106 protein-coding genes and 1 pseudogene (2 of these 107 running past the window's edge) are annotated in these 115,343 nt (G+C 48.1%); 27 read left to right on the forward strand and 80 right to left on the reverse strand.

The genetic code is table 11. The annotated features are described in order from the left end of the window. The 6 genes from BN1360_RS23175 to yicI all read right to left on the reverse strand — a co-directional run. On the reverse strand, positions 1 to 565 hold the start of the coding sequence (locus tag BN1360_RS23175; RefSeq protein ID WP_229521084.1) for a glycoside hydrolase family 95 protein. Its footprint begins 1,913 nt before the window's first position; 565 of the gene's 2,478 nt are visible here — the first part of the coding sequence; its start codon is at positions 563 to 565; the stop codon falls past the left edge of the window. 123 nt (positions 566 to 688) lie between these two features. After that, positions 689 to 2,434: an ABC transporter substrate-binding protein gene (locus BN1360_RS23180; RefSeq protein WP_068782199.1), complete on the reverse strand. Its 1,746-nt coding sequence runs from the start codon at positions 2,432 to 2,434 to the stop codon at positions 689 to 691. A gap of 81 nt (positions 2,435 to 2,515) precedes the next feature. Beyond that, positions 2,516 to 3,418 carry a carbohydrate ABC transporter permease gene (locus tag BN1360_RS23185; protein WP_068782200.1) on the reverse strand — a complete coding sequence of 301 codons (903 nt, stop codon included), beginning with the start codon at positions 3,416 to 3,418 and terminating at the stop codon, positions 2,516 to 2,518. Between the two features lie 11 nt (positions 3,419 to 3,429). Continuing rightward, positions 3,430 to 4,413 (reverse strand): ABC transporter permease, encoded by a 984-nt coding sequence (locus BN1360_RS23190; RefSeq protein WP_068782201.1) that lies wholly within the window; start codon positions 4,411 to 4,413, stop codon positions 3,430 to 3,432. Positions 4,414 to 4,546: 133 nt separating this feature from the next. Then, the gene (locus BN1360_RS23195; protein ID WP_068782544.1) at positions 4,547 to 6,313 is read right to left on the reverse strand and encodes a cache domain-containing sensor histidine kinase; all 1,767 of its coding nucleotides are present in this window, start codon (positions 6,311 to 6,313) and stop codon (positions 4,547 to 4,549) included. 169 nt (positions 6,314 to 6,482) lie between these two features. Continuing rightward, positions 6,483 to 8,801, reverse strand: coding sequence for an alpha-xylosidase (gene yicI, locus BN1360_RS23200; RefSeq protein ID WP_068782202.1), 2,319 nt, complete (start codon positions 8,799 to 8,801; stop codon positions 6,483 to 6,485). Positions 8,802 to 8,937: 136 nt separating this feature from the next. On the opposite strand from yicI, the gene BN1360_RS23205 reads away from it, so the two are divergent. Continuing rightward, on the forward strand, positions 8,938 to 9,846 hold the full coding sequence (locus tag BN1360_RS23205; protein WP_068782203.1) for an AraC family transcriptional regulator: 909 nt from the start codon (positions 8,938 to 8,940) through the stop codon (positions 9,844 to 9,846). A 72-nt stretch (positions 9,847 to 9,918) separates the two neighbouring features. Here BN1360_RS23205 and BN1360_RS23210 read toward each other — a convergent pair whose 3' ends face one another. The 9 genes from BN1360_RS23210 to BN1360_RS23250 form a co-directional block, all read right to left on the reverse strand. Beyond that, complete coding sequence (locus tag BN1360_RS23210) at positions 9,919 to 12,822, reverse strand: glycoside hydrolase family 3 protein (protein ID WP_068782204.1); 2,904 nt, start codon at positions 12,820 to 12,822, stop codon at positions 9,919 to 9,921. A gap of 177 nt (positions 12,823 to 12,999) precedes the next feature. Further along, positions 13,000 to 14,553: a response regulator transcription factor gene (locus BN1360_RS23215; protein ID WP_068782205.1), complete on the reverse strand. Its 1,554-nt coding sequence runs from the start codon at positions 14,551 to 14,553 to the stop codon at positions 13,000 to 13,002. Between the two features lie 202 nt (positions 14,554 to 14,755). Further along, complete coding sequence (locus BN1360_RS23220) at positions 14,756 to 15,769, reverse strand: extracellular solute-binding protein (RefSeq protein ID WP_068782206.1); 1,014 nt, start codon at positions 15,767 to 15,769, stop codon at positions 14,756 to 14,758. A gap of 143 nt (positions 15,770 to 15,912) precedes the next feature. Beyond that, positions 15,913 to 16,998 carry an ABC transporter ATP-binding protein gene (locus BN1360_RS23225; protein ID WP_068782207.1) on the reverse strand — a complete coding sequence of 362 codons (1,086 nt, stop codon included), beginning with the start codon at positions 16,996 to 16,998 and terminating at the stop codon, positions 15,913 to 15,915. A 374-nt stretch (positions 16,999 to 17,372) separates the two neighbouring features. Continuing rightward, positions 17,373 to 19,031: an ABC transporter permease gene (locus BN1360_RS23230; protein WP_068782208.1), complete on the reverse strand. Its 1,659-nt coding sequence runs from the start codon at positions 19,029 to 19,031 to the stop codon at positions 17,373 to 17,375. A gap of 95 nt (positions 19,032 to 19,126) precedes the next feature. Further along, complete coding sequence (locus BN1360_RS23235; RefSeq protein ID WP_179013830.1) at positions 19,127 to 20,164, reverse strand: ABC transporter substrate-binding protein; 1,038 nt, start codon at positions 20,162 to 20,164, stop codon at positions 19,127 to 19,129. Positions 20,165 to 20,187: 23 nt separating this feature from the next. After that, on the reverse strand, positions 20,188 to 20,976 hold the full coding sequence (locus BN1360_RS23240; protein ID WP_068782210.1) for a DUF3919 family protein: 789 nt from the start codon (positions 20,974 to 20,976) through the stop codon (positions 20,188 to 20,190). A 32-nt stretch (positions 20,977 to 21,008) separates the two neighbouring features. Further along, complete coding sequence (locus BN1360_RS23245; RefSeq protein ID WP_068782211.1) at positions 21,009 to 22,460, reverse strand: sensor histidine kinase; 1,452 nt, start codon at positions 22,458 to 22,460, stop codon at positions 21,009 to 21,011. Positions 22,461 to 22,463: 3 nt separating this feature from the next. Next, a complete protein-coding gene (locus BN1360_RS23250) occupies positions 22,464 to 23,132 on the reverse strand; it encodes a response regulator transcription factor (RefSeq protein ID WP_068782212.1) in 669 nt (222 codons plus the stop codon). A gap of 1,117 nt (positions 23,133 to 24,249) precedes the next feature. Between BN1360_RS23250 and BN1360_RS23255 the strand changes: the two genes are divergently transcribed. After that, positions 24,250 to 25,278, forward strand: coding sequence for a CdaR family transcriptional regulator (locus BN1360_RS23255; RefSeq protein WP_082790206.1), 1,029 nt, complete (start codon positions 24,250 to 24,252; stop codon positions 25,276 to 25,278). A 117-nt stretch (positions 25,279 to 25,395) separates the two neighbouring features. On the opposite strand, the gene BN1360_RS23260 is transcribed toward BN1360_RS23255, so the two are convergent. After that, positions 25,396 to 26,541, reverse strand: a complete 1,146-nt coding sequence (locus tag BN1360_RS23260) for a glycerate kinase family protein (RefSeq protein ID WP_068782213.1) — start codon at positions 26,539 to 26,541, stop codon at positions 25,396 to 25,398. 68 nt (positions 26,542 to 26,609) lie between these two features. Continuing rightward, positions 26,610 to 27,908 carry a GntP family permease gene (locus BN1360_RS23265; protein ID WP_068782214.1) on the reverse strand — a complete coding sequence of 433 codons (1,299 nt, stop codon included), beginning with the start codon at positions 27,906 to 27,908 and terminating at the stop codon, positions 26,610 to 26,612. A 356-nt stretch (positions 27,909 to 28,264) separates the two neighbouring features. Here BN1360_RS23265 and BN1360_RS23270 point away from each other — a divergent pair, with 356 nt between their 5' ends. From BN1360_RS23270 to BN1360_RS23285, 4 genes are all read left to right on the forward strand, one after another. Further along, complete coding sequence (locus BN1360_RS23270; RefSeq protein ID WP_229521085.1) at positions 28,265 to 29,158, forward strand: carbohydrate ABC transporter permease; 894 nt, start codon at positions 28,265 to 28,267, stop codon at positions 29,156 to 29,158. Continuing rightward, the gene (locus BN1360_RS23275) at positions 29,155 to 30,039 is read left to right on the forward strand and encodes a carbohydrate ABC transporter permease (RefSeq protein ID WP_068782215.1); all 885 of its coding nucleotides are present in this window, start codon (positions 29,155 to 29,157) and stop codon (positions 30,037 to 30,039) included. The genes BN1360_RS23270 and BN1360_RS23275 overlap by 4 nt, the downstream gene beginning before the upstream one ends. A 70-nt stretch (positions 30,040 to 30,109) precedes the next feature. Continuing rightward, a complete protein-coding gene (locus BN1360_RS23280; protein ID WP_229521086.1) occupies positions 30,110 to 31,501 on the forward strand; it encodes an ABC transporter substrate-binding protein in 1,392 nt (463 codons plus the stop codon). Between the two features lie 38 nt (positions 31,502 to 31,539). Then, positions 31,540 to 32,538 carry a LacI family DNA-binding transcriptional regulator gene (locus tag BN1360_RS23285; protein WP_068782216.1) on the forward strand — a complete coding sequence of 333 codons (999 nt, stop codon included), beginning with the start codon at positions 31,540 to 31,542 and terminating at the stop codon, positions 32,536 to 32,538. A gap of 457 nt (positions 32,539 to 32,995) precedes the next feature. On the opposite strand, the gene BN1360_RS23290 is transcribed toward BN1360_RS23285, so the two are convergent. From BN1360_RS23290 to BN1360_RS23315, 6 genes are read right to left on the reverse strand one after another with little or no spacing between them, the layout of a single operon-like run. Then, positions 32,996 to 33,973 (reverse strand): aldo/keto reductase, encoded by a 978-nt coding sequence (locus tag BN1360_RS23290; protein ID WP_068782217.1) that lies wholly within the window; start codon positions 33,971 to 33,973, stop codon positions 32,996 to 32,998. A gap of 55 nt (positions 33,974 to 34,028) precedes the next feature. After that, a complete protein-coding gene (locus BN1360_RS23295) occupies positions 34,029 to 34,766 on the reverse strand; it encodes an SDR family oxidoreductase (RefSeq protein ID WP_068782218.1) in 738 nt (245 codons plus the stop codon). Between the two features lie 53 nt (positions 34,767 to 34,819). After that, a complete protein-coding gene (gene fucU, locus BN1360_RS23300; protein WP_068782219.1) occupies positions 34,820 to 35,257 on the reverse strand; it encodes an L-fucose mutarotase in 438 nt (145 codons plus the stop codon). After that, entirely contained in the window at positions 35,251 to 36,756 is a 1,506-nt protein-coding gene (locus BN1360_RS23305; protein ID WP_068782220.1) for a rhamnulokinase, read from the reverse strand. Before BN1360_RS23305 ends, fucU begins: the two co-directional genes overlap by 7 nt. A gap of 16 nt (positions 36,757 to 36,772) precedes the next feature. Beyond that, positions 36,773 to 37,432, reverse strand: coding sequence for a class II aldolase/adducin family protein (locus BN1360_RS23310; RefSeq protein ID WP_068782221.1), 660 nt, complete (start codon positions 37,430 to 37,432; stop codon positions 36,773 to 36,775). Positions 37,433 to 37,482: 50 nt separating this feature from the next. Next, positions 37,483 to 39,273: an L-fucose isomerase gene (locus BN1360_RS23315; RefSeq protein ID WP_068782222.1), complete on the reverse strand. Its 1,791-nt coding sequence runs from the start codon at positions 39,271 to 39,273 to the stop codon at positions 37,483 to 37,485. Between the two features lie 357 nt (positions 39,274 to 39,630). Here BN1360_RS23315 and BN1360_RS26095 point away from each other — a divergent pair, with 357 nt between their 5' ends. From BN1360_RS26095 to BN1360_RS23330, 4 genes and pseudogenes are all read left to right on the forward strand, one after another. After that, positions 39,631 to 39,726 (forward strand): putative holin-like toxin, encoded by a 96-nt coding sequence (locus tag BN1360_RS26095; RefSeq protein ID WP_372775412.1) that lies wholly within the window; start codon positions 39,631 to 39,633, stop codon positions 39,724 to 39,726. 219 nt (positions 39,727 to 39,945) lie between these two features. After that, positions 39,946 to 40,728, forward strand: a pseudogene (locus tag BN1360_RS23320) (VanW family protein). Positions 40,729 to 40,852: 124 nt separating this feature from the next. Further along, the gene (locus BN1360_RS23325; protein ID WP_068782548.1) at positions 40,853 to 41,704 is read left to right on the forward strand and encodes an AraC family transcriptional regulator; all 852 of its coding nucleotides are present in this window, start codon (positions 40,853 to 40,855) and stop codon (positions 41,702 to 41,704) included. A gap of 26 nt (positions 41,705 to 41,730) precedes the next feature. Then, positions 41,731 to 41,931 (forward strand): hypothetical protein, encoded by a 201-nt coding sequence (locus BN1360_RS23330; protein WP_068782223.1) that lies wholly within the window; start codon positions 41,731 to 41,733, stop codon positions 41,929 to 41,931. Positions 41,932 to 43,401: 1,470 nt separating this feature from the next. On the opposite strand, the gene BN1360_RS23335 is transcribed toward BN1360_RS23330, so the two are convergent. The 42 genes from BN1360_RS23335 to BN1360_RS23540 form a co-directional block, all read right to left on the reverse strand. Then, positions 43,402 to 44,115, reverse strand: coding sequence for a GntR family transcriptional regulator (locus BN1360_RS23335; RefSeq protein ID WP_068782224.1), 714 nt, complete (start codon positions 44,113 to 44,115; stop codon positions 43,402 to 43,404). An 11-nt stretch (positions 44,116 to 44,126) separates the two neighbouring features. Then, positions 44,127 to 45,143 (reverse strand): sugar kinase, encoded by a 1,017-nt coding sequence (locus BN1360_RS23340; protein ID WP_068782225.1) that lies wholly within the window; start codon positions 45,141 to 45,143, stop codon positions 44,127 to 44,129. Next, the gene (gene dagF / locus BN1360_RS23345) at positions 45,136 to 45,891 is read right to left on the reverse strand and encodes a 2-dehydro-3-deoxy-phosphogluconate aldolase (RefSeq protein ID WP_068782226.1); all 756 of its coding nucleotides are present in this window, start codon (positions 45,889 to 45,891) and stop codon (positions 45,136 to 45,138) included. The genes BN1360_RS23340 and dagF overlap by 8 nt, the downstream gene beginning before the upstream one ends. A gap of 1 nt (position 45,892) precedes the next feature. Continuing rightward, positions 45,893 to 46,996, reverse strand: a complete 1,104-nt coding sequence (locus BN1360_RS23350) for a DgaE family pyridoxal phosphate-dependent ammonia lyase (RefSeq protein WP_068782227.1) — start codon at positions 46,994 to 46,996, stop codon at positions 45,893 to 45,895. Beyond that, positions 46,962 to 48,152: an amidohydrolase/deacetylase family metallohydrolase gene (locus tag BN1360_RS23355; RefSeq protein WP_068782228.1), complete on the reverse strand. Its 1,191-nt coding sequence runs from the start codon at positions 48,150 to 48,152 to the stop codon at positions 46,962 to 46,964. The genes BN1360_RS23350 and BN1360_RS23355 overlap by 35 nt, the downstream gene beginning before the upstream one ends. Positions 48,153 to 49,088: 936 nt before the next feature. Beyond that, a complete protein-coding gene (locus tag BN1360_RS23360; RefSeq protein ID WP_068782230.1) occupies positions 49,089 to 49,310 on the reverse strand; it encodes a phage holin in 222 nt (73 codons plus the stop codon). A 1-nt stretch (position 49,311) separates the two neighbouring features. Beyond that, positions 49,312 to 50,220: a glycoside hydrolase family 25 protein gene (locus BN1360_RS23365; RefSeq protein WP_068782231.1), complete on the reverse strand. Its 909-nt coding sequence runs from the start codon at positions 50,218 to 50,220 to the stop codon at positions 49,312 to 49,314. 55 nt (positions 50,221 to 50,275) lie between these two features. After that, entirely contained in the window at positions 50,276 to 50,536 is a 261-nt protein-coding gene (locus BN1360_RS23370; protein ID WP_068782232.1) for a hemolysin XhlA family protein, read from the reverse strand. Between the two features lie 94 nt (positions 50,537 to 50,630). Beyond that, positions 50,631 to 51,089, reverse strand: coding sequence for a hypothetical protein (locus BN1360_RS23375; protein WP_148466637.1), 459 nt, complete (start codon positions 51,087 to 51,089; stop codon positions 50,631 to 50,633). Positions 51,090 to 51,225: 136 nt separating this feature from the next. Continuing rightward, positions 51,226 to 51,366, reverse strand: coding sequence for a hypothetical protein (locus BN1360_RS23380; RefSeq protein ID WP_195714300.1), 141 nt, complete (start codon positions 51,364 to 51,366; stop codon positions 51,226 to 51,228). 6 nt (positions 51,367 to 51,372) lie between these two features. Beyond that, positions 51,373 to 51,774 (reverse strand): hypothetical protein, encoded by a 402-nt coding sequence (locus tag BN1360_RS23385; protein WP_068782234.1) that lies wholly within the window; start codon positions 51,772 to 51,774, stop codon positions 51,373 to 51,375. A gap of 19 nt (positions 51,775 to 51,793) precedes the next feature. After that, the gene (locus BN1360_RS23390; protein WP_068782235.1) at positions 51,794 to 52,402 is read right to left on the reverse strand and encodes a tail fiber protein; all 609 of its coding nucleotides are present in this window, start codon (positions 52,400 to 52,402) and stop codon (positions 51,794 to 51,796) included. 39 nt (positions 52,403 to 52,441) lie between these two features. After that, the gene (locus tag BN1360_RS26100; protein WP_068782236.1) at positions 52,442 to 53,680 is read right to left on the reverse strand and encodes a phage tail protein; all 1,239 of its coding nucleotides are present in this window, start codon (positions 53,678 to 53,680) and stop codon (positions 52,442 to 52,444) included. After that, complete coding sequence (locus tag BN1360_RS23400) at positions 53,670 to 54,257, reverse strand: YmfQ family protein (protein WP_068782549.1); 588 nt, start codon at positions 54,255 to 54,257, stop codon at positions 53,670 to 53,672. The genes BN1360_RS26100 and BN1360_RS23400 overlap by 11 nt, the downstream gene beginning before the upstream one ends. After that, positions 54,250 to 55,368, reverse strand: a complete 1,119-nt coding sequence (locus BN1360_RS23405) for a baseplate J/gp47 family protein (protein ID WP_068782237.1) — start codon at positions 55,366 to 55,368, stop codon at positions 54,250 to 54,252. Before BN1360_RS23405 ends, BN1360_RS23400 begins: the two co-directional genes overlap by 8 nt. Next, on the reverse strand, positions 55,368 to 55,823 hold the full coding sequence (locus BN1360_RS23410) for a DUF2634 domain-containing protein (RefSeq protein ID WP_068782238.1): 456 nt from the start codon (positions 55,821 to 55,823) through the stop codon (positions 55,368 to 55,370). The genes BN1360_RS23405 and BN1360_RS23410 overlap by 1 nt, the downstream gene beginning before the upstream one ends. After that, entirely contained in the window at positions 55,816 to 56,193 is a 378-nt protein-coding gene (locus BN1360_RS23415) for a hypothetical protein (RefSeq protein WP_068782239.1), read from the reverse strand. The genes BN1360_RS23410 and BN1360_RS23415 overlap by 8 nt, the downstream gene beginning before the upstream one ends. Further along, positions 56,183 to 57,160, reverse strand: a complete 978-nt coding sequence (locus BN1360_RS23420; RefSeq protein WP_068782240.1) for an XkdQ/YqbQ family protein — start codon at positions 57,158 to 57,160, stop codon at positions 56,183 to 56,185. The genes BN1360_RS23415 and BN1360_RS23420 overlap by 11 nt, the downstream gene beginning before the upstream one ends. Beyond that, positions 57,160 to 57,792 (reverse strand): LysM peptidoglycan-binding domain-containing protein, encoded by a 633-nt coding sequence (locus BN1360_RS23425; protein WP_068782241.1) that lies wholly within the window; start codon positions 57,790 to 57,792, stop codon positions 57,160 to 57,162. Before BN1360_RS23425 ends, BN1360_RS23420 begins: the two co-directional genes overlap by 1 nt. A 14-nt stretch (positions 57,793 to 57,806) precedes the next feature. Further along, positions 57,807 to 59,420, reverse strand: a complete 1,614-nt coding sequence (locus BN1360_RS23430; protein WP_068782242.1) for a hypothetical protein — start codon at positions 59,418 to 59,420, stop codon at positions 57,807 to 57,809. A gap of 199 nt (positions 59,421 to 59,619) precedes the next feature. Next, positions 59,620 to 60,081: a phage tail assembly chaperone gene (locus BN1360_RS23435; RefSeq protein ID WP_068782243.1), complete on the reverse strand. Its 462-nt coding sequence runs from the start codon at positions 60,079 to 60,081 to the stop codon at positions 59,620 to 59,622. A gap of 55 nt (positions 60,082 to 60,136) precedes the next feature. Beyond that, entirely contained in the window at positions 60,137 to 60,553 is a 417-nt protein-coding gene (locus tag BN1360_RS23440) for a phage tail tube protein (RefSeq protein WP_068782244.1), read from the reverse strand. Between the two features lie 24 nt (positions 60,554 to 60,577). Continuing rightward, positions 60,578 to 62,041: a phage tail sheath subtilisin-like domain-containing protein gene (locus tag BN1360_RS23445; RefSeq protein WP_068782245.1), complete on the reverse strand. Its 1,464-nt coding sequence runs from the start codon at positions 62,039 to 62,041 to the stop codon at positions 60,578 to 60,580. A gap of 1 nt (position 62,042) precedes the next feature. Continuing rightward, on the reverse strand, positions 62,043 to 62,249 hold the full coding sequence (locus BN1360_RS23450) for a YqzN/YkzM domain-containing protein (protein ID WP_068782246.1): 207 nt from the start codon (positions 62,247 to 62,249) through the stop codon (positions 62,043 to 62,045). A gap of 5 nt (positions 62,250 to 62,254) precedes the next feature. After that, entirely contained in the window at positions 62,255 to 63,106 is an 852-nt protein-coding gene (locus BN1360_RS23455; RefSeq protein WP_068782247.1) for a hypothetical protein, read from the reverse strand. Between the two features lie 311 nt (positions 63,107 to 63,417). Then, positions 63,418 to 63,558, reverse strand: coding sequence for an XkdX family protein (locus BN1360_RS23460; protein WP_068782248.1), 141 nt, complete (start codon positions 63,556 to 63,558; stop codon positions 63,418 to 63,420). A gap of 5 nt (positions 63,559 to 63,563) precedes the next feature. Then, positions 63,564 to 64,040: a hypothetical protein gene (locus tag BN1360_RS23465; protein WP_068782249.1), complete on the reverse strand. Its 477-nt coding sequence runs from the start codon at positions 64,038 to 64,040 to the stop codon at positions 63,564 to 63,566. Between the two features lie 12 nt (positions 64,041 to 64,052). Then, the gene (locus BN1360_RS23470; protein WP_068782250.1) at positions 64,053 to 66,734 is read right to left on the reverse strand and encodes a hypothetical protein; all 2,682 of its coding nucleotides are present in this window, start codon (positions 66,732 to 66,734) and stop codon (positions 64,053 to 64,055) included. Then, positions 66,734 to 67,021, reverse strand: a complete 288-nt coding sequence (locus tag BN1360_RS23475; RefSeq protein ID WP_068782251.1) for a ketopantoate hydroxymethyltransferase — start codon at positions 67,019 to 67,021, stop codon at positions 66,734 to 66,736. Before BN1360_RS23475 ends, BN1360_RS23470 begins: the two co-directional genes overlap by 1 nt. Continuing rightward, entirely contained in the window at positions 67,018 to 67,602 is a 585-nt protein-coding gene (locus BN1360_RS23480; RefSeq protein WP_068782252.1) for a putative phage tail protein, read from the reverse strand. The genes BN1360_RS23475 and BN1360_RS23480 overlap by 4 nt, the downstream gene beginning before the upstream one ends. Next, a complete protein-coding gene (locus BN1360_RS23485) occupies positions 67,595 to 68,674 on the reverse strand; it encodes a baseplate J/gp47 family protein (RefSeq protein ID WP_068782253.1) in 1,080 nt (359 codons plus the stop codon). Before BN1360_RS23485 ends, BN1360_RS23480 begins: the two co-directional genes overlap by 8 nt. Next, on the reverse strand, positions 68,667 to 69,065 hold the full coding sequence (locus BN1360_RS23490) for a DUF2634 domain-containing protein (RefSeq protein WP_068782254.1): 399 nt from the start codon (positions 69,063 to 69,065) through the stop codon (positions 68,667 to 68,669). Before BN1360_RS23490 ends, BN1360_RS23485 begins: the two co-directional genes overlap by 8 nt. Continuing rightward, positions 69,062 to 69,403 (reverse strand): DUF2577 domain-containing protein, encoded by a 342-nt coding sequence (locus tag BN1360_RS23495; protein WP_068782255.1) that lies wholly within the window; start codon positions 69,401 to 69,403, stop codon positions 69,062 to 69,064. The genes BN1360_RS23490 and BN1360_RS23495 overlap by 4 nt, the downstream gene beginning before the upstream one ends. Then, on the reverse strand, positions 69,403 to 70,398 hold the full coding sequence (locus BN1360_RS23500) for an XkdQ/YqbQ family protein (protein ID WP_229521087.1): 996 nt from the start codon (positions 70,396 to 70,398) through the stop codon (positions 69,403 to 69,405). The genes BN1360_RS23495 and BN1360_RS23500 overlap by 1 nt, the downstream gene beginning before the upstream one ends. Beyond that, the gene (locus BN1360_RS23505; protein WP_068782257.1) at positions 70,373 to 71,056 is read right to left on the reverse strand and encodes a LysM peptidoglycan-binding domain-containing protein; all 684 of its coding nucleotides are present in this window, start codon (positions 71,054 to 71,056) and stop codon (positions 70,373 to 70,375) included. Before BN1360_RS23505 ends, BN1360_RS23500 begins: the two co-directional genes overlap by 26 nt. A gap of 1 nt (position 71,057) precedes the next feature. After that, positions 71,058 to 73,142, reverse strand: coding sequence for a tape measure protein (locus tag BN1360_RS23510; protein WP_229521148.1), 2,085 nt, complete (start codon positions 73,140 to 73,142; stop codon positions 71,058 to 71,060). A 74-nt stretch (positions 73,143 to 73,216) separates the two neighbouring features. Then, a complete protein-coding gene (locus tag BN1360_RS23515; protein WP_068782259.1) occupies positions 73,217 to 73,732 on the reverse strand; it encodes a hypothetical protein in 516 nt (171 codons plus the stop codon). Positions 73,733 to 73,955: 223 nt separating this feature from the next. Then, positions 73,956 to 74,375 (reverse strand): phage tail assembly chaperone, encoded by a 420-nt coding sequence (locus BN1360_RS23520; RefSeq protein ID WP_068782260.1) that lies wholly within the window; start codon positions 74,373 to 74,375, stop codon positions 73,956 to 73,958. 11 nt (positions 74,376 to 74,386) lie between these two features. After that, positions 74,387 to 74,854: a phage tail tube protein gene (locus BN1360_RS23525; RefSeq protein WP_068782261.1), complete on the reverse strand. Its 468-nt coding sequence runs from the start codon at positions 74,852 to 74,854 to the stop codon at positions 74,387 to 74,389. A 13-nt stretch (positions 74,855 to 74,867) separates the two neighbouring features. Further along, positions 74,868 to 76,196, reverse strand: a complete 1,329-nt coding sequence (locus BN1360_RS23530) for a phage tail sheath family protein (RefSeq protein WP_068782262.1) — start codon at positions 76,194 to 76,196, stop codon at positions 74,868 to 74,870. A 1-nt stretch (position 76,197) separates the two neighbouring features. Continuing rightward, positions 76,198 to 76,428 (reverse strand): hypothetical protein, encoded by a 231-nt coding sequence (locus BN1360_RS23535; protein WP_068782263.1) that lies wholly within the window; start codon positions 76,426 to 76,428, stop codon positions 76,198 to 76,200. Next, positions 76,406 to 76,981: a phage tail terminator family protein gene (locus BN1360_RS23540; RefSeq protein ID WP_229521088.1), complete on the reverse strand. Its 576-nt coding sequence runs from the start codon at positions 76,979 to 76,981 to the stop codon at positions 76,406 to 76,408. Before BN1360_RS23540 ends, BN1360_RS23535 begins: the two co-directional genes overlap by 23 nt. A 419-nt stretch (positions 76,982 to 77,400) precedes the next feature. Between BN1360_RS23540 and BN1360_RS23550 the strand changes: the two genes are divergently transcribed. Then, positions 77,401 to 78,213 carry a copper amine oxidase N-terminal domain-containing protein gene (locus BN1360_RS23550; RefSeq protein WP_068782265.1) on the forward strand — a complete coding sequence of 271 codons (813 nt, stop codon included), beginning with the start codon at positions 77,401 to 77,403 and terminating at the stop codon, positions 78,211 to 78,213. Between the two features lie 110 nt (positions 78,214 to 78,323). Here the strand turns inward: BN1360_RS23550 and BN1360_RS23555 are convergent, their stop codons facing one another. Further along, a complete protein-coding gene (locus BN1360_RS23555) occupies positions 78,324 to 80,033 on the reverse strand; it encodes a DUF4127 family protein (protein WP_068782266.1) in 1,710 nt (569 codons plus the stop codon). Between the two features lie 249 nt (positions 80,034 to 80,282). After that, positions 80,283 to 80,786: an ArpU family phage packaging/lysis transcriptional regulator gene (locus tag BN1360_RS23560; protein ID WP_068782267.1), complete on the reverse strand. Its 504-nt coding sequence runs from the start codon at positions 80,784 to 80,786 to the stop codon at positions 80,283 to 80,285. Positions 80,787 to 81,082: 296 nt separating this feature from the next. Here BN1360_RS23560 and BN1360_RS23565 point away from each other — a divergent pair, with 296 nt between their 5' ends. From BN1360_RS23565 to BN1360_RS23600, 8 genes are all read left to right on the forward strand, one after another. After that, complete coding sequence (locus BN1360_RS23565) at positions 81,083 to 81,460, forward strand: helix-turn-helix domain-containing protein (protein WP_068782268.1); 378 nt, start codon at positions 81,083 to 81,085, stop codon at positions 81,458 to 81,460. 125 nt (positions 81,461 to 81,585) lie between these two features. Beyond that, positions 81,586 to 82,182: an ImmA/IrrE family metallo-endopeptidase gene (locus tag BN1360_RS23570; RefSeq protein ID WP_068782269.1), complete on the forward strand. Its 597-nt coding sequence runs from the start codon at positions 81,586 to 81,588 to the stop codon at positions 82,180 to 82,182. 3 nt (positions 82,183 to 82,185) lie between these two features. Continuing rightward, positions 82,186 to 82,530: a hypothetical protein gene (locus BN1360_RS23575; protein WP_068782270.1), complete on the forward strand. Its 345-nt coding sequence runs from the start codon at positions 82,186 to 82,188 to the stop codon at positions 82,528 to 82,530. Positions 82,531 to 82,837: 307 nt separating this feature from the next. Continuing rightward, a complete protein-coding gene (locus BN1360_RS23580; protein ID WP_068782271.1) occupies positions 82,838 to 83,845 on the forward strand; it encodes a LacI family DNA-binding transcriptional regulator in 1,008 nt (335 codons plus the stop codon). Positions 83,846 to 84,143: 298 nt separating this feature from the next. Beyond that, a complete protein-coding gene (locus BN1360_RS23585) occupies positions 84,144 to 85,562 on the forward strand; it encodes a tagaturonate reductase (protein ID WP_068782272.1) in 1,419 nt (472 codons plus the stop codon). Position 85,563: 1 nt separating this feature from the next. Further along, the gene (locus tag BN1360_RS23590; protein WP_068782273.1) at positions 85,564 to 87,051 is read left to right on the forward strand and encodes a UxaA family hydrolase; all 1,488 of its coding nucleotides are present in this window, start codon (positions 85,564 to 85,566) and stop codon (positions 87,049 to 87,051) included. Between the two features lie 34 nt (positions 87,052 to 87,085). Then, on the forward strand, positions 87,086 to 88,474 hold the full coding sequence (gene uxaC / locus BN1360_RS23595) for a glucuronate isomerase (protein WP_068782274.1): 1,389 nt from the start codon (positions 87,086 to 87,088) through the stop codon (positions 88,472 to 88,474). Positions 88,475 to 89,059: 585 nt separating this feature from the next. Next, on the forward strand, positions 89,060 to 89,599 hold the full coding sequence (locus BN1360_RS23600) for an NADPH-dependent FMN reductase (RefSeq protein ID WP_068782276.1): 540 nt from the start codon (positions 89,060 to 89,062) through the stop codon (positions 89,597 to 89,599). A gap of 71 nt (positions 89,600 to 89,670) precedes the next feature. On the opposite strand, the gene BN1360_RS23605 is transcribed toward BN1360_RS23600, so the two are convergent. After that, entirely contained in the window at positions 89,671 to 90,048 is a 378-nt protein-coding gene (locus BN1360_RS23605; RefSeq protein WP_068782277.1) for a MerR family transcriptional regulator, read from the reverse strand. A 161-nt stretch (positions 90,049 to 90,209) separates the two neighbouring features. Between BN1360_RS23605 and BN1360_RS23610 the strand changes: the two genes are divergently transcribed. Beyond that, positions 90,210 to 91,136 (forward strand): aldo/keto reductase, encoded by a 927-nt coding sequence (locus tag BN1360_RS23610; RefSeq protein ID WP_068782278.1) that lies wholly within the window; start codon positions 90,210 to 90,212, stop codon positions 91,134 to 91,136. Between the two features lie 98 nt (positions 91,137 to 91,234). Here the strand turns inward: BN1360_RS23610 and BN1360_RS23615 are convergent, their stop codons facing one another. After that, entirely contained in the window at positions 91,235 to 92,827 is a 1,593-nt protein-coding gene (locus BN1360_RS23615; RefSeq protein WP_068782279.1) for an extracellular solute-binding protein, read from the reverse strand. A 569-nt stretch (positions 92,828 to 93,396) separates the two neighbouring features. Here BN1360_RS23615 and BN1360_RS23620 point away from each other — a divergent pair. Continuing rightward, entirely contained in the window at positions 93,397 to 95,739 is a 2,343-nt protein-coding gene (locus BN1360_RS23620; protein ID WP_068782280.1) for a helix-turn-helix domain-containing protein, read from the forward strand. Between the two features lie 111 nt (positions 95,740 to 95,850). Here the strand turns inward: BN1360_RS23620 and BN1360_RS23625 are convergent, their stop codons facing one another. From BN1360_RS23625 to BN1360_RS23635, 3 genes are all read right to left on the reverse strand, one after another. Further along, complete coding sequence (locus tag BN1360_RS23625) at positions 95,851 to 96,873, reverse strand: glycoside hydrolase family 130 protein (protein WP_068782281.1); 1,023 nt, start codon at positions 96,871 to 96,873, stop codon at positions 95,851 to 95,853. A gap of 91 nt (positions 96,874 to 96,964) precedes the next feature. Further along, on the reverse strand, positions 96,965 to 97,876 hold the full coding sequence (locus BN1360_RS23630; protein WP_068782282.1) for a carbohydrate ABC transporter permease: 912 nt from the start codon (positions 97,874 to 97,876) through the stop codon (positions 96,965 to 96,967). Positions 97,877 to 97,900: 24 nt separating this feature from the next. After that, entirely contained in the window at positions 97,901 to 98,854 is a 954-nt protein-coding gene (locus tag BN1360_RS23635) for an ABC transporter permease (protein WP_068782283.1), read from the reverse strand. A gap of 692 nt (positions 98,855 to 99,546) precedes the next feature. Here BN1360_RS23635 and BN1360_RS23640 point away from each other — a divergent pair. From BN1360_RS23640 to BN1360_RS23655, 4 genes are all read left to right on the forward strand, one after another. Then, complete coding sequence (locus BN1360_RS23640) at positions 99,547 to 100,827, forward strand: glycoside hydrolase family 125 protein (RefSeq protein WP_068782284.1); 1,281 nt, start codon at positions 99,547 to 99,549, stop codon at positions 100,825 to 100,827. A 204-nt stretch (positions 100,828 to 101,031) separates the two neighbouring features. After that, positions 101,032 to 102,213 carry an oxalate decarboxylase family bicupin gene (locus BN1360_RS23645; protein ID WP_068782285.1) on the forward strand — a complete coding sequence of 394 codons (1,182 nt, stop codon included), beginning with the start codon at positions 101,032 to 101,034 and terminating at the stop codon, positions 102,211 to 102,213. 172 nt (positions 102,214 to 102,385) lie between these two features. Further along, positions 102,386 to 102,982 carry a bifunctional transcriptional activator/DNA repair enzyme AdaA gene (locus tag BN1360_RS23650; RefSeq protein ID WP_068782550.1) on the forward strand — a complete coding sequence of 199 codons (597 nt, stop codon included), beginning with the start codon at positions 102,386 to 102,388 and terminating at the stop codon, positions 102,980 to 102,982. Continuing rightward, positions 102,979 to 103,527, forward strand: a complete 549-nt coding sequence (locus BN1360_RS23655; protein WP_068782286.1) for a methylated-DNA--[protein]-cysteine S-methyltransferase — start codon at positions 102,979 to 102,981, stop codon at positions 103,525 to 103,527. Before BN1360_RS23650 ends, BN1360_RS23655 begins: the two co-directional genes overlap by 4 nt. Before the next feature lie 62 nt (positions 103,528 to 103,589). On the opposite strand, the gene BN1360_RS23660 is transcribed toward BN1360_RS23655, so the two are convergent. Next, complete coding sequence (locus BN1360_RS23660) at positions 103,590 to 103,991, reverse strand: DUF2871 domain-containing protein (protein WP_068782287.1); 402 nt, start codon at positions 103,989 to 103,991, stop codon at positions 103,590 to 103,592. A gap of 170 nt (positions 103,992 to 104,161) precedes the next feature. Between BN1360_RS23660 and BN1360_RS23665 the strand changes: the two genes are divergently transcribed. Continuing rightward, the gene (locus BN1360_RS23665; protein ID WP_068782288.1) at positions 104,162 to 105,085 is read left to right on the forward strand and encodes a YusW family protein; all 924 of its coding nucleotides are present in this window, start codon (positions 104,162 to 104,164) and stop codon (positions 105,083 to 105,085) included. A gap of 58 nt (positions 105,086 to 105,143) precedes the next feature. Here the strand turns inward: BN1360_RS23665 and BN1360_RS23670 are convergent, their stop codons facing one another. Next, entirely contained in the window at positions 105,144 to 105,830 is a 687-nt protein-coding gene (locus BN1360_RS23670; RefSeq protein WP_068782289.1) for a DNA alkylation repair protein, read from the reverse strand. 508 nt (positions 105,831 to 106,338) lie between these two features. Then, the gene (locus BN1360_RS23675) at positions 106,339 to 107,418 is read right to left on the reverse strand and encodes a Gfo/Idh/MocA family protein (RefSeq protein WP_068782290.1); all 1,080 of its coding nucleotides are present in this window, start codon (positions 107,416 to 107,418) and stop codon (positions 106,339 to 106,341) included. A 369-nt stretch (positions 107,419 to 107,787) separates the two neighbouring features. On the opposite strand from BN1360_RS23675, the gene BN1360_RS23680 reads away from it, so the two are divergent. Continuing rightward, positions 107,788 to 108,597 (forward strand): lipase family protein, encoded by an 810-nt coding sequence (locus tag BN1360_RS23680; RefSeq protein ID WP_068782291.1) that lies wholly within the window; start codon positions 107,788 to 107,790, stop codon positions 108,595 to 108,597. A 564-nt stretch (positions 108,598 to 109,161) separates the two neighbouring features. Here BN1360_RS23680 and sigK read toward each other — a convergent pair. From sigK to glpK, 5 genes are all read right to left on the reverse strand, one after another. Then, on the reverse strand, positions 109,162 to 109,860 hold the full coding sequence (gene sigK / locus BN1360_RS23685; protein WP_068782292.1) for an RNA polymerase sporulation sigma factor SigK: 699 nt from the start codon (positions 109,858 to 109,860) through the stop codon (positions 109,162 to 109,164). Between the two features lie 172 nt (positions 109,861 to 110,032). Continuing rightward, positions 110,033 to 110,551: a VanZ family protein gene (locus tag BN1360_RS23690; protein WP_068782293.1), complete on the reverse strand. Its 519-nt coding sequence runs from the start codon at positions 110,549 to 110,551 to the stop codon at positions 110,033 to 110,035. A gap of 149 nt (positions 110,552 to 110,700) precedes the next feature. After that, positions 110,701 to 112,128, reverse strand: a complete 1,428-nt coding sequence (locus BN1360_RS23695) for an amino acid permease (RefSeq protein ID WP_068782294.1) — start codon at positions 112,126 to 112,128, stop codon at positions 110,701 to 110,703. A gap of 651 nt (positions 112,129 to 112,779) precedes the next feature. Beyond that, complete coding sequence (locus BN1360_RS23700) at positions 112,780 to 114,447, reverse strand: glycerol-3-phosphate dehydrogenase/oxidase (RefSeq protein WP_068782296.1); 1,668 nt, start codon at positions 114,445 to 114,447, stop codon at positions 112,780 to 112,782. Positions 114,448 to 114,611: 164 nt separating this feature from the next. Beyond that, positions 114,612 to 115,343 carry the end of a glycerol kinase GlpK gene (glpK, locus tag BN1360_RS23705; protein WP_068782297.1) on the reverse strand. 759 nt of this gene lie beyond the right edge of the window, so only the last 732 of its 1,491 coding nucleotides appear in the window; its start codon lies beyond the right edge, outside the window; its stop codon occupies positions 114,612 to 114,614.

Genomic DNA, 115,343 nt, shown 5'->3' on the forward strand with positions numbered 1-115,343 from the left:
CATGCTTCAGCGGGGAGTCCAGCGCTACGGTAACCGTGAACGGAGAGTGGTCTTCGCAGTCTATATGTACAACCAATACCTGATCCACGGCGCTGACATACACCTCGCGTGTCATCGTTATGCCCCCGCTTCGAAAGCGAACGGAAGCGATTCCCGTATTCAGATTCAATTCACGCTCATAGTCCGTCACTTCTTCAAGCCCAAGCTGATCGATCCGCAGATTTCCGAGTGGTAAATAGGCTTCTGACCGTGGGCCGAGCATGCCTTTCTCTACCAAAGCTTCAGCTTCTTTATATTTCCCGGAAAATATAAGCTCCCTGACCGGCTGCAAATGCCGAAGTGCTTCATAATTTTGCGGATCACGAGGATATCCGGACCATAATGTGTCCTCATTCAAACAGATCAGCTCACTTTGTCCCCCGCCATGAACCATGCCACCGATCCTGCCATTTCCGACCGGCAAGGCCTCCTCCCAGCAGGAAGCCGGCTGCTTATACCATAATTTCCAGGAAGTCTCTCTGTCACTGTTCACCGTCAATACTGTCACCGCCCTCATTGTTTTCATCAACAGCTAATTCATATTTAATTCTTCATGCCATTACAGATCCCTGTAGAAAAGACCTCATCCTCCACAAAAACGTGGAATCTGAGGTCCTTTCTCGCATTGATAGGCCACCCGAACGAACTGCTATTGAATATCTTTACCTGTAAAGAGTGCAACCCGCGCTTTTACAAGCTCTGTATATTCGGCCTCCATCTTCTCTGCTCCCGCCTGATCTAAATCGTCCAGGAACCCATCGTAAATCTTATCGAAGTCCGTTGTCTTGGCCAGAACAGCCTCCGGAATTTTCTTGCGAATAATATCCTGCGTCTTCTGGTAGATAACTTGATAGTCGCCATCTGTAGGCACCGGCATGTTGTACAAGGCGCCCCATTCCTTGGCCGGGAAGTCACTCTCCTGCGGGAAGAGATCCTTCCAGGTTGTTGCTTGATAAGCGGCCAGCGTTTCCTTCTCGGCAGCGGTATAGCCTGCAACGATCTGTTCCGGGAAGCTGGTGGTATAGTAATTGCCGGATGGATCCTTCACACCATCTCCATAACGTGCACCAAAGGTCAAGTATAAGCCAACGCCCGATTCCTTCGTGAAATTCGTCGAATCATTGGTCTTGCGCTCTTGAATTTCCGTCGGAATCACACGCATTCCATTCCCGTCCACCGTATAATGCTTGCCTTCAATGCCCCAGTTCCGAAGCACCTGTCCCTCGTCAGACGACATCCAGTCAAGGAATTGGATCGCCCGAACCGGGTCCTTGCAAGCCGTGGTGATTGCGATTCCGTAGCCGTCAACTCCGGCGGATTGGAAAGAATGATCCTCATACTCTTCTGTCAGCGTGACCGGGAAGTGCCCATAAGTGTATTCATCCTTGCCCGCCGTCTTGAGCGCATTTTCCGCATCCTGATAACCCCATTCCTGGTCGATCAGACCAAGTACGCGGCCGCTGGCGATTTTCGCTTTGTACTGGTCATCCTTCTGGACAAACGTATCCTTATCCAGCAATCCTTCGTTGTACATATGGTTCAACCAGCGGAAATATTCCTTCTCCTCCGGACGTTTATAATGGAGCATTGCTTCATAGGTTTCAGGGTTAACATAGTACTCGCCGTCATCCGGTGCGCCTGTGGCCAGGAATGCCGGGTTCGTCACGCTGATCATAATTCTCCAATCGTCGGCATTCAACGTAAGCGGAATCGTCGGCTGACCGTCTGTCGTTGGGTGCTTCTCCACATACTGCTTCAGTACATTCTCGAAATCCTGCACAGTACGGACCTGCGGATAACCAAGTTCTTTAAGCACACGCTGCTGAATTTCAAATCCGCCGCCGGCATCGAAATACTGCTGATCCACACCAACATTCGTAGGAAGCTCATAAATTGCTTGATCTTCATTGCTGTACTTCAAGCGGTTCATATTTTCACTGAAAATCTTCTTAATATTTGGCGCATACTGATCAATTAAATCCGTTAGATCGATAATGAGGCCCGCATCTACCAATTTGGACAAGCTGCCCTTGGCAAAAATAATATCCGGCACCTCGCCGCTCGCCGCCATCATCGCAACCTTCTGATCTCCGCCGCCACTGCCAACATCATACTCGGCATTGATCGTAACCCCGGTCTTCTCCGTAATCAATTTGCCGACATCGTCCTGCATATTGTTCCAGTTCGGGCTCGCATCGGCACCGAAGAAGGTGAAGGTCATCGGGCTGGTGTCCATGGTATTTTCGGTGTTTTGCCCCGCATTCGTTCCTCCATTATTGCCCGTATTATCAGGCGCTTGGCTATGGTTATTGCTTCCGGAATTACCGCAGCCGCCAATCAGCAGCGTAGTCGCCAGCAGAAGCGCCGCGAACATTTTAGGACTTCTCCATCTCATTTCTGCAATCCCCCTCATAGAAATAGAAGTTATATCGTATAACAGGCTGTAGCCTGCAAATACCGCTGCACTATTTTAGTATCAAGCCTTCACCGCGCCTAATGTCATACCGTCAACAAAATAACGCTGCAGAAACGGATATACGACCAAAATCGGAACGGTAACGACAATCGTAATCGCCATCTTGATCGATTCAGGCGATACCTGGGCCATCTGATTGGCGAGATCATTAGCATTAACCATGCTCGCCCCCTGATTAGTGCTCTGTAAAATCTTCATCAGCTCATATTGCAGCGTCGTCAGATGAGGCTTATTTCCGTTGTACAGATAAGTATCAAACCAGGAGTTCCATTGGCCTACGGCCAAGAACAGCGAGATCGTGGCTAATACCGGCTTACATAACGGGAGGATGACCTTGTAATAAATTTTAAAGTCATTGGCCCCATCCAATTTCGCTGATTCCTGCAATGCATAAGGCAGACCATCGATGAAAGATCGGATAATGAATACATTAAATGCACTAACGATCCCCGGCAGGATATAAATCCAGAACGTCCCGATCAGATGCAGATGACGCATCAGCATATAGGTTGGAACCATGCCGCCGGAGAAATACATCGTCAGGGCCAGGAAGACCGAGACGAATCTGCGTGCTTTGAAGTCAGGACGGCTTAGCGTGTAAGCCAGCATTGAAGAGCTGATCAGCCCAAGCAGCGTGCCTGATAATGTCCTCAATATCGTAATCAGGAAGCCTTGCTTCAAGCTGGAGTAACTAAATATCGTACGGTAATTCTCTAGCGTAAAATCCCGTGGCCATATATAGATCCCGCCCCGAACGGTGTCTGTAGAATCATTTAGCGAAATAGCAAGCACATTCAGAAACGGATACAACGTAATAATCAACACGAGACTTAGAATAACTACGTTAATAATGTCAAAGGTCCTATCTGATCTTGTGGAATTAAATGCTTTTGTCGCAGCCATTCTGCTCCCCCCTACATGATGCTTTCTTTCGTCGTCTTCTTCATGATCCCGTTAGCTGTAAGCAACAGAATGATGCTCACCACTGAAGTAAACATACTGATCGCGGTTCCGTAGGAGAATCGGCTGATCTGAATGCCGTATTTCAGAGCGTATAAATCCAGCACCTCAGAGTAATCCGTGACAAGCGAGTTGCTCAGCTGGAATTGCTTCTCGAAGCCGATGCCAATTAAGTGGCCGATCGACATAATCAGGAGCACTGAAATCGTCGTGCGAATGCCCGGCAGGGTGATATTCCAGATTTGCCGGAACCGGCCTGCTCCATCCACTCGCGCAGCTTCATAAAGCTCCCTGTCGATGCCGGTAATGGCCGCCAAATAAATGATCGCATTCCAGCCGGTTTCCTTCCACACATCGGAAGCGGTTACAATTCCCCAGAAGTATTTGCCCTCAGCCATAAACTGAATCGGGCCATCTATTACATGAAGCTGAATGAGCAGTTCATTCACGATGCCGTCCATCGACAGCATCTTCGTAATGATTCCGGCTACAACGACCCAGGAGACGAAGTGAGGCAAATAAGAAACCGTCTGTACAGTACGCTTGAAATATTTGCCGCGCAACTCATTCAACAGTACTGCGAACAAAATCGGAATAATGAAGCCGGCTACTAAGCCCATCAAGCTCATCGCCAAAGTATTCCTTAACACCAAATAGAATCTGTCGTCATGGAATAGCTCTACGAAATTTTTAAACCCGACCCACTTCTGCTGGGAGAAAGATTTGGACGGCTTATAATTCTGAAAAGCCATCGTCCACCCCCATACGGGCAAATAGCTGAACACAAATACCCAAATGATGAACGGCATGGACATCAGGTATAAATATTTCTGTTGAACGATGCTCCGCCATACCCTTTTCATCCGTTTTCCGGGCGGCTCAGGAGTGGTGATTGCCTTCTCTTTTTCCGTATCCGCTCTAGCTGACAGCGTTTCCATCTATCCATTCCCTCCTCTGTATAAACCAATGATAATATACCACCCAGAGAGGAAATACCCGATAGATTTCAGACAAAACCATATAATAATTAGACATCCAATAGATAACCTGAGCTACTTACATACAAATGGCTTATACCGCACCGTTTAATATCGGTACCGTGAAGGAAATCCGCGTCCCTTGCCCATACTCACTGGCAATCACCAGGCCATGCTCTTCACCGAAAGATAGAACCAGACGCTGATGCACATTGCGCAGGCCGATTCGCTTCTGCTCCGACTCCTCGGGATTCACCGTCGATTGAATCACCTCTGCCAGCCGCTCCGGGGTCATCCCCAGTCCGTCATCCTGCACGGTTACACGCATAGCTGGACCGCACAGCTCAACAGTAAGCTGAACATGCACGCCTTCTATCTTGCCTTCAACACCGTGAACGACCGCATTCTCAACGAGCGGCTGAATCACTAGTGGAGGAATCATCACGTGGCTTGCCGCCGGGTCCACCTTGACCTCGAAGCTGAGTCGGTCCTCGTATCTGAACTTCTGGATTTCCAAATAGGAGCGCACCATTTCAATCTCTTCCTTCAATGGCGTTTGCTCTCTGCCGACCTCCAGATTTTTGCGCATCAGCTTTCCTAACAGGCGGACGACATTGGCAATCTCCTTGTCCCCCTTCATGTGGGCGTTCATACGGATCGATTCAAGCGCGTTGAACAGGAAGTGCGGATTGATCTGGCTGGCCATCATTTTCAGCTTAATCTCCCGCTGTGCCAGCTCCAGCGTATTGTTCTGCTCCGTCTTCTCTACGATCTGGTCCATCAACTGCCGGATGCTGTCGACCATATAGTTGAATTGACGGGATAATTGCCCGATCTCATCATTGCCGTCGATCCGGGACACGACATTCATATTTCCCAGCGCCAGCCGGTTGAACTGACGGCTTAGCTGGAGCAGACGATTGGTCGTCAGGAAAGAGACGATATAGACGAAGAATAGGGCGATGATCAGCACAAGAAAAATGATCAGCAGACCGATAAAGCTGACTTTGTTAGCGTCCTCCATAATGGAAGCCGTGTCGAAAATGGAGACGATTTTAAGAATGCTTGTCCCTGCTTCAGGCATGAGCTGATCTACGATCATATAGGAGGATTCACCATGAATATCTAGCTTGTGGGCCCCTTTTCCCTGTTCATTCAAATTTACTCCATAATCCAGATCATTCAGGGTTGAGCCGACCAGTGCCGGATTTTTGGCAGCGACGATATATCCCCGCTCATCGGCAATCAGCGTCTCGAACGGCTCCTGGCGCAGCATCCGGTTCAATTCCTCCTGATCCAACGAGACAATCAGCACTCCGCTGGTATGGGTCTCCGGAAAGTTTACCTGCCGGACCAGGCTGAGCTTGCGAATCGGAATTTCTTCCTCATCATCGATGTATTGCCAGATGGCTCTTCGGCTCTCCATCGCCTCCCTGTACCAGTTGGTAGATTCAATCTTGGCATCAACTGGAACAAGCTCCAGATTATTAATCAAAGTTGGATTTCGGTAATAGAAGCGAATCTCGGCGATCTCGCGATACATGTTAATGTAACGGTGGAAGCTGTCAAAGGAAAGATAAGCCTTCGTTAATTCAAGCACGCTCGGGTAATGGGTCGAGGCGACCTTCTCCAACGATTTGTCCATGAGCAGCGTATTCGATACATCATTTGGCATGCGCATTATATTGCTGAGCTGGGTCTTGATCTTCTGAACATTGTTGGTCGTCTGGGCAATCGCCCGTTCCATTGCCTGGGCCCTGAAATAACTAACGACCCCACCGCCCACCAGCAATACAGGAATCATGACAACGACAAGGTATGAAATAATCAGCTTATGCTTCAGCTTCAAATTATTGGTCATACGAATCGCCTTGCTTAACACAAATCATCGCCTCCTTAAAAACCGAATATCCCCTGTCTTCTTCGAAGAGGGGATATTTCGGGCCTGAACTAATCAGGGCTTACACTAGCATAATATTCGATATTGTATATATACTTCAAGATTACTGCACTGCCAGGAGCGATGTCCATTATTTAAGTTGTATAGAGACTTCCACCTCTCCGGAGTAAACAGGAACTTCGATGATGCCTTGCCCGTTCCATTGCCCCCCTTGGACCTGCGTTACTTCACCTATTCCATGTAGAGATATTTTGAAGGCTTTGCCTGCTCCTTCAGCCTGCAAGGACACAGCAGCACCTGTACGTGCAACACGCACTGACAGCTCTGTCTCGCCACTTTTATTCCGTACAGTCCTCGTAACCGTGACATGATCCTCCAGCTGATAAATCCCAAGCTCTACACCATCCGCAAAATCGTAGTCTGGGCGAGCATCGTTAGCGCCAACAGGCAGGATCGAGTTGGGACGCACATACAGCGGCAGGCTGAAGAAATCATAAGTTTCCTTGCGCCATTTACCGCCTTCCACCGCCTGGCCTGTCAGGAAATGGGTCCATTTGCCTTCCGGCAAATAATAAGATACCTCGCCCTTCTCGCTAAACACAGGAGCTACCAGCAGAGAATCGCCCAGCATATATTGGCGGTCCAGCACTTCAGCTGCCGGATCATCCGGGAACTCCAACAGCATGGCGCGCATCGAGGGAAGTCCCTGTTCTGTCGCTTGCATCGCTGTATCGTACAGGTACGGCATCAGACGGCATTTCAACCGGGTGAAATATCTTGTTACGTTCACCGCTTCCTCATCGTACGCCCAAGGCACCCGGTAAGAGCTGCTGCCGTGCAGTCGGCTGTGGCTGGACAGCAGCCCGAAGGCGAGCCAGCGCTTAAACACATGGGCTGGAGCCGTGTTCTCGAAGCCGCCAATGTCATGGCTCCAGAAGCCGAAGCCCGATAAGCCCAAGGATAGGCCGCCGCGCAGCGTCTCCGCCATCGACTCGTAGTCGGCATAGCAGTCGCCGCCCCAATGAACTGGAAACTGCTGTCCTCCAGCCGTCGCTGAACGGGCGAATAATGCCGCCTCATTTTTGCCCAGCTTCTCTTCCAGCACTTCAAACACCACTTTATTGTATAGATAAGTATAATAATTGTGCATTTTTACAGGGTCAGAGCCGTCGTAATAGACCACATCCGTCGGAATCCGCTCGCCGAAGTCGGTCTTGAAGCTGTCCACACCCATATCGATTAACTCGCGCAAGCAGTCCTTATACCATTCACAAGCATCCGGATTTGTAAAATCAACCAGCGCCATGCCCGGCTGCCACAAGTTCCACTGCCATACATCGCCGTTTGCCTTCCTGACCAGATAACCTCGCTCTCTGCCTTCCTCAAACAAGCGGGAGCGCTGGGCGATATAGGAATTGATCCAGACGCAAATTTTCAGCCCCTTTTCTTTCAAGCGCCCGAGCATTCCGGCCGGATCGGGAAATACTTCCTCATCCCATTTGAAATCCGTCCAGTGAAAGCCGCGCATCCAGAAGCAGTCGAAATGGAACACATGCAGCGGCAAATCCCGCTCCGCCATACCATCCACGAAAGAATTGACCGTCGCCTCATCATAATTCGTTGTAAAGGAGGTTGTTAGCCAAAGCCCGAATGTCCAGGCTGGAGGCAGCGCCGGGCGTCCAGTCAATGACGTATATTTGCTAAGCACGCCCTTGGGGCCAGGCCCATCGATAACGAAGTATTCCAACGATTCGCCGGGAACGCTGAACTGCACCTTTTTTACTTTCTCCGAGGCAACTTCGAATGAGACTGCACCCGGGTCATTAACAAATACGCCATATCCTTGATTCGTAATGTAGAAGGGAATGTTCTTATAGGCCTGCTCTGAGCTAGTACCGCCGTCCTTATTCCAAATATCAATGGCCTGACCATTTTTCACAAAAGCTGTGAACCGTTCGCCCAGCCCATACACGAGTTCACCTACCGATAAATCAAGCTCCTCACGCACATAGGTCTGTCCACCGTTCTCCGTAATATGCGCCATCGATTTAGAGCGGCTGCCTGTAATCCGCTGCGTACCCCGGTAGAAATCAACGGACCATTCGGCCCCTTTGCTAATCCGAACGCTCAAATTTCCGCTTTTCAATTCGGCGTATTCGTTCGTCTCCGTAATCATGCTATGCTGGCCGCCTTGCATCAGCTCAAAACGAGGACCATGGTCTACTGTGCCGGCAAAATGAACCAGCTTAACACCAATCACTCCCGGCTGCGGAGAGTGAAACTGCACAGTTAGCAGCGTCGAGTTAATCATATCTCCGCGACCGCGAATCGGTGTTGTCGAAGCGTAAGCCGTCAATTTATCATCTTCCGCCCTAAAATCATGAGCCTGTACAGCTGAATCCAGCGTATACTCCTTGCGGATCAACCAATTGCCATCTGTAAATTTCATAAGTTTGCCCGCCTTTCTGTCCACAGCATCGTTAGATGCTTCAAATAAGGTTCTAGTTGCATTATACTGATATCAATAGAAATAAACTTATATAATCCGCTTCATATATAACACTATATTGATGAGGTGAAGAATCATGGATCAAGCACAACGCCGTTCTCTCAAAGAGGTCAGAACACATGGCAGTGAACTGCTTCCCTTCGGCACTTATTGGTACAGCTATGGGCCCGGCGAGCATGTGATAGACTGTCACTGGCATGATGAAGCCGAGATTTTCTATTGTGCTCAGGGCTGTACCTTATTCCAGGTTGACACTGACTATTTTCTGGTTCAAGCTGGGGAAGCGGTCTATATCGACGCTGGAGACATCCATGCCGCTCATGCTTACGGGGATGAAGGCTGCAGCTTCTTCTCTTTCGTCTTTAATACGAATCTACTGGCTAGTGCCCAATATGACGCGGTTCAGGAGAATATCATTATCCCCCTGCAGGAGCGAAGAGCGACGCTGCCGAGATGGATTAAGCCGCAAGAGGATTACGAGCTTGAGCTGCTTGAGCATATTACAGCGATTAAGAAATGCTGTGAAGATCGACTTTCCGGGTATGAAGGGGCTGTCAAAGGCCATCTCTATCTAATGCTGTCCGGATTGCACAGCAGAAACCTGGCTTGCAGCCGGACGAGCAGCAATCGCAGCGAATCTTCCAAAATCGAAAGATTGAAAACGGTCATCCAATATATTCAGGACCATCACGGGCAGCCGATCCGACTAGCTGAGCTGGCCGCGCTGATTCCGATGAGCGAAGGGCAGTTTTGCCGTTTCTTCAAATCGATGACGAGACAGACGCCAGTTGATTACATCAACTCCTACCGGATTCGTCAGGCGGTCGAGCTGCTTAGACGTACCGATCGGAAAATATCCGATATCGCGTTGGAGGTCGGCTATGACAATATCAGCTATTTCATTCGGGTATTCCGAAAGACTATGAACAGCTCCCCTTCCGAATTCCGCAATAAGCTGCAGGACTCCATGGAGGGACCAGAGTAACGATCCCCCCATTACTCCAAGGCTTCTATAATAAGGCCCGGCGCTGTAGCATTATTCAATGAGAGGCCTATGTTAAACTAGCCGGAGCCAGCTTAACTGGACCTCCCCCCTCAGTGTCAGATAAACAGGATGTCTGCCGCTGCATGATTCTATCGGAACTCTCACTGTTGACCATGCCTGACGGCCGCCTGTCGCCATCACCTTCCCGCTGGCTGCGACAGATCCGTCAGGACGATCCAGCGTCAGAATGATCTCTCCGCCTTTGATATTTCCTGACACTCTCGCTTCCAACCAGGAAGCCCCTGTCCCTAAGTCCACATCATGAAATGCGATCCAGCCTGCTCCCTGCCGAAGAGCCAGGCTTTCTCCTCCCTCGCGGCACTCATCGATATAGACGCCGTTATAATCATCATAATTAACTGCTCTGACCGGTTCACGAAGCGAACGGGGCGGAACGGTTTCTCCTTCCACGCTCAGCCGGGCAAACAGCTTCATATCTTGCGAAGAAGGGCCGATTCCGAGCATATATTCGCCGCTCTCAACGCAGTAGTGTTCCCGGGTGACATCCCAGAAGGCCAGGTCTTCCGCCTTCAATTCGAAGCGGACGATTTGCGAGGCTCCGGCTTCCAGATGAATCCGCTGAAAGCCCTTGAGTGTCTTAAGCGGACGAACCACACGGGAATCACTGGCTCGAACATAGAGCTGAACCACTTCATCCCCGGCCCTTTCTCCTGTATTTATAATTTTCACAGATACTGACACAGCATCGCCCGCCTGGATCGCCATCTGATCCAGGGAAAGCTCCTCATAGGCAAAACGGGTGTAACTCAACCCGTGTCCAAATGGATACAGCACCTCCCCATCAAAATATTGATAGGTACGTTTTCCTTTTATAATGTCGTAGTCCATTAGCTCCGGCAGCTGCGAGACTGATTTATACCAGGTCATATTCAAGCGACCCGCTGGATTGTAATCCCCATACAGCACATCGGCCAGCGCCTGCCCAAGCTCCTGAGCGGCATGGGATGTGTATATCATCGCTGGTATATGCTCCTTCTCCCAGTTCACGGCGAACGGATAGCTGCCGACGATGATGACCACGGTATTCGGATTCGCGGCGTGAACAGCCTGAATCAGAGATTGCTGAGCAGGGGGCAGGACAAGATCCGGACGGTCGATCGTTTCTTTTCCATTAATAAATGGACTATTGCCGACAACAACGATCGCAGTCTCTACCTGGCTGGCTGCATATGCCGCTTGCTCAATGCCATCTGCAACGACCTCGATGATAAATTCATCCATGGCGAAATCTGAGGAGACAAGATTTTTCGCCTTCTGTCCGTCCCGATCCTCCTGCTTATCTTGATCCCTGTATTTCGCTTGGCCATCCTGATCTCTCCAGTCCGTGATCACACATCCCTGTTCATCCACCATAATCGGTCGACCTTCCCACGACTTCATTCGTACAACACCACCGCTGTCTCCCACCGACGGTTCAACATCGAAGGCTTCCTTCACAAACCAGCCGCGGGCTTCATTCGCCGATGCCAAAAGTTCGCTATCGGTCTCAGTCACAAACTTGCCGCAGCTAAGCGCCTTGAAGGTTACATTGCCCCAACCCCAATCATTCCGCTCGAACACCTCGGCCTGCTCGGCATCTGGGCAGACCGCTTCAAGCCGAGCTTGCTCGCCGCAAACAACTACATATTGGCCTGTCGCCGCCGAGCGAAGCCGGACATGATCAAGTCCGGAATGGAACCGTGCGGAGCCCCCGTTCAGCTTCCTATTGATGCCTTGCAGCGGGGTGACCCGATACGGCGGCGTACCGCTGTACCAGTCGGTAAATGCTTCGTCCGCCAGAGGTCCGACCACGGCGATGGAGCGCATATCGCGATCTAACGGCAGCAGGCCATTATTTTTTAATAGAACGATCGATTCTTGTGCTGCCCTGAGAGATAAAGCCGAATGCTCCGGCGCGCATAGCTTCGACTCCGGAATCATGCTATAGGGATTCCGTTCAGCCGGATCAAATTCACCAAGCCGAAACCGGACGCGGAACGTATTGCGAAGCGCCCGGTCAAGATCCTCCTCAAGCAGCAATCCCCCGCTTAAAGCATCATGCAGCGCTTGGTAGGAAATATCCTGCTCATCCGTGATACTATCGACACCCGCTCTGACCGATCCGGCCACGGCTGCGGCATAGGAATCCACATAGTGGTGATCGATTACTGTTCCAAGTACATCTCCGGCATCGCCGACGATAAAGCCATTCATCCCCCATTCGCCCTTCACGATCTTGTAGACTTCATCATTGAAGTTGCACGGTCTCCCGTTAACTCCGTTATAGGCGGTCATCATTGAACCTGCCTTGCCCTCCCGGAACGCCATCTCAAAAGGCTTGAGATAATATTCCCGCTTATTTCGCGGATCGATGCTGACTGAGGCGCTGCCGCGCTCCAGTTCATTGTTGTTGCCATAGAAATGCTTGAGCGTAGCAACTGTCTTGTAATAGAAGGGATGCTCTCCCTGCATCCCTCGCACGAGCTGGGTAGAGAGAACACCGGTTAAATACGGATCCTCTCCATAAGCTTCCTCGGTCCGCCCCCAACGCGGATCACGCTCCATATCCACGGTAGGCGCCCAGATGGTGAGGCCGTTAATAGCCGGATCTCGCTGATAATAGACGCGGGCCTCGTCCCCGATGATCGAGCCGATCTGACGCAGCAGTTCAGGGTTCCATGTACAGGCCAGCCCGATATTTTGCGGAAATACCGTCGCTTCGCCAAGCCAGGCCACACCATGCGCTCCCTCTGTACCATGCTTATATTTCTTTACGCCGAGGCGCGGAATCTCTACCTGATATTGACACATGAGTTGCACCTTCTCCTCCAGCGTAAATCTGGATAGAAGATCGTCCAACCGCTCTTCCAGCGGCAAATCCGGGTTCTGATAAGAATAACGCCCGTCCATATTCATAGCTCTAACCTCGTCTCTATATTTTTATGAAAGCGTTTCACTGTAGTGCCATCTTACCTTGCTTTCATGGAGCTTCATACAGGGATAATTAGAGGCTTTTTCATATAGAAATCTATAAATTTCTGTAAAAAAGAGCCCGACGGTCCGTTCAGACTGCCCTGCTCCTAAGACAACAAATTATTCATTTCCGGCCTTTTTGCGATAAGCTGAAGGAGATGTGCCTACATATTTTCGGAATTTGGCATGAAAATAATCGACATTGGTATACCCGACCTTCTCGGCTACCTGATAAACCTTCAGTCCTTCCTCCAAATACCCCTTTGCATTTTCGATTCTCACTTTATCCAGATAGGTATTGAAATACTCGCCGGTCTCATTCTTGAACAATTTCCCCAAATAAGCGCTATTATAGTTAAAAATTCCCGATAAGGTCTCCAGCTTCAAATTGTCGCGGAAATTTCGGTGGATGAGATCCAGCATAATTCGCACCTCGCGGTGCCTGCCCGTATCCTCGTTCATTGGTGGGGCTATCGATTGCAGCAGAGATCCAACCTGCTCGAACATATCTCCGATTGTACGCACGCGGTAAATATCCGCGACCCGATCACAATATCCCTTACTCTGGCTTTGCAGCTCTGGTCTTTGCTTTAATTCCCTCCCATGGATGAGTGTCAATAACTCCACAAAACGCTGCTTGATCTCTCCTTCATTGAAATGACGACGGATCAACGTATGACCAAATTCAACAATAAACTGCTTAATCGCATCCAGATTGCCAACTTCTACAGCATAATACAGCTGCTCTTCCGCGTTACTGGTATTTTTCTCTTCAGCCTCTATATCAGTTGCATGACTCCGAAGCTTGTCTAACAGCTCCCCTGATAGAATTCTGCCCCGTTCAAAGAAAAACTGCTGCTTGATCAACTCCAGTGCAGAAGTATAGGACAGGGGAATATCGCCTAGTTCCCTCACCCGTTCTCCCAACACGACAGTGAACTCGGCTGCGCCGCTTTCTTGCAGTTCTTGATATACATCATCATGCTCCACTTCGAGCAATGGTTCCTGTAACAATACGCCAACATAACCTTGATGGCTAAATACATAACCGCGGCCGCATTCTTCAAAGCGGGCGCCAAGCTTCCTCCTCAGCCTATTAGCCTCATTCACATCGCTTCTCTCATCCTTCGGGGAGACCACTAGCAGGATCTGATACTTCCTCCAGAGCAATCCGAGTCGATCCGCCTGCTCGTGAAGTGTAAATTCATCATGTTCCATCGACCCGGACAAGATGGATTGAATGAACGCTTCACGTGTCCACTCCTTTGAGACATTCTGCCATAAGGAAGCCTTCTTCGCTTCATCAATCACCTGCTCAATGCGATACAAATATTGAATCAACTCATCCTCATCCACCGGCTTCAGCAAATAACCGTCTGCCCGGTTCGTCATTGCCTTCTTGGCGTATTCAAAATCCGCATAACCGCTCAAGATCAAAATATGCAGCTGCGGATCTTGCTCACGCAACCTCTCGATTAATTGCAGGCCGTCCATCCCCGGCATACGAATATCCGCGATCACCAGCTCCGGCGAATAAGTCTGATACTTCTCCAAGGCTTCTTCACCATTGGACGCTGTATCCACCACGCGGAATCCGTAATTCTCCCACTCGATAAACATCCTGAGCCCTTCTCTTTGTTTCGGCTCATCATCAACAATCAGCACCTTATACATTCCAAAACCCCCCAGCGGAATATGCAATTCAGTGTGATTCCAGCCACCACTTGCCGGATAACCGGTAAACTCATCTGCACCATACACCCTATTAAAGCGTTTACAATTTAATTATATTACTTTTCGTATAGGCTGCTCCTGCATAATTATGCCTACTTGTTGCACTATTTTGATATTCGTCAGCCATTTACTGAACACGATCTTATCCGTTCTCCTTCCGCCACTTGGCAAGCAATTGCTCGCGATGCTCAGCAGCCATGTCGAACCGGTACGTTGGTAAGAGAAGCTCCAGATTAACGGAAGTCAGCAGGGGATGAACCTGAATATTGGGAAGCACGGGAAAAGAAAATGCCGAATTCATATAATCCGTCTGTGCGCTTCGCGATAGAACAAAATCAGCCAGTTTTCTCGCTGCTGCTTTATTATTTCCATTCTTTAGGATCGATACCGCCCCAATCTCCCAGCCAGCCTGAGGAGGGACCTCGGAATGAATGGCATAACCTGAATTCCTGAACCGCAGCTGATCGCCCATAAAGCTGACGACGGCGGCGACCTCACCTTGGGCCAGCCGCTGTGCCGAGCTGATTCCTGAAAAAGTAGTCGTTGCACTTTGCTCTTTCAGCGCATGTACCAAGGCAATCGCCTGATCCTCCCCTCGCTCCTGGGCGAGCGAAGCAAGCAGCGTATACCCTGTTCCAGACGTCTCCGGGTCAGGTATCTCGATCTTGCCCTTCAGCTCGGGACGCAGCAGATCCTCATAACGCTCCGGCAACGGCAAGTCAGCCAGCAACGGGTCCTGCTTCCATACCTGCTCATTAACTCCAATCGCCAGCGGTCCCATATACATGCCTGTCCAGTACCCCTGCCTGTCCTTATATTTATCAGGAACCTGATCACTGAGGCGCGGAGAATAACGGATCAGTTTGCCGCTGTTCTTCAATTGCTCATGCAAATCCGCCGGTCCGCCCAGGACGACGTCGATCCCCGTTTTGTTCATCGTTAGAAGGTGATAGCTTGCTTCGCCGCCAGACATTCGGATGACCTCATAGGATACGCCCGTCTCTTTCTTGAACTTCTCCAGCAGGATACGCGACTCATCCTCCTGAAAAATAACATAGACTTTCAGCGGCTGACTGCTTTGCTGCCCTGGATAGAGCATAACAATAACTGCCACAGTAAGTGCGATCAATACGACAATCAGGCCTTTCTTCTTCAAACGGACCACTCCCCTCTTGAGCAGTCTGGACAAGCTTCTCCAAACAGCTTCCTTGAATGTCTGAATAGACGCCAAAAAAGGAAAACCGTCGTTTTCCTTTTTTGAGCCTATTTGCTGAACCTATTTGCGCTTCTAGCCATGCACTATGAGCCGTGCTTCTTAATGATATGAATCTTGTCAGCGGCTGCACCTATCTGCACAATGCCGTCATAGACCTTCTTGCCGATATCATAAGCATCTACGATCCACTCCTGGCCGACCTCATCGATGAGGAAATAACGCTGCTTCTCACCGAGGAACATGGATGATTTGATGATGCCTGTTATATGAAAATCATTATTCTCCGACGGTTCAATCCGCAGTGATTCCGGCCGAACGCACAGGAGAACTTCTTCACCGACAGCAAGCTGTTCCTTGGCTTCGATAGTCACTGTATCTCCAGCCTGCCCGTATTGTACCGTTGCCAATCCGCCCTCTATTTTTACAACCTTGGCTTCCTCAAAGTTTGTCGTACCGATAAAATCCGCCACATACTGGGTACGAGGCTCATAGTAAATTTCATGCGGCGTACCATATTGATCGATCTTGCCACGGTTGAATACTACGATCTGATCCGACATTGACAGCGCTTCGAGCTGATCATGCGTAACATAAATGACCGTTAATCCGAGCTCCTGCTGGATCGTTCTCAACTCGACCCGCACTTCTTCACGCAGCTTGGCGTCAAGGTTACTCAGCGGCTCATCCAGAAGGATAATCGGCGAGTTCATGACCAATGCCCGAGCCATGGCGACACGCTGCTGCTGCCCCCCGGACATTTCATGCGGATACCGCTCTTCCAGCCCGGTAAGCTTGACCTGAGCCATAGCAGCCTCCACCCGCTGCTGGATTTCCCCTTCCGGCCGCTTCAGAATATCCAGACCATAAGCGATGTTATCGAAGACGGTCATATGCGGGAATAGAGCGTACTCCTGGAACACCATCGGAGTGCCCCGCTTATAAGGCGGCAAGTCATTGACCAGCTTGCCATCGATCCAAACCTCGCCTTGATCTATGGTATAGAAGCCTGCGATGGACCGCAGCAAAGTCGTCTTACCGCAGCCACTCGGACCGAGAAAGGTAATGAATTTGCCACGTTCGATTTGCAGGTTTATATTTTTCAGGACATGGTTCGTACCGAACACCTTGTTTACGTCTTTCAAATCTAGCAGAATATTGGATTCCATCATGCCCACTCCCTTCTATTTAACTACCTTATATAAATGAACTTAGATATTTTCATAAATTCCAGTTTTCAGCACCGAGAAGGTTGAACAAAGCTAGGGTCCGAGGAGCACAGCGTACGGTCTGGGTACGTGAGCACCTGAGATGTTTCCGGAGGAAACATGACTTCGTAAGCATTCGCTTAGGGCCCGGCTGAATTCAAGATTCAATGTTGAGTTTACTTCTTTGATTAGCTTCGTGTTAGATATAGAATTTATAAGTTATCAACGAAGTTGATGAATTCTATATCGCAAGAAAACCTACCTTTGCACCGCGGTCGCTCATCCCTGAATTGCTTCGATCTGATTTTCTTATAAAAAGCGGGCTTTTTGAACTACCTCTAAAAATCAAAGATTTTTACTTTGGAGCGGAAGATCAGCTTAATCACCCCAAGTGTGCCAAGCGTTGCGCCCATCAGTCCGACCGCTACGGCTGCTGCCCAATAGTAGGTGCCCGTCTCCGCATAGTTAAAGATCGATACAGATGCGACCACCCATTTCGGGGTAATTAAGAAAATAATCGTACTTAGCGTATTCATATTTTTCATAAACGCATAGACGAAGTTGGCTACGACAGTCTTCTGCAGCATCGGGAAGACAATTGATGTCAGTGTCTTACGGCTGTTGGCGCCGAGATTTGTCGCCGCTTCCTCGATCGATTTATCAACCTGCTTAAAGGAGGCGGACAAGCCGCGATACCCGACCGGCATCTGCTTCAGCAGCATGGCGATGATGATTAGTGCCGCTGACCCCTGCAATACAATCGGCCCCTTGCTGAACGCGACAATCAGAGCAAGACCCACGAATGTACCCGGCAAAGCGATTGGCAACACCGCGCTGAAATCGAGCAGCTTCTTACCCGGAAAGGGTTTGCGAACAACGATATAAGCCAGAACAAGGGCGAAGGCTACGGCCAGAATTGCGCTGATGAGCGACAGAACCAAGCTGTTCATCACGGCAGGACTGGAGGAGCTGAATACGACCTTGCGGATATGATCAAGCGTAAAGCTGTTGCTGCGACCGAAATTTTCCGTAAAGGCAAACAGGATCGTCACAGCGAACATGGAAATAATGAACAAAGACATCAGGCTGTTGAACAAAAAGAGTACGACATCCATCTTCTTGGAGGTAGTGATCCGATTCAGACCGGATACCGGCTTGCCGGTAATCGTCGAATAAGAGCCCTTGGATAACAGTTTGTTCTGTACCCAGAAGACAAGTAGTGCCGGAATAACGAGGATGATCCCCATCACGGATGCAAGCCCAGGCTCGTTATTAATAATCTCCCCGTAGATTTCAACCGCAAGCAGCGAATAGTTGCCACCGATCAGCTTCGGGTTCCCGAAATCGGCAAAGCAATTGATTGCCACGAGCAGAAAAGCATTAAGAACGCCTGGAAAAGCCAGCTTGAGTGTAATCGTACGGAACAGCTTGAAGCCGCGCGCTCCGAGATTTTGGGCAGCAATCTCCAGATTCGGCGAGATGGAACGAAGTACACCGGTAATCGTCATATAGGCCAGCGGGAAATAGGAAATGGTCTGTACGATCCACAATCCCGGCAAGCCGTACAAATCAAGCTCGAAATGGAAATTTGTATTCAGCCATTGCGAGATCATGCCGCCGCGGCCGAACAAGAGCAGAAAAGCAAGACCGCTCATCACCGATGGCGCTAATAATGGAAGAAAAGCGATGAAACGGAAGAACTTCTTCCCCCTAATATTGCTGTAATGAATCGCATAAGCGTAAATAAATCCGACCGCCGTTGCTGTAAAGGCAGAAAGCGAGGAACTGATTACCGTATTTAACAAAGCTCTGCCATAACGCGGCTTGCTAAAGAACGTTCCCCAGTTGTCAAAGCCGGAGGAGAACACGACAACAATCAACGGGTAAATCACAAATAAGGCAAGGAATATGAAGCTGGTTAACACGAGTACGAGCGTTGAAGGATCCCTGAAGAGCCTCTTGATCGACTCCCCAATGCCTTTTTTTTCTTTCATCATAGGGGGCGACTCCCACCTTTCTACTGTCTATTAGGGGCATGGACATATCGGTTATTCCGGGAGGTCCGATGCCCCCTGTATGCTAAGTGGCTCTCTTATTTCAAATCTTTCAACGCGCTCTGCAATTCCTTGCGCTGCGCAGCAGCCTTCAACAGGTCATAGGAGGAGTTGTAATTCGTTGATTTGATGTCGATACCGCCCTCCGGGATCGGTACGGAATCCTTCACAGACACCGCATAAGCGGACTGTGTGTAAATCTCTCCCGGTTCCTTCGTAAGCATATAATCCATCAGCTTCTTCGCGGCTTCCGTATTCGGGCCGTTCTTCACGATCGACAACGCGCCTACCTCATAACCAGCCGCTTCAGGTACAATGCTCGTAATCGGATTACCTTGGTATTTGATCTTCAATTGGTCGCCAAGGAATGTAATTCCGATCGTGTACTCACCTTTGGCTGCTTTTTGAATCGGCTCAATCCCGGATTTTGGTCTCTCCTTCAAGTTAGGCAGAAGCTCCTTCATGTAATTTAGCATTTCATCATCGCCCCACACTTGTGCCAGGGAAGCTACAGCCGTATATGCCGTACCGGAAGTCGCCGGGTCGGACATGCCGATTTCACCTTTGAATTTCGGATCAGTCAGCTCCTTGAAGGATTGAGGGTACGGGGCATCGCCGTACTTCTCCTTCCAGCGGTTCTCATTAATGCCAATAGCCACAGGATTCAAGTAGAATCCGGTCCAATGTCCCTCCTTGTCCTTCATATTGTCAGCAATATCGGACGCATTTGGCGATACATAAGCTTCGAGTGAACCGGCTTCCTTCAAAACCTGATGGGAATCGGCCGGCCCCCCCATCAGGAAGTCGGCTTGCGGATTTGACATTTCATTCTGGATCCGCGATACTGCCTCGCCGCTAGGCAGACGCAAAATATCATAATCAATTCCGGTCTCCGCCTTGAATTTGTCCAGTATTTTACGCGCTTCTTCCTCTTGGAAAATGGAGTAGACAGTAATCTTCTGTTTTTCTTTCCCGCCAAACACTCCGGATTTGTACATAAAGAACCCCGCTACCAATACGATAACTATGACCGATAAAATAATGACTGAGCCGCTGTTTCTTTTATTTCTCGCCATTTCGGTAAACCATCCCTTCATGTTCAATATGAGGTCTCGTTTAACTTGAAATAGGCTCTTTGATTGGTCTCATCCAACAGGTCGTACACCACGAAGTAAGCGCTATTGTACCGATCCAGGTGAATCCAGTGCCTCTTCGTCTGCTCAACGCTGCTAAGCTGGATCACAAAATGCGCATCCGGTGGCTGCTGCAGATCTGTGAAGTGACTGAAATCGATAATACGCGTGGACGCGGTAATCTGCGCGGCAAGATCGTTCCTCTCCGCTTGCGAGAGAGGCATAAGCTTGCCGGCATCCAGCGTGAACACATCGTTCTTCCCGTTCTGCACCGCAGAACCGATCATCGCGGTGGTCAGGATTTTATCGATTAGCGTGCTCTGTAGCTTGCGTATCCCGGCGCTTACATCGAGGGAGTTGACCAATTCATTACCGAATTGGAACGCACCTGTCTCTACCTGAAATGGAATATCCTCCTGGTCCAAATAAGTCATTTTTCCCGTCAGCAGCAGTCTGGGTGTTTGGGTTTGTGCACGCTGCTTACCGGCGGATAGAAGCCCGGAGAATGAGGATTTCAATTTCAGCAGTTCCTTCGGATCCTCAATAGAAACTGTACCAAGCCCCGGATAGGTGATATCGACACGCATCGGAACGCCTGAGACTCGTTCAAACTGATCTTGCTGAGGCGGCACGATTTGGACCACATCGACAGGAATCCGGAAGGAGTAGGCACAGATTCCAATAAGCAAGCATCCGATAATGACCTGAAGCAGGATGAGGCGAAACCATGAAAGCCCTTTCTTGTCCTCTGGCATTAACTTTACCCTCCACTTATATCAAAAAAATTTTAGTTTTGTATCAGTTTTGTAACAGCGCTTACATTGGGCGGATAAATTGAAAATTCCAGCTTCACCTCTGTGCCCTGCCCGACTTCGCTGATCATGGATATGCTCCCGCCCTGAAGTTCCATGAACTGCCTGCAGATAGGCAATCCCAGGCCGTGGGAATGCTCGGAGATCTCGCGCCCTTGCTTTTCCTCCGCAGGCAAGAACAACATCATTTTCTCTTGCTCGGATATGCCTTTGCCATTGTCCACAATACGAACGGTACCACACCGTTCATCATGAAGAAGTTCGATATGAAGCAGAGTGCAGTCGCTATGCTTAATGGCGTTATCGATCAGGTTGAACAGCACCTGCTGCGTACGCTTAGGATCGAGGTAGACGGTACATGGCAATATTTTGACGGAAGTGAGTATATTCGATTTCTTGAGTGTCGGTTGAAGAACGCGAAGGGTGTCCGTGATAATATTGCCCAGCTCGGCCTGTTCCAGTGCAATATGCCAAGCTTCTTCGCCTTTAAGTGAAGTTTGCAGCAGATCCTCGACCATATTCAACAAGCGCGTGCTCTCCTTGCGGATGTAGAAATTGCAATCCTGAACATCCTCCAGCCGGTCTATTCTGGCCATCAGATCAGAGAAGCCAATAATAGAGGTGAGTGGCGTCTTTAATTCATGAGTAATGTTATCGTAAAAGGCCTTCTGTTTGCCCTGTTCATAATGGAGCATATCGATATGATGCCGCAGTGCGTCCGACATATGGTTGAAATCTCGCGCCAATTCGCCGATTTCATCCCGGGTATTCACCTCAATCTTGCGGCTGAAATCACCGATAGACACCAGCTTGAGCGCTTGCTTCAACGCATGCAGAGGCCGCATCAGAAAAGAGGAAAAGGAATAGCTCGCCACGAGTGAAAGGGCAAGACAACCCAGCGCGGCTCCGATAAACCAGATACGCATTTGATTCATCGTCTCGATATTCTCATGAAGGTCCAGCAAATAACGGAACCCGCCCACAATTTTCCCCTCATACCAAAAAGGGACGGAATAAATTAAATACCTGGTTCCTTCCCCCTCGGCAATCACCGTTGCCGTATCGCCAGCTAACGCAAACTTGATATCATCTCGCTTCAGCAAATTCTCTTTATCGCTGCTGCTGCCCACGATGGTCTCGTCCGGCGCGAAAAGCTGAACCTGAAAATTAATGCTGGAGCCCAAATGAGAAGCGATAAAGGGAGCGTACTTGCCTGAAAACAACTGCTCGATATCGATCTTCTGATCGTTGACGATTTTCAAAGCTTCGATCCGGTGCAGTGCAGAATACTGGTTCAATGACTGGGTATCGCTCTCGATCATGCTCTTATTCAGCGTATAAGTGACGATGAAGTACATCGCCGTAAGCAGCATAACGATCGTAACCGCATGCTGTATGAACATTTTGTTGCGCAGCCCCATCTCCATCTGCTATACCTCCAGTTTATAGCCTGTCCCATGTACGGTTGTTACCAGATTCTCATGAGGCTTAAGCTTCTCGCGCAGGCGCTTTACCATCATATCGACGGAGCGTGTTTGGCCATAATATTCATAACCCCAGACCTGGTCCAGCAATTCCTCACGGGTGAACACCTTCTTGGGATTGCTGCATAGCAGCCAAAGGAAATCGAACTCCCTGCTGGTCGTCTTAAGTGGCTGCCCGGCGATCGTACAGGAGCGTTCATTTTTATCAATCTCAATGACCCCGATCTGAATGGTCTCAGATGTTGTAACCGTTTTCTGCATTCGCCGCATAACAGCCTTGATTCGTTCAATGAGTTCCCGGGTCTCAAACGGCTTGGTCAAATAATCATCCGCTCCAAGCTGGAAGCCTAATATTTTATCATTCATTTCATTTTTGGCGGTAAGCACGATTACAGGCACCGTCTTATATTTCTGCTGCAGCACCTGAAGCAGCTCGAAGCCTGAGCAATCCGGCAGCATCAAATCGAGCAGGATCAAATCTGTGGCTCCAGCCTCAAGCTCCTTCAAACCAGCGGCGACCGTCCCCGCAACAACAGGATGAAACCCTTCGACCTTCAGACTTAATTTCAACAGCATCTGAATACTGGGATCATCCTCGATAATTAAGATGTTCATTTGTATCCCCCATTTTTATCTCTATTGTGGTTCTACTGCAGGTCTGTTCCAGTTAACTGCGGCAACCGTCCCCTTGTTCGCTCAATCGCTCAGGCGTGTTTTGCCAACTAAAATCAACCATCCCGTACTGCTAATCCCAAGCTCCTCAAGGAAATACAGTACGCTATCGGTACGAGAATCAATCCCTTTTCCGATGTAACGGAAATACAGTTCGCTATTGGAATGAAATCAAGCTCTTTTTCAATGTAACGGAAATAGCATACCTTATTTGACTTTTTCGGCCAGAAAACAACCGCTTTTCAGGCAATTAAGCGCTTCCAGTTCCGTTAGAAAATATAACTATGTCTTTCCACGCCAATAAGAGCATACAGTTCCGTTAGCACCGACGACATCTCCATTCGATGAACCTCTCTATCCTCTAATACTTAAACATATTCATATTATTTCTTCTAGAGGTTGTTCAAAAAGTCTGCTTTTGATAAAACCCTCAACACAACAAGGCTATTCAAGGATGAGCAACCGCGATTCAACAACAGATTTTTGTTGCGAATAGCATTTCATCAGCCTAGCTGATGGAATATAAATCCTATCTCTGACACGAAGTAACACTGAGAGCCTTATTCGGCATCGAATCCTGAATTCAGCCCCGCCTTAGCGAATGATTACGAAATCATGTTTCAGACGGAGCATCTCAGGTGCTCACCTATCACCTACAAGCCTCCTATGCTACCGAGGTCGAGGTCGTTTTCTGGGAACATACGTGCAGTTCTGCTCCCGGGCCCCCCAAGCTTCAGCCCACGTAAGCGTATTGAAAAAAGCAAATGGAAAGCATCAGCGTCGGTGCTGAGAGCCTCACTTTTGAACATGAACTTCTACCTTTATCATAACGGCAGTTTGCCTGCTATGCATTAATATCCATAAATTAACACTCTCCCCAGCTTAATAATTCTTCCCGTTTATTTATAGCATCTTCGCTAAATACTTGTGATATATATGCATGTCCGATGAAGGCGAATTATGCTATGATCTGACCAAAAGGCTTCGTTCAATTGCACAATATAAATTTCCAATTTCAGGATTCCATTTTGATTATTCCATCCTAGAGGAGGAGTTCAAGTTGTTTCAGCTTTCCAAGGAGCAAGCTCAGGAAATCGTCGATAAAATGATGAAGGACATTCCTTACAATATCAATATCATGAATCATGAAGGGATCATTATCGGAAGCGGGAATCCTTCAAGGGTCGGTACGGTTCACCAGGGGGCGGTTCAGGCGCTGACAAGCGGGAAAATGGTGAAAATCTGGAAGGACGGACACTATGAAAAACAAGGGACCAACGAACCGATCGTCATCGATCATAAACGCGTTGGCGTAATCGGAATCAGCGGAAATCCCGAGGAAGTCAGCCCTTTCTGCCGGATCGTGAAGACGACGGTCTCCCTGCTGATCGAGCAAGGAATTGCCCTGAAAAGTCTGGAGGATGAAGCGAATCGCAAAAAAGCTTTCCTGGAAAGTCTGCTCAGCCATGTCGGAGCCTATTCCCAAAGGCTGCAAAAAGAAGCTGCACAATACAAAATCGATTTACTGCTAAAAACGACAGCATTGCTCGTTCAAAATTGCAAATTGGATGAAGAATACTCCAAGCTATTGCTGCTTGTTCCTTCTTTCATGATCGATGAAGACACCCGTCTGCTGCTGATTCAAGACAAAAGCTCTGTGAACAGCTTTATTGAGCGAATGGCTGCCGGACAGCCGAATATTCTGATGGCTGCGGGTCGTCATGAAGCGAGCATCGCTGCCAGCTATGCTCAAGCTAAGAGCGCTATGAACGTAAGGCAGGCGCTGGATCTCCCGAAGAAAGTCGTTCATTATGATGAAGTAAAATTTCTCGTCAAGCTAAGCAACACCTGCATGCATGAGAATGGAAATATCGTCAGCAAGCTTGAAGATACGGCCGACCTGTTAGAGACGCTGCGCGTCTTCATTAACCAGGATGGCAGCATCTCCAACACTTCCGAGCAGCTGAATATTCACCGCAATACATTGCAGTACCGGCTCAAGCGGATCAAGACGATTACGGGAAAAGATCCGAGAAATATTCTTGAGCTGTTCGAATTAACCCAGAGCCTGCTTGCGCTGTATAATTAAATGCGGCTAGGGCTAGGTGCTGCTTAATACGGAAAGGGCGTTTACTCCTTTCACCGATTACAAAAGAACCTTCAAATCCAACCTATACGGAAATGAAGGTTCTTATTACAGTTTGCCTTATTTAGAGTTCAATGCGATCAATCTGCCGATATTCTCGCAGGTCCGCTCCACATTCTGCGCACCTTCCGCCAGCACCTTCTCCAAATCAGCAGCCCCCGGCACGATGCCAAATATCGCGTCGATCCCTTCATCATAGAGGGTATCGATGCCTTCGCCGATATAACCTGCCACAGCAATGACTTTCTTGCCGAGCTGTTTGGCTGCTTGAGCTACACCGTAAGGCGTCTTGCCAAACTTCGTCTGGAAGTCGATACCGCCTTCGCCAGTAAACACATAATCGGCCTCAGCCAGCTTATTCTTCAAATCGGTATGCTCGATCACGATTTCAATACCCTTCTGCATCGTGGAACGGGTAAAAGTCAGCAAGCCCGCTCCGAGCCCTCCGGCAGCGCCTGCACCGGGGTAGTCACGCACGTCCTGGCCAAGCTGCTGCAGGATCACCTCGGCATAATGAGTCAGGTTGTTATCAAGCTGCAGCACCATCTCCGGCGTGGCTCCTTTCTGCGGGCCGAACACCCGGGATGCGCCATGCTCGCCGCATAGCGGATTTGTGACATCGCTGGCCACGATGAGGCTGACCTCCTGCAGGCGCGGATCCAGCCCGGATACATCGATCGTGGCCAGCTTGTTCAGCCCGCCGCCGCCGCGCGGTATGCTTTTCCCCTCTGAATCGAGGAATTTCACACCCAACGCTTCGGCCATCCCTGCGCCACCATCATTCGTGGCGCTCCCGCCGATCCCGATAATAATTCGCTGTACGCCCCGGTCGAGACATTCCGCAATAAGTTCTCCCGTGCCATAAGTCGTTGTGATAAGAGGGTTCTTGGTCTCCTTGGTCACCAGATGAATCCCACTGGCCGAAGCCATCTCAATTGCGGCAGTTCCCCCATCGCCGAGTATCCCGAAACGGGCTATAACTGGCTGACCCAACGGACCGGTAACTTCCTTCTCATACAACTGCCCGCCGCTGGCATCAACCAGCGATTGCACCGTACCTTCCCCACCGTCCGCCATCGGAACATGAATATATTTCGCCTGCGGATACACCTTCCGCAGCCCCTGCTCCATTGCGATGCAAACTTCCTTGGCCGTCATGCTCTCTTTAAATGAATCCGGCGCTAGTACAAATGTTTTCTCCATCATTCTCTCACCCCACCCAACATATTAAAAAGCTTTATTGCGCTAAAAAGCCATCCTTATTCAATCTGCATTTAAAGCAAGAATCCGTACATTAAAGTTGCTACAATAGTCATCGTCCCGCCGACAATCGCTTCATAAGGAATTAGCCCCATCCGCTGTTTAATGCTCATATTCATACTGCTTGCGGTAACGTGGAAGTAGTTCCCTTGCGGCAAGGAGTCGATTACGGTCGCCCCGGTATGCACCATAACGGCAGCCGCCATCGGGGCTGTTCCCATATCGAGAATCGCTTGACCGAACGAACCTGTAGCAAGTATAACCCCAGTAGAAGTCGAGGCGGTTGCAGCAGCCATAAGAATACCCGAGATTGGAGCCAGGAACGTTCCCGAGATCCCTGAGGCTTCAATCAAGGACACAACCTGAGTAGACAGATCCGAAGCGGAGATAAGCCCGGCGATCCCGCCGGCACCGATCAGGATCAGCACTGTTGCTGTCATCTTGCTCAATCCGGATGCCGTATATTTCAGAATATGCTTGCCTTGTCCCATCGCCAGCATGCCAACTACCCCGGCAATCGGCAAAATGTACATCGCATCTACCTTAAAGCTGGACAGCGCATCGATTCCGGCAATCGAACCGATCGGGTTAATCATCAGCAATATAACAGCTACAAGCGGTGCAACTATGGCCTTCTTCAGCGGCGGATACTTCGAAGTATCAATCTCGGTGTCCTGAACCGCCTCTGCGTCACTGACCATTACTCCTTTGCGTTTCAAAAGTGAAGCCACGATAACGGTGACAACAAGTCCAAACAAAGCCGGAACAAAACCCGCGATCATAACATCACTTAAGTCTAATCCAAACCCGCGTGCAGCGGCAATCGTATTGGGGTTCGGAGAGATAATATTCCCTGCCTTCCCGCCGCCTGAAAGCGCAAGCAACAAGGCAAGCTTGGAGATGCCCATCTTATTGCCGACTGACAGTGCGATAGGCGCTACGATCAATACTGCAACCGGAATAAATACCCCAACCGCCGTAATAATCATAGTAGCAAGCGCGAGTGCCAATATCGCCTTCCCGCCGCCAAATTTCTTAACGATTGCCTGGGCGATCGTCTCTGCCGCCCCGGATTCCATCATGACACCAGCCAACACACCGGCTGCCAACACACGAATGACCGTACCCATCACGCTTTGTGTTCCACTAACAAGCACGTTGATCGTCTGTTCCAGATTGGCTCCACCGATCAAAGCCCCGACGATCGCCCCCAGAAATAAAGCGTATACAGGATTAAGCTTTTTCAAGATCAATACGATTGCGATTGCGAGACCTACCAGTGCTCCAATCCAACTGATCGTAAATCCATCCATCTGCTGTTCCTCCTAAGTTGTATTTTCTATCTCTTATCTTGGATACGCTTTCATTATAGGTCTTTATCCGCAAAAATTATATTGATTAAAGGACGAAATTCATTGTGCAAATGAACAATATTATCGGCCCCATCTATATCTTTAATGAAAAGATTAAATTTTAATCTAATCAGTTCTCATATTACTATTGCCAATTTAGGAACAATCCACTATGATGATGTTATTAAAACTCCTTAAAGTTATAGCGCTTTAATTTATTTTGTAGAATCATCCCGAAATATCTGAACTATTTCAATATTTTTCTCCACAAAAGTTAAAGCGCTTAAACTTTAAACAAGTGAAAGGCTGGTGCTGCTGTGACCTTTAAAGAAAGCCGGCGACAAACCTTCTATATGTATCTATTCATCGCTCCCTGGCTGATCGGCTTCCTCGTGTTTGCGCTTTACCCTATTTTAGCATCGCTTTATTACAGCTTTACGGATTATGACATTATTCATCCACCCCGGTTTATCGGGCTGGCCAACTACATCGAGATGTTCCATAACGAGTTGTTCTGGAAATCCGTAGTCGTTACGCTGAAATATACCTTTATAGGCGTACCAGTTCAATTGCTGCTGGCGCTCGGATTTGCCCTGCTGCTGAATCAGACGATTCCTTTCCGCGGCTTTTTCCGAACCGCTATGTATTTTCCGAGCATGGTCTCAGGGGTAGCGATGTCTCTGTTATGGTATTGGATCTTCAACCCGCAGATCGGATTATTCAACTACATACTCTCCTGGTTCGGAATCCATGGCCCTGCCTGGCTGATGAACCCCGATACTGCGCTGTATGCCTTGATTATTATGACCTTTTGGACTGCAGGTACTGGAATGATACTGTTCCTCGCCGGTTTGCAGGGCGTTCCTGCCAGTCTGATCGAAGCTGCAAAACTTGACGGAGCCGGCCGTTTTAAAACCTTCCTCCATGTCACACTTCCTATGCTCTCACCGGTACTGCTCTTTCAACTCATCATGAGCATCATTGATTCCTTCCAAGTATTCACACAGGCCTATGTTATGACTCAAGGGGGACCGAATTACTCCACCTGGTTCTATGTCTACAACTTATATACAAGCGCTTTCAAGGAATATCGAGCTGGCTACTCCTCGGCTCTGGCCTGGGTACTGCTGATCGTTGTCATGATCTGTACCGCGCTCATTATGAAAGCATCCGACCGCTATGTTCACTATGAGGGAGGAGGACGCAAATGAACACTGTACCGATACCCAAACGCCGTACCGTTTTTTCGGGCTCAGACTCCAAGCGTAAAGCAAGCACAACGCAAATCATCAGTTTTATCACGTTGATCATCACGACCTTTATCATGCTGCTTCCCCTGTTCTTTATGGTCTCCACCTCGCTAAAATCAAAGCGGGAAATGCTCAAGTTCCCTCCGACCTTCCTACCGGAGAGCTGGCAATGGAGCAATTACAGCGAAATCTTCGACACGCTGCAATTCGGCACGCTGTATAAGAACAGTCTGATTATTGGCGTCGTCACTGTGTTCGGAACGCTAATCTCATCAGCTTTGGCAGCGTACGGATTCTCCCGTTACAGAGGGAAAGGCAATCAGCTGTGGTTCATGCTGCTGCTGGCAACGATGATGCTGCCGTATCCGGCGATCATGATTCCGCAATTTATTTTCTTCTCCAAGCTGAACTGGATCGATACTTTTCTGCCGTTAATTGTTCCATCCTTTTTCGGCTCGGCCTATAACATCTTTCTGCTGCGGCAATTTTTCTCGACCCTGCCTGAAGACTTATTCGACGCCGGTAGGATCGATGGCTGTGGCGAACTGCGGATGTGGTACAAAATTGCCCTGCCGCTGTCCGGCCCTGCCCTGGCAACCGTAGCGATCTTCGCCTTCATTTACAGCTGGAACGATCTGCTAGCGCCGGTGTTGTATCTGAGTTCAACGGAACGCTTCACGCTGCCAGTAGGGATGGCTTCATTAACCTCTTCCAGGTTCCGCATCCCGCCGTGGCATCTGCTTATGGTTGCTTCCGTGCTGGCGATGGTGCCGATCGTTACCCTGTTCGCTGTCGCCCAAAAACAATTTGTGGAAGGGATTGTGCTTACGGGCATTAAATAATCCCCCGTACACGTTGTCTGCTTACTAGGCAAGGTTAATCATATTACTTTAATTGGAGGGTTCGTTTATAATGATGAATAAGCTGCGACTTAGCTCCGTTTTCCTGTTAACTCTGATTGTGGCTGCCGTTATGGCACTGTCAGGCTGCTCCGGCGGCAAATCGGCTGCCGAAGTGACGCCGGGAACGGACAACAATTCGTCCAAATCTGGCGGAGGCAAAGATGAGCAGGTAACGATCACTTATTACACTATCGATTCCGAGGACCGCACCTTTGTCGAAAAATTAGTGCCTGACTTTGAGAAGGAACATCCGAATATTAAAGTGAAAGTAGATAAAGCGCCTTATGAGCAGTTTGACAGTAAGCTGCAAACACTGATCGCCGCAGGCAAGTCTCCGGACGTGACAAGCCATTACGGATACGGCGGATTCGCAGAATACTATAACAAAGGAATGCTGCTTGATTTGACGGATCTGATCAAGGAAGAAGGATTCAGCGCCGAAGCAAACAACATTCCCGACAATTTAATAAAGATTTATACAGTCAATGACCATGTGTACGGCATTCCGCTGAACATGTATGTTACACTCATGCTATACAACAAGGATATGTTCGATGAGGCCCAGCTGCCTTATCCAACCAGTGATTATGAAGACAAGGACTGGACCTTTGAGAAAATGGTCGAGTACGCGCGCCCGATGACGGTCATCTCCGATGATATCGCCAAGACGCAATACGGATTAGACTTCTTCTGGTCCGAACGCGACAATCGTCCGCTCTATTTCGGGGCCGATCCTTATTCTGCAGATACATGGACCAATGGCGGAGTCCCTTCAGAAACTTATTTTGATACTTCAAAAGTTATGGCCGCCTATCACAAATTGTTCGACCTCATCTTCAAGGATAAGGTATCCCCGACCTCCGAATGGAGCAAGAGCGTAGCCGGACAAAATGGCGATCCCTTCGTTGCCGGAAAAATCGGCATGTCTGTCGGTGGGTCATGGAACCTGGCTGGGGCCAATGATTTTCCATTCCATATCGGTGTAGCTGCCGTGCCTTGGGGCGGAAATGATAAGGTCCGCAGTACTTTGTACGTTGATCCGCTATTCATATTGAAGGATTCCAAGCATCCGAAGGAAGCGTTTGAATGGATCAAGTATCTGATTCGCGCCGACATTCAAGAGGAATCGATTGATCTGAGCGGCGGCAATCCGCCGGTGAACACAGAAGCAGCTGAGGCCTATTATAAGCATTTTGAAGGAATTGATCCGCAGGATATCAAAAATGTGTACGAGGGCGCTGTAAAATACGGCTTTGAATCGTTCAACCACCTGATTACGAACTACTCGCAAATCAATGATATGTTCATCAACGAAATGCAGCCGATTGAGACCGGGCATAAAACTATAGAAGAGGTTATGCCGGTGATTCAAAAGAAAGTGACGGATATTATTAAAAGATAAGCCATTGTGATGGAATAATGCACGCAAGGAGAATGCAGATGAAGGTAAGCATTTTTGATGTTGCCAAAAAATCCGGCCTGTCCGTAGTAACTGTATCGCGTGTATTAAACGGAGCAGAAACCGTACGGGAGAAAAATCGCCAAAAAGTGCTGGAAGCGATCAAGGAACTCGATTATCAGCCTAGTGCCGCCGCGCGCAGTCTGGCCCGTGGGAAGACGGGAATTATCGGCCTGATCGTGACGACGCTGCAAGATTCCTTCTTTGACGCTGTCGTCAAGGAGCTTAACGAGATTCTGGCCATGCAGGGGTATTTCCTCGCCGTCTCCGTGTCTACCGGCATGGAGTCGGATGACAGCCATTATTTGTTCCAGGAGGATCGGGTCGACGGCCTGATTCTCCTCTCTCCGATGGAAGAGAGCAAATATATCCTGGAATTGAAGCGCCGTGGCATCCCTTATGTGCTAATCGATAACCAACTTCCGGAGAACGACGCTTATTCGGTGACGATCGACAACTATAAAGGAGGCTACGCGGCTACGAACCACTTGCTGGAGCTTGGCCATACTTCCATCGCCCATATTTGCGGGCAGGAAATGTTCCGCAGTACACGGGAACGCCGCAGCGGATTCCTCCGGGCCCTTCAAGACAACGGGCTTGCCCCATTCGAAGTGGTGCACGGCGAATTCGAGATTGCTTCCGGCTATGATACCTGTAAACGCTGGCTCGCTGAGGACCGTTTGCCCTCCGCCATCTTCGCTGGCGACGACCATATCGCTCTCGGCGTTATCAACGCCTTGCAGGAGAGCGGGCTCTCCGTGCCCGGGCGAGTCTCGATCGTCGGATATGACGATCATTATATCGCTTCCAAGCTGCGCCCGCATCTAACGACCGTCCGCCAGCCGGCGGACCGGATCGCACTGGCCGCGGCCGACATGCTGCTGGGCCGCATATCCGGCAAAACGAAGCGCGCCGCCAGCATGCACATCGACCCTGAGCTGATCGTCCGCGAATCGACCGTTGCCGCAAACCACAAGTGAATATGAGGAATAACAAAAAGAAAACCTGCAGAAATGCAGGTTTTCTTGCTTTTTAACAGCATATAAAGTTAAATGACTGCAATATATAGGATTTTAAGCGAAGCCGGAGAATTTTCGTGATGAACTAGAAATAACTCATTTTTGCAGGCATTTGTCATTTGATGTCAGATCGGAACCAAAGAACAGCAGATTTGCAGTTTCTTTTTGGTTGTCAAGATGGATGATGCACATGGAATAATCCGTAACAACTTTTGCTCTTGCGTAACGGAGCATTCATTGCCAGGCAACTGAACCGGAATTCTGTTCGATTCCCTGTTCGCCGTTTTACGTCCAGCAGCATCGCTCTTAGTAGCTTGCGGCAGCCTCCCCCAAGGGGTATTACGACAGTTTGGCTATTTGGCTGTTTGACAGTTTGCTGTCTGCCCGTTTGGCAGCTTTACGTTTTTACGCAGTGTGTTTACCAAGCATAAGCCTGTGGCGCAGCGCCGCCAGGTCCTGGGAAGATCTCATCGAGACGCTTCAGCACAGCTTCATCAAGCTCGATATCGCAGACGCGAAGCGCGCCCTCCAATTGCTCCAGGGTCCGCGGGCCGATAATCGGAGCAGTCATGGCCGGATGGGCCAGCGTCCAGGCCAGCGCCACATTGGCTTCGCTCTCGCCAAGCTCGCGGCAGAGTACCGCAAATTCGTCGAGCTGGTTCGCATGTTGCTCATAGCGCGTGTTCTTCTCCGTTCTTGAACCCGGAACCTTCTTCGAGGCATTCCCGCCAAGCAGTCCACCCTCCAGCGGGCTCCAGGCAACAACGCCAATGCCAAGCTCTTCGGCTGCCGGAAGCACCTCCAGCTCCGGCAAGCGGCAAAGCAGATTGTATTTATGCTGCTCGGACACAAGGCCAAGCATATGATGATTCTTCGCTTCATATTGCGCCTTAACCAAGTCGCGGCCTGCAAAGTTGCTAGAACCGATATAGCCGATCTTGCCCTGCAATTGATGTATATGAAATGCTTCCCACAGCTCGTCCCAGGATACGTTCCGGTCTACGTGATGCATTTGATAAAGCTCAATATGATCGGTCTGCAGACGGCGCAGCGAACCTTCCAGATGACGGCGGATTTTGTATGCGGACAAGCCAACTTCCCCGTTAGGTCCGTCGAGCGGATCGCTCATGTTCCCATATACCTTTGTCGCCAGTACGACCTTCTCGCGGCGGTTGCCACCCTGTGCGAACCATTTTCCGATAATTTCTTCAGTTCGTCCAGAGTTCTCGCCCCAACCATAAATATTAGCGGTATCAAAAAAGTTGATCCCCGCATCCAGCGCTGCATCCATGATACGAAAAGATTCCTTCTCATCCGTCGTTACACCGAAATTCATCGTACCCAGACATAACTTGCTTACCTTTAAGCCGGAACGTCCTAACGCAGTATACTTCATTGAACACAACTCCTTTATAAAATAGTAAAATCTGGCCATCATTTAACACTATCCTCTACCAAGGCCAGCTATTCCCTTCCACATCAACGAACTCCAACCTCTGCTCAGCTACAGCAGATGACGGGTTTAAGAGCCGTTCGCGAATCAGCTGCAGAATTCCGTCCGCCGACTGGGCCGGCGTCAGAGCCGCTTCCGCATCAAGCCCTCCGCGCATATAGGTCTGCACCCATCCGGGATGAATGACGAGCATGCGGACGCCATCTGATTTCAGGCTGTTGAACACTTGCTTGGACTGCATATTCAGAGCGGCCTTGGACATGCCATAGGCGAACCAGCGATCCCGGCTGCACTGCCCGATGCTTCCTGCCTCAGAGGAGATATTAATGATCAGCTTCTGCGCGCTGTTCCTAATCATCTCATGCAGCGCGTTCGTCATCCGCAGCGCCCCAAGCGCATTGACATTGTACACTTGAAGCATGTCCGAAAAATCGAGCTCATCGCTTACACCGGACTGAATATCGCCGAGAATCGCCGCATTGTTGATCAGCAGATCCACCGTCTCACAAGCTTGTTCCTGCACAGCCTGGACCGCAGCCTTCACGCTCTCATCGCTGCCTACATCCAGATCGACGAGAATAAGCCGCTCTCCATAAGCTGTAACCAGCTCGGAAAGCGACTTCCCCCGTTTATCATATCTTCCAGCAATCACGCGATACCCTTTATGCAGCAATCCGCGAACCAGTTCAAACCCGACGCCATGATCGGCACCCGTCACCCAAACGGTAAACATCATGAGATAGAAGCTCCTTTGGAAAGAAAATAGTTGGTTCTCTTTCCATTATAGGGTTAATACGGCCCGGACACTATGCCCTTTTTAAGAATAATATTGGCATAAAGCGCCAGCTCCCCGGTAGATACGACCGCATAAGCCCGCTTGGCCCGCTCATAGAAAGCAAATCGCTCTACCTCGTCAAAAACCTCTGATCTCGTATCATATTGCGCAACGATACTCTTGTAGCGATCCCAGACCGGGGTTTCCACCGGATCGCCAGGAGTTACAGCCATGAGGACTGCAGGGCGATCCACATAGGTATCGAGCGGAAAAAGCGGCAGAATCGCCTCCAGCAGCTCGGGTACGCCATGTCCATCACAGCGTACAAGCCGCTGGGCGTGGCTGGCCGCCGGGAAGTTCGCGTCAGCGAATACGATCTCATCCGAGTGACCCATTTCCATCAACACTTTGATCAGATCAGGCGAAATCAAGCTGGAAATTCCTTTTAACATGGCATAACCTCCATCAGCTGCTGATACCGTGTATAAGCCGTTTGCCATTCGCTTTGCTGCTCCGGGACATACGTGCTTATAGCAAATGAAGCTTTAACCAGCTCCACACCTTCCTGCATGTCAGCCAGATAACCGCCGGCTTGCAGCTGCACGAGCATATTCCCGATTGCGCTGGCCTCAACCGGCCCGGTCCAGACCGGCCGACCTATCGCTCCCGCCGTGAAGCGGCACAGCAGCTCATTCTGGATACCGCCGCCGACCATATGCAACCCGTCAAACACCGTTCCGGTCAGGCGTTCGGCCTGCTCCAGCACCATACGGTACTTGAGCGCCAGGCTCTCCAGAATACAGCGCACTGTCTCGCCGATCGTCCGCGGCTCAGGCTGACCACTCTCGCGGCAATAGGCCGCGATTTCCTCTGGCATAGAATCCGGATTCATAAATCGCAGATCATCGGGATCAATTAAGCAACCGAATGGTTTTGCCGTCTCGGCCAAGGCAACGAGCTGCGGATAATCAAACAGCTCTCCCTGCTGTTCCCAAATGCGCCTGCACTCCTGTAGAATCCATAGGCCCATAATATTTTTCAAAAGATGATAGGTGCCCCCCGCTCCTCCCTCATTGGAAAATTCCAGCTTCAATACATCGGGATGAAGCAGCGGTGCTTGCATCTGCGTTCCCAGCAAGGACCAGGTTCCGCTGACAAGATAAGCAAAGACCGGCGATGCTGCGGGCACCGCGGCGGCCGCCGACTCCGTATCATGCGAGGCTGCGGCAATTACCTTGAGCTTTGGTACGCCCAGCTCAGCACGGATTTCCTCCGTAAGCTGCCCGATTTCCGTCCCCGGTTGTACCGGATCTATGAACAGGGCCTCGGGCAGTCCCAGCTCCCGCATCAGCGGCTTATTCCAAGCCCGCTTCGCCGGATCATAGAGCTGCGTCGTCGTTGCCATCGTAAATTCACAGGCTTTGCACCCCGTTAGAAAATAGTTCAGCAGATCAGGCGTCAACAGCAGCGTCTTCGCCATCTCCAGCTTCGGAGAGTTCGCCTTCTTCATCGCATAGAGCTGATACAGCGTATTAAACGGCATAAATTGCAGCCCGCTCTCATCGAACAGCCGCTCAGCCCCCAGCTTCGCAGACAGCTCTTCGACCAGTCCCTCGGTCTGGCGGTCGCGATAATGATACGGAATGCCAAGCAGTTCCCCGCTCGCATCAAGCAGTCCGAAATCCACCCCCCAGGTATCAATCGCGCAGCTCTCAGGCTTATAGCCAAGCTGGAACGCTTGGCGAATGCCTGTCTTGATCTCTTGCAGCAACCCGGGCGTATTCCAATGCAGATGTTCACCGATACGAACGGGCGTATTGGAGAATCGATGAATCTCGGTAATTTTCAATCGTTTGGCGCTGCCAGAACCGGCTGCCTCTATTTCTCCAATTAAAGCTCGACCGCTGCCAGCTCCAAGATCAAACGCCAGAACGGTTGGTGTGTGAGTCATTCGTCGCACCGCCTGTTCATTTCATTTTTTGCAACAGCTGAATCCGGTAATCCTCGCTCTCCAGCGCCGCGATAGCATCTACCTCTTCCTCCGTAAGCACGGACGGCGTCCCCGCAGCCTTGGCGGCCAAATATATTTTGGCGCTCTCTTCAACGACCTGCGTACGGTAGAAAGCTTCGCGCAGATTCCGGCCTGTAGTCACAAGTCCATGATTGCCCAATAAAATCGAGCTGGCCTCGTTTACCTTGGCAGCCACCGCATCCGCTAGCAAATCCGTCGTTGGAATGACGTAAGGAATGAAGGCGGTACGCCCGACCAATGCCGCTTGATCCGGGAACATAATCGGCAGTTCCTCTGCGATCAATGTAAAAGCAATGCAGTGAGACGGATGCGTATGCACCATTGCTTTAATGTCCGGATTTTGACGATAGCCGTACAGATGCATCAGCACCTCAGAGGATGGACGATAGCCGCTGTCGCTGATTTCCCCACTGGGAATATCGACTTCAACCCACTCTTCCGCCCGGATCTCCTCCAGAGCAAAACCGCTTGGCGACAAATACATTTTGTCTCCGGCGCGGGCACTGATATTGCCACCGGGACCTACGACGAGGCCCTGGTTAACAATTTTTTGCGCGTATTTGCACAGTTCGTTGCGAATATCTATGTTTTGCATGGTAGTTCTTTCCCCTTTCCTAGACAAAACCGCTCAAGCTCTGTTCGAAGTCATTTATACAGCGGTCCGAAATTCTTGCAAGCGCGGAAATCAGCGCCCTCGCTCTGCTCCGTACCAAACAGGCCCCATGCCCGCGGACGGAATATCCTCTCCTTCGCTACATTGTGCATGCTTACCGGGATGCGCAGCATGGAAGCAAGCGTGATCAGATCCGCACCGATATGCCCATAGCTGATTGCACCATGGTTCGCTCCCCAATGATCCATCACGTCATAGACGCTGGCAAAGGCACCGTTTCCTGTTAAGATCGGCGCGAACCAGGTGGTTGGCCAAGTTGGATCGGTCCGTTTGTCGAGCGTATCATGCACTTCCTGCGGCAGATCAACCGAATAGCCTTCAGCAATTTGCAGTACCGGGCCAAGGCCCTTTACAAGATTGAGGCGAGTCATCGTCATCGGCATCCCGCCGCGGGTCAGATAGTCCGTCGAGAAGCCGCCGCCGCGGAAATACTCTACCGAAGCCGGGCGCCACTGAGCAGCCCCTAACGTGGCTTGCACCTCTTCCCCGGTAATCTCCCAAAATGGCTTCAAGGCTGGCTCGCCGTCAAGCTTCTGCTCGCCAGTACCGTCCAAGGCCGCTGATCCTGAGTTGATCAGATGAAGGATACCATTAGCAGCCTGACCTTCCAGCTTGTAACCGGCAACGCGCTCTACGGAAGCAGGGCTCCAGTACGTTCTTACATCAGCGAAAATCTGCGCGGTATTTGTAAGCAGGTTGCCAAACAGCATGCCAACTCCGTTCAGGCTGTCATTTTCCGTAGCGACGGTAAATGGCGCTCTTCGTCCGTTCCAGTCAAAGGAGGAGTTAAGCATCGTCTCCATAAAGTCACCGTTCGGGAAGTGGTCTGTCCATTGCCGCTGGCCCTGGAAGCCGGATGCAATGGCATGATGGCCGTTCGCTTCCTCGCCGAAGCCAAGCTCAGTCAGGCGCGGATTGCCGATCATTAGATCGCGGGCGATCAGCGTCATTTTTACAACCGTCTCCCACTCCTGATCCTTGCGCTCGCGTGAAGTTTGCAAAAGCTCCGGATTATTGTCAGGGCCCTCGGTGCAGTTCTCCTTCACCCAGGCCAGCGCTAATTTATATTCCTCAGGATCATAGATTTCCTCGTCGATCCTTCTCGTAAATTCACTCATATCGATATATTCATTGCGCATGCCAAGATACTCCTGGAAGAAGCTGTCGTTCACAATCGAACCGGCAATCCCCATTGAGACGGAACCCATCGATAAATACGCTTTGTCGCGCATCAGTGCCACAGCAAGACCGCTGCGGGCAAAGCGAAGCAGCTTCTCCTGCACGTCATCAGGAATATGATCATCGCCCTCATCCTGGACATCTTCACCGTAAATGCCGAACGCCGGAATTCCTTTTTGCGCATGGGCGGACAATACGGCCGCCAAGTAAACCGCTCCGGGACGTCCCGTACCGTTGAAGCCCCATACCGCCTTCGGCATGCTGGCATCCGTATCCATCGTCTCCGTACCATAGCACCAGCAAGGTGTAACTGTGATCGTCAGACCAACCTCGGATTGCTTGAATTTCTTCGCCGCCGCAGCCGCTTCGGCTACACCGCCGATACAGGTATCGGCAATCACGCATTCAACCGGATCGCCATTCGGGTATCTAAGCTCAGACGTTAACAGCTTGGCGACCGCCTTCGCCAGGTTCATCGTCTGCTCTTCAAGCGATTCCCGTACCCCTCTTCTTCTTCCGTCTATCGTTGGACGAATCCCGATCTTCGGAAAACCGTCTTTCCATCTGTAATCGCTTGCAGTCATACAACATCCTCCTCTAACTTGGTTATGTCTTCATTCTAGTAGGAGGCTGAGGGGGCGATAACCCACTATGCTGTCTTTTGACTGGAGGAGGTGGTCAATATAGTGTACCTGGGGATGGAAGTGTACAACATGGGTGGAGTGAAAGACCATGATGCCATGCCGTTAATACGCAAACTGTTAGGCATTTTCGATCCGCCTCCGGCATTCTACAAAAACGCAAACATATGTTCTTTTATATCAGAATAAAATTGGTATAATAGAGTGGACAATTGAATCTTGGGTGGGCATGGTATCCCTTCTGAACATTTTCTCCGATTCGAGGTAGAGTATTTGGGGAACTGGACAGGAGGTGATTCCATGAAAATAGAAGCTGCGATAACAATTATGATATTATTCGCAACATTTATCGTTGCTCTTTTATCGTATATTGGAAGCAATTTCAAGAAAAAGTAAAAAACCCACCCCAAGGTTAGCGCCAAAGGTGGGTTTTACCCTATAAGCATCAGAAGGGATATCCCCTCCGAGCCAATGGTTAGCCGGGTGTTCTCAGCACTCGGCTTCTTTAATAGTTATGATAACATAATTGGAAAAAGAAGTGAACGATAAGAGCTATTCAATTTAACCCAGTATAAGGGGGGAGCTGCATTGAAGAAACCGATTCCCAGGTCTAGGATGCGTTTAGTCCTTGGAGCATTTTATTTTCGCTGGAGAAGATATTTGAAATGGTATTTAGAACGAAGCAAATTTGCTGCAAAGCAAGAACCGTCTATACTCCCCATAGAAGTGAACAGGCATCAGACACCGCTAATCCGGCAGCTCAAAAACGTAGATATGTGGATGCAGACGAATAAAGTTATCAACCTGAAGCTGGCCCTGCAAAAAGTAAACGGTATCGTCATCCAGGCTGGCGAGACATTTTCTTATTGGAAATTGATTGGCCGTCCTTCACGCAGAAAGGGTTACGTAGAGGGAATGGTCTTGTTCTACGGCAGCTTCCGGCCGGGGATCGGCGGCGGGTTATGTCAGCTCTCCAACCTGATTTACTGGATTACCTTGCATACTCCGCTGGAGGTTACAGAGAGACATCGCCACAGCTACGACGTATTCCCCGATTCAAATTGAAATCAGCCCTTTGGCAGCGGCGCTACCTGCGCTTACAATTATCTCGACCTGCAAATTTACAATCCGACCGATCAACCCTACCAGTTGAATGTCTATTTGACCGATGACCATCTGGTCGGGAGCTGGAACACCACTATGGAAAGTAAATTCAACTATGAAATTTATGAAAAAGAACATAGCATGACACAGCAATCATGGGGTGGTTATGTCAGACAAAACCTTATTTTCAGGCGGGTGTTTAATGTAGAAGGCGAGCTCGTGGACGATCAGTATGTGACAGAGAATTATGCATTGATGATGTATCCGCCTTTTTTGAAGCAGGAGAATGCTTAATTGATGAGCAGAATGTGTCATAGTGGATGATCCAGGCAGATGGGTGCGGGTTGGGTTAACCCTTTTTCAGATGCTCCGGAATTATGGCATAATGAAGTTAGATTGTTATCGGGAGGGAGCCGTTGTGCCTAAAATCGAAATTCCCCACCAAAAAAGCGATACCTTCCGCTTCAAAAGAGTCCCGGAGCTGCTCTTCGCCGGCAAGGTTGAGGATGAGAGCTTCTTCTACGCGCCACCGCAGATTCATGATTTTTGCGAGATCATCTATATTGTGGAAGGGACCGGAGAGTTCTCGATCGGTGGAAAAAACTATGTGCTACAGCAAGGGGATGTAGCCATCTATAACCCCGGCGTCCCCCATGAGGAGCGTTCTTCGAGCGAGGTGCCATTCAAGGTATTTTATTGCGGTCTGGATAATCTGCATATTGAGGGAGTTCCTTACGGAATGCTGCTCCCCCCTTACGTAGATCCGGTCATTTCCTGTGAGAAGTACGCTTATCGGGTGGAGAGCTATCTGTCGGAAATGCTGCAGGAATGCGACTCGCAGGTTCTAGGCTATGAGACGCTCAGCAATAACCTGTTGATGTCGCTGATTACGTTGATCTATCGCATTGTCGATGTGAAGCATCAGTTCCAGAAGCTGAAGGGCAAGAATGAAATTTCCCTGCGGACCAAGGAATTTATTGATAAAAACTATACTCAAAGCATTACGCTCAAGGATATCGCCGACACGCTTTATGTCAGTCAGCACTACCTGTCCCACCGCTTCAAAAAAGATCTCGGCGACTCCCCCGTCAATTACCTGATTAACCGCAGGATTGAGGAGGCCAGGCGACTGTTGGTGGACAGTGATACGCCGGTTCACGAAATCGCCGCCCGGGTTGGCTACAGTAATGACAAGTATTTCTCGATGCTGTTCAAGAAGGTCACCGGCCAAACGCCATCGGCATTTCGGGAAGAGGAACGAGGAAGGTAAGGTGTGAAGCGAAGAGGTATGGACCGGTGCTTGGACTTGTGGTCGACCGACTGCTGTCAGGCAGATCAGGGCATCGCATGTTAGGAGTTACCCACAGTGCAAAAGATGCGAAATGCGATGGAGGGCACATTATTGGGCAGCAACTGTTGCGGGATGTGATGAATAGCGGACTATGGGCAGTGACTGATGCGGGATGCGATGAGTGGCGGACTATGGGCAGTGACTGATGCGGGATGCGATGAGTAGCGGACTATGGGCAGTGACTGATGCGGGATGCGATGAGTAGCGGACTATGGGCAGTGACTGATGCGGGATGCGATGAATAGCGGACTATGGGCAGTGACTGTTGCGGGCTGCGATGAGTGGCTGACTATGGCCAGTGAGTGATGCGGGATGCGATGAGTGGCGGACTATTGAAGAGTAATTGGTGGGAAAGTTGATGTACGCAGGATAAAGAATAAATTAGCTTCAAAGCTACTGTTGTTGTTAGCATAGATCGACAAAGTAGGTAAGCTGAAAGATTACCGCTAAATTAGCTGCTTAAAACAGTATAAGGCTATAATAATTAATTAGAGAGTGAGAGAACAAGCGATTTACCGACTGCCATGCGGCGGAAACCACACGCTGGGAGCTACGGCAAACGAAACGGGAACTCGGTGGCAGGCCATCTGAGATTTCTAACGGAAATGAGGTTCGTTATTTAGCAGAAAATAATGCTTTTCCAAAAATAACGGAACTCCGATCCCTTATTTTAGCTTTTTGCGACGAAAACGGAGCATTTGCGGCCAAATAGAGGCTCTCATTTCCGTTAGAAATTCAAAAACATGATTTCCCTGCTAATAAGAGCTTATATTTCCGTTAGAGCTAGAGGCGACAAATGATTCCGTACGTTCATCTCTCGCTTCCCTATCGCTCACCTATTCACCTATCGATCACCTATTCATCTCTCGCTTACCTATCGCTCATCTCTCATTCACCTCCCGTTCACCTCTCGCGGATAAAAACAGGCTGCTTCTCTACAGGATCTACCCGCGGGAAACAGCCTGTTCCTGGTAGCCCACTATTTTGTGCAGCCAAGCCCAGTTACATTTCATAATTCACTACATAGTTTTGCAGCGCTGTATTGTAATAGCCTACGCTGTATTCGATGGTTCTCTCTAACAGATCAAACGAGTAACTAATTAGAAAGTGAGAGAGCAATGCGATTATCCGACTGCCATGCGACAGACACCACACGCTGGGAGCTATGGGTAAACGAAACGGGAACTTGGTGGCAGGCCATCTGAGATTTGTAACGGAAATGAGGTTCGTTATTTAGTAGAAAATAATGCTTTTCCAGAAATAACGGAACTCCGATCCCTTATTTTAGCTTTTTGCGACGAAAACGGAGCATTTGCGACCAAATAGAGGCTCTCATTTCCGTTAGAAATTCAAAAACATGATTTCCCTGCTAATAAGAGCTTATATTTCCGTTAGAGCTAGAGGCGACAAATGATTCCGTACGTTCATCTCTCGCTTCCCTATCGCTCACCTATTCACCTATCGATCACCTATTCACCTATCGCTTACCTATCGCTCATCTCTCATTCACCTCCCGTTCACCTCTCGCGCATAAAAACAGGCTGCTTCTCTACAGGATCTACCCGCGGGAAACAGCCTGTTCCTGGTAGCCCACTATTTTGTGCAGCCAAGTCCAGTTACATTTCATAATTCACTACATAGTTTTGCAGCGCTGTATTGTAATAGCCTACGCTGTATTCGATGGTTCTCTCTAACGAATCACACGAGTAACGCAGCCGCTTCAAGGCAGGGGTTCCAGCCGTAAGCTGCAAGGCTTGCAGCACCGGCTCCGGCGGTACAGCAACTCCAAACTCATCGCGAAGCTTGTCCAGAGACAACTCTCGTTCCTCCAGCAGCTCGTACAAAGACTGAGCATTGAGATCCTCCAGACTGATCGGGCCCGCCTCCAAAGTTAAGTAATGCGTATAGTGGATATAAGGGCTGCCGTTCAAATAATAGATTCGCTCAAGACATAGGCACTGCTCACCGAACAGACGAAAGGACTCGCTATCCGCCGTATTTTGGATGATCTCGGCGCGGAGCCATTTTTTCTCGATACGATGTCCCTGCTCTACCAGAATCTCCGTAAAATGCTTCCACTTGGACAGCTTGGACGCAGCCCTGTTGCGGATCACCTTGGTTCCCCGCCCGCTGCCCTTCTCGACATAACCTTCCTGGGCCAGCTCCTGGATCGCATTGCGGACCGTAATTTTGCTGACGGCAAACTCCTGCTCCAGCTGCGGTTCAGAGGGGATATTCTCCCCTAAAGGATACACACCGTGCAGAATCCGTTCCTTGATTATATTTTTAATTTGCAAATAGAGTGGTTTATCTTTACGGGACAAGCTCACTTGTCGTTCAACTACCTTTCTACGTCACCTGCAGATGCCGTCATTGCCCGGAGCACCTCCGGCTCGGAAGCCATCGGCGTATCCCCGGATACCGTATGAGCCAGCATCGCTGCGGCTGCGGCAAACCTAACGGTCTTCTCCGCCGCGAAGCCCTCCAGCTCGCCATGGATGATTCCACTGGCATAGGCATCTCCCGCCCCTATTCTATCATAGACGGAAAAAGTCAGCATATCCGAATAAGTAAATTGACCTTCGCGCAAAAGAAATCCCCGCAAGGAATGCTCATTACTGCTATGAATGGATCGATGAGTTCCGGCAATCACAGAGATTTGATAACGCTCCGACACCTGCGGCAGCAGCTCCTCAAGCTGATCTTCACGTCGTTCCTGAGCTGTACTCATCCCAAGCGTATAGAGGGCATCCTGCTCGTTCATCATCACGATGTCCGACAGCTCGAGCATTTCCTCGTAATGCGGCTTGGCCTGAACGTACCCGTTATCTCCCCACAGGGAAGGCCTGTAATTGCAGTCAAAAATCACTGTCCCGCCGCGCTGCTTGACCGCTCTAGCCAGAGCTTTCATATGCTGCCGCACACCGTCATTCATCGCAAGAGCGATGCCGCAAAAATGCAGCGCATCCAGCTCCGCAGCCAATGCCTCATAATCATAAGCATCCTGTGGTGCTGTATTGAAGCTGCTCTCCAGCCGATTCGTATACGTCACCCGGCTTGGCCTGACGCCGAATCCATTTTCAAGGAAGTAGAGGCCCATGTATTTTCCATGACGTTGAACGAGGGAAGTATCAATCCACAGCTTGCGCAAGTACGCCGCGGCTGCGTCTCCAAGCGCATTCTCCGGCAGTCTTGTAATCAGCTTCCCCTGATGCCCGTAGCGGGCCAACGCGGATACCACATTGACTCCGGTCCCGGAAAAAGAATAGTTGAGTGTATTTCCCTGCGATAGCAAATCATATCCCGGCACTTGAAGCCGCATCATCACTTCGCCAAAGGCAGCGATCCGCTTAGGCATATTGATCCGCCAGCCTCTTCATAATCGCGGTCAACTCGCGAACTTGCCCGATATTGGTGTTACCCGTGTCTTTATCGATAATCGATGAGTACACATGCGGGATGACCTGCTTAACTCCGGCTTCCAAAGCAATCGACAAAATCGGCTCAAAGTTGTCCATATCAATGCCGCCTGTTGGCTCCAGTGCGAAACCCTCTTCAGCACAGGCCGCAGCCACCGCACGATACTCATCCTCACGACTTAGGCCTTGCATCGGGAAGTATTTCAGCGCGTTCCCCCCCATGTCCCTGACTAAAGCGATCGCCGCTTTCACTGGTACAATCGCCTGGTCAGTTGCGGCCGCACTGATCGGTCCCGTGGATATATTAACGAAGCCTGGCTGTCCGCAAGGGGAGACGAGGCTGTTGATCCAGCTGTCCTTATCTCCAAGATTGGCGCGCGTTGCACCCACTGCCGGAAACACCTGGTTGATATGGCTGCCGGGGTAAAACTTCGCTATTTTCGCTACGACAGCTGCCTGACGGTTATCCCCGGCTCCCAGACCGATTGATACCGCTTCTTCAATCTCACTGCCGTATTGTTTCATCGCTTCAACGGCGTCTTCAACTGAGGAATAGTTCTTGGAGAGAACGCCGACGAGCACATAACCTTCCGCAGCCGCAAAAATTTCCTTCGCATTTGCAATATCCTTTGCCAGTACGTTCAGGGCCACTCGCCCTCTATAGAAACGTTTATCAATTAGAGCCATCTTATTTACCTCCTGCTAATTCGCGGATTCTGGATTCAATAACGTGGATGTCGTCCCCTAACAGCGGGCGCGGATCGATATCAAAATACCCTTGTCTTACCCCATAATCCCGCGTATATACAGCAATATCTCCATCCATGAGACCTGCTACTACCTCCTTGGCTGTTACGCCAGCTTGCTGCGGATCAATTTGAACTCTAGCCCGGAAAATAGCCCGTCCCGCCTCATCCTGTACGACTGACACTTGCACACCGGCCAGTTCGTTCAGGGGCATTAAAACCTGCAAGGTTTCTTTTTCCTGCTCGCTGCGATCTTCCTTCACCATATATTCATCCAGCGCCTGCAGCAGGCCAAAGGATGTCTCCTTTCCAACCTTCATGCTGCGACCGATGCCTGACAATTGCACCTTCACCCATTCGATATAGGTACGTCTGCCCGCAACGATGCCTGAGGTCGGACCCTCGATCGCTTTGGAGCCGCTGTAAATAGCCAGATCGGAGCATTTTACGTATTTCTGCAAATCCTCCTCAGCTGCCGCATCCACAATAAGCGGAACTCCATTGCGCTGCGCCACCGCCCACGCTTCCTCGACCGAGATCATGTTCTTTTGTACAGCATGGTGCGATTTTACATATAAAATAGCTGCCGTTTTCTCGGAGATGGCGTCCTCAATATGCTCGGCACGGCCTTCATTGGCGTAACCGACCTCAACCAGCTTGCCCCCGCCCAGATAGACCATCGTTTCCACCGGAGCGCCGTATTGAACGTTATGGCCTTTGAGGATAATGATCTCATTCTGATAGATCGGGTCCTGATGCAGTCGCTCGCTCTGACGGCGCTCTCCCTTGGTGACAATCCCGGCAACAGAGAGTGCAATCCCGCTGGACGCAGAATTGACAACAACGGCCGCTTCCGAGCCTAGAATCGCGGCAATGCGATCCCCGGCTTTATCAACCAGGTCAGCGATTTCCACATAGCTCTGCCCGCCCTGCCTCATCGCCTCCATCACAGTATCGCTTGGCGCAGATACGCCAAGAATGCTCATGCGTCCGCTGGCATTGATAACGCGCTTAAGCCCGTACTTCGCATTTAATGAATGTCCCATTCGTATACACTCCTTTGGCTTTGATGAACTGGTTCGTCGTCCGCTGCTCTCCTTCCGAATCGGTCAGTATGGCGGATTCCTGCTCCAGACTAAATAGCGTTAAGTTGGCGGCATCTCCGATGCGAATGCGTCCAAGATCCGGTCTTCCCAGCCATTCGGCGGCATTCGTTGTAACAGCCGCGATAATCTGCTCAAGCGGATAGCCAAGCAGCAAAAATTTGGACAGCACATTGGCCATGCTGTACACCGGACCGTTCAACCGGTTGCCGCGATAGATGTCCGTGCTGATCGTATTTGGCGCAATCCCAAATTGTTTGGCCGCTTCAGCCACCTTAAATGAGAAGCTGGCCGTTCCATGGCCCACATCCAGATGGACACCCCGGGCTATCGCGTCCACCAGCACCTGGAGCGGCTGTCCCTGCTCATTGAACAGATTATTCTTTTTGCCATTTAAATAGTGCGTAATAATATCTTTTCGCTCTAATAATGGAATTACCTCCGTAATGTCCGGAGGAGCCGAGCCGATATGTACCATTAACGGCAATTCGGTCTCGCTGGATAGTCTTCGCGCCGTTTGCAGCGGCTTAATCCCGTTTCCGCCGACCACGCTGCTGCTGATCCGCGCCTTCAGGCCAACGATTACATCGCAGAGCGTATCAACCGAAGCAAGCACCTTGCCGCGGTCAATCCATTCGAGATTGGAGAGCTCATCAACCCTTTTTAGGCCGATCCGTGAAATGTTCAGGAATGCGAACAGATTGGTCATCGCCTCCTGACTGCTCCGGGCCAGATCAACGATCCGGTCCGCGCCGCAGCTACCGGCATCGACAATCGTTGTAACGCCCTGCTTCACACCGATCTCATCGATCTCGTCACCATAGGGGTCGAACTCCGGAAAAGCATGCACATGCATATCAATCCAGCCGCTGGAGACGTAGTCCCCTTGGCCATCGTATACGGTGATGCCGTCTACGGATAGACTCGGACTCGGCACTCCCAGTCTATCGGAAGCGGTAACGCCGTTATCCGGTTGACTCGGTGTTTGGATTCCCTGGCCGACCGGAGTAATTCCTACAATTCTGCCATCCTCAATCACGATATCGATTTCCTCTCCATCCACGTGTTTGACGTTGTGGAGAATAAATCTATCATACATTCTTCTCACCACATTTCGTATATAAGGTAGTTCAAAAAGTCCACTTTTGATCATGTGGTAACACTGAAAAGCTTATTCGACATCGAATCTTGAATTCACCCGAGCCCTCCGGTGCTCACGTACCCATTATGTACGTTCCGCTCCTTAGTCCCTAGCTTCATCCAACCCTCTCAGTGCTGAAAACTGTGCTTTTTGAACCCTCAACATAACATTATAATGTTTAAGATAACACGGAATGAGCGATTAGTAAATATAACGTTATAATGTTTTTGGGTGAATGTTTTGAAGTGCTGTTTTTTTTATGAACACGAAGGTGAACTTTAAAGGAAAGGGCCCTCTCAAAAAGACAATGGCTGTTGATGTTGAGCAGAATAGATCACTAACTTCTAATGAAACTACCGATCGCTATTTCAGCAAAAACAGTCGCAATTTAACTTTAACGAAACACCATATCGTTATTTTGGAGAAATGAGTCCTTCAAATTACTTATGTAAACCAATAACGTTACCGTGTTTCGTTACAATTTTTATAGGCTTATATCGACCCTAATAGCGATACCACGTTTCGTTAGAAAATGAAGCTCCGGGCAGTTAAGAATCTCAGTAGCAGAACCGGTGAGAAAATTTCGAAAAAAGTATGACGATGACTGTGTCCCCTTTGAACCAGGCATACTAATTTAGAGGGAGTTTTGGTCAAGTACGCAAGAAAGGGGACATCTGGTCATGCCCAAATCGAAGAATGGCTTCCGGGGTTGGGGAAGAGCAGTATTGTGGATCTGTTTGTTTGGTATTTTGCTGGCTTGCTGCTATGTAATGTTCATGTTAATAAAATAAAGCAACAAAGAAATCGCCCTCCGATCGCAGGACTGAACGGGCGATTTCTTAATCTAGTATTCAATTGATTCAGTCCTCTCCGGTGGCTGTAACTGATGAGGGGTTATAAGTTATATCCGCCACTATTGGGCTTGGTTGGATTCGAGATAATGCCCAAAGTAGCCAGAAGACCAAGGATAACATCCGTAATGGCCAAAATATCCTGCTTCATCACTTCGGTTAAGTCAAACAGTCCCGTCAGATGTCCCAGAAGCTGAATAAGGAGCAGCACTTGGGATACAATACTCACCCATAACGCGTAGTTGCGCCATCTTTTTTTGATCATATTATTGACCTCCCTGCTCGATCCGTTTCAGTCTTTCATCCAGATCACTAATCCTTGCCGAGCTGCCGGCAATCAGCTTGAGAAAGTTCGCTCTTAGTCTATTGATCACGATTGCTGTCTCTTCTCTCGTTATCGCCGCTCCGGGTCTCGTTCCATCGAAATAACCATTCGCCTTGGCTTCTGCCCAGTCTTTTGCAGCCCAATCACTGACTTGATTCACATCGCGTTCGCCCACTTTCGGCTCCTCCTTTTTAGAACCGTATTTATTTCTCAATTCGGCCTCGGTACCATCAAATTCATTCAAATCCACCTGTCCGTTAATTCCGCCCACGATTCTCGAACCATTTGGCAATGTACCTCCACTTTGGCCATCGCTATATTGCCAGAACGTCCAGCGAGTCCAACCGGATGCGTCAACAGGCGCCTGAGTGCTGTATCGTGCAATCCAAAGCGGGTATTGGCTTAGTCCACTGAAATTGCCAATGAACGCCGGATAGGTGTAGAGCATCGGAGTAACTCCAGTCAATCGCCCGATTTCATTGAGAAAAGCCTTTGCAACTGCAGTAGCTCCCGCCACGCTTAAACTACCGGATTTCGATTCGTAATCAAGTACTGGAGGAAGATCGAGTTTTACTCCCGCCGACTGAATCGCATTGTAGAACACTTGCGCTGCCGATTTTGCCGCAGCTTCTGTCATCACGGAATTGTCCAGGTAATGATAGGCACCAATCATCAATCCTGCGGCTTTTGCTCCTCGGGCGTTTTCGATAAACTTTTCATCCACACCGTTTTGGGTAGCCTTAATAAAAACGAATGATATTCCACTCGCCGCTACCTTCGTCCAATCGATCTTGCCTTGCCAGTGGGAGACGTCGATACCTTGGGCGTTGCCTTGTTTTCTTGTCTGCATCGCTATCACTTCCTTTACTGTAAAATATGCTAGGTTGGTGGTAATCGGCTTGTACTCACGCCCCGCCCTGCAATTTAATCACTGTTAAAATAGCTCCGACGACAATCGTAATGATCGACGCCGCAATGGTGCGCCAGAGCCACTTCTGGGCATCTTCAATCTTGTCCAGCCGATGGTGAGCCGACCGCGCCGAGGATAACGCCTCTACCGCCGTCTCATTAGCCGCAATCGCCCGATCCAGCTTATCGTCCATATTGTCCACCTTCGTCTCCACTCTCGTAATCCGCTGAAGCACCTCAGTTTGCACCCCGTCCATCCCCCTTTCCCCCTTTCAAAAGAAATGCCCCCGGGTGGGCGGGGGCGAAAAGAAAAGCACCCCATTTAGAGGTGCCTCCTTTAAAAACTATTTATTATTCTGCACGGAAAAGAAATTGATACTGTTCCATTGCATAATAAGTCGAATCAATTACTATATAAGCTGTAGCTCCTTCAGGGACATAAACACGATATAAATGCGTACCGCTTCCAGGATTTGGAATTGCCCCATAGAAAACACTCGACTCTTTACCATCTGCATATTTGATCTGCATTCCTACTCTAAAAATACACTGGTTTCCACTAGGCATAACAAATGCGGAAACCAATTTACCTGCCCCAGTATTGTTAGTCCATTTAAACCAGTCTTGGTCCTGAGCATTTGATAAGTACAATGTATGATCCTGAGACATAGAAAGTAGAGAAATTGCACTATCTTTTGTGTCCCCTATACCCGCTGCTCGTGGTTGCACATCAGCAGCAAAAACAGATGATGACATTGTTAGTACCATCACACAAGCAAAAAGAACCGCTAAAACCTTTTTGAGTTTCATGGTCTTCCACCCTTCAGGATTTTTAGAATCGGCCGATTCGACTCTATTATACACAGATCTCCTAAATGTTGTAAATTAATTACTCTATTTAGTTGATTTTTTGACATAAAAATAGCACGCTCCATGTGGGCGTGCTTTAAGATGATGTTCCGTTGATTACTTCTGCTACTACTGTCTTAAGATTATATAGAGCTGGCACTTGTTCAATCTTATATGTTCCTACCATTACCAGGCTGACCCAAACCTTAACCAATCCGCTGTTCTTATCAAATGTCATCGTCCATCACCTCCCATCGGCTGCAATCATCATAGTTAGTTCTGCGATTGCTTGCTTGTTCTCGATGTCGGATGCCTTCAGCTCGTCCACCTCGATGCTTAACGGCTTGCGATATACTGGCTCCGTTGGCTCCGTCTCGCCAGGGTCTGGATAGCTGAACTCTAACTCTAAAGTATCCAGATTAACCCGATAACTATTGCACTCAGCAAAGTCCCGTGAATATTGTCCATACTCTAGTTGCAAGCAGCCTACCGTATCTGGCACTCGCTCGGCAAGCGCTTCATATGCTGCAAAGTCCTCTTCTTGTGTGGTTTCTCGCACAAAGCCAGAACGCTCTCCGGTGTCAACTAATACATTTCCATTCACCCTGTCAAAATATAATTTATGGCCAATTTGCAAAATGTTCATCTTTCTCTGACCTCCTTTATCACTCTATTGCTATCCAATAAGGATAAACAGCATTAAAATTACTCGATATACTGATGTAAAAACCCGAATCATTTAGCGTGATCCTGTTGTAATCAATTTCAATACTGCTAGCGTATTTATTAAATTGAATAGGTTTCCCTAAAACGGTATTACGTAACGTAACGCCATAGAATGAGTCTTCATAATAATAAGCAACTATATTGGGTGTAAATGCTAAGCCAGTAACAGTTACAGCATCATTAGCCCACCTAGTGCGGCCTGTAGCATATTTTCTACCTATCTCTATTTGCCCTATCTTGGCCGCCAATTGCGCAAATGTATCGCTGCCTGACGCTGGTACTCCTTTGCCAGTAATAGCGGCAGCGACCGCATTTTTACCATCACTGGCTGATTGAAAAGCCTCATCAGCTCTATCGTACGCTTTTTTTACAGCGGTAGCTGTAGCTGCCAAGACTGATGATGTAGTATTTACAGCATTAGTTAGTTGCACAATGCCTTTTCTTGCTGTTGTTGCAGTAGGGATTTCAGCTATCTTTTGATCAATCAGTTCTGTAATTGTCTGCATTACTGCTGTATCAAGCTCTTGTAAGGTGATTCCCTTAGCCATATGTGTTCAACTCCTTTCTATTGACGATGTTATAGATGCTTACCACCCAACGGCAATAAAACTAAATTCTAAGGAAGACATGGTAGTGTTACCTATATTAAATTGTGCAGTCATCCCGCTATTTGAAAAAGTCTTAGAAGCGACATAACTTGTCACCTTGCCAACCGTAAACGCAGCTCCTGTAAATTCGGTGTCACCAACAATAGCCATTTTCTCCCCATCAGCAGCATCCTGGGTTCTCCAGAACGCTACAACTCTTGGCCTAAAGGTTAGCCCCGTGATAGTGAATGATGGAGAATATCCAGAGCCTGTGGTAATCTTCCCGCTCGCAAAGGGTTTCCCCTCTATCAAGCTCCCAATAACACCGAATATATTAACTCCGGTTTTTATGTTTCCTGGTACAAGGTCGGCATCTCCCAAGATCGTTATTGCACTGCTATAGTACCCTGCTGCTTTAGTCTGGTTGGTTGTTCCTGGCGTAACGGTGCCACCAGCTCCACGATTGATGATCCCGTTTAGCTTAGCTACTAACGAATCCCAACTGTCTGAAGTGGCTGCCGATATACCCAGGGCAACAAGCGCGGCAACCACTTCTGATTTACGCTTATTGCCAGCTTGAAAAGCCTGGTCAAGCTGACCCTGTAGTCCGTCTACCCGGTTGATAGGTATGCTGCCTGTAGCAAGCACCGCCCCATTGATCGCACCGTCTGAACCAATCGGAACATTTTTAAAAACGACCATTGTCACCTCAGATGCAGCCGCCACGCCCGATAGAAGATTGAGTTTTGCCCGCTGCGTAACCTTCCCGGCTCCATCGCGGACGGTATTGGTCAGGGTGTACTGCGTAGCGTCCAAGACTGCCCGGTTAATCGCTACTAGCAAGGTGTCTGTGTTCGCGTCGAATAGATCGAGCGGAATCTCGAACACCTTCTGATTATCCGCTGTGGCCGTCACCAGCAGCGGGTAGCTGACCAGCTTCGGGATGCCTGTCTCCGTGACCAGGCTGATCTGCTGATCCGTGTAGGATTTCGCCTGAAGGGCCGCATCTTTGATTGCCTTCGGCGTCGCCGCCTGATTTTCGGCTTCGCTGTCCGTTGCACTGGAGAGCTGGACTTTACCTTTGACGGTTAGCGAAGCATCAGGAATATCGACCTGGCCCATGGCGGCATCGATCTTGTCCCAATTGTCATTAAGCATGGTCTTTATATTAAATGTATCGTCCCCATCGATCATAGGATCTTTTTTCAATAAATTAAGATTAGGTGTATTACTGGCCAACCGGACCACCTCCTGCAAATTTACTTAAGGGTATCTGCTCCATTTGATTGAGCGTCATTGCTCCATGAATGTCCCGAAGCAATAAATAGCTGAATTCATATTCCACCTTCAAATGAGCCGGCTTAATCCCCTCGATGACCATCTTCAGATCATCCAGGTTAGGTGGGACGCCGATGGTGTCCACAAACTTAATCGTGAAGCTCCACTCAGCAGGCTGAAATGATACATCCACGGTTCCACCATCGTAAGCTTCAGCTACATTCTTCACGAGCCGTCCGGAGAATTGCCCAGCCCCACGCAGCTTGGATTCCACCAAAGCACGACGCTGCTCAATCGGCTTAGCCAGCTCCGTTGTCAATCCGAGCTCTTCCTCCCATCGGTCCAATCCCCAGGTAGCCGTCCGCACATAGAACTGATTCAGCGTCTCATCCAGTGCTTTATATAATTCATCCAGTTCAACGCCCTTACTGTTCATATCAGACTGCATAATCCGGGAGCTCTCATAGTATCCCGGTAGATAAGAGAACATCTCTCGTCCCTTAGGGCTTATTATTTGAAAATGCTGAAAGCTACTCATAAACATTCACCGTCCCCAGAACGGCAACCTGTCCCGGTGAGATTTCCATATTTGCGTTATCCTTCCCATTAACGGTCAGGTTCGTATAATCCACAATGGACGGAAGATCCAGTAATACGGCAGCTATACGTGTATAACGAACCAACGTATCCGTAAAAGCTAACTGCTTCAAATAAGCACGAACTCCATCCTCGATATAACCCCTGACTTCTTCCATCGTTGAACCAGCCGCAAGTGTCAATTGCACCGAAATTTCAATGGGGACCTCTTTCGCCCCCATAACTGTAACCACAGGCCCGGCAGGCGCAACACCTTCCCCCTGGCCATCCATGGTCGGATCGATATGCTTCTGCGCAGCAGCAATTATTTCTGCATTTGCCGCACGTTTATCGGCATCGAGCAAATAAATTCCAACCGTACCTGGTCCATTCCACAACGGAATTACCTGAACGCCGCCAACACCCGCGACTTCCCCGGCCCATTTCATATATTGCGCCTTATTACCGCTGGTTCCTTGGTTTCGAACCTGCGCATAGAACCGCTCCAGAAGCAATTCATCTGACTCAACATCTGTACCGCCCGTAGTTTCATTGGGATTGATCACTGCCGTGATCCCGCTGATTGACGTTGACATTACATTAATAACACCCGCAGGCACATTACCGCTTCGGCCAGCGACCAGCGCCCTGATAGGAACAATACCAGATCCATCCGTTCCCAGAGCAACAGCTTCCAACGTCTTGTATTCAATCGATGCCTCATCTGTAATCTCATCTGCCGGAGTTGCCACAACAGTTCCCGTCGGCACAGTCGTTCCCGGTGTCCCCGAGAACATGACCTTGCCTATCGCTGCAACCGCAGCACGCCGGGTAAGCCCATGCTCCGCGACTCGCAGATCCAGATACTCACCGTAAGTCGTGCTCGCGAAGCCGCGCTGCAGCACTTGCTGCCCCCAAACTGCGGCATCGGCTAACACAAAAGCAACCGGAGCTTGCGAGTCCCAAATAAAAGAACCCTCGGATTTATCAATATCTGCGGGCACCCGTTCCAGCATACGCTGCATAATCTCATCCTCTGTTTGTTCCTGTAAAAAAAGCGGCAGCTCTGCCATCAGCTCACACTCCCTTCTAAAGTGAACTGCTCATCATGTACATTTCTGATCTGACAAGAGAAACGACATCCGTCTTCCTGCCAGCTAAACGTAAAACCATCCACACTCAACGTACGGGGATCAACCATTAATGTCTCCGTCACCATCCGCTGGATTTCGCTTTCTTGTACGGCTCGGCTGTAACCTCTACCGATCAATTCATCCAACTCCTGCCCATACTGGCGAGAGTAGATCAGATGCCTGTATCGCGGGGTGCGAATCGCCTTCTGGCACCACATCACCCAAGCGTCCATCCCATCTACCTGAGCTATTTTTCGCGTAGGCGTCATTACGAATTCCCCGGCATCAAAGTCGAAGCGCCAGCTCCGGCCTAGACTTACCCCGTCTTCCAACAACTCCGGATTCCCGGAATCATCCCAGGATTGCTCCATACTTTCCGGAAAAAGATTAGCCACCCCCGCTCACCACCTTACAAAGTATAATCGCATCATTGCCGCCGTTAATCGGCAGGGCCAGCACCCGGTCCCCTGGGGCGTATTTCAAGGTTAGCGATACTTCCTTCGTCTCCGAGGCTTGAAATAAAAACTTTCCCTCCCCTTCGCCCAGGGTGGTCGTCCCGGTCAGTTCCAGTTCAGGTAATCTCAAAGTTCCGGGAAACTCAGCAACATAATAATCCTTGATCTCATGCTTAAACTGATCGAGCTTAAGTCCAGTTGACGTTAACGTCCCAAGATCCGTTGCAAGACCAGAAAGAACCTCGCTGGCCTTCTTCATCGCATTATCACGAAAAGCAACAGCAAGTGCTGTATAAGGATCAACTGTCAAGAAAATACCTCCTTTTTACATCCGCCAAGGTCGTTAAGTCCAGTGTCATATGGCCCGGATTCCCAAGATCGTGCGTTACGCCCGTTACGATCAACTGCTGACCGCCCCAGCTTACCCTGTCTCCAGCACGTATGGTATTCAAATCTATGCACTGAACGGTGTAGGTTTCCCCGATGCCTGTCAGCTTGGATTGAGCCAATTTCTTGGCGGCCTCTACCGATTTGACATCATCATCGTGAACGATCCGCTGAAGAACCCCATACTTCGCCGTTTCTCCTGCAGCGATAGCTAATACCTTGGAAGGTGCATCTTCCTTACCATCCGCTGTCCCAAGCACTTTCACCTTGGTGACTGTCTCTTCCAAGGTACGGTTTTGGGTAGATGACTCGATTCCTCCCAGCACCCAAACCGTTTCATTGCTTCCGATCTTAAACAGACCGAGACCTGAAGGTGTCATCCGTGGGATGTACATGTCACCACCGGCTTTTACGGTTTCCTTCAAATCAGACATAATCATGTTGTAAATCGTCTGTGCACGGTAAACAGCTTTCTTTAATCTTTGCTTCGTATCGGGAAGGGAGGGGGCCAGTTTAATATTCCAATCAGCAGCATATTTCTTGAGACGCTGGGTAGCCGTTCCTCCCGCCGAGAAAAGACATTCGTCCTCCGAACGTGCCAAATATATCGTTCTATCGTAGAAGCTCACCCTCATATGCTTGCTCTGATCAACACTGCTTGAGCATTCCCAGACCACACCAGGATGAAGCAAATATACTTTGCTTGAACCCCCAAACGGGGTCCCGCTCACCCTGATCTCCTGCCCAGGTTCAATTCCGGGAAAGTCGGCAGGAATTTTCATGTTAAGCGTTCCTTGGTAAGCGATCATATCCAGCGAATCAGTCAAGGATATGCTCTCAATCAGCCCACTCAAATAATATTTATTCCGCAGCACAACCTCATAGCTCATCATGGCAGCACCAGCTTTTGTCCCGGCCTTATTTTGTTCGGATCTTTACCGATCGTTTTAGCGTTAGCTTTATAGATTGCCTGCCATTTTGCGCTGCTCCCTAACTCAAGCTTGGCGATTTTAGAGAGGGTATCTCCAGACTTCACCGTGTAGGTCTTGGCCGCCTGCTTCGTATCGCTTCGATTGGATGAACCGCTTTTAGCTTGAGCTGCCGCAGAATTGTGTACCTTCATTTCCTGCCAGGTACGGGCCGTAATCTCAAAATAAACATCTCCTGGCTCGCCGCCTTTGAACGTGCTGTTGTGAGCCGATAGCATAACCAGCACATTGACCGCCGTATCGGAAATGATCAGCCGGACCGGCCGTTTACTATTTATCATCGAGGTGATTTGATTCATGGCCATCTGCGGATCAGGCAAGTTCTCATAATTACAGTAACCTGGATCATAGGCTGCCGGAAAAAAAGAAGAGAAGGCGATTTCCTTCACCCTCTCTCCGACCGGAAAATCAAATTCCCCAAGCGCCACAATATTCACTGTATCCAGGGCGTTTCCCCGGGTAATCGTAATCTCTTCAGGATTCACCGGAAAATAAAAATCCTTACCCGCCGAATCGATCAAGTGGATTTCCACCGCTCATCCCTCCTTTAACTCATATTCATCATTGCAAAACGAACCTGATTAGCAATCAAGCTGCCTGTTTTTTGAGCAATATCTTCGTAGTTGATCTCGTCTTTTTGGACTGTGAGATTGATGGCGCCAGGTGTAACTGAGACGTTAACGGAATGGTCCACCTCTTGTTTGATATTGTTCGAATTTATTCCAGACACTGCTGATTGATTAGTAGGAAATTGAATTGAAGAGTCAGAATTTATGAATTTAGTACCCTTAATGATTTGATTAATCCGTTCTATCGGATTGATATACCCAATCTTATTAAGAGTTTCATTTATACTTTTTGATGTGGAATCATTTATAGTATTTCCTTGAACTGCATTACTTTGTTCTTTTTTCTTTTCTCTTTCCGCTCTTGTTCTTTCTACCTCATCAGAAACATCCTCCCCAAAAAATAAGGTACTTAAATTTTCCCGAGAAATAAAAGGCTTCATGGATTTCAGAGCGTCACCGTACGTGTTCTTCCAAGTCTCTTTATTCGTCACTCTGTTGTAAGTTTCTTTACCAAGTTCAATCGTATATTTGATAACCCCCATATCTTCTACTGGCTTACCGTTAACTTCTGTTCTAGGGGGAGTATTCAAATCATCCCATATTAATTTAGGAGCTTTCCTTACCAGGTCCGACATTCCACTGTTATCCATATATTCTTGTGTGTTCTTAATTGTTAGAAGCATTCCTGCGCCAGCAAGCAATTTTCCAGCAAATGGTAATGTTTTGGACAAAAATTTTCCGCGTCTTCCGTATGTGTCAAGACGTGAAGGAATGGTGCTTACAAACTCTTCTGCTGCTTTAGCAGTAGGAGAAACTCCCTTTGAGACTGCTTTTGTAGTTGTTTTGGAAATTGATTTTGATGCACTTTTAGATATTTCCGAAGTAACCTTTGGTGGGCTTTTCAAAGGATCCTTCACTTTACCGGGTGTCACTTTCTTACTAAGAAAATCACCCAACTCACTCATTTTCCCACCAATTTTCTTTGACAGTATGTCAACCAGAATACCGGCAGCTACTTCTTTTACAAAATCCAAGGTCCCTTCTTTCCAGCCGCCTCCGTCCGATCCAGACCCTTGATCTCCAGTAGATACCTGACCACCATTCGCCATGGATAATTGGCCTAAAATATCCGTAATCCTCAGCGGATCCAGAACAGATAAGAACGCCTCAAAATAAGTTGTTCCCGCCTTCTTGCCCACCTCTGTATAGAGCGATTCATTGCCAAACAGATCGGCAAAAGACGTACCGGCAGCCTCATCCCAGTTTGGTCCTAAGATCGTCACACGCCAAGGGGGTTGTGTTAACCGTGATAAAGAGTTGCGAATTTTGTTAATTCCAGCAGATGCATTATCAATCAGCCAAACTATCGGATTCGCGCTCATCCGGTCAAGTAAGGTCAATCTGTGTGTGATTAACCTTGCTTTTGTAGTGAAACGATCATCCAAAGAGATTACAGGCGTCATTCTTGTTTGGCCCAGAACAGCGGCCCGTCGCTGGGTCTGTTGCAATAAACTGTCCATGCTCCGCAGCTTTTTCTCAGCCTGTTCGATATCGCGGTCGTTAATGACCAAATCGATTTCCTTCTGAGGCATAAGCCACCTCCTTTCTTCCTCATACACGCCTGATAGAGACCTCAGGTTGAGGGAGAAGAGTTCAACAACTCCAGCTCCCTCTCCGAGAAGGCTCTTAACAGCAGGCGTTCTCCTTTGGGAAGAGACCAATACACCCCGGGGCGAAGACTATGCCGCGTCCAAAGATGGAAGAGCAGCGTTGTCATGCCGCCGGAGTCTATTAGTTTTTTACATCATCAATATCAATCCCAAAGCCGGAAATTTCGAGTACTTTGTCGCCTACAGCATCCAATTCCCCAGCCAAAAGCATTCGGCGAACCGCCTCTTCACCACCTGACAGCTTCAAACGGCTAATCAAGCGATCATCGCCCCATCCGCTCAGCTTCAAGGCCTGCTCCTGGCCGCCGTCCAACTTCTTCACAACTTCAAGGGCCGAGGTAGCTTCTTTAATCAACGCCGCGTTGAACAACTCGCTATCGATCTTTTCTGTAATCTGCCCCTTGGTCGTCTTGCGGATCGTACAGCGTTCGCGAATGGCGTCCACCTTGCTGGATGTTAGGCCACGCAGCGTAATCCTTAGGCTTAACCGCCCAATAAAAACGGTCTCTTCCGGCAAATTTGCTGCCGTCTCGAAGAGACCGTCCAAAATTTCCTGTTCATTCAGTTGTTCATTCAAACTCATAACCGGGCTTCCTCCCTACTTTATGAAACTTCGCTAAAATAACAATCTCCGTCAATTAAGATGCAACAATCGGGTCAAGCAACTCATAGGACTCAAACGTAAACGCCGTTTCCTCAACGACCTCTTCGCCGGCAGTCCAGTTGGCGAGCTGGATTTTATCGACCATACATCCGTTCAATTGGATGCGTTCAAAGCCATATGCCTCAGGATCATCCAGCTTATTAATGATCGAGAACTTCTGGAAGCCCCGCGTAATCATATCCGAGGTTACTTTGTAACCGCTCATTGTGCCGGTTCCTTTTTTGCGTCCCAACTTAAATACGGTATATTCCGTACCAACGAGGTTCAGTTCCCGCTTGTCCGCTTCGACATTGGCCTCCAGATGATTTAAGTTCGACTGCCAGACTCCATCAATAAAAATCTGACCGAACGTCCCCATAATAATGCGGCCTGGATCAAGATATTGTGCCATATTGTTATCCCCCTAATAATCGATTTATTGTACGTAAAACGTTCCGAAAATTTGTTCCATGACATCGGTATCATCCGCCGTCCACGCCAGGAAGACCTGATCGTCTTCAGGAACGAACTGCGCCCCGCTTCCATAAAAACGAGGATCCAGAGTTACATCGAACCCGGTGGATTCGATCACATTTTCCAAAGCTAAGGTTTGCAAATACTGCTTGCCCGCACTGATCAAAGCGAGACGACCTTCTTCCGTGTTATTCACTTTACCGATATAGTGATCCTCGGCGGTTTTTTGCAGATCTGAGTTGATCTGGTCAATGACACGAATCTTGCGGATCTTCTTCCAGCCTCTGTTCTTGCCTTCACCCAGCGTATTCAGACTGTTCACCCCGCGAAGCACCTTCACCTTGCGACCATCATGCACCAGCAAAAATACCCCGTTCTGCACGCCCTGCTCTTGCTCGGAACGAGTCCAGCGACGTGTTACATCCTCAAACGGCGCAACAGCATAAGTTGTTGACTCCTTCAAGGACTGACCGGCAATCAGACCCGCCACCCAAGCAGCTACCTGGGAGGAAGAGTATTCTTTGCCGTTCATTTTTGCCCCTGTACCCACGTTAACGATCCCTTCAAAATCGCTGGCCATACTGCGGGCTATCGCTGTATTTACCGCATCACTGGCTGTATCCTCGGCCGAAGTGCCGCCAAGTGTGGCAATAATTCCTTTGCCCTCGCCACGTACACGTTTCACCCAAGCAACAACGCTGGTCCGAAGTGCCGCATCCGTGACACCGTCAAGCGTCAGCAAATGGAAGTCCTGGGTCTCAAAAGCTTCCGTAGCCTTAATATAATCGGCATTAGTAATGCCTGAGATTCCGCTCTCTCCACCTGCAAAGGCTTCGCCGGATACATCCGCGAGCGTGCCTTCCGCTATTTTCTCAGCGACAATCCATTGATTGCCCGTGTCTTCATTTATAGCAGTTGCAGCCTGCGCCGCCTCGCCGCTTCCTAGTGCAATCGTCCGCAGCAGTTTACCACCTTCGTACAGTTTGAGTTCTTTGGTATTTGCAATGACCGGGCTTGGCTGAATCGTTACTTTGAAGTCATTGCCACGCTTGCCAGGGTACTTCGCTTTCAGAGTAATTGCATCTGCTGGGCTAGACTCAGTATTTTTTAAATGAATAATGGCTTCTGCCGCTGAACTGTCTGCCAGACGATAAGCCAGCAGCTTGTTCGGTCCGCCGAGCAGCGCAAGATATAAAGTGGAGAATGCTGTTGCTCCATCTGTCTCGTTGTCAGTAAACATCTCCCGGATCACCATTTCACTATTTACCTCAACAAATTGGCCGATTGGCCCCCAATGCGATTTGACTGGGGCGACGACAACCCCACGTGCTCCAGATTGAATCGCCGTTCCGGCCGCACTCACAAAATTCATATACAAACCGGGCAAAACCGGTTGATTCGTTAAATTCCAAGTTCCTCCTGCCATGTTACAGCACCTTCTTCCTTAAAAATTGTTGGACAAGCTCTTCAGCTTCTTTAATATGAAATGCATCCTGCTCCATGTTTGCTGTGGCCCCAACCAATACCTCTGGCTTCACGCCAAGGATGGCCTCTGCATTCTCCAGCATCTCTTGCAGTGAATACAGCGGCGAGGATGTCTCTTTGGGCTGTGCGATTCTTTTTTTGAATAACAAGTGTCTCACCTCAAATTGGATTCATAATGTACAAATTGCATCAATGGCCCCTCCGTACCAGCAGGTTGACGGCTTGTTCTTCCGCTTAAAGTAACCGTGAGCAGCCCCTCTCCTTGATTCGTGTAACCATCGGCCGTGACTTTGGTATTCACCTTTGGCCCAGAGACGGTTAGATAGCGGCGATCCGCTTCGTTCATCGGCAGTCTGGATGATGTTCCAAGGGCCTCAAGAAGCTGCAGAAGAGCGTTATGTTCTTGGTTGGAATCAACGCCTTGAATAAAAGCGGTCAAGCGCTTTTGAATCTCAAAGGATGATGTTCCCTTAGGCGTGATATCCATCTCGCTAACTCTCCACATTACAGCAGGTACAGCTGACTGTAGCGGCCAGGCTCCGCTGTATACGAACCACTCTTTTCCCAGGAGATCTTGTGTCCAGGTTGCGATTGAGGTCAGCCAGTCGTCGTTAGTGATTGGACTTTCCACCGTTAACCGACGAGGGCTAATGACAGTAAAGCTCATGGTGCGTTTGATCGTTTGCCGCTCCTCATCGATGATGTCCTTAACGGATTGTTGCGGATAAAGCATCAGCCACTTGTCGGTGAGCTCGTCTTCTAGAAGCTGATTGTTGAGCGACTCTGTAATTGACTCAGCTATGGAGTTAAGTTGCTGGGGACTGACCTTGTCAACGTGTAGGCTGACTTCAATTGGATATCTCCATCCAGTCCACGGGCTACCGCCACTATCTGTAATAGGAGATAGAATGACATACGGTTTTGCGCTGCTAATCTCAGCTTGTTCTGAGACGTTGTAAACGGCCTTCAATTCAGGAACCGATTCTAGCAATTTGCTTCGGATCATGTTTAATGGATAGATGACAATTTGACTCACCTCCTTTCAGGCGTGGAATCGACAGGGTACAAGTTAGGTAAGAAAACTGGATAAAGCAATGTCAGAATTCCGCCTAAAACAGTTTTTCAAAAGAAGAAAGCCGCTGAACTGATTCAGCGGCCTTAGATTGATCCGTATTCTTTTCTAAACAAGTCACTTGTCTTTCTTCGATTCCCACAATATCAATTTACCATGATATTTCTCTGGATAAAGGTCGTAGTAAGGTCATGTAGAGGACGGTTAGCGGCCAATTTGTTTTCGATATTCAAAAAGAGATGACTTTAAGTAAATTCGATCGAAGTGATAAGATGATATTCCTCAGGAGTAATCTCTCCGAAAGGATTGGCTTTAGTAATCACCGCACCTCTCAAGGCCTCAGCAGTTACCCACTTCTTCTCAAATGCCATTTTCCAAAAACTCATGAAACCTACACTCCTTTCAAATCAATAATCTCCAGCTTGGCAGCAGACAATTCCGCCCCTAAAGTTGCTATCATTTGCTGCTGTTCGATATTACTAAGCTTCATGAAAGCTAATTCTTCTCCAAGTAGATCTAAAGGGTTGGCTTCTTGAGGGTGGGGGGTAGTCAATTCTTCAATTTCTTCCTTGGTTAGCCCCTCCATCCAATATGATGATGGGTCCCTTGCTTCCCCCTCCTCCTGGGAATTCCATCCTTCTAGATCAAACTTTGGAAGGTATAAGCCGGATGGCACGGGTATGCCTACGGTGTATCCGGCTATTGTGGGTTGTTCTCCTGCCGAGGTTTCCAAACTTCCTTGCACTTGCTCATTACCCTTTGAATCCTGTAATGGTTCATAAAAAGGGACGACACCAGAGAAGATATCGTCCACGATTGTATCCTCTGTATAGAGGCCGTCCGTATTTACTTTTGGTGCTGCTTTCAAGTTGATCACTCCTTATTGCTCGGCTATAAATGAACAGTGAAGCGGTAAATGCATGACGTTACCCGGAAATGTTGCTGTAACATTACCATTGGAAGTAATGTCAAAAAACGAAATGTTGAAATTTGCCCCTGAGTTTATTACCGCTGAAATCCTATGTGTTGTCTTAGGTCTATATCCAGAAGGAAGAGTGAAGATAATAGAACCATTGGTACCACTATTAACAATACCATTTATGTGAACAATACCATTTTCATCTTTATAGTACTGAGCGGGAAAAACGCCTTTACTGGAAAGAGTCCATCCGTTTAATAACGTTGGATATATCCAGTTAACTACAGGTTGAACCTTGTCCTTCTCCTCTTTTTTCATCGTCAATACAGATACACCATGCAACGCCTCTGCTACACCTTGGTTTAGATCAGATAGTTGTGCCTTTTCATTTCTACCTACAGTACCATTAATCTGGCTAATGGAGGATTTGTCCAATTTGAGATAAGTGACACTATAGGTTCCGAACTGGTCATAATCTGCAGCTTGAATAAAGGCAATTTCTCCATTACTAGAGGCACTACTGTGATTTTTAATGGTAGTCCACTTTGATTTTTCGTTCTTGTTACCCTTATAAATATACTTAATATCATTACATAGATATTTAAAGGAACTATTACCACCAACCACACTATCTACAGCATGGTTATTTAGCCAATAGTAACCTACTCCCCCATCGGAGTAATAAGCAGGATAGACGGGCTCCCGTAATATAATTCCCGTACCTACCTCAACTATGTTATCGCCTCCATTTAGTGCTAGACAGCCTTCTGTTACAACAGATTTTACAAATTCTTTGGCTAAGCGATAGATAAGGTTGTACGGTGACCACTTAGAGGTAATAGGAGCTTGATTCCTTGGTAATATGGTAGTCCGACTTATTCCAGAAGTACCAACCTCTGATATTTGAATCCAAGCTTTTAGCTGTCCAGATTCTCCATTATAGGTACTAACTCCATTGTTATCTCCACCGGTACTTCCGTCCCAGTTAAACATCTTCCACCCGTTAAAATACGCCTTAACCTCTTCTACTGTCGGTGTGTAGTCTGGCCCCCATCCACAATCTGCGACTGATAAGCTCAGATAAACAAATTGTTGCTCCCATATTACAAATTGATCAGGAGCGTTAAATTCACCGGAATTAACTAATGGCATGCCGTTATATTTAGTCGCAAATCCTGAGAATGAAAACCCCAATGAAGGTAAAGTTGCATACACCCTTTTTAAACCTGGTTTAGCAGTAGTAGCTGAGTCATATTTCCAGTTCAGTTCCTCATTTAGTACAACCTTTTTCCACTTTTCCAGTTTGAAATATTGTCCGTTTCGCTCAAATAACTCATCAGGTTCATTACCACTCATTGGGTAAGCAATGAGTTCCGTTTGAAACGCAAGCATAGAGTCCTCGCGTGTTCGGAACAGTTTGGGCTCGTTGCCCAACGTGAGCATGGGGTTCTTAAGGCTGATGGTTCCGCCATTCGGTGCATACCATGACAAGGAAATCGTAGTAGTGCCTTCTGGCGTAATAAACTCAATCCCATGCGCAGCATTAATTGCTGTTATCTGATTTCCAATTGCGTCATAGTAACCTACCCATATTACCTCTCGACTATTTAATCCCCAATGAATCACATATGATTGTCTCGCTAGGGCAGGAACACTGACACGGAATCCGTTTCCTGCAGAAGTAGTAGTAAAAGTAGCTGTAACGTCATATGCACTATTTATATTTAGGAAACTTACTCCTGATCCTGTAGACCACTCATAAAAGGGTGGTAATAGATTCTCTCCATACCGCATTATATAGGGATTCTCTACACCAATGATTCCAGAAGAAACGTAAGGAAAATTTGAATTTAATCGTTCAGAGTTCAGTGTTGCAGAAAGAGACTCATAGTTTTCTGGTATGATATTGTAAACACGAACAGAATCAAAGTTAAACGAATCACCATTTGCAAAGGTATCGTTAGAATATACATCAACGCAAACTGATGTATTGGAACCTAATTCAGTAGGTGTAAACGCTCTAAATACAACTCCAGACATGTTTGGTTCAATTCCCTTATTAAGGCTAGTCGGAATATTCCCTCCACTCGCGGTAACCAATCTTGTACCCATGTATTTATTATTTGATTTAATCCATGCCAATATTATCAGATGTTTAGACGGATCAATGTTGAAGTAAATTGATCTTACATACGCTGATGGAACTGATATGTTATTGTGCTTATACTTTAGGCTTGCACTTCCGCTATCTTTAAGTGATGTATCGACAGAAATCGTACCGTTCGGAGTGCTCCAACTCAAGTTATCCTCACATCCCCCAGCACTCCCCAACAAATTAATCAACGTCCGCCCTTTAATACTCCCTAACCTAAATCTTGCATCTCGCTCTGCCTTTACCACTTGCAACCCCGGCTGCAAGGTAATCTCGGAGTACTCTTCAGTATCAAGGCGATTCTCCAGTGCGGAGATGGACTCACCCTGCTCAGTGATTTTTGCACCTTGCTTCAGAAGTGTCCTATCATGCTCACTGATTTCTAGTTCCTGCTCCGCGATCTTCCCGCCATGCTCATTAACCTCCTGCCCCAGCTCATTCATCTCCTCGGGGCGTACGGTATCTCGCAGATTCCAGTCTGTCTTTGCCATTAGGCGCTCGCCTCCTTCACTTGAATAGTCTGTAAGAGCAGTGTGTCTGATGCGATAGGAATATACACCTCATTGGTGCTGATCGCCGAATCGTTATGATCAACAAGAACGATTTTAGTGACCAATGAGATCAGTGCTGCCGGAATGAGATATTGCATTCCGACCTTCGTATCGTTTATTTCCTTCACGAGGAAATCCGTAATTACCAACGAATCGTTTAATACGACCTTGGCAATTTTATTCTCGGTGTATTCGGCAATCTCCATTAAAAAAGCTTGCTCTATCATTTCACCACCACCTTTGGATCAAAACTGGCAAATGGCATCTCGCCAAGTGCCCATGCTCCATCCAATCTATAATTCCATGTAATTTTCTGTGTAGAAATACGCTCTTCCAGAAAAATATCATCGCCTAACGAGGTCTTCTGCTGATAAACCAGATTAACTGGTTTAATGACTCTCACAGTGCGCTCTACTTCCTTGAAAATATTTGCATTATCAATGCTAGCCGTTACCGTCAGTAAATAGTTCTGCGGATCAATACTGACAATAGAAAGCCCCGCCCCCACCAAAAAATCCAGCCTCTGCTGCAAATACCTTACGGTAAATGGCGGTTTGGTGGAGTAGCGGTTGATCAGCCGCTTGCGGCGGAAGTCCAGAGTTTCGGCTTTGGGGTCGGCCTGAATGCCAAGCATTTTCTCACGCCGCTTGATCGCCTGCTCTGAGGCGGTCAGTACAAACTGATCCTGCAGCAGCCGTTCCATTGCCTGCTCAACGGTCAGCAGTTCCTGAGTCTCCGTCTCCGTAAGCTCACGAAAATCAAGAATATCATGGTAATATTCCGGCAAATATTCAAGCAGCCTATTCATCCAGCGTCACCTTCCCCAGCAGTGGAATCTGCTCCTCGGTGAGCTGAATATTTCCAGACTGGCCATTAAGCAGCGTGTGACTAACATCCACGACTCCGGCCACCGTCAAAATGCGAGCATCGATTTGCGCGACACGCACGGCGAGAGCTGACTCATGAGCCCAATTTTGCCGGAGCTGTCCAAAATAGGATTGAAGAGCCTCCTCCACATCAGTCTGGACCTGTCCAATCGTTGTATCATTCGCCAGTGTAAGCGTAGCTGTCACATCAATTGCGATGCCCTCCGCCCCGGCAACCGTTACCGTATGCCCGATGGGGGCAAGGCCAATCCCCTCTCCATGATTCGTCTCCGGGTCTAGAATGGTCTGCACCTCCTCAATCAGTTCCTGAGATGGAGAAGTATACTGCGACGAGATCATCGTCGCCCTTACCGTCCCGCCGCCATTCCAGACCGGGAATATCTTCACCCCGCCAACACCGTCCATCGCACTGATCTTCTGCTTGTAATCAGCAACATTTCCACCAAAGGGCTGTTCATTAACCACCTCAAGATACCTCTGGCGCAACGCTTCATCACTCTCTGCATCCTCCCCAGGAACGAGGACCTCCCCCAACTCAGCCCGGGCAAGACCGTCGATATACTCGATCGGCAGCAGCGTCCCGTATTCCTGATTTCCAGTAGTTCCCGCAGTCTCGCATTCGAGTACCCACTCCCCAGTCTTCATTTTGCTGATCGCTGTATAATCAAGGTCACGAATTGAGAAACGGCTGCCGGTCGGAACATCCATCGGGGCCTGCCCGGACGCAAAGAATAGCCCCTTCCGCCTTGCCTTGGTCGCCGGTTCCCGTTCGATTCCGAACTCCAGCGTCCGCCTCTCCAGATACTCTCCAGTAGCTGTATCCGCAAAAGACAAATTATGGTTCACATCCAGATCCATATACATCTGGGCCAGCTCAGCCGCCGCAGGAGCCAGCGCATCATAAATAATGCTCCCCTCCCGCTTATCGATTTGCTCCGGCACCCGTTCCAGCATCCGCCGCAAAATGGCCTCATACGTCTGATTCTCATACATTTGCATTCACCTCCATCCGAAAATCACCATAAATCGAGTGGAGCAAAAAGGATGCCACCGCTTGATCGTCTTTGATATCTACCTGAAAATCCGCTATCCCGGATATCCGATCGTCCTGCAAAAGGGCTTCGGATACTCGCCTGTTTAGTTCGGATCTGACATAACCACTGCTCCTGCCAATCAAGCTATGACCTTCAAAACCATAATCATTGCCGTAGATCAAATGAGCAAACCGCTCGGTCTGCAGAATTTTATAGGCGGCCTGCTTTACTGCATCAAGACCATCTGTCATTCCAGCCATGCGGTTATTCTGGAAATCCAGCCTATAGGTACGGCTAGTCTCCTGAGTCTCCTCCAACTCAGGGGTCAAGCTGGCTCCAATCGGTATCATGACTTCACCACCCGATCCCATACGACATATTTCTGCCCGCCTTGAACGCGCAGTAGAAGCACTGAGTCTCCTACTTGCAGACCTTTACGGATAACCACTTTCTCTAGCAACGCCTCCTTTGTAGAGGCCTCACTTGTATCGTGTTTATGCTTCAGGTCAATCTCATATCTTTGCAGTCTTTCCGTCACAACCAAAAAATCCTCTTCGAGCGTGAAACGCTGATCGACGTTCACCTCAAGAGGATTTACTTTTACTACGGTCCCGAACAGGACCGCCACCGGATTACCGGCGCCCACGGCCTCACTGCCGAGCCTTCTTATTTTATCTCCAAGTGCCATTAAATCACCTTCAAATCCAAGCTAATCGTATAATCTTCCCCGCTGAAGCGATGCGAGCACTCGTCGACCAAATAGAATTGATCGATGCCCAGATCAGCAATCCTCGCGTTAAGATAAGAACCGGCTCGGACAGACGGATTGCCAAGAGCCTCAAGCTTAAGCTTCTTCATCTCACGATTCTTTAGCTGATGCAGCTGCTCGATCAGCTTTTTGATCTGGGCTTCATTCATATTGTCATCGACCTTCTGAAAGTACTGCAGCCGCCCCCATTTGGCGATATTCGCGCTGTCCTCAGCGGCGTATACGTCGCGATGACCCGACTGCTTATTGTCCTGCACCAGCTTGAAGCGATTATACGTCTCATTATCAATACTCTTCTCAAAAGAATAACCGTACATGGAGGCTTCGTCGCCAATTACCAGATTAAGCCTCATATCCTTGGCATCACGTACAGCCAGCGCCCCAAATTCATCAAAAAAGTTATAGATATTCCCCGTATTAATAACGGTATGGTCGAAAGCTTTGCAAATAATATCGATCAGCTTCTGATTATCCTCAACCATCGAAGGAATGCGGTACTTCGTATCGACGACATGCCCCCATTTCAGGCCCGTATCATCCGCAATACGCTTGACGATGGCTGCGGCAGTCATATTCTTGAACACATAGGTTTCATTTGTGGACAAATAGCGGATTTGGTCATAGCATTTGACCTTGATCTGTTCCTCTTGATCGCTCCCGATTGTAAACACATATCCATAAAAAATCGGCATACCCTCCCACTTCGCCCTTACGATGTCGCCATTGTTAATCTTGATATTATCGGCAGCAATAAAGGAAAAATCAAAGCTGCCCGGCTTGCCGACCCGGGAGGTCTTCCAGGTTGCATCTGTGACCAGCTCGGATATATCCCATATAGACCCTTCCTTGTTATCCAGCAGCAGCTCCAGCATCCGGTTGTCCCCCCTCTTACGGTAGTTTAATGATCTTTCCAATCGGTAATCTCCTCAGCTCACTGTCCTTAATACCATTCAGCTTCTGAATCTGCTTGTACTTGGCTCCATCGCCAAGAAACTTCTTGGCCACCTTCCAAAGCGAATCCCCGGCTACCAATTTATAAGTCTTGGGCTGAACTCTCGTATCGGGACGGGGTTTTGATTCGTTACTGCTCTTATTAGCGGTTTTGACTCCCTCTTTGGTTTCTTCCACAATCTCCATCTTCGTTGCCGCGTAGAAACGGTATTCCTTAAACGAGATTTGATACTTGATATCGCCAACCGCCCCGCTGCTTTCCGACCAAGAGAACTTCTCGACACTGACATACATCGCAATATCTATTGATCCGCCAGTAAAGACCAGACGCATCGGCTGCTTGGAACGGGACCATTTCTGAATGTCCTCGACATAATGCTTCGGCTCGAATAACCTTTCTTTCGCAACACTCGCCCCCGGAAACCAGCTCACAGGAAAAATCCCCTCAAACGACAGCTCGGCAAGCTTCACGTTCCTGAGCACGTTGATCTCGCCGAGCTTCGATATATCATAGGTTTTATGATTACCCGATTCGGAAACCTCAATCTTGGCCGGCAGCACCGGAAATTCAATCGCTTCTTTCTCATTATTGTAAGAAAGAGTCATAGAGTATTTACTCATCTCAGCCATACACCCCCGCGGCGGAAGCAGCGATTTCATCTTCCAGAGTTTGTTCTATCCGAGCTACGATCGTATCGATATCCGCACCATTGTTCACGGGGCCTGTCGTTACCTGGACAGTTGGAGTAAGGGATACAAAATTCTGAATCGATTTCATCTCAGCCAGCTCCCGCATCATTTTCAGATCTTCGCTGCTGATATCTACCGAATTCTCAATTTGTCCTACCTTATCGACTCTTCCGACATTCGGGATGGAGTTGGATCCTGAGTTTATAGAAGCAGCACCTGGGTTCTGAACACTAGCCGCATTGTAAGGATTAGCTGTGATATCCAAGCCTCCCGTCGGATTTTTGAACTTGTCGGTAAGGGAATCCTTAAATGAACCTAGCTTATCCATCGCCATTTTTGTGCCCGTGGAGCCAACATTAACCCCCTTCTGGTAAGCAGCTCCTACATTCATATACTTCATCTGCCCAAAATCAACTTGTGTCTTAACAGGCTCCTCAAAGGAGTCCATAATACTTTTCACTTTATCACTTACTGCATGAATATTGTTCTCGTCAAATAATTCAGCCTGTTTAAATTTTGTCCCGAATATGCTATTCACACCATCAACCAGCCAATTGAAGCCTTTTAGAACTCCGTTGATCGCTGATAAAATCGTTGTCATAAAACCGCCAGCAAATCCCTCTACCCCCAGCAGCATATTATATAGATGCTCACCGAAGAACATGGCCAAATCATAGATTAACTTCTTGACGAAATAGACAGCTTCAAAAAATAAATTTACTGTAGATTCGGCAAATTGAAGAACCCCATTTACTAGACCAACAAAAATATTGTATACAACTGCAGAAAATGCAAAGAAAACACCAACAATTACCCCTATCACTTCCTGTGTAGATACGCCAAAGTGAATCATTGCAGCAACAAGCAGACCAACTAATGCAGCTACGAGCAAAATGGGCCAATTCACACTCATCCAAGCCACGGCCGCAGTCATGATCGGTGCTACCATCCCCCAGAGCTGCATAATTAACAATGGAATGATCGCCACTGCTAATGTAGTCAATATCTGCTCCATCACTGGCCAATTGTATTGTGCCACCTCTGCTAGCCAGATTGCACCGTCAATCAGCATATTGAGCAATCCCATAGCCACACTTATCCCTGTCTCTAACCCGCTGAAGAAGGAACTTGCTCCCGGACTATTCAACAGTTCACTCAATTTCTGGATAATGGGATCCAGGCCGCGGATTGCCGTGTTTTTAATGCTATTAAAATGGTCTCCGAATGTCTGCGGAAATTCAGAGAACTTGGCATTAATTTGATCGGATGCCGCAAACATTGCATTTTTGATAACGTCAGAGGATAGCGCACCGCTGGATGACAGATTAAGCAGTTCCTCTCTCGACTTTCCGGTATAATCCGCAACTGCCTGTGCCAGCATCGGGGCATACTCCATCAAGGAGCTGAAGTCACCGCCGCTGAAACTTCCAGCGGACATCATTTTCGTAAGGCTATCCATACCGGACTTCGAATCGCCTCCGCTCAAACGTATGGACTGTTGTGCCAATTCATGAAAAGCGACCATTTCGTCATTACTTTTGAAGGCATCCGGAGCCATTTGACCAAGCTGACTGATCTGCACCGCCGCATCCATATAATTTCCCCGTGAGCGCTGGGCTGAAGCAAATACTTTATCCTGCAATTGCTTGGTCGTCTGAAGATGATCATTGATTGCATCAAGACGAGCGAATGTATTTACATAAGCATCGCTGAAATCCATGGCGGATTTGAATTCCTTTGCTGTTGAAAACAACTTAATTACATTGGCACCCATCTTTTGGGTTTTCCCATGCAACTTATCCTGAGCCACGGCAGCAGCTTCGATTCCCTTCTTGAGATCGTCTACTACAGTGTATTCAGCGTCCAAGATTGTTGGCTGTCCTTCAAATTTAGAGACAATGCTCTTACCCGGATCAATTATTGTAAATTCCGGTTCATAGGTTACAGGCAATGGAAGAGTAGGCATGCGAGGCATAATCGACATAGAAGAATCGTAAAGAGCAAGTGCCTTTGACATCGTCGCCAATGGAAATCTACCTCCCTTCTAAAAAGTAAAAGCACCCTCCAAAAAGAGAGTGCTTAGATCATTAATTACAATATTTTTTCATTACCGCGTTGTTTTTCCTCGAGCTTTAACATATAAAAATTCATTACTTCAGGACTTTTTGCAACAAGGTTATGCTTTTTCTTTAACTTTTTATTAAACCGCTTTGTTCTACCATACCAAGCATCAGGTACAACAAATTTAATATAACTAAAATGTTTATCGGAATTAAAATAGGAAATGGTAAAATATTTTGCTAGCCAGCTTTCCTTTTTTTTGACATTCTCCGTTTTCGTGCGAGCATATGGCTTTAAGACTCCTTTACGTACTACCGTCTTGGAAACTTCCGTATCTATATACTGATGCTCAACTTTTGTATGAGTTTCCATTATAGCAATGTTCCCTAGTGGGATTTTAAATACATTATCTATTTTATACCTAAGTCCATACCAATTCCTTTCAGTAATGATGAAGTATTCATCATCAAAGCTCAATCTAAGTATGGCTTTAGAATTTTTCAATTGTAATCCGCCTATTAATAGGACGGTAGTCTTTGGGCTCATTAGATTCCCTCCATAATCATGCATCTTTTTACCAATTATACATGATTACGAAGCTAAAAAACCTACCTTTTCGTCGCCTGTTTCTCCGCCTGAATCCGCACCTGGATCATCGCGATCAGCGCGGCCTTCTTGCGCGGCTCTAGCTCGACGAAGTCCCAAGGCATAATGCGAAGCTTGTGGAGGGCGTAGTAGGCATAGTTCGCCTCACCGTCGCCCTCTTTAATTAGTTTTTTACTTCTTCAGCGAGCTCGTTCACATCTCTGTCAAAGCCGTTAACTTCCTGTACCTTCTGTAGAAGCGTCGCATATTCTCCAGGCAGCAGCATTTTGCGCAGCAGTTGATCAGAGCCAAGTACGCCATAGGATTTCTGCAGCTCGGCATCCTTCAAGTCCGGGAACACAACGCTGGCTACAACGAGCTTGGCCAAATATTCATCAGAGTTCGTATCCAGCGTAACGATACCTCTCTCCTTGATCTTGCGCTGTGACGATTTGCGGATCGCTTCGTTCTCTTCCTCGGTCATACTGCGCAGCTTCCATGGAATCGGCTTGCCCGCTTCATCCATGAAACGGGGGGAAATGATCACTTCCTCGGAAATTTCCGACACTACATTTTGGGCAAAAAATAAACTTAATTGACTCATGCTGCTCCTCCTTAAATTCCTTGAATCGTATTAAACGAATCAAGAATGTCGTAGTCCTCGAATGTGAACGGCAGTTCTTCATCCAGCATGTCGTCGCTGGTCGCATCCAGCTTGGCCGCAATGACGCTGTCGAGATTGCAATTTTTCAAAATAACGGTCTGCTTGCCGGCCGAGCTGCCCGGTTGCTCATTTACAATCTGCAGATCAAACCAGAAGTCCTTGCCCGTACGGATATAATCGCGCATCAATTGGCGGAAGACGGAAGACACATAATAAATCGTTAATGTACCACTGCCCTTCCACCCCGCAGAACGCTGTGGGGTATTCGTCTTGCCGAGAACAGGTACGTCTACCTTATTCTTCTCGATGGTCGCTTCAATCGTCTTTGCATAAAACAGCTCTTCATTCCGCCCCTCGATAATGACGAACGCCTTCCCTTGCTTCCCGCTTACTGCATCCTGTTTATTAAAAAATGCCATGGTTTGTCCCTCCTTATTGAACTGAAATATTCATATAAATTTTCTCGGCACTATCTACCGGCTGAACTGCGAGCTGAATCCAGACCGCGTCGACATCCTGCCCCGGCAAAACCTCGATATCGCTCTGTGAATCAAAATTCTGGATTGCGCCGATTCCTTGCAATTGGTCCAGATAGGTGATCACTTCACCCTTCAGCAAATTGCGTCCGTCCGCATTGTTGTCGGTCTTGCCGATATAATTTTGGCTGAAAATAGACTGGATGTCCTTCGCCATAGTATCGAGTACACGCAGCACCCGGTTTTTGCTAAATTTTTTATCCTTATCGGCTGTAAAAGAAGTTAACGTATTAATGTCCTGCTCGATGACTACACGCCCATTAACAACGCTGAGCACCATTTCACCTTGATTCAGCGCTTGTACAATCTCCGAATTCGTATATTTTGGCGCTACATCAACCGCATTCGGAATTTCTGTATAAGTGAGCGACTCATTCACATTCGCCGCCGCTTCCATCGCTGCGATCTCCCATAGCAAATAGATAGGCTCTACTGTCAGGCCATCCCCTGTAACGATACCGTTCTTCAGACTAATGACGCCTTCGTAGTTAGCCGCAGGATAGTCATATACCACGGTTTGGAACTTCTTGCCTTCCTGTTCGCGCAGCCGTTTGGTATAGGCAACTGCCAGCTGCTTCACATCACTATCGTCTACAGGAAGGCCAAGGACGTTGAAGTCCTCTGCTTCAAAAGCCGCCAATGCGTCGGAATATTCCCCCGCGCCTCCACTGCCATTCGCTCCGCCTTCCAGGGCGGTTCCCGCAGTCTCTGTCAATGCGCCGCTTCCCGAGAATTCAACGAACTCATTCGCCAGCAGCTTCTCCGCCGTCTCGACGGTTTGCACATCTACTTTCTCACCATCCAACAGCGTCTTCACCTCAAAGAAACCTTCATAGTCCAGACTGGACTGAATAACGATCTGCAGATCATTGCCTCTTGTACCGCCGTATTTTGCCGTAGCTGTCAGCGCTCCAAGCTTGGCTGTTGCCTTCACAGCGCCCTCAGCACCTAGCCGGTAAATCAGGACTTTACTGGCATGAGCCATTGCCGCCGTAATGTGACGAATTCGCGCATCCGTTGGCTGGAAGCCCAGCGATGGCAAGCATTGCTCCAGGAAGGTCTCGCTATTCAGCACCGTAATCCCCCTCTTGCCCCAAGGAAGCGGTGCCGGGAATGCCGCGATTCCTCGCTCTCCAAGCGTGCCAAGTGCTTTTGCCTCCGATTTGAAATTAATGTAAACGCCAGGTCTTACCTTGTTCTGAACTGTAAATGTTCCACCCGCCATTTTATTTCACTCCTTTATATTTAAATTGATTTATTTCCACTTCAGCTTCTGCCTTTGTATACCGCTGGCCATCCTTCAGAACGACCGACAAAATATCCTTCTGCACTCCGGAATAGGCCTGCGAAGCTAGAAATTGCGCTTTGGAGAACGTTGTTCCCTTATGCGTCTCTTCCGGCTGGAACACGACCGTCTCCCGCTCCTCCATTTGCTTAACTGCCTTTTTTGCTGTCATTTTTCAGAGATTCCTCCTCTTTGAGCGTTTGCATTTTGGGCTCTGCCCCAGCCGGGAGCCAAACTAGGAACTGAAAGCTAAAGTCGAAAAACAGTACCTCATCCCGAACTTCATGCTTCATTTGTGTCCCCATATATCTGGCACCGTCAATATCGAGCTCGCGAAATAATTCATATAGATGCTCAGCCATATCATGCACCGACATATTCGGACCTTGAGTTGTCAATCCACTTACAAACTGCACTTGAAAGGAACACGCCCGGTGATAACGACGATTCAGCTCCCGCTCCTGTGAAGCCTTCAGCATTTCTACATAAAAATAAGGCCCCTCGGCCTTCTGCTCAGACTGCTCACGCTGTACCGGGATTTCCGGAAAACGCTCGGCGAGTGATCGCATGACCCCATCTAGCAGCGTCCTGAAGCTCACCTCAATCATGCCTTTGCTCCCTTCTTCCCTTGATTCTCCACCACGCACCGCGGCAGGCTGCAAAATTGTTTTGTCCCTTCGAGCCGCCCCCATATACAGCTGATGCACAGCTTGGGCTGCTTCCATTCGATTTCCGTAAATGGCGCGGCAGGCGGATTCTTGTTGTTATTGCACGTTGGCATTGGCTTCCCTCCCAAAAAGAAAAGCCGCTGAATCAACTTCAGCGACTTTCCTGTTCTATCCGGCGATTAAGGACCTCTTTGGCCCGTTCGCCTGATTCTCACAATACAAATTTAACACGCCATTTAGGAAATGGACGGACATGCAGAGGACAACAAGCGGACATATGTTCGTATTTTATCATCTCTTATACCAAAAAAATAGGAATATCCTAGGCTATTCCATACGGTCTCTTTGAGATCACGTTTTTTACGGCTTGAATTTCTTACTTTCCTACTAAAATCCAAATTATCTGCAACCATTTCTACCTATTTTACGTTTAATATATTAACGGCTACTTTAATTTTAAAGATTCGGAGGTTCGCATGCTTAAAAAATGGACACTATCCTTACTAGCCTCTGTCATACTGGCTATTCCCGTATTATCCGCCTCCAGCTTTGCGAGTCCTGCCGCTGTGGAACTGGATAATGGGAAACTGCAGAACAATCGGGTACTTATTCCTCTTCGGGATGTTTCTCAGCACTTGGGCGCCCAAGTTGAATGGGATAAGCGTAGTCAGCTTATTACTATTGTCAAAGATGACACAACCATAAAGCTGGTTCTGGGTTCCAAAAAGGTTCAGGTCAATCAATCCGAGGTGACGCTGGATGTTCCAGCGCAGATTATGAATGGAGGAACTACCTATGTTCCCCTTCGTTTTGTCAGTCAGACATTAGGTGCGGACGTCGCGTGGGATCAACGGATCAGACAAGCTACAATTACATTAAATGATCTGCAAATCGTAGTGAATATGAATCCCGGGCAGCCACCGGCATCCATGAAGATAACGATGGAACGTTTACGACAGCTATCCGATATGTTGAACGAAGCCAATGATATCTCCGCCATCCAGCAGGTCCGTTCTTACTTTGCACCCTACTTTACAGATCGGTTCATTAATTCAATCATTCGGGATAAGGGACTCAACAGTAAATACGAGTTCAAAGATCTTACTTCTCCAGCTTCTTATACAAGCCCTACAACAGGGAAATTCTCTCAATCTATTGATATTGGAAAGAATGCAAACGGGGATTTGGTGACGATGACCAGGCAGGCACAATTCGTCTATATTGAAGGGATATGGAAAGTAGATAGCATTAGTTTCAAGAAGAACGAAATTCCTATTACAGGGGCTTAACGCCCACCGAATTAATATAAGGACCTCACACCGCAGATTGCGGTAGATGAGGTCCTTTTGCTTGACACCTTTTAATTGCTGAACTAATAAAGGCTAAGAAACAAAGCCGGCTATTTCAACTTCACAGCAGGGGCCAACGTGATCTCAAAGGCACGACCCCATAGAAAATCAGGATTTTCATAAGGTAAATGAACACGGTTGTAACCGGCAAGCCTCCAGGAAGCCCCGCAGATTTGCTTCACATTATGCGCACGATCGGTGCTGCCGATCGAGAAGGCCGGCTTATCTCCCAGAGTCGATACCAGAATTTGCATTCGATCTCGCAGCAAGGTAAGCATATGCTCATAATCCTCCGCCGAGTTGAAGACAAGCATATTCTGATCCGCCATCGTTTGCGGAAAATTGCTGTATTTGCCATGGCTTCTGGAGTACGTCCGGATTTCACCAATCGCTACTGCTTTATAGTAGTAATCCTTCAGGAATCGCTTGAATAATAGAGATCCATGCGCGTTAATGGCTGCTTCGAGCGCTGCCTCCTTCTTCTCCGAGACCAGGAAGCGGTAGCGGGCCTGACCCATCCCTAAAGAGAGCCCGATTTTATTGCCGGCTGTATTCCAAGCGCTGTAACCGAGAAGTCGTCCGGTATATGGGTTTTCCAGCAATGCATCTGTTACCACAGCATTGGCTGCCCCCTGACCCACAAAATCAATCACAACCGTTGCCCTGTTCTCCGCCCCATTTGCCTCTATTCGCGTCATAGCACTGGATACCTGGGCAGCATCCGTTATAGCGATAATCTCAATATCCGGCGAACCGGTGACATATTGCCCTCCAACAATATCGATATGACGAAGAATATTCTCATGGACGCTCATATATTCATACGGGTTGATAATTGTGGAACCATGCGGGCCATAATATTGCAGCGCAAATTTGGTTCTGCTCTTTCGCCCTCTATTTAAATGGTTCGCCATACGCGCTACTAAGGAATGACCCAGACCATCGGCATCAGGCAAAATAATTGCCAAATTCGCATTTTGTCCACCGCAGCCTCCTAGCGAGCGATTAATAAAGTTCTCCACGAAACGGATCTCGTTGATCTGCACCCCTTCTGTCTTCGCATCATCGACTCCGATGGCCAGGAAGTCAATATAACCGCGGCGGGCCAAGCGATCCAGCACATAGTAATTCGTCTTGAACTTATGCTGACGGGTGTTATAATATTGCTCTTTATCAAACTCTGTAGTGTCGCCGTATTGGGTATCCGTATCTGAAGTGTTGTATCCGTTCAGAATATCGCTGAAGGCCGTATAAGATTGCCGAGGCTGGCCCATAAAATTACGCGATTCCACGTAGGCATCGTAGGTAAGGCTTTCTGTAAAAGTCGTCGTCGCCAGCCGCATAATCGTGTCCAGCACATACACAGGTTTATGAGGATAACGTTTTTTGATCTGGCTGATCACATCGAGCAGATGGGCCGTGGAAGAATCATAGTTTGGATAGTCCCCGCCCCCGTTCTCCCGCAGTCGTCTGCTGCCGATCAGCCCGCCGTAAGCGAGCATATCAATCGAAATAATGAAGCCCTCTACCTTTGCCGCATGATCAACGATAAATTGGCGAATGTTCGCCGTATTTCCGAACGTTGGCGAGCAGGTTCTAATCAACTGATCTCCTGAAGCTTCCGCATCCGCATCGATACGGTTCCGAATGTCTGCAGGATCGGGCGTAATAAGCTGTAATCCGGCAGCGTGCCCCAACGTGATCACGTCGTCCAGATTTACAGGACGATCATCGAGTGGTACATACAATACTTTTTTCATAAATAATCACCTCTACATTGGTTTAAATATATGTGGCATAAAATAAGAAAAGCCGCCGAAATGTTATTCAGCGACTTTGGTGGTGGGATCGGCGATGCAGAATTTCTTGTCATTCTCACCTTATGCCACAATACCAATTTAACATGTCAAAAAAGAAATGATCGGACATCCAAAGGACATAAAGCGGACATATGTTCGTTTTTTGAGAAAAGAAAAAAGCCGGCACGCTGCCGACTAATATACCAAGCTCTAAGTATTACTGCATTTCGCGTATTCCCTCACGCCCTCAGACTCCTCATCTTCGAAAACTTCCAGCTTCATGGCCACGGCAAGAATTCGCAGCGCACTTGCCTTGATACGTCTATAGGTTCTGTCGCTAATGCCCATCTCGCCGCAGCTGATGAAATCATATTCGCCCTCCCGGCTCAGATAGCTTCGTTCAATAACCTCTCGCTGTACCGCGGATAGACTGCACATCGCCTTGTCCAACAATTCGGATTTGCGGATCAATTCTGCTTCGCGATCCACATTTGATATAGCCAGATGTTCAGAAGGCTTGCTGACAAGATTCGTATTTCCGTGATATCTTGGCTCATAACTGGCCGTGATCCCTGCCTCGCGGCGGATAAAGCCAATCTGCCTGTAATGACGGATCTCTTCAAGCCGCTGCTCCACGGCCACTCTTGTTGCAGTCTGATTGATCGGCAGATTCTCAAATACAGTCAAGTAAATGTTAGTGTTGCGTCTTGCCATAACAATCCCTCCCCAGATTCACCAATAAAATATATGATCATAAGACAGTTGAATTATAAATACCATTTTGGTAACCTATAATATAGAATCTTTTAGTCTTCATTTCATTACTCCGAGTGATTTTGTCTCTCTACCCCCTAAACTCTATTCTTTACCGAAACGGTAACTGTAAATCGATTATATATTACCATTATGGTAATGTCAATCTTTGTAACTCCCAATTAAATACAAAATAATATCTTACCATTACGGTAACTATATGCTATAATAGTCTAAACGATGAAAGAGGAGTCATTATGCAAACCCTTGGTGATCGTATCAAGTACCTCAGAGAATTGAAGCAACTGACGCAAAAAGATTTAGCCGCTCAAGCGGAGCTTACGATCGTCCAATTGTCTCGATATGAGACGAATGACCGCAAGCCCGACCCGGAATCCTTGCGCCGCATCATCGATGCGCTGGATACAAGCGGGGATTACTTGCTGGGCAGAACTCAGGATCCTGCTCCTATGAAGGAAGCGGTGACGAACATGTCTTTTTATGGTGGTCCTGAAGCCTACACCGCTGACGAAATCGCGATGATGGAAGCCGCGCTTAAGGCTTATCGCGAGCAGAAGAAGAAATTGCTGCATAAAGACAGCGAAGACAAAGATAAAAACAATTCCGATCAATAGAGGATTCTCCGCCTATAACGACGAATCTAATAATAATCAAGTTTGGCTTTTGACCAGGCCCTTTCTGCGAAGGGCTATTATTTTCCAATATATTGCGAACATACATTCTTATTTGAGGTGGATTTATGTTATTCTCCTATTACCAGGAAACTCCTTTGGAACAATGGATCAGCACAGAATATATGAGCCACGGAATCATGGTTCCCGAGCAGCTGGATATCGATCATATTGCCGAAGCCTTTGGCGTTGAGCTAATCTATGAGGCCTGTCCGTCCTTCTCCGATAATGAAGATAAAGTTATATTTCTGAATAAACAGACGCAGGAAGTGAGCGCCCGGCTGATCTTCTTCCATGAACTCTGCCATGTTATGCGTCATGCCGGTGATCAGCGACGAATGCCTCTGCTCTTCAAGAATGCCCAGGAAACGGAGGCCGAGCAGTTCGTTCTCTACGCTGCGATGCCATTTTACATGATGGCCAGACAAAATATTCCCGATCAGCATTGTGAGGCGATTCCGTTCATTGCCGAGCAATTCCAGGTTACCCTGGAACTAGCGGAGCGTAGACTTGATCAAGTCCAACGCAGAGTGCTTCAGGGCACATTGATCGCAGCAGCCCGTGAAGCGGATCGGAAGCAGGCCGCTGACTCCTGGTCTCCTGAGACTATGCGGATTCTTAACCAACTGGAACGGCAGATTTCCGGAGGCAGAGGAGGCAACTGATCTATGCGATTAGCCGTATATTGTGATTTCATCTCGGAAGGGATACATCCACTTCAGCTTATTATTCAGCCTGATCCGGGCGAATTGGACTGGGACGAGGTTCTCTATCTCCCCTTATCCGGTCCTTTTGAACCGTTCGAAGCGGAACAATTCGGCGACCTGATCGGCGCTTCCGTCCTGCTTGAGGATCTTGTTATCAGTCACGAAGAACCGGAGCAAATAGGCATACGGCTTCCCCAGATAACCTCACGTTACCCGGAAGCCGACATCTCTCTGCTTATTTTGCAAATTGCCGATGTCGAAGAAGTGTTAGGCTACCGCTGGGAGCAGGCCAATTTATCGATTTGACTTGCTGCCTTGCTTAGACATAAAATGAACACGTTAACATGTCCGCTTTTGATTACGAAGCAACACCGGGAGTTTATTCGGCACCGAATCTTGAACTCACCTGGGTCTAAGCGAAGGCTTACGAAGTTATGTTTCCTGCGGAAACATCTTAGGTGCTCACGTACAAACTACAAGCAAGATGCTTACGAGGCCGTTTTCTACGAAAACGTGCAGCCCCGCTCCTCATACCCTAGCTTCATCCAACCTTCTCGGTGCTGAAAAGCGGCCTTTTTGAACACACTACTATATAATAAATTAAGAGGTACATATGATTACGATAAAAGATATTGCCCGGGTTGCCGGTGTCTCCCACACAACTGTATCCAGGGCGCTGAATGGCAATCCGTTAATTAAGAAGGAAACTCGCGACAAAATTGAAAAAATCGCTGCCGAGCTTAACTATGTTCCCAACTTCAGCGCCAAGAGCCTGGTCACAAGAAAATCCTACACGATCGGTCTGTTCTTCTCCTCCATCGACCATGGCACATCGGAGAGCTTCCTCGTTGACGTGATCAAGGGCATCAAGCATGTGCTTGATGAGAACTACAACCTGTCGGTTAGCGGTATCGATAGCATCCAGCATCTGGACAGCATCTCTCCCCAGCGCTTCGATGGCATTCTCGTCATTAGCCAGAGCGATGCGGACAATACCTTTATTTATCATGTCAAAAAGGCCAACATCCCGTTGGTGGTTCTCAATCGCCAGCTTGAGGATTCAAGCATCATGAATGTAGTGGCCAGCGACCGAATCGGTGTCAAGGAAGCGATGGAGTACGCGATCTCGCAAGGTCATCGCAGACTTGCCATGATTGAGGGCAGGCCTGACTTCAAGTCAGCCTCCGAGCGTAAGCAAGGCTTCATTGATAGCATGCTTGCGAAGCAAATTCCCGTCAAAAGCGAATATTTTACAGCTGGTGATTACACAGTGGAGAGCGGCTTCAGTGCGATGAACATCCTCTTGTCTTTACCGGAGCCTCCGTCCATGGTGCTCTGCTCCAACGATAATATGGCAATTGGCGCCATGAATGCCTGCTATGCCAGAGGTGTGGCGATTCCGGAGCAAATGTCGCTGATCGGTTTTGACGATATTGTCTTTGCCAAGTACACCAACCCTGCCCTAACGACAATTCATAGACCGATCGCGGATATTAGCAAATTAGGAACGCAGAAATTAATTGAACTGATGAACGCCCCTAAGGAGACGTCAACTGAACAGTTATTCGTCAAGACGCAATTGATAATCCGTCAGACGGTCGCAAGCCTCCAAGAAATATAAGCCTCATCAGAAAAGCCTGGGATGACAACTGAATCCGCTCATCACAGGCTTTTTTCTAAAGCGCCGTGCTTGTGCCGTCTTTATTTATGTTATTGACTAAAATACGAAGTGAACATAAAATGAACACGTGAACATTTATTTTCATAGAGCGTCTCTCAAAAGCATTTTTTTAGCTTTTATAGCTGAAAAGTTTTAGATTTCAATTCGTCTGACAGGCTGTCAAACTGATATCTTTTTATACGCCAACTTGTTAACGTGTGCATTATTATAGTCATAGCTTAAAGGAGATTGAAATCTGATGGTAAAAACATTATCTCGTGCTAACTATCCGGACCTCCCCTCCTATCCGGAGCGGATGATCCAGTTCGGTGAAGGGAACTTCATGCGGGCGTTCGTCGAATGGCAATTGCAGCAAATGAACAAGCAAGGACTATTTAACGGCAGCGCAGTATTAATTAAACCTCGCAACCGGGGCCTCGGTCCGCAACTGGATGATCAGGATTACCTCTATACCGTGTTAATAAACGGAATTATGCAGCAGCAGCTGGTAAACGACCGAGAGATTATAACGAGCGTCAGCCGATTGATCAATCCTTACACACAATACGATGATTTTCTTCAATTAGCTGAAAATGATGAGCTGGAGTTCATCACCTCGAATACGACGGAAGCCGGGATCGCCTATGATCCTGAGGATCGGCTCGACAATGGCCCGCAAAAGAGCTTTCCTGGCAAACTGACCGCGCTTCTATATAGACGCTTTGAACTGGGCAAGAAGGGCTTCACTATCATTCCCTGTGAATTGATCGACCGCAATGGCGAGAAATTGAAAGAAATCGTGTGCCGCTACGGCCAAGAATGGAATTTGGGAGAAGCGTTCCTGAATTGGCTGGATGAGGATAACCTCTTTTGCTGCAGTCTGGTGGATCGGATCGTCCCTGGTTACCCGCATGACAAGGCTGCCGAGCTTGAACAGGAGCTTGGGTATGAAGACAAGTATATGGTCATGGCCGAACCTTTCCTGCTCTGGATCATTGAAGGTCCGGAATGGTTGAAGGAGAGGCTTCCTCTGGCCAAAGCCGGACTTAATGTCAGGGTCACCCAAGACATGACACCTTACCGTGAACGCAAGGTTCATCTCTTGAATGGTCCGCATACGGCCATGGTTCCACTTGGTTTGCTAGCCGGACTTGAGACGGTTGAGGAGGTTATGACCGATCCGAGCTTCTCCAGATTTGTGAATTTGTTAATCGAGAACGAGCTGATCCCGATGCTTGACCTCACCAGTGAAGAATTGCGTTCTTACGCCTCTGCCGTGCAAGAGAGATTTAGGAATCCGTTCATCCGCCATGAATTAACATCGATTTTCTTGAATAGCTTCTCTAAGTTTAAGACTCGCCTGTTGCCTGTTATGCAGAAATACTACCAGGAAAAGGGACAATGGCCTGAGCTTATCATGCTCTCTTTTGCCGCCCTGCTACTGAGCTACCGAGGAGATCGCCTGTTGCGGCAGGACAGCCCTGAGGTGCTGGCGATTGTTGATGAAGCGTGGAGGGATCGGGACACCGTAGTCCAGTCCATTCTGAGCAGCAACAACTTATGGGGCGAGGATCTGACTCAGCTTCCAAGGCTGGAAGAGAGCCTGGAAGAGAGCCTGCGACAGCTCGAAGCAATGGGAAGCCGCGTTGCCCTAGAACATAGGATCGGAGTGAAGTAATATGCAGCCACTCATGAAGATGAATCCGCGGGATACAGTCGCCGTAGCTCTACGGCCGATTCAAGCCGGCGATGAATTAGTGCTTGAGGGACAGGTATTTCAAGCGAAGCAAGATATTCCCCAGGGCCATAAATTGGCTCTCATCGGATTTAATCCAGGGGATACGATCAACAAGTATGGTTCTCCGATTGGCCGGGCTATGGATACCATTTCTACAGGGGAATGGGTGCATACGCATAACCTTCAGACCGGACTCTCCGGTGAAGAGACGTATGAGTATCAACCGGATCTTCATCCGGTTATTTATCCAAAGCGGAACTTGAGCTTCGAAGGCTACGTGCGCAAGAACGGCAAGGTCGGCATTCGCAATGATCTCTACATTGTACCCACTGTAGGCTGTGTTAACGGCATTGCCGAGCAAATGATAAGTGAATTCAAGCAGCTTCATCCGGACCTAGGCAGCTTCGATAATATTACAGTGCTCAAGCATCCTTACGGCTGCTCGCAGCTAGGGGACGATCATCGCATGACCCGCAGCATTCTGATGGATGCAGTCAAGCATCCTAATGCAGGTGGTGTACTCGTCTTCGGGCTTGGCTGTGAGAATAATATCGTCTCTGAATTTCGCAGCCTCTTAGGCGATTATGATGAAGCACGCGTCAAATTCCTTGTCGCTCAGGAAGTCGGAGATGAGGTCTCCGCAGGTCTGGCCCTATTAGAGAAATTATATGAAGCTGCCAAAGGCGATCATCGACAGCCTGTTCCGATCAGCGAGCTGAACGTTGGTCTCAAATGTGGCGGGTCGGATGGATTCTCAGGCATTACTGCCAATCCTTTGCTAGGCGCCTTCTCCGATTTTCTTATCTCCCAGGGAGGAACGACGGTGCTGACTGAGGTGCCTGAAATGTTCGGCGCCGAGAAGATGTTAATGGCACGGGCCGAGAACCGTGAAGTATTTGAGCAGATCGTCTCGCTTATCAACAATTTCAAGCAGTACTTCCTCTCCTACGGAGAGCCGGTATATGAGAATCCTTCACCAGGCAACAAAGCTGGAGGCATTAGTACTCTGGAGGACAAATCATTGGGCTGTACGCAAAAAGCCGGAACTTCTCCTGTAGTCGACGTGCTGCAATACGGCGAGAAACTGCGCAAGAAAGGCCTTAGCCTGCTGCAAGCACCAGGCAACGATCTCATCGCTTCCTCTGCCCTTGCCGCGGCGGATTGCCAGCTTGTATTGTTCACAACCGGACGTGGTACACCGTTCGGCAGCTTCGTGCCGACCGTGAAGATTGCCACGAATAATGAACTGTACGCCAAAAAAGGACATTGGATGGACTTCAATGCCGGTCCGCTATTGGAGACGCGGATGGAGGATGTGCTGGAGGACTTTATTCACTACATTATTGCCGTAGCCAGCGGCCAAAAAACACGCAACGAACAAAATGAAGTGCGGGAACTGGCCATTTTCAAAACAGGTGTAACCTTATAAAACCAAACTTATAGGATAAAAAGGAGCCGGTATGATGTTCTTAAATGACGATTTTCTATTAACCACCCCTATTGCGAAAACGCTGTTCCATAACCATGCCAGCAAGATGCCCATTATCGATTATCACTGCCATCTTGACCCGCAGGAAATTTATGAGAACAAACCATTTCTAAACCTGACTGAAGCCTGGTTGTCTGGAGATCACTATAAATGGAGATTAATGCGTGCTAATGGAGTGCCGGAGACTCATATTACAGGCGATGCTTCCGATTATGACAAATTCCTGGCTTGGGCCAGAACGGTGCCAAAGACGATCGGCAATCCGCTCTACACCTGGACACATCTTGAACTTCGCCGCTTCTTTGGGATCGATGAGTTGCTGAATGAAGAGTCCGCACCACGAATCTGGGAAGAAGTGAACCGCAAGCTGGCCACAGAATCCTTCAAGCGTCGCAATATCATTAAGAATGCTAATGTGAAAATGATATGCACGACGGATGACCCGGTGGATTCTCTGAGCTATCATCAACGTTTGGCCGAAGAGGAGCAGGATTTCAAGGTGTTGCCTACCTTCCGTCCCGATAAAGCGCTGAACATCGATGCCCCGGGCTTCCAGGAATGGATTGGCCGCCTGGAGAGCGCCAGCGGGCAGTCGATTTCCTCCTATGCTGAATTGATTCATGCACTCAAGAATCGGGTGGAATTCTTCCATGACAACGGCTGCCGCCTGTCCGATCATGCGCTTGACGTATTGCAATATAAGGCCGGAGATGCCGAAACCTTAGAAATGATCTTTCATAAAAGAATAGCCGGCGAGGAGCTCTCAGCGGATGAAATTACGATTTACCGTACAGAGCTGCTGGCTCAGTTAATTGCCTTCTATCGCGAGAAAAACTGGATCATGCAGCTTCATATGCATGCGTACCGCAACAATAATACTTCGATGTTGAAGTTATTGGGACCCGATACGGGATATGATGCCTTAAATGATCTGCCGATTACCGAAGCTCTGGCAAAGCTGCTGGACCGCGCTGAAAGTGAAGCGGGCTTGCCGAAGACCATTTTATATTCCCTCAATCCAAAGGATTACCCTGTGCTGTTGACACTGATGGGCTGCTTCCAGCGGGAAACTCCAGGCAAGCTGCAGCTCGGTTCCGGCTGGTGGTTCAACGATACCCGCGGCGGGATGCGCCAGCAATTGTCTTTGTTTGCAGAGCACAGCCTGCTCGCAAACTTTGTAGGCATGCTAACCGACTCGCGCAGCTTCCTGTCTTATACGCGCCACGAATATTTCCGCCGCGTATTGTGCGAGCTGATCGGCGAGTGGGCAGAGCGCGGCGAAGCGCCTGAAGACCCCGTATTGCTGGGACAGATCGTTGAAGATATCTCCTTCAATAATGCCGCCGGATATTTCGGCTTCTGAGAGGAAGCTAACAATTTATTTTTGATAAGAAGACCTCTGACGAGGCCACTCTAAGATGAGCTATTGCGACGCAAAGGAGCTTTTGTTGCAATATACAATTTCATCAGTTCACTGGCAACCTATAAATTCAATATCTAGCACGAAGCGATTCAAGAATCGATCTTGACATTGAATCTTGAATTCGTCCCGGCCCAAGCAAAGGCTTATAATGCAAATGGGAACCATCCACTGCGGTGCTGTCAAAACCAGGCCTTTTGAAACACTTTTTATAACGAATACCATCAAGCCCATGAGTTCATCCTTATTGAATTCGTGGGCTTTTTAATCAGATGTGTACAAAAAATCTGCGGCTTTAAACTATTTCAAAAAATTCTTTACTAACATTTTGTTAGGTACTTGATTTAGTAAATACGGTGTGTTATATTCATATCGTGATATTAAGACACTTAAAAATAAGATTGTTCATTAGGGATTAAACGTTGTTGATCTGTGAAGAATAGGCAAGAATGCTTTTCACAGAAGCGGCTATAATTCCTGAAGCAAGTTATTATTTTCATCTATTTAATCTCAGAGGAGGATTTCTCAATGTCCAAGTTAAACATCGGTATTATCCTAGGAAGCACACGTGAAGGTCGCTTAAGCCCACAGGTTGGCGAATGGGTGAAGAAAATCGCTGACGAACGCGGAGACGCAAACTATGAAATCGTAGATATCGCTGACTTCAAGCTTCCATTGCTCGGTGAGGCTGACGCTACAGAACAAGCAACAGCTTGGAATAATAAGCTGAACAGCTTGGACGGATTCGTCTTCATCGTTCAAGAATATAATCACAGCATCTCGGCATCTCTGAAGAACGCACTCGACTATGCCCGTGAAGCATGGAACGACAAAGCCGCTGGTATCGTGAGCTACGGCTCCGTTGGCGGCGCTCGTGCTGCTGAACATCTGCGCGGCATCCTGGGCGAATTGTCCGTTGCTGACGTACGTGTTCACCCCGCTTTGTCCCTGTTCACAGATTTCGAGAACTTCTCCGTATTCAAGCCGGCTGATCTTCACCTGACCAACCTTAACGGCATGCTTGATCAAGTTCTTGCATGGAGCGGCGCTTTGAAAACATTGCGTTAATCTTTCTCCCCTAAAGCCGAAATCCCCCATTCTCTTCATTTAGAGAGTGAGGGATTTTTTATTGAGCCGACTTAATGATGGATCGAGAATTTCTCCTTATACATTTGCGGCAAATGATTAATTTTGTATTCAATCGTCTCCAGACTGCGCTGAGTATCTCGGATCTGTTGCTCTACATTATGCTTATGCTGAATCAGAATCTCCAGGCCCTTATCCACGACAGCATCATTATCCATGCAATACTGGATGAAGGTACGAATATCCTTGATCGGCATACCCGTATGTTTCAAGCAGCAAATCAAGTCAATCCATTCAATATCCTGATCATGAAATACACGTACACCGTTCTCGCGATCCACAAAAGGGAGCAGTCCCTCTTTATCATAATATCTGATCGTGTACACGGACAGGTTCGTCTTCTCGGCAACCTGCGAAATGGTATAAGTCATTGAAAATCTCTCCTCCATTAAGGCTCCAGATTTGGATCAAATGCCATAACAATGAACATCCTATACTCAGATAAATTTTCGATCCCATTTGTTATTTGACATAGAGTGAACTCTAGCACTTATCCTATTATTGTAGAGAATATGAAGGGAGAATGTAAAGCATGAAGTATATTAACATCGCTGGAACAGATTTGAAAGCGTCAAATATAGTTATGGGCAATATGCGCCTGAAGCAGCTCTCTGTAACCGAGGCGGAGAAGCTGATTCGTACTGCACTGGATCATGAGATTAATTTCTTCGATCACGCCGATATTTACGGACCTTCCTATGGGGAATGCGAATCCCATTTCGCCGAAGCGATCCGGATGAACCCGGAAATTCGCGAGCAAATGATTCTGCAGAGCAAATGCGGCATTCGCCCAGGTTACTTCGATTTCTCCAAGGAACATATTATCGAAGCAACAGACGGTATTCTGAAACGTCTGAAGACAGACTATCTGGACGTTTTATTGCTCCATCGTCCTGATACATTAATGGAACCGGAGGAAGTTGCTGAGGCATTCGATCAACTGCATAGCAGCGGCAAGGTTCGCTATTTCGGGGTATCCAATCAGACTCCGAACCAAATCGAGCTGCTGCAGAAGTACATCCCGCATAAAATCATCGCTAACCAATTGCAGCTTAGCATTACGCATACGCCAATGATTGATTCAGCCATCGCCTTCAATATGGATGTCGATCAATCCGTGAACCGCGACAGCGGTATTCTCGAATATTGCCGTTTGAAGGATATTACGATCCAAGCCTGGTCCCCATTCCAAAAAGGCTTCTTCAACGGACCTTTCCTTGGCGACCTGGAGAATTATCCGGAACTCAACAAGATTATCGACCAGCTTGCCGAGAAATACGGAGTAACCAATACAACGATCGCCGTAGCCTGGATTACTCGTCATCCGGCCAACATGCAGGTTGTACTTGGAACAACCAATGAGCAAAGACTTATCGATTCCTGCAAAGGCTCGGACATTCCACTTACCAGAGAAGAATGGTACAGCATTTACAAGGCAGGCGGCAAGATTATCCCTTAACGTACAGTTCCCCAATACGTATATAAAAGGCGTCCCTGATGTCATTACAGACATCATTGGGACGCCTTTCCTTTTATTATTAAGCTTTATAAAGGGGTTTAGCTGTTCTTCCAGCGGTCATAGGCAACTTGATAAATTTCCTGGAAGCGGTCGGATCCCATTTTCTTAAGGGTTTGGACATATTTATCCCAACCGTCGATAGCTTCTTGTCCGGTAATGAATTTCGCTTCCATCTGCGCCACATAAGTGCTCAGGTCGGAACGAAGCGCTGTAACTTCAGCAGACTCAGCTTCTGTCAGGAACAAGGCTGGGAATGGAACTCGAGCGCCACGGTTGAGCAGCTTCGTCTGGGACTCATTTTCAACCCATTTCGCAAACTCGTCCTTAACAGGCTCATCAGGCACGATCATCGGAGAAGCGATACCGAAGTTAGGCGTGATTTTCGAACGGAAATCCTCTCTGTCTTCTCCGTTAGGTACAGGCAAATACTCAATCGTTTGTTTGGAATCATCTGTATATTTCCACAAGATTCCCTCCGGTCCTTTGTTCCACATCATTTGTCCTTCCGAACTGTACATGTAGTCAACCCAACGAATAGATGCCTCTGGACTAGGATTCGTCCTAGAGATTGCAAAGGTTCCCGTGGAAAAGCCTTTGTTCCGAGCAATCACCGCTTGATCCACCATATCGCTCTTCACAGGACTAAACATTGGATCTTCCGTGCTTGGTTGGCCGCCAAGCGACATGTAGGCATGCCAGTCAGAGAACAACAAAACCTGATTGTTTTTGATCTTGGCTTTCTTTTGATCATCGGTTTGCGAGAAGGACTCATGATCCAGCAAATCCTCGTCCCACAGTTTATTCAGGTAAGTGACATATCCCTTATAGGAGTCCTCAGCAGGTGTGTAGTGGACTACATCATTATCATCCACATAGAGCTCTTCCTCATAGGCTCCAAAGGCACCCAAAATCCATGTTCTGATATCTCTTAATTTGATTCCTGAAGAAGAAGACAGAGGAATGTTCTTAGAATCCTTCTCTTTAAACAGCTTTAATAGATCATACAACTCATCGGTTGTTGCGGGCAGATCGGTAACATGAAGCTCCTTCAAAATTTCACCGTTATACCACATCGGGTTTCTATACCAGGGTTGGTATGGCTCGATACGCGGCAAAGAATAGATATGTCCGTCAGGAGCAGTAATGGACTTGCGAATATCCGGATTGTCTTCAAGCGCCTGCTTAATGTTAGGTGCATACTTATCGATTAAGTCTTCCAATGGAAGCAAGATGCCTTGGCTGCCATAGGTCTGTTCTTCAGCTTGGGTCAACTTCGCGGCAAAGAAAATATCCGGATAGTCGCCACTGGCAAATACGAGATTCTTCTTGGTGTCGAAGCTGTCTCTCGGCGCATTGCGGTATTCGATTTTAATACCTGTAAGCTTGTCCATCTCTTGCATGACAGGCATGTCCTTCCAGTTCTGAATCCCCATATCAGGAGCCATAATAGACAAAGTCAAGGGCTCATTAACGATCGGATAGCCTTCCTTATTAACCTTAGATTCCGCATTGCCGCTGTTGCCGCTTGCAGAGCTCCCCTCCCCTTTGCCCCCACAGCCGCTCAGCAAAGATAACGCCATAACCGCTGCAAGTATGGACATGAAGATTTTTTTCTTTTTAATCACATGCATTGCCTCCCCTTAGAGTAAATTAACCAAATTAATAAGTGCAGGAATCGCGCTTCACCTGGAGCCTCTTCCCCGGCATTATTATGTTTGGTTTGCGCTTTGCAAGGGCTTTCCCTAAACTGTCGTTTTGGATGATTATTTGCTAGCGCTTACAGTGTAATTCTAAGCAAGGTCGTTATTAAGCGTAAATATGTCGATTTTGTATTGTCATATTTCACGGATAAATGCTCTGAATCGCATAAATAGAAGCAACAGACCGCTTATCAAGATGCCATTATAGTCTAATATATGTCTTTTGTTAAATCCGTTGGGGATGCAAATTTTACATATCGAGTCCTCCTCGTGATCGTCCGCCAGAGAACCTGAGACTAGCCTAGATCTTTCTTTGAGAACTAAGTCACCTACCTCTGTTGATCAGTATGTCGTTTTTTACTTTAGAGATTTACATGCTATATAAACCGCTAATGAAATCGTTTCCTTTACAGCCGTCGCTTTTTCGTCCATAATAATGATCAGAACATTATAATGTTTAATATATGATGTTGATAACATTTAGGAGAGAGAACGCGACAATGGCCAAATTAGCACCGAAGATATCTATAGAATCCAAGTTTCTCAGATCCTGGAACGGCTTTAAGTCCAAGCTGCTGCTCAAGTATACGCTATCTTACATCCTGATTTTCCTGATACCTTTAACCCTCGTTACCCTATTAATTTATGAGAACGCAGTCAACGCCCTTCGCAAGGAGATTGAACAGACTAATTTTAATCAGCTGAATCAGGCCAAAATTACAATCGATGAACGAATGAGCGAACTTCAGCATATCGCGAGCAGAATCGCCTATGACCAGAAGCTTAGCTCCTACATGGTTCACGATCCGTATTACAGCATGGAAGCCATTGAGACACTGGGGAATTACAAGGCGAACAGCGGGATATTAGAGGATCTGTTTCTTTATTTTCATAACGATAACCAAATATATTCCTACCGCGGACTAACCGACATCGATATCGTCTTTGGCGACCTGTATCATTACGATAATTGGGACAGCAAGCAAATTTACCATGATCTGAACGAAATCAATCAGCCCACCGTACGCCCGGCGGAATATGTTACGGTGAATTTACGTAAGGATTCAACTCTGACGATGCTTTTTCCGATCAAGCCAACGGACCTGTATCCCAACGCAACCGTCGTATATATGGTTAACGAGGCCATGTTTACAGGTGTAATGGATACGATTCTGAACAGCTTTTCGGGCAATGGGTATATCTTCACTCAGGATGGTCAGCTGCTGACATCCGTCAACAAGGAAACCGAAATCTCCCCGGATACGGTTCAAATGCTGTCCACCCTGGAGCCTGGGATACACAATATGAAGCTAAATGGAATACAGCACTCTGTTGTATCCACCAAATCCAAAGAGAACAACTGGACCTATGTTACCACCATACCTAGCTATCAGTTTTTTAGTAAAGTGGTGCATATCCAGACATTAATACTTATCGTATTTCTAGTTACGGTAATATCAGGCGTTGCTGCTGCAGTATTTCTGGCTAAGCGGCAGTATCATCCGATCAAAGATATCATCGAGTTTACCAAACAGAAGTACCATTCAAATCATTCCACCCGTACTCGCAACGAATGGGAATGGATCAAGCAGACCATTCATGAATACAGCGCAAGAATTGATACCCAGGTTCCTTTTGTGAGAAATCAGTGTCTCCTGTTGCTGTTCAAGCATGGTAAGCCGAATGATCCAGATATCGAGAGCATGATCATCCGCTCGGGTCTGGAATACCCTGGGGAGCAAGGAATCTATTTATCTATGATATTGGCCTGGGATGACTGTACAGTAGCCGATGAAGCTTTATCGATTCAGCACTACATGCAGGAAACGCTTAGCGAACTGGAACTTCCGAACCTTCAGGCTCGTATTTTCGGTATCGAGTTTAATACCAAAGATCAGTTTGCCTTGCTGGTCTCAATGCCGGCTGATCACAGTGAATCGGTGCAGAAAAGAATCGAGGCGGTCATTGAAGCGATTAAGATCCTCGTTACCGAGAAAGCCCAGGTCATGCCCTATTTCGGCGTGGGTCTGCCGTATCCCGATCTCGCTAGTATGAATCAATCCTTTATCGAAGCCGCTACTGCAATAGATAACCGTATCATAGGAGAAAACGGACGCGTTACCTATTTCGAGCAGCTTCAGGATATTGTGGTTACCGAAGCAGAGGCATTCTGGATTCCCAAGAAATCATTCCTCAAGCTTGAACAGAGCTTGAAGCAGGGGAATGAGTCCGTCGCCAATCAGGTGATCGGCGATATCCTTCGACAGATCAAAGAGGAAGCTTTGTCTCCCGTCCTGCTGCGCTGTATCTGCTCTGATCTCTTGAACTCCCTGCTGCGGACATCCCATGAGCTCGGTGTTACCGAAGTGTTCAAGAATCTCAACCATTATACCGTCTATGACACGCTGGAAGAACTTGAAGCCGGATTAACCGATTTAACCAGACGTATATGTGACCAGGTTGAACGAAATACGGAGATGGATCAGCCATCGCTGATCGAGGATATTGTCTCTTATGTGGACCAGAGGTACGCTGACTATACGCTCAGTCTGGAGCATGTCGCACTGAAATACTCGGTATCCATCTCTTATTTAAGCCGTACGTTTAAAGACAAAACCGGGATTAATTTCACGCAATATATTTGGCAAAGAAGAATGGAAGAAGTGAAACGACTGCTTATTACTACGAATGCACCCTTAAAAGAGATTATCGAGCAGGTTGGGTATCTGGACGCCGCAAACTTTATTCGAAAGTTTAAAAAAGAAACCGGAGTCACGCCCGGACAATTCCGCAAGCAACACGAAGATCAAGGAAAAACGAGCAGGAGCCTGCCCATTAGCTGAGCAGCCGACCTCTCCTACCTCCGTACATACCGTTCGGTATACGGCGGTTCAATCGATTAGGTACAAATTTGTATAAACAATAAGCCTTCCCGGTTCGGGAAGGCTTATTCGTTAACATGAACTGGACTCGTTCAGAATGTGATCGACCAATTCAGCCAATGGAACGGTGGCTAAGGCTATTGCCGTATCCGTAACGCCATAATAAATATATAGCAGATCATCTTTGACCACATTTCCTGTAGGGAATATTACATTCGGGATCTGGTAGCCGAATTTTTCATAGTAAGTCTCAGGCTCCATAATGAAGTTTCTCGTTCTGGCAATAACCTTTTCCGGATTCTCTAAATCGAGCAGCATCGCTCCAACCCGATACACTATTTCATCATCTACCCCATGGTACAGCACCAACCAACCTTTATCTGTCTTTATTGGCGGAGTAGAACCCCCAATCTTTCTGGATTCCCATGCCGGATTTTCTGCCTTGGCAAGAAGCCTGGGCTCCTCCCAATGGATCAAATCCTCGGAATAAGTAATCCACATTGCAGCTTTGTCCGTACCGTATTCCTCGCCGATGTATTCCTCCGGTCGACGAAGCAATACATACTTGCCATTGATCTTCTCCGGGAACAGAATATTGTCACGGTCATTGATCTCAAGCGGAGTGGTGTCCGCTACAAATTCCCAATCGATCAGATTCCTGGACTTCACAATAGAAGAACGGGTTAGCCAGTGGCCCTCCTTCTCGCCCCAGCCGTCCGGATACTCAGGAATCGATCTCTCCGGAACACCACGGTTTGTTGGGTAATAGTTCATGGCGCAAGGACGCAAAGCGTAATTCATGTAGAATGTATCCTCCATTTTGACAATGCGTGGGTCCTGTACGCTTCCATAAGGGAAACCAAGCTCATCCGGTGTCAGGATGGGCTCGTCCTTGACATGGGTGAAGTTTACGCCATCCTCACTCTCCAGTAAGCCAAGGTAGTTTTTACAAGGAGTCAATGAACCTGCTGTTCGCTCTATCATATAAAACTTGCCATTATCGATAATTACGGCAGGATTGAATACCGTAACTTTCCGCCATTCATACCCCCCCGGAACAACGATCGGGTTGTTAGGGTGCCTCGTAATTTTCATTGAAGTATTTTCCCTCCTAATTCTGAAATTCACTATTATGGGTTAAGTTGAAAGCATCTGAAAAACACGGGGTATAAGCTGAAAATATCTTTTATCCTTTTACTGAACCGATCATAACACCTTGAACGAAATAACGCTGCAAGAACGGATATACAACAATGATAGGAAGCGTAGATACAATAATAACCGCATATTTAACCATCGCTGCGATCTCCGCTTTGTTATTCATCGCTATAGCAGCGTCACCGCTGGCTGCACCTGTCGCATCCGCTGACATTTCCTGCAGAACGAGAATTTGCCGTAATATCATCTGCAGCGGATACTTTGCTTCATCGTTCAGATAGATCAGGGCCGGAAAATAACTGTTCCAATGCCCTACTCCATAAAATAAAGCCATAACAGCGATTATCGGTGCCGACAAAGGAATTATAATCCGGATAAACAGCTTGAAGTTTGTACAACCATCAATATAAGCAGCTTCATTTAATTCCTTCGGAATGCTGGATTCAAAGAACGTACGGGCAACAATCAAGTTGTAGACGGATACAGTCGTTGGCAGAATGAGCGCCCCTATCGAGTTGATCAACCCCAGGCCTTTTACAAGCAAGTAAGTTGGGATGAGTCCCCCGTTAAAGAACATCGTGACCAGAAACATGCCCATAAAAAATTTACGCCCGACAAAATCAGGTCTGCTTAGCGAGTAAGCGGCCGGCAAAGTAACAACCAGATTCACCATCGTTCCCAGCACTGTGTACATTATCGTATTGCCATAACCAGACCAAATCTTTGGATTGTCAAATACAAGCTTGTACCCCTTTAAATTTAATCCTTTAGGGAACAACCACATCTCTCCTGAGCTTACATATTTCGGATCACTGATTGATGCGCTGATAATATACAACAGAGGATACAATACAACGATCAGAGCAATAACAAGAAACAAATAGTTAATGACCAGATATATTTTGTCTGTCTTCGATTCCTTAATTGCAACAGTAGCCATCAATAAGCCCTCCTCTCTTCCTGTTTACCATAAGCTTGTCTCGCTTGTCCGCTTGGCGATTTTATTAACTGTAATCAACAACAGAGCGTTCACTACGGAGTTAAACAAGCCCACGGCCGTCGAAAAGCTGTATTGCGCGCTAACGAGACCAGATCGGTATACAAACGTCGAAATTACATCCGAGGAGTCCATATTTAACGGATTTTGAAGCAGCAATACTTTCTCATACCCGATACCAAGAATGTTGCCAACATTCAAAATGAGCAAAATCATAATCGTCGGAACAATCGTAGGCAAATTAATGTGCAGAACCCGCTTGAATCGGCTGGCGCCATCGACGATCGCTGCTTCATGCAGCTGCGGATCTACTCCGGATAGCGCCGCCAGATAAATGATCGTTCCCCAACCTGTGCTCTGCCATACACCTGATAACACATATACCGTCTTAAACCAACGCGGGTCCGTCAGAAATGCCGGAGCATCGATTCCGAAGAGCTCGATCAACTTGACAATCACTCCTGTGGAGGGCGTCAAGAAGGTAATGACCATCCCCGCCATAACGACGACGGAAATAAAATGCGGGGCATAAGTGATCGTTTGTACGCTTTTCTTAAAAAATCCGTTGCGCACCTCATTAAAGGCCAGCGCCATAATGATCGGAAGCGGGAAGCCGATTGCAAGCTCATAAAAACTCAAGCTAAACGTATTCCACAATAAATCCTTGAAGTAATAGGAATGGAAAAAACGATTAAAATGTTCAAAGCCGACCCACTCGCTCCCCGTAATTCCTTGGGACGGAACAAAATTTTTGAAGGCAATCTGAATTCCATACATCGGTCCATATTGGAAGATCACGAAGTATAAAAACGCTGGGGCGATAAATATATATAACTCCCAGTTCTTCAGAATTCTCATGAGCAGTGAACTTTCACCTGCAGTTTTTAATTGTAGTGCAGCAGCCTTACGCGGTACTCTCATATCCTAAGTCCTCTCCTTTCCTTACTTGTTCTAATTCTTGCTGTCATCAGCCCGGAAAACATCTGGCGCAAGCACTCTTCAATTCGGCTCATACCGGAAATTGATGAGTATAACTGCTAGCGCTTACAAGCAAAATTGTAGTGAAAACAGCTTCCCATCGTAAATATGTGGAATCTGCATTGTCATTTCCTGAGCGTGAGATCCCTTGCTGGATAAGGATTTATGAGTTTCTTACATCCTGAGGTTGGCAGCGGCAATCTGTCGCTGAAATTCATCACTATGTATTTTTTTCAGGTGGAGCTATGTCGTTTTTTCAGAGGTTGGCACTTGCAAATCACACATATTGTGAATTCTCTGAAGTTATGTGAATCTGTCTAAAGAAGTCGCAATGTCGGTTAGCTTGCCTCAACCAGATAATATTTTGTACGCGCATACATTTATTGCATCAATTAAGAAGAATGCACTGACATTGCCCAGCTATTGATATACGAGGCTATGATTATGATCCGAAAAATGTCACCAGGATCGTGAGTGGTATATGCCCTAAGGACAATTTGCTGGATACCCTGGGACGAATAATCCCACGCAAAATTACTTCCATTGGAGGGTCAGATGCTGAATCGGTGGATAGTCAAATGCTGGACCGGGGCAGAAAACCCCAACAATTATAAAATTCAGGAGGAGTCCGACTTATGAAATTACCCGCTTCGATATCGCAATTTCTGGATGAAGCCGAGAAGAAACTGGCGTATAATCCTAAACTGCAGCAACTGTTCAGAAACACCTTCCCGAATACGCTGGAAACGACGACAAAACTGCTTGATGACGGCACGACATTCGTGTTTACTGGAGATATTCCAGCTATGTGGCTGCGAGATTCTACAGAGCAGGTGCGTCACTACATTCCTTTTGCCAAACATGACAAAGAACTACAGCGCATCATCGGCGGACTCATCTCCCGCCAAATGTTCTATATCAATATAGATCCGTATACGAATGCGTTTAATGAGACAGCTAATGATAGGCACTACAGAGATTCAGACGACTGCGATTTAAATCCGTGGATGTGGGAGCGCAAATATGAGCTCGACTCCCTCTGTTTCCCGGTGCAGCTTCTCTACTCTTATTGGAAAGAAACCGGGATGACAGATGTGTTCACAAATGAGCTGTATCAGGCACTCACTTCTATTGTAAATGTGATGATTACGGAACAGCATCATGACCAAAGATCGCTGTATCACTTCACCCGGCAAACGAAGCAGCATACAGAAACACTTCAGAACAATGGCCGTGGACTTCCGTCCAACTATACCGGGATGACCTGGTCCGGTTTCCGGCCAAGCGATGATGCCAATTTGTACGGATATAACATTCCCGGGAATATGTTCGCAGTAGTGATCCTCGGTCATATCATGGAGATCGCAACCGAAATTTATAGCGATGTCCGTCTTGCCGCTCGCGCCGAGAAGATGCGCAATGAAATTGGCTTCGGCATTCAAACCTACGGGATCGTGGATCATCCCAAATATGGAAGGATCTATGCATACGAGACCGATGGCTATGGCAACTACTGCCTGATGGACGATGCTGGCACACCCGGATTAATGACGATTCCTTATATCGGTTACACCGATATCAGCAACCCGATTTATCAAAATACCCGTCGATTTGCGCTTAGCTTCGATAATCCGTATTACTTTGAAGGCAAATATGCCAAAGGAATCGGCAGCCCGCATACGCCGGGTGGCTATGTATGGCATATGGCATTATCCGTACAAGCATTGACTTCCAACAATCCTGAGGAGATCAAAGAGCTCATCCAGACCTTGATTGATACCGATGCCGATACAGGTTATATGCACGAAGGCTTCCATCCGGATGATCCAAGCGATTTCAGCCGCCCTTGGTTCGCGTGGTCCAATAGCCTGTTCGCAACCTTGATTTGTAAAGCTATGGACGAAGGCCTTATCTAATTGCATCTTGAATCAGCCTCATTCCTTAAAATAAACAATTATAACTACGCTTCTCCAAACGAGTTTACACCGGCCGTTTGTGAGGGGCGTTTTCTTTATTGCATAGCTGACCTCGATGAATAATACTATTATCCAAGCTCTAACTCATAGACATATTTTGAATGGGCGTAGATGATGCCCGAGTTCAAGGAGGGATATCATTGAATGGCAAATTCAGAACAAAGCAACTGTGAACCTCCGCACATCCCCCAACCGATACGCAGCGATGGGGCGGGCGGGCCCGATTATGGACCGCGGGATGTGATGAGAGACCGGGAGAACCCTGATATGCTGGTGCCTCCGGTCACCGATTCCGGGCTAATGCCAAATCTGGTTATGTCCTACTCGGACACCCATATGCAGCTTAATGAGGGCGGATGGTCAAGAGAAATTACCGTACGGGATCTGCCGATCGCAAAAACTCTGGCAGGCGTTAACATGAGTCTGGTGCCGGGCGGGGTACGCGAGTTACATTGGCATCAGCAGGCGGAATGGGCTTATATGCTGCTTGGCAGTGCCAGAATCACCGCGGTAGATCAGAATGGGCGCAATTTTATCGCAGATATTGAGGCGGGAGATCTATGGTATTTTCCAGCAGGTATCCCTCACTCTATTCAAGCGCTTGAGAACGGATGTGAGTTTCTGCTCGTCTTTGATGACGGCAATTTCTCAGATTTGAATACACTCTCCATCTCGGACTGGTTCGCCCATACGCCCAAAGAGGTGCTAGCCGCCAACTTCGGAGTAGATGAAGCGGCTTTCGAGGGTATCCCCGATAAGCAGCTATATATTTTTCCAGACAAGGTCCCAGGATCATTAGCTAGTCAGGAGGTTCCATCTCCCTACGGTGCCGTTCCCGTTAGCTTCAAGCATAAGCTGCTGGCGCAGACCCCTCTGAAGACACCGGGCGGGAGCGTCCGCATCGCTGATTCCAGCAACTTCCCCATCTCCAAGACGGTTGCGGCTGCACTGGTCGAGATTAAACCGGGCGCAATGCGCGAGCTGCACTGGCATCCCAACAATGATGAGTGGCAATATTACTTGACGGGTCAAGGTCGAATGACTGTATTCGGCGGCAACGGAGTCGCACGCACCTTTAATGTCCGAGCGGGAGATGTCGGTTACGTCCCCTTCGCCTTCGGGCACTATATTCAGAACACCGGGGATGACACCCTCTGGTTCCTGGAAATGTTCAAGAGCGACCGCTTTGCAGACGTCTCCTTAAATCAATGGATGGCCCTTACGCCGCGTGAGCTGGTGCAAGCTAACCTCAATGCGACCCCTGAATTGCTGGACGCTCTGCGTAAAGAGAAATGGCCCGTTGTCAAATACGACCATCTCAAATAACCCCTTCCCCATCATTTCGTTATCTTGCTATTACAGCTTAAAAAGCGTACGATAATCCCAATTTAGGAGTATATTAATATACGAAGCCGATACGAAACCAGGGGGATTACACTTGATGAAGCCAGCTAAGTCTGAAACTGCAGCAATTAACGAGCCATTCCATCACGAGCAGATGCCTAAGAATCTTCATCCAACCGAACTGACCCAGGAGCGGTGGAACGCTATCGTTAACAATGACCCCGCCTATGATGGTAAGTTCTTCTATGCCGTCAAGACCACGGGCATCTTCTGCCGACCATCTTGCAAATCCAGGCCGCCGAAAATGGAGAATATTCGCCTGTTCGAAAACGCCGAGCAGGCCTTATCCGAGCATTTCCGCCCCTGCAAGCGCTGCAGGCCAACCGGTCAGCGCTTGCCTGATGATGAATGGATTGATCTTGTCACAGACTACATTGACAATAATTACTCTGCTTCACTTACCCTCCAGGCCCTAGCTGAGGTCAGTCACGGGAGCCCCTACCACCTTCATCGGACTTTTAAAAAAATCAAAGGTGTAACGCCGGTCGAGTACATCCAGCATATACGGATTGCTAAAGCCAAACAGCGGCTGCTCCATTCCGGGCTTGGGGTCGCCAAAGTAGGAGCCTGCGTTGGAATAGCGAATACGGCTTATTTTATCACCCTATTCAAGAAACGGACCGGATTCACGCCGGCACAATATCGCAAAGAACACGCAAGCATTCCGTATGAAGGAGACGATTCACTATGAAGCAAAATTCGCACAGAACGGTGTACTGGTCTAAAATGTCCCAGGAAGACTGGAGTATTTACTTGGCTGCTACCGAGCAAGGACTCTGCTACGTTGGATCTCAGAATAGGGATTTTGAAGAGCTAAGCAAATGGGTGGCGAAGCACTATAAAGCGTACGAGCTGATGGAAAACGATGAGATCCTCCGCCCCTATATCGTTGAACTGAGTGAATATCTGCATGGACAACGACAGCAGTTCTCGCTTCCAACCGCGCTGGAGGGAACTTCATTTCAAAAGGAAGTATGGGACGCTCTTTGTGCGATCCCTTATGGGCAAACATGCTCTTATTCGGATATTGCCATTCATATCAAGAGACCAGCGGCGGTTCGTGCGGTAGGTACTGCAATCGGAGCGAACCCCCTTCTGATTACCGTTCCCTGTCATCGGGTGATCGGCAAGAACGGAACATTAACCGGCTATCGCGGTGGACTTGAGATGAAGACAAAATTGCTGGAGCTGGAGCGAAGCGGATCAAACCTGCTATGGACCGGATTTAATTATTAAAGGCATGGTCCCCCAGAGTTAACCTTGGGGGCCATGCCTTTTTGCTGGATCGTGCCATTATATTATTGTTGGTTGTACGCTTTGTTCAATAGCAGCATATACCAGATCAAAGCGATGCCGATGATCGAATGAGATAGCCCTGCCATATGACTCAGGCCTGCCATATCGTTGCCATTCACCTGCAATACGCCGCGCACCGTCATGGAACCGATCGTCAGAACCAGACCGATATTATAGACGATAAACCAGGCATTAAAAGATTGGGTCTGATGAACGGAAAACAGCTTCGATAGAATCAGACTGATCAGGAAGAACAGGAAACCGAGAATAAGAACGTGGGTATGCAGAACATTTAATACCGTATCCCCGTCAAAGCCTTGTACTTTCGTAAATTCCCTCGCAAATACACCGAATCCCAACCCGATTAATAGATAGATAAATGCGGCTATATATGATTTTCTCATCAATAACCCTCCATTATTTACGTTTCAGCCCTTATTGTAAATAACTTAAGCCGGGATTGTAATCCATATCATCGCTTGTTAAAAGATTGTTCACAATTTATAATCTTGAGAGACCGGGTTCTATGTTAAAGTGTCCTAGAGATAAATGTCACACAGAAAGGAATGAGTTTATGAATAGGAAAACTACAAAAATCGTTGCCCGCAGTGCGATTGTCGCTATTGTGGGAGCCCTGATTCTGATTCCTAGTCTGAAATCCAATCCGTTGGAATCGGTAAAAGCCTCCGCCCCTTCCGAGACAGATTCGATTGCGACAGGGAACACCCATGAAAAAGATGCAGTCAAGCCTTCTGCTTCGAAGGATAATGCTACCGATACCGATACCACAATGACCACCATATACAAAGACAATTACAAGACGGTTGTCCTATTCAATCAGGCTCAGATTGAAGCATTAACCGGACAATCGCTTGATTCTGCTCAGATCAAAGATGTACTGGCCGAGCTCCAGAAGGAAGCCACCTGGACCGCCCAGAGTTTCTCGGCCTCTGAAGCCAAACTGATCGCCGATGCCGCTAAAGAGAAGTCGGAAAAGCTGCCCTCGATTCTCACCAAAGTCGCACAAAATAAAGTGTCCGATCTGAAGCTAATCATCGTGCACAACAAGCATCATAGCGATGCTAATTTTGGCGCTAGTCATCGGGAGCAGACGAACCAGAATGGCAGCAAGGATAATGTAAATAAAGAGACAACTGTTGAGAAGCAAACTACCAGTATTGACAATTTCCTCGAATTCGAACTGGAAGTGGAATATGCCAAAGGTCAATATGAGGTGGACTTCAATTCCAATTACGGCAAGATAAAGGCTGAGATTGAAGATGAACGAAGCAACACGAGTAAGAAGATGCAAGGAGCTGCTGCATTGGAGCAGCTTGAGAAGATTTTGCCTAAGCTTGACATAACCAATGATACGTCGAAGAAGGAAGCGATCTCCCGTACTTTGGAGGCCTTTCAATTGGCTGACAACTATAAGGAGTTTGAGCTGGAAATCCGTCTGCCTGACGGGGGGCAGCTCGCGTTCAAATCTATAAAATAATTGAAATGAAGCAAAACCCACCGTTAGGCTCTTAGCCTTTAGCGGTGGGTTTTTGAGATTAGGCTTTGCGTTTCATACTGCGAATCATCTGCTTGGTCGCTTGATCTACACGGTAGGATTCCGTAATTTTCTGCAAGGCCTTATTGTAAGTAAACAGATCGAGCGTACTATGCTGTAAATAGGCCAATGTTGGCTCAGGCAGCTTAATATAGCAAATCGAGACCGCCCAGGCGACGGCCATTTTGACATAATAGCCCTCATGTCTGATCCCGTCCAAAATTTGCAGCACCCGATCGATATAATCCTCCAGCACATAATATTCCAATAGCATGACAGCCCCGAAGCGAAGATCGTACTCCTGATCGGATTGCAGATAAGGCTGCAGAAAATCCCATACCTTGTCCAGATGCGATCTGGTAAGCTTTAATCCGCCGCAGAAGCTGTCGCATACCGACCAATTATTTATTTTGGGAACAAACCGCGCTGTATATTCCAGCACCTCATCGATATCCTTCACCGCATACCCGATAACCATGCCCTGCAGCATCGTCTCCTCGAAATAATCGTCCTCGGCTTCAGCCAAATAGGAACGCCAATCGGAACGGGCGATTCTCTGTGCAATCTTCCGTAGAGCAGGCAAGCGTACTCCGGTGATATTATCGATATTTGGAATCAGCTTCGAGCTAAACAAACGATATTCCTCTTCAGCCAATTCCATGATCTGTTCCTTGATCGTCTTCTCCACCGCTCAACCTCCAATCAAATTCAGGTGACATCGGACAGAAAAAGCCTAACGGGTTCAGTCCTGTCACCTCCCGTCAGGCTTCATTCCTTATTTATAGATTTATTAAGAAAGTTCAAAAGTCCGCTTTTGATAAAAAACGATCGATGTAATCCAAAGATAAGCGACCGAGGATTCCAAGATTGGTTTTCTATCGATATAGAATTTTATCAGCATAGCAAGATAGCGAATTTAATTCTATATCTTACACGAAGTCCATCAGAAGTACCTCCACATCGAACCTTGAATACACCCGGGTCTAAGCTGATGCCTACCTAGCTTTGTTTTCTAAGGAAATATCTTAGAGGCTCATAGGCTCATGTACGCTAAGCAAATGCTTCCGGGGACCGTTTTCTGTGAAAACTGTAGCTTCGCTTCTCAGACCAAAGCTTTATCCAACTGCAGCGTTTTGAAAAAACGTACATCGGGACATAGGCTTCGGTACGGAAAACCGACCTTTTGAACACATATATTACTTGCTCGCAGGCTCGTAAGTATCAAAATCCTTCACGACTTCATTGGTCTCTCCAGCCTTGAATATCGCTTCAATCAGATTTAATACACGCAATACTTCGGCATTTTTCACAATCGGGTCAGCTTTACCCTCAAGCACATCTGCGAAATTATCGTAGAAGCTGCTCGAACGCTGGAAAGGTTCCGGAAGAACCCCGGTAATCGTTGCTTCTTCAGATGGCGGGGCCATCGTCTTCGTTAATCCAACGCCAGCCCGGATCGGCTTAGGCTCAATTTTGCCCACTTCATTATTCCGCGTTACGGTTCTTCCGGTCAAGGACCAGTCTTCAATCACCGCAGCACCTTCGGTACCTTTTACATACCATCTTGGCAACGTAATATAGTTGGTTGTTCCTACCTCTACCAGAGCGGTAACCCCATTCTCGAATTGCAAAACCGCCTCGAATCCATCGTCAACCTCATCGCCAAGAATGAAGCTAAGCCGGCTTCTAACGCTAGTAATTTTGCTGTCAATCATTTCAACCATCTGATCCAGCAAATGAACGCCCCAATCCAGCAGCATACCGCCGCCATATTGCTTGATATGACGCCAGTCGCCTGGAATTCCGTTTGCCCCATGTACTCTGGACTCGATTTGGAATAAGTCGCCAATTGTTCTCTCGTTATACATTTGCTTAACAATCAAGAAATCCTCATCCCAACGGCGATTCTGGTGGACCATCAGGACCTTGCCAGCCTGATCAGCTACCGCGACCATATCTTTGAAATCGCTCACCGACATCGTAACCGGCTTCTCGCAAATGACATGCTTGCCAGCCTGCAAAGCTTGAATAGCCAGATCCTTATGCACATCATTTGGCGTTGCAATTAATACAACCTCAACTGAAGAATCGTTCAACACCGCTTCAAAGCTGTCGTAAGCAGGATAGCCCGCTTGCTTCGAAGCTTCCCGACGCTCCTCAAGCACATCATAAGTACCTTTGACCTCTACTCTTCCATTTTCTGTAATCAAGTGACCGTGATAGCTTCCCATTCCACCGTAGCCAACGATAACTACGGAATGCTTAGTATTGCTCATGAATGTTGTCTCCCTTCCCTTATGCAACACAGTATGGTTTATTTCATCCCTCAAGCAGAGCCATAGCAACTGAGTTAAGAACCCACCTTTATGAACTTCTGTTATGAGGAGGATTGACTCACTTTTCTAGTTTATTCTCTAACAATCAGGATGTAAATGCAAGCGGATTCAGAGATTTCGACATAATTCTTACTTTTCCCAGCCTGCCTTCTATTTCTATAATTCTAACATGTTTCATTCTATCAGCAATTGAACAATCCAGCTATCGTCACTTCTCGGGAAATTACCGTGATCTCGGAAAATCTTCCACGATATAGGCATCTCCCTACGCCGCCCCTAATATATTGTAGGAGAAAGGCGGAGATACTTGTGAGGACAATCGATGAACAAGCGCAGCGGGCCATCTTTTTGGCCGCCATCTGTGGACAGACTTATGAGCAATTCTCAAATAAGGACGGCTCATTTATCGTCCCCTTAACTTATTCGGTCAAGGATACGATCGAAGCGAAATCGATTATCAATGTATGGGAAACTTTTGGGTTTATTCTCGAGTCCCCCCAGGAAATTATTGTGGCCTTTCGCGGGACCAGCTCCACGACTAATTGGATATCCGACATCATCGCTTCCCAGAAAAAATTCAAATATGTAAAAGAGGACTGCCTCACGCATCGCGGCTTCACAGATATCTATTCTTCTGCTCGCAATCGAATTATGTCCGCACTGTCCAATCTGCCCTCTGACAAGCCCTTGTTTGTTACCGGGCACAGCCTTGGCGCCGCACTGGCGACACTGTGTGCGATTGATATTGCCGCCAATACCGAATTCAACTCACCGTACCTGTTCACATATGGCGGGCCTCGCGTGGGCGACCCGGCCTTTTCAAAGGCTTTTACAAAATATGTACGAGGAAGCTATCGTATCGCCAATGAATTTGACGTTGTTACCCATGCTCCCCCATCGATCTACAAGCTGCCTAAGCGTGAAAAGAAATACTATTATAGCCATGTCCCAACCTTCTCTTCCCTGAACTTCCAAAATGGCTCATTCGGCGGCAATCACATCATAAGCAGCTATTTTACCGAACTCTCCAAGCTCCAGCCACAATACGCCCAACTGCTCTGCTCAGCGAACCCGGGATTCTGTCCAAATCCAACCGCCGAATCGAAAGAAGAAGCATAGGTGGCGTAAGCGGCAGGTGCAGGTGTGGTTACTGCTGTGGTGAAAATGCGGTGCAAGTGCGGTTGCAGGTTTGGTTGCAGGTTTGGTGCAAGTGCCGGGCAAGTGCGGTTGCAGGTTTAGTTGCAGGTTTGGTGCAAATGCGGTTTCCACGCGAGGTTCGTGCGGTTTGTTTCATGTGTGGTTGCAGGTGTGGTGCAAGTGCGTCAGAATAAAGTGGAATATACTTTCGGCGCCCCTCGAAGAGGGACTTAATGCGGTAGGATTGGGCCAAATCCTTTCTAACGAAACTAGGTATCACTATTTGAGCCAAAAGTGACTTTTGAAAAATCTAACGAAACTGGATATCGCTATTGAGGTCAAATTAGGGGTTAAGGGCCCTTTTCCTCCCTAATAACGATATGGAGTTTCGTTAAAATTAATTGCCCGCTATTTTTTAGAGAATAGCGTTCTGTAGTTTCGTTAGAACTAAGAATTTGATAATGAGAACCCTACAATTGTTCTGATAATCTTCATACAGCAAAGAAAGCAGGCATCCATCATCCGGACGCCTGCTTTCTTCCTTGCTCATCGTTTCGATTTGTAAAACTCATGATATAGCTTCATCAGAGCCCGCTTCTCGATTCGGGACACATAGCTGCGGCTGATCCCGAGCTCTCTGGCGATTTCACGCTGCGTTCGCTCCTCGCCTCCATGCTCGAGTCCAAACCTTCCTTTGATGACTTCCTGTTCCCTGGAATCCAGAATATCCAGGTTCTGATATATTTTACTCTTCTCCATCTTAAGCTGAACCCGATCAACAACATCATCCTCTTCTGTTCCAAGAATGTCAATTAATGTGATTTCATTCCCCTCTTTGTCAGTTCCTATGGGATCATGCAGGGAGACGTCCTTACGGGTTTTCTTCAGCGAGCGGAGATGCATCAGTATCTCATTTTCTATACATCTTGCCGCAAAGGTTGCCAGCTTCGTGCCTTTGTTCGGGCGGAAACTTTCGATTGCCTTGATCAGGCCAATGGTACCAATTGAGATCAGATCCTCCAGATCTTCACCCGTGTTATCGAATTTCTTCACGATATGCGCCACAAGCCGCAGATTATGCTCAATCAGCAAATTGCGGGATATCGCGTCGCCTTCAGCCATTCGCTGAAGGTGCTTCGTTTCCTCTTCTTCCGTCAGCGGCTGGGGAAAGGCATTATTCTTTACATATGAGACTAACAAGGTCAACTGCTTAATAAACAGCGCAATCGCGGACACCAACTCCATGAACAGCACCTCCACGTCGATTAGCTGAAGAGGCAAGCACATCCTAGTACACCACTTCAGCACACAATGAAGTTCAGTTGTACATTGTATGTGGGCTGCGGCCCAGATGTGCCTGTTCGAAGGGAAATGATTCCGGAGGATAAGTGATTTTACCTATTCCGCCACTTTCCAATTAAAAGCGTATATATGGACGGGATTTGCGCTTACGATAATGAATGAAACCTCCCGCTATTGCATAGCAAAGCACGACTATGGCAATCCCGACGCTATCGATCCCGACATCGATGGCCTGACCTGTGCGATTCACGACGAAGGTCTGATGCCACTCATCGGATATCGCATACAGCAGCGCAACGATAGCTCCCCCTGTCATGGCTGACGCACGCTTCCACTTTAAGGCAAGCAGGGTTTGAATGGACAGGAATGTCAGCACAGCGAAGATACTGACGTGCGCTCCTTTGCGAATAAAAAATTCGATAAAGTCATAAGGCATCGCCGAAGTCACTAACTGACCGTTATAATAAAACTCCATATCAGGCAGACTATGCACCAGTTTATGGGGAATATGTTCGGACAACGAGGGCCTGAGATCCTGCTCATAGTAAGGCTGGGAGGATTTATAGAAAATAAACGCCATACAGATGATCACTAGTAGAAGCCAAACCAGAAATTTTTTGCGCTGATAGGTCATATTCGCGAGCTCCTCCTTCTTGATATTTTCTTATTTTATCTATTGTTGATCCAAAAAGAAAGAGACCGAAGCCTTGTGGCCCGGTCTATAGACGCTGCTCAGAACATACCCGCCTGGAGCATTTAGCATCTGGCAAATCCATATTGCATTTAAGTCCTGCGATTTCTTCTGGCGAGCAAAGGCAGGATCAAACCAAGTCCCAGCAAAATGAACGGAGTCGCGATGTTTAAGGTTAGCTGGAAGTACCATTCACCCGTGAGCGGTTCGATTTTGGGAAACATGCCCATCAAGCAAGCGAAGGCGGTAAACAAGAAGCACCATAAACCAATAACAAAGCCGAATTTATTGTTCTTCACAAACTGATAAGTCGTCTCAAATTTTTGCGACATAAGCATCAACGCCATAAAGGCAGCGAATACCCATAGGTATCGAAGCGGCATGACGATCGAGTTCAGATCGAGCAGCCAGTTGAATAAGGAGTTCATATTGCCAATCCCTAAGGCTGGGACGATGATCAAGATGCCCACCAGGATGGCGGTCATAATATAGCCATTGACCGGCGTACCGCGCTCATTAATCCTGAGCAGCGACTTAGGAACGTAGGTTTCATCGGAATCCGACAATAGCACGCGCAGCGGTGCATCGATGGAAAAAGCGAGAGCTGATATTTGTGCCAGTACGTTGGCGAGCGCATAGATAATCATAATCCAGTTGCCAAATCCGTAATACTCCCCTAGGATCTGAAAGGCATAATATTGTCCGTTCATCTTCAAGTCTGCGGGAATATTATTGGAATTGAACATGAGTCCCATAGCGTAAGATCCCAACAGCGCGCAGATTGCAACCATAATCGCTAACGTAAGCATTCCCCGTGGGAACTCCCTTGACGGATTATACGTGTTGTTTACGTATGGCGATATTTTCTCCGCACCACCCACCGCAAATACAAGCATGGATATCGTTGTAAAATAGGCGAAGTTAAAGTCAGGGATAAACGTCTTAAACGTAATATTCGGCGTTGCCACTTCAACTCCCCGCAGCGAAGGTGCGGCAATCGCCAGTACAATGTAGAGTATCGACATCACAAACACGGACATCCCCGCGATCGTACCGATTCTCCGGAGGGAGGTAACCCCACGCGAAGCCATCCACAGAAAGAGCAAAAATATGACCAAGGATAACGACTGAACCAGCAGAGTGGACAACTCTTTGATAAACATGCCATTCTGCTTTACCGCCCATCCCAATGCGATCAATATTGCCTGCGGCTTCTGCGCCAAGTAAGGAACATGAACGACCCAGTAAGTCCATGCTGCCAAATAAGCGATCCTGGCACCCATCGTTTCTTTGATCCAGCTGCTTACCCCGCCCTTGCCATGCCGGAACGTTGAACCTAACTGGCCAACCATCAAAGAGTACGGTACAAAATACAAAGCGATAATGAGAATCCACGAGGTGATTACCGTTAGCCCTTGGTTGGCGTAGTTGTTGACTACATTTCCAAAACCCCAGACGGAAACAAAAGCCATCAGCGCGACATTATACCATCGCAGCTTTTTGATATCGTTGTCATCCATAATGCTCAATCTCCCCTTCTGCATGGGTGCATGGATTGGAAGTGCTTCTAGTACCGCCCACTTCCTAGTGCTGGAATATTCTAGGCTTTCATGCTAGCTATAACTTTGCCTGTAATACGCCACTTCATGCATCATGCAAAAGATTGAAAAGAGGCTTGCCCAACCTGGGAACGTAGGGAAGCTTTCGCACCGTGAGCAGCTCCCAGCGCGCGGTGCCTTGCTGCATGACGGCGGTCGGCAGGCTCTTATGTTCTTGAACGTCGCTCGTCCATAATATATTGCTGATCGGCAGGCAGGGCTTGATTGATTGAGATTGACCCCACCCAGTGAGAATCATTTGAAACTCCCTTGGCCCCTGTAACGAAACAAGGTATCGTTATTTGAGCTAAAAGAAGCTGTTCCAAACAGTAACGAAACAAGGTATCGCTATTCCGGCAAAAAACTGTCCTTTATACTGAATTTTTCGCAAATAGCGATACAGTGTTTCGTTAAACTTAAATCCCTGTCATTTTGGGAGCAATAACGATATGGTGTTTCGTTAGAGAATTTTCACAGGCACAACCGCCTGACGCAAGGCGGTGTCCAGTTCCTCCGTGTACTCGGCTCGTCGGCTCGCTGTTCATTTTAGGGGCATAGCGATACAGTGTTTCGTTAGAGAGTTCCCACAGGCACAACTGCCTGACGCAAGGCGGTGTCCAGTTCCTCCGTGTACTCGGCTCGCTGTTCAGGCGTCCAGCCAAGGACAGCAGCCATATACTCAATCGCCGGCGCTTTCCAATCCCGCACCCACTGAATATTGAAGAAGAGAGCTCCGGTACGTCGGATGAAGAAGTCAACCGGCTTCACCGTCATTTCCTCCTCAATGGCATAGACGAGTGGAACAAGCACTTCGAGCGGCAGTCCGCTTGCCTCCACCTGCCCACGGCAGCGTTCCGCAAGCTCGAAGAGCCGGTCTGCATTAGAGCCGTAATGGCGCGCCCACGTCTTAGCGAGCGCCGCCTCCACGCCTCGCTGTGCACCTTCCTCTGTTTTCTTCTGAACAAAATCCGGAAATGCGTCGGAACCCCCCACATGCCCGCCCGAGATCGGCAGCTTCTTCGTCATCGCCGGGACGAACGCACGCCCCTCTTCCTGGCTTAGCAGCTTCATCACCAGATCCACAATCGTCTCGGCCATTTTGCGATAGCCGGTAAGCTTGCCGCCGGCTATCGTAATCAGCCCGGAGGGAGACTGCCAGATTTCATCATGGCGGGAAATTTCCGACGCGCTCTTGCCCTCCTCGTAGATGAGCGGACGAACGCCCGCCCAGCTGGATTCGATATCCTCCACACGAAGCTGGAGCGTCGGAAACATATAATCAATCGCCGCCATAATATAGTCGCGATCCTCCTCCGTCATGACGGGCCGGAGCGGATCTCCTCCATAGAATGTATCCGTAGTGCCTACATAGGTCTTGCCATCACGCGGGATTGCAAATACCATCCGGCCGTCTGGCGTATCGAAGTAGACCGCTTGCTTTAGCGGGAAACTGGATTGGTCGATAACCAGATGAACGCCTTTTGACAATTGCAGATGCTTGCCCGTCTTGGAATGGTCCTTGTCACGAAGTTCATCTACCCATGGTCCTGCCGCGTTAATAATCTTCCGTGCCCGGTACTCCAACCTTGCCCCATCCAGTTGATCCATCACCTGCACACCCACGATCTTGTCGTTCTCATAAATGAAGGAATCCACCTTCATATAATTGATGGCCATCGCCCCATTACGTACCGCTTCCTTCATCACCTCGATCGTCAGACGGGCGTCATCGGTGCGGTATTCTACATAATAACCCCCGCCAAGCAGCCCTTCCCGCTTAAGCAGCGGTTCACGGGTCTTCGTCTCTTGCTCCGACAGCATCCGTCGCCGTTCATGATGCTTAACCCCGGCCAGAAAATCATAGACACGAAGTCCGATCCCTGTGCTGAATCTGCCGAATGTTCCGCCGCGATGCAGCGGCAGCAGCATCCATTCAGGCGTCGTCACATGCGGCCCGTTCTCATAGACGATGGCGCGCTCCTTGCCAACCTCGGATACCGTTTTGATATCAAATTGCTTCAAATAACGAAGTCCCCCATGCACCAGCTTGGTTGAACGGCTGGACGTTCCTGCCGCAAAATCCTGCATTTCGAATACGGCTGTACGCAGTCCGCGCGTTACCGCATCCAGGGCAATCCCTGCGCCGGTAATTCCTCCACCTACTACAATCAGATCAAGCGGCCCCTGTCTCATCGCTTCTGCCATCGCTTTACGTCCTGATGCGGAAAATGCAACTGTCATCCCATTAGCCTCCCTCGTCCTAAAGACGGTATATTGAAGTGGGTCATTGTAACAAAAAAACCGCAACAACACTAAAGTCATGGACTCAAGTGCAATTGCGGCTTCTCTATTCTCCAACCGAATTTAAATATTAACTTATTAAAAATTGTAGCATATTCGTGTAGTTATTTAAATACTTTTGTCGCCTCTATCGCTTTGCCCCAGCCAGCATAAAGTTCCTTGCGGCGCTCTTCCGACATCGACGGTGTAAAGATGCGATCGATGCTCCACTGCGCCGCGATCTCATCCCGGCTTCCCCAGTATCCGACGGCCAGGCCAGCCAGGTACGCCGCACCAAGAGCTGTCGTCTCGAATACCTGCGGACACTCTACCGGCACGCCAAGCATGTCGCTCTGGAATTGCATCAGGAAGTTGTTCTGAATCGCCCCTCCGTCGACGCGCAGTGTAGTAAGACCAATCGAGGAATCCGCCTCCATGGCGTTCAATACATCCTTGCTCTGATAGGCCAGCGATTCCAGGGTGGCACGGATGAAATGCTCTTTACTCGTCCCCCGCGTCAGACCGAAGATAGCGCCCTTCACCTCGCTGTCCCAGTATGGCGTGCCCAGTCCAACAAAGGCTGGCACCACATATACGCCATCCGTGGAGTCCACCCTGCTCGCGTATTGCTCGCTATCCTTTGATTCCTTAAGCATACGCAGGCCATCACGCAGCCATTGAACTGCGGAGCCCGCCACAAAAACGCTGCCTTCCAAAGCATATTCCACCTTGCCGTCGATTCCCCAGGCAATGGTGGTAAGCAGGCCATGTGAGGATTGAACCGCTTGCTCTCCGGTATTCATCAGCATGAAGCATCCGGTGCCATAAGTGTTCTTGGCCATGCCTTTCTGGAAGCA

It is taken from the genome of Paenibacillus sp. GM2 (assembly GCF_900069005.2).
Classification (GTDB): Bacteria; Bacillota; Bacilli; order Paenibacillales; family Paenibacillaceae; genus Fontibacillus.

Excerpts from the sequence above, each read along its gene's own strand:
- BN1360_RS23180 (WP_068782199.1), bottom strand. The coding sequence starts at position 2,434 with ATGAGATGGAGAAGTCCTAAAATGTTCGCGGCGCTTCTGCTGGCGACT.
- BN1360_RS23185 (WP_068782200.1), bottom strand. The coding sequence starts at position 3,418 with ATGGCTGCGACAAAAGCATTTAATTCCACAAGATCAGATAGGACCTTT.
- BN1360_RS23190 (WP_068782201.1), bottom strand. The coding sequence starts at position 4,413 with ATGGAAACGCTGTCAGCTAGAGCGGATACGGAAAAAGAGAAGGCAATC.
- BN1360_RS23195 (WP_068782544.1), bottom strand. The coding sequence starts at position 6,313 with ATGACCAATAATTTGAAGCTGAAGCATAAGCTGATTATTTCATACCTT.
- yicI (WP_068782202.1), bottom strand. The coding sequence starts at position 8,801 with ATGAAATTTACAGATGGCAATTGGTTGATCCGCAAGGAGTATACGCTG.
- BN1360_RS23205 (WP_068782203.1), top strand. The coding sequence starts at position 8,938 with ATGGATCAAGCACAACGCCGTTCTCTCAAAGAGGTCAGAACACATGGC.
- BN1360_RS23210 (WP_068782204.1), bottom strand. The coding sequence starts at position 12,822 with ATGAATATGGACGGGCGTTATTCTTATCAGAACCCGGATTTGCCGCTG.
- BN1360_RS23215 (WP_068782205.1), bottom strand. The coding sequence starts at position 14,553 with ATGTATAAGGTGCTGATTGTTGATGATGAGCCGAAACAAAGAGAAGGG.
- BN1360_RS23225 (WP_068782207.1), bottom strand. The coding sequence starts at position 16,998 with ATGATGGAATCCAATATTCTGCTAGATTTGAAAGACGTAAACAAGGTG.
- BN1360_RS23230 (WP_068782208.1), bottom strand. The coding sequence starts at position 19,031 with ATGATGAAAGAAAAAAAAGGCATTGGGGAGTCGATCAAGAGGCTCTTC.
- BN1360_RS23235 (WP_179013830.1), bottom strand. The coding sequence starts at position 20,164 with ATGGCGAGAAATAAAAGAAACAGCGGCTCAGTCATTATTTTATCGGTC.
- BN1360_RS23240 (WP_068782210.1), bottom strand. The coding sequence starts at position 20,976 with ATGCCAGAGGACAAGAAAGGGCTTTCATGGTTTCGCCTCATCCTGCTT.
- BN1360_RS23245 (WP_068782211.1), bottom strand. The coding sequence starts at position 22,460 with ATGGAGATGGGGCTGCGCAACAAAATGTTCATACAGCATGCGGTTACG.
- BN1360_RS23250 (WP_068782212.1), bottom strand. The coding sequence starts at position 23,132 with ATGAACATCTTAATTATCGAGGATGATCCCAGTATTCAGATGCTGTTG.
- BN1360_RS23260 (WP_068782213.1), bottom strand. The coding sequence starts at position 26,541 with ATGATGGAGAAAACATTTGTACTAGCGCCGGATTCATTTAAAGAGAGC.
- BN1360_RS23265 (WP_068782214.1), bottom strand. The coding sequence starts at position 27,908 with ATGGATGGATTTACGATCAGTTGGATTGGAGCACTGGTAGGTCTCGCA.
- BN1360_RS23275 (WP_068782215.1), top strand. The coding sequence starts at position 29,155 with ATGAACACTGTACCGATACCCAAACGCCGTACCGTTTTTTCGGGCTCA.
- BN1360_RS23280 (WP_229521086.1), top strand. The coding sequence starts at position 30,110 with ATGATGAATAAGCTGCGACTTAGCTCCGTTTTCCTGTTAACTCTGATT.
- BN1360_RS23285 (WP_068782216.1), top strand. The coding sequence starts at position 31,540 with ATGAAGGTAAGCATTTTTGATGTTGCCAAAAAATCCGGCCTGTCCGTA.
- BN1360_RS23290 (WP_068782217.1), bottom strand. The coding sequence starts at position 33,973 with ATGAAGTATACTGCGTTAGGACGTTCCGGCTTAAAGGTAAGCAAGTTA.
- BN1360_RS23295 (WP_068782218.1), bottom strand. The coding sequence starts at position 34,766 with ATGATGTTTACCGTTTGGGTGACGGGTGCCGATCATGGCGTCGGGTTT.
- fucU (WP_068782219.1), bottom strand. The coding sequence starts at position 35,257 with ATGTTAAAAGGAATTTCCAGCTTGATTTCGCCTGATCTGATCAAAGTG.
- BN1360_RS23305 (WP_068782220.1), bottom strand. The coding sequence starts at position 36,756 with ATGACTCACACACCAACCGTTCTGGCGTTTGATCTTGGAGCTGGCAGC.
- BN1360_RS23310 (WP_068782221.1), bottom strand. The coding sequence starts at position 37,432 with ATGCAAAACATAGATATTCGCAACGAACTGTGCAAATACGCGCAAAAA.
- BN1360_RS23315 (WP_068782222.1), bottom strand. The coding sequence starts at position 39,273 with ATGACTGCAAGCGATTACAGATGGAAAGACGGTTTTCCGAAGATCGGG.
- BN1360_RS26095 (WP_372775412.1), top strand. The coding sequence starts at position 39,631 with ATGAAAATAGAAGCTGCGATAACAATTATGATATTATTCGCAACATTT.
- BN1360_RS23340 (WP_068782225.1), bottom strand. The coding sequence starts at position 45,143 with ATGCCTAAGCGGATCGCTGCCTTTGGCGAAGTGATGATGCGGCTTCAA.
- dagF (WP_068782226.1), bottom strand. The coding sequence starts at position 45,891 with ATGGCTCTAATTGATAAACGTTTCTATAGAGGGCGAGTGGCCCTGAAC.
- BN1360_RS23350 (WP_068782227.1), bottom strand. The coding sequence starts at position 46,996 with ATGGGACATTCATTAAATGCGAAGTACGGGCTTAAGCGCGTTATCAAT.
- BN1360_RS23355 (WP_068782228.1), bottom strand. The coding sequence starts at position 48,152 with ATGTATGATAGATTTATTCTCCACAACGTCAAACACGTGGATGGAGAG.
- BN1360_RS23360 (WP_068782230.1), bottom strand. The coding sequence starts at position 49,310 with ATGATCAAAAAAAGATGGCGCAACTACGCGTTATGGGTGAGTATTGTA.
- BN1360_RS23365 (WP_068782231.1), bottom strand. The coding sequence starts at position 50,220 with ATGCAGACAAGAAAACAAGGCAACGCCCAAGGTATCGACGTCTCCCAC.
- BN1360_RS23370 (WP_068782232.1), bottom strand. The coding sequence starts at position 50,536 with ATGGACGGGGTGCAAACTGAGGTGCTTCAGCGGATTACGAGAGTGGAG.
- BN1360_RS23375 (WP_148466637.1), bottom strand. The coding sequence starts at position 51,089 with ATGAAACTCAAAAAGGTTTTAGCGGTTCTTTTTGCTTGTGTGATGGTA.
- BN1360_RS23380 (WP_195714300.1), bottom strand. The coding sequence starts at position 51,366 with ATGACATTTGATAAGAACAGCGGATTGGTTAAGGTTTGGGTCAGCCTG.
- BN1360_RS23385 (WP_068782234.1), bottom strand. The coding sequence starts at position 51,774 with ATGAACATTTTGCAAATTGGCCATAAATTATATTTTGACAGGGTGAAT.
- BN1360_RS23390 (WP_068782235.1), bottom strand. The coding sequence starts at position 52,402 with ATGGCTAAGGGAATCACCTTACAAGAGCTTGATACAGCAGTAATGCAG.
- BN1360_RS23400 (WP_068782549.1), bottom strand. The coding sequence starts at position 54,257 with ATGAGTAGCTTTCAGCATTTTCAAATAATAAGCCCTAAGGGACGAGAG.
- BN1360_RS23405 (WP_068782237.1), bottom strand. The coding sequence starts at position 55,368 with ATGGCAGAGCTGCCGCTTTTTTTACAGGAACAAACAGAGGATGAGATT.
- BN1360_RS23420 (WP_068782240.1), bottom strand. The coding sequence starts at position 57,160 with ATGAGCTATGAGGTTGTGCTGCGGAATAAATATTATTTGAGTGGGCTG.
- BN1360_RS23430 (WP_068782242.1), bottom strand. The coding sequence starts at position 59,420 with ATGCCTCAGAAGGAAATCGATTTGGTCATTAACGACCGCGATATCGAA.
- BN1360_RS23435 (WP_068782243.1), bottom strand. The coding sequence starts at position 60,081 with ATGAGTTTGAATGAACAACTGAATGAACAGGAAATTTTGGACGGTCTC.
- BN1360_RS23440 (WP_068782244.1), bottom strand. The coding sequence starts at position 60,553 with ATGGCACAATATCTTGATCCAGGCCGCATTATTATGGGGACGTTCGGT.
- BN1360_RS23445 (WP_068782245.1), bottom strand. The coding sequence starts at position 62,041 with ATGGCAGGAGGAACTTGGAATTTAACGAATCAACCGGTTTTGCCCGGT.
- BN1360_RS23455 (WP_068782247.1), bottom strand. The coding sequence starts at position 63,106 with ATGATCCGAAGCAAATTGCTAGAATCGGTTCCTGAATTGAAGGCCGTT.
- BN1360_RS23460 (WP_068782248.1), bottom strand. The coding sequence starts at position 63,558 with ATGAGTTTTTGGAAAATGGCATTTGAGAAGAAGTGGGTAACTGCTGAG.
- BN1360_RS23470 (WP_068782250.1), bottom strand. The coding sequence starts at position 66,734 with ATGGCAAAGACAGACTGGAATCTGCGAGATACCGTACGCCCCGAGGAG.
- BN1360_RS23475 (WP_068782251.1), bottom strand. The coding sequence starts at position 67,021 with ATGATAGAGCAAGCTTTTTTAATGGAGATTGCCGAATACACCGAGAAT.
- BN1360_RS23480 (WP_068782252.1), bottom strand. The coding sequence starts at position 67,602 with ATGAATAGGCTGCTTGAATATTTGCCGGAATATTACCATGATATTCTT.
- BN1360_RS23485 (WP_068782253.1), bottom strand. The coding sequence starts at position 68,674 with ATGTATGAGAATCAGACGTATGAGGCCATTTTGCGGCGGATGCTGGAA.
- BN1360_RS23490 (WP_068782254.1), bottom strand. The coding sequence starts at position 69,065 with ATGATACCGATTGGAGCCAGCTTGACCCCTGAGTTGGAGGAGACTCAG.
- BN1360_RS23495 (WP_068782255.1), bottom strand. The coding sequence starts at position 69,403 with ATGGCACTTGGAGATAAAATAAGAAGGCTCGGCAGTGAGGCCGTGGGC.
- BN1360_RS23505 (WP_068782257.1), bottom strand. The coding sequence starts at position 71,056 with ATGAGTAAATACTCTATGACTCTTTCTTACAATAATGAGAAAGAAGCG.
- BN1360_RS23510 (WP_229521148.1), bottom strand. The coding sequence starts at position 73,142 with ATGTCAAAGGCACTTGCTCTTTACGATTCTTCTATGTCGATTATGCCT.
- BN1360_RS23515 (WP_068782259.1), bottom strand. The coding sequence starts at position 73,732 with ATGAGCCCAAAGACTACCGTCCTATTAATAGGCGGATTACAATTGAAA.
- BN1360_RS23520 (WP_068782260.1), bottom strand. The coding sequence starts at position 74,375 with ATGAGTCAATTAAGTTTATTTTTTGCCCAAAATGTAGTGTCGGAAATT.
- BN1360_RS23525 (WP_068782261.1), bottom strand. The coding sequence starts at position 74,854 with ATGGCATTTTTTAATAAACAGGATGCAGTAAGCGGGAAGCAAGGGAAG.
- BN1360_RS23530 (WP_068782262.1), bottom strand. The coding sequence starts at position 76,196 with ATGGCGGGTGGAACATTTACAGTTCAGAACAAGGTAAGACCTGGCGTT.
- BN1360_RS23535 (WP_068782263.1), bottom strand. The coding sequence starts at position 76,428 with ATGACAGCAAAAAAGGCAGTTAAGCAAATGGAGGAGCGGGAGACGGTC.
- BN1360_RS23540 (WP_229521088.1), bottom strand. The coding sequence starts at position 76,981 with ATGGAAGCAGCCCAAGCTGTGCATCAGCTGTATATGGGGGCGGCTCGA.
- BN1360_RS23550 (WP_068782265.1), top strand. The coding sequence starts at position 77,401 with ATGCTTAAAAAATGGACACTATCCTTACTAGCCTCTGTCATACTGGCT.
- BN1360_RS23555 (WP_068782266.1), bottom strand. The coding sequence starts at position 80,033 with ATGAAAAAAGTATTGTATGTACCACTCGATGATCGTCCTGTAAATCTG.
- BN1360_RS23560 (WP_068782267.1), bottom strand. The coding sequence starts at position 80,786 with ATGGCAAGACGCAACACTAACATTTACTTGACTGTATTTGAGAATCTG.
- BN1360_RS23565 (WP_068782268.1), top strand. The coding sequence starts at position 81,083 with ATGCAAACCCTTGGTGATCGTATCAAGTACCTCAGAGAATTGAAGCAA.
- BN1360_RS23570 (WP_068782269.1), top strand. The coding sequence starts at position 81,586 with ATGTTATTCTCCTATTACCAGGAAACTCCTTTGGAACAATGGATCAGC.
- BN1360_RS23575 (WP_068782270.1), top strand. The coding sequence starts at position 82,186 with ATGCGATTAGCCGTATATTGTGATTTCATCTCGGAAGGGATACATCCA.
- BN1360_RS23580 (WP_068782271.1), top strand. The coding sequence starts at position 82,838 with ATGATTACGATAAAAGATATTGCCCGGGTTGCCGGTGTCTCCCACACA.
- BN1360_RS23585 (WP_068782272.1), top strand. The coding sequence starts at position 84,144 with ATGGTAAAAACATTATCTCGTGCTAACTATCCGGACCTCCCCTCCTAT.
- BN1360_RS23590 (WP_068782273.1), top strand. The coding sequence starts at position 85,564 with ATGCAGCCACTCATGAAGATGAATCCGCGGGATACAGTCGCCGTAGCT.
- uxaC (WP_068782274.1), top strand. The coding sequence starts at position 87,086 with ATGTTCTTAAATGACGATTTTCTATTAACCACCCCTATTGCGAAAACG.
- BN1360_RS23600 (WP_068782276.1), top strand. The coding sequence starts at position 89,060 with ATGTCCAAGTTAAACATCGGTATTATCCTAGGAAGCACACGTGAAGGT.
- BN1360_RS23605 (WP_068782277.1), bottom strand. The coding sequence starts at position 90,048 with ATGACTTATACCATTTCGCAGGTTGCCGAGAAGACGAACCTGTCCGTG.
- BN1360_RS23610 (WP_068782278.1), top strand. The coding sequence starts at position 90,210 with ATGAAGTATATTAACATCGCTGGAACAGATTTGAAAGCGTCAAATATA.
- BN1360_RS23615 (WP_068782279.1), bottom strand. The coding sequence starts at position 92,827 with ATGCATGTGATTAAAAAGAAAAAAATCTTCATGTCCATACTTGCAGCG.
- BN1360_RS23620 (WP_068782280.1), top strand. The coding sequence starts at position 93,397 with ATGGCCAAATTAGCACCGAAGATATCTATAGAATCCAAGTTTCTCAGA.
- BN1360_RS23625 (WP_068782281.1), bottom strand. The coding sequence starts at position 96,873 with ATGAAAATTACGAGGCACCCTAACAACCCGATCGTTGTTCCGGGGGGG.
- BN1360_RS23630 (WP_068782282.1), bottom strand. The coding sequence starts at position 97,876 with ATGGCTACTGTTGCAATTAAGGAATCGAAGACAGACAAAATATATCTG.
- BN1360_RS23635 (WP_068782283.1), bottom strand. The coding sequence starts at position 98,854 with ATGAGAGTACCGCGTAAGGCTGCTGCACTACAATTAAAAACTGCAGGT.
- BN1360_RS23640 (WP_068782284.1), top strand. The coding sequence starts at position 99,547 with ATGAAATTACCCGCTTCGATATCGCAATTTCTGGATGAAGCCGAGAAG.
- BN1360_RS23645 (WP_068782285.1), top strand. The coding sequence starts at position 101,032 with ATGGCAAATTCAGAACAAAGCAACTGTGAACCTCCGCACATCCCCCAA.
- BN1360_RS23650 (WP_068782550.1), top strand. The coding sequence starts at position 102,386 with ATGCCTAAGAATCTTCATCCAACCGAACTGACCCAGGAGCGGTGGAAC.
- BN1360_RS23655 (WP_068782286.1), top strand. The coding sequence starts at position 102,979 with ATGAAGCAAAATTCGCACAGAACGGTGTACTGGTCTAAAATGTCCCAG.
- BN1360_RS23660 (WP_068782287.1), bottom strand. The coding sequence starts at position 103,991 with ATGAGAAAATCATATATAGCCGCATTTATCTATCTATTAATCGGGTTG.
- BN1360_RS23665 (WP_068782288.1), top strand. The coding sequence starts at position 104,162 with ATGAATAGGAAAACTACAAAAATCGTTGCCCGCAGTGCGATTGTCGCT.
- BN1360_RS23675 (WP_068782290.1), bottom strand. The coding sequence starts at position 107,418 with ATGAGCAATACTAAGCATTCCGTAGTTATCGTTGGCTACGGTGGAATG.
- sigK (WP_068782292.1), bottom strand. The coding sequence starts at position 109,860 with ATGGAGTTGGTGTCCGCGATTGCGCTGTTTATTAAGCAGTTGACCTTG.
- BN1360_RS23690 (WP_068782293.1), bottom strand. The coding sequence starts at position 110,551 with ATGACCTATCAGCGCAAAAAATTTCTGGTTTGGCTTCTACTAGTGATC.
- BN1360_RS23695 (WP_068782294.1), bottom strand. The coding sequence starts at position 112,128 with ATGGATGACAACGATATCAAAAAGCTGCGATGGTATAATGTCGCGCTG.
- BN1360_RS23700 (WP_068782296.1), bottom strand. The coding sequence starts at position 114,447 with ATGACAGTTGCATTTTCCGCATCAGGACGTAAAGCGATGGCAGAAGCG.